Genomic DNA, 115,343 nt, shown 5'->3' with positions numbered 1-115,343 from the left:
AGGTCGCGGACGGACTCGGTGCTGGTGGACAGCCCCGCCCGGCTCGCGGCCTGCCCGACGATCTGGAACTTGCGATCGAGCAGCCGCCACTCGGTGTCGCCGATCACCTGCGGCCAGAAGTACTTGAGCTGACGCAGTGCCGCGGCGTGGAACGTGCGGGCCTGCACCTGCTGGCCGCCGCCCCCGATGCCGAGGTCGCGGAGGCGGCCACGCATCTCCCCCGCCGCGCGCGCAGTGAACGTCACCGCCAGCACCTGCCCCGCCGACACGTGCCCACCCGCGACGAGATGCGCGATCCGGCGCGTGATGGTGCGGGTCTTGCCGGTGCCGGCTCCCGCGAGGACACAGACCGGGCCGCGCGGCGCACGGACCGCGGCCGACTGCTGCGGATCCAGACCCTCGTCGGGCCGCGTTTCCGGGAAGGCATCCGCTGACATGCCGTCCATACTCTCAGGGCGCACCGACATCACCACCCGCACCCACGCCGTGTGTGACGTGCGCCCGCACGGGAACAGTCCGAACCGACCGTGGTGTTATAGGCGCCGTGACTACCGAAGCTCCCGCCCTGACCATGTACTCGACCACCTGGTGCGGCTACTGCCGTCGTCTCAAGAAGCAGCTCGACGAGAACGGCATCTCGTACACCGAGATCGACATCGAGCACGATCCCGCGTCCGCCGACTTCGTCGGCAGCGTCAACGGCGGCAACCACGTCGTCCCCACCGTCAAGTACGCCGACGGCAGCACCGCCACCAACCCGTCGCTCGCCCAGGTGAAGAAGGCTCTCGGGCTCTAGTCGGCTTTCGCCCAGGACTCGACCATCACCCGGGCGATCGAGATCGACCCGGGCAGCAGCAACTCGGCCTCCGCTCCTTCGCGGGCGCCGGACGCCCAGTCGCCGGCACCGAGCGCCGCCCGGACCTGGTCGCGGGTGAACCAGTGCGCCTCGGCGATCTCGCCGTCCGCGAACGTCAACGCGGCGGCGGGGTCGCCGACGGCCGCGAAACCGATCATCACCGACCGCGGGAACGGCCACGGCTGGCTGCCCAGGTAGCGGACGTCGGACACCTCCACCCCCACTTCCTCACGGATCTCGCGGATCACACAGGTCTCGAGCGACTCGCCGGTCTCGACGAATCCGGCCAGCACCGAGAACATCCGCGGCGGCCAACTGGGCTGACGGGCCAGCAGCACCCGGTCGGCTCCGTCGTGGACGAGGCAGATCACGGCGGGATCGGTACGCGGGAACTCCTCGTGTCCGGTGCTGGTGCTGATCCGGGACCATCCCGACATCGTCGGCTCCGTCGGCGCGCCGTCGATGGCACTGAATCCGGCGTGGTCGTGCCAGTTCAGCAAGGCGACGGCCGTGGTGGCCAGGCCCGCACTCGACTGGTCGAGACGGTGCCCGAGCATCCGCAGGTCCCCCAGTTCCCCCGTCATCGCCGGAACCCGCACCGCCCAGACGTGCCGGTCGCCGCGCAACCCCAGGAACACCGCACCGGCGGCCGGTTCCCCCGACCACGAGGTCGCCGGTTCCAGGGCCAGATCACCGTCGGCCACCCGGAACTGGCCGCGGTGGTTCACCCGCAGCAGCAAGGCGTCCGCCCACCCCGCACGCAAAGCGTCGGTGTCCGAACGCAATTCCTCGGCGCGGTCGACGGCCGCGCGGGACAGCAGAGGTGTTTCGATCAGTGTGAAGTCGGGCACGGCAACGACCCTACTGCGACGCCGCCGCCACCACCCCGGCGCCGGCCTCGTGGATCAGTTGGGGACGCGCCGGATGTACAGCAGGAGGTCGTCGGCCTCGACGGCATCCACCTCGGGCGAACCGACCCGCAGCAGGCGGCCGTCACGCACGACACCGAGCACGATGTCCGACAGGTGCCGCGGCGAGCCGCCGACCTCCTCGGGTTCGACCTCGCGCTCGGCTATCGCGAACCCGGCCTCGGGCGTGAGCAGGTCCTCGACCATCTCCACGACGCTCGGGGTGGTGCGGGCGATCCCGAGCAACCTGCCCGCCGTCTCCGACGAGACCACCACCGAGTCGGCGCCGGACTGGCGCAGCAGGTGGGCGTTGTCGGTCTCCCGGATCGCGGCGACGATCTTCGCCTTCGGCGCCAGCTCCCGGGCGGTGAGGGTGACGAGCACCGCGGTGTCGTCGCGGTTCGCGGCCACGATGATCGATGCGGCGTTCTGCACACCGGCCAGACGCAGGACGTCGGACTTGGTGGCCGATCCGTGGACGGTCACCAGGCCCAGGCTCGCGGCGGCGTCCAGGACCACCTGATCGGTGTCGACGACCACGATGTCCGACGGCACGATGCCGTCACCGAGCATCGCGTCGATGGCGGTGCGCCCCTTGGTGCCGAATCCGACGACGACGGTGTGGTTGCGCACGCGATGCCTCCAACGCTGGATCTTGAATGTCTGGCGGGAACTCTCGGTGAGCGCCGAGAGGGTCGTACCGACCAGCACGATGAGGAAGAAGATCCGGAGCGGCGTGATGACCAGGACGTTGATCAGTCGCGCTTCCGGGGTGATCGGGGTGATGTCGCCGTATCCCGTGGTGGACAGGGACACCGTCGCGTAGTAGATGCAGTCCAGCAGCGACAACGAATTGTCCTGCGCATCCTTGTAGCCGTCCCGGTCGATGTAGACCACCACCACCGCGAGTGTCAGCGCTGCGAGCGCGTACGAGACGCGCCGGGCGATGGCACGGGCCGGGGAGGTCTGCAACTCCGGCACCTTGAGGACGCCGACGAGTGCGAAGTCCGGCCGATCCGTCAGCGTGTCCGAGTTGCGGAAACGCGCACTCAACCTACCGGGCATCCACTCGTTCCTATCGCCTGCTGGGTGTCGAACATCGGATCGCAGCCTAGCCCCGGTTGCCGGGATCGCGGAATGCCCGGGCAGAGGCGGGCGGCGCGGCGAGCGGTGGCGGGTCGGCGCGCGGTCGGGCAGTGTGTCGGTATGCCGTCGAACCCGAACCGTTCGAGCCGAGCCCCCGCCATCCGACTGGCCGTGTTGCTGTTCGGCTCCGGGAGCCTCCACTTCGCGATGCCCCAGCCGTTCGACGCGATCGTGCCCACGGTCCTGCCGGGACGGGCACGCACCTACACGTATGTCTCCGGGGTGGCCGAACTCGCGACGGCGACAGCCCTCGCCGTGCCCCGCACGCGTCGGCTCGGTGGTGCCCTCGCCGCCGCACTGTTCGTCGCGGTGTTCCCCGCGAACGTGCAGATGGCCGTCAGCTGGCTGCGATCGGACCGCATCTCGACGCCGGCCAAAGCCGCCGCGGTGGCCCGGCTCCCCCTCCAGATCCCGTTGGTCACCGAGGCACTGAAGGCCCGCCGCAACGCCGGGTGACCGGGCCCGGGTTCACTGTCCGGATTCCTGCTCCGCCCCCGCGGTGGCGATCAGCCGCGCCAATTCGTCTGCGTCGGGAAGGTTCTCCGGGGCGATCGTGCGTCCGGTGCGCACGTAGTGGAACGCGGCCCGCACCTTGTCGAGCGGCGGCGCGGCGGGACGGCCCGTGGCGTGCGACTGCCGGGCCGCCATCAGTTCCGCCCACGCCAGCCGGTACGCGGCCAACTGCATCACGACGGATTTCTCGTTCGCGGCCGACGGCTCCGCGCCGGTCTTCCAGTCGATGACGGTCCAGCCGCCGTCCGGGTCGGCGAAGACGGCGTCGATCCGGCCGCGCAGCACCGTCCCCGCGACGGACGTCTCGAACGGCACCTCCACCTCGACGGGGTTGCGGTCCGCCCACTGCGATCGCAGGAACGCGTCCTGCAGCAGCGCCAGTTCCGTCTCGGTGCCCACGCCGGTGTCGGCGGCGCCGGGCAGTTCGTCGAAGTCGAGCAGCCGCGTGGCCCCGAATCGCTGTTCCACCCAGGCGTGGAACGCGGTTCCGCGCCGGGCCAACGGGTTCGGCGGGAACGGCAACGGTCGACGCAGCCGCGCGGCCAGCGCGTCCGGGTCCGCCGCGAGATCGACGAGCTGACTCACCGACAGCTGCGCCGGCAGCGCGACCTCCGCCGGACCCGACACCCGCGCGTTGCGCTCGGCGAGCAGTGCGTCCACATCGGCGGCCCAGTTGTCGGGGTCGTCGAGCGGGTCCGGTGCGGAGTCGAACCCGGCCTCAGGTTCGGAGGGCTCGGAGGGCTCGGGCGGTTCGGATGCCGGCTCGGGCACCGCCGGTCCGGTCTTGCCGAGGGCCGCGAGGGCCTCCCGCACCGCTGCCGCGCCGCGCTCGACGTCTGCGCGTCGTCGGCCCAGCGGATCCGGCGGCCAGTCCGCCGTCCGGGGTGTCGCGGTCAGCGGGTTCTCGCTGCCGTCGGCGGGGGCCGGGGCCCACTCGTCGACGACGCCGAGCGGGTCGCCGTCCCACGTCGAGATCAGGTCGTGCAGTTCGAGCAGGAACGGCGAGGGCCCCTTCGGCTCGGAGCCGGACTCGGCCCAGTGGTGCCCCGACACGAACAGTGCCCGCTCGGTGCGGGTGAGCGCGACGTAGAACAGGCGGCGGTCCTCGTCGAGCCGCCGGGTGCCCAGCGCCTTCTTGTGGCCGGTGATCACGTCCTCGAGATCCTTGCGGTTGTACAGGTCCTCGAGGTCGAGAACCGGTACGCCGTCAGCGGATTCACCGTCGAAGGCACGGTCGCCGCGCAGTGTGGGTGGCAGCTCGGCCACCGAGCCGAGCCACGTCGCCGATGCCTGGGTGGACGGGAACACGCCCGCGGTGAGGTGCGGCACGGCCACGACCTCCCATTCGAGTCCCTTCGCGGAATGCACGGTGAGGATCTGCACGCGGTCCTGCGCGACCTCGATCTCGCCGGGGGCGAGACCGTTCTCGACGTGTTCGGCGGCGGCGAGGAACGACAGCAGGCCGGTCAGCGTCGCGGACGTGCGGTTGGCGTAGCCGGACACGACGTCGGCGAACGCGTCGAGGTGCTCGCGGCCGGCGCCGCCCACCTCGCCGGACCGGGTGCGGGCCTGCGCCTCGATCCCGATGCCGATCACGCGTTCCACCTCGGCGACCAGTTCGGTGAGCGGCTGGCCGAGCCGTTCCCGTAGCGACGCCAGTTCGGCCGCGACCGCGCAGATCCGGACGTAGCCGGCCTCCGAGTACCGGCCGGCCGGGCCGGGATCGGCGAGGGCGTCGGCCAGCCCGGCCTGCTCGGCCTGCTCTCCCGGCAGCGCGCTGCCGAGGGCCTCGTCCAGGGCGGCGGTGTCGGTGACGGCGCCCGCGGCACCGAAGCCGGTGCGGATGCCCAACTCGCCGGCCCGCTTCCACAGCGCCCGCAGGTCGGCGGCACCGATCTGCCAGCGTGCGCCGGTGAGGACGCGTACCGCGGCACTGCCGGCCATCGGGTCGGCGACGAGCCGCAGCATCGCCACGACGTCCGCGACCTCCGGGGTGTGCAGCAGACCGCCGAGGCCGACGACCTCCACCGCCAGGCCCCGGGCCCGAAGTTCCTCGGCGATCGGTGCGGCGTCGGCGTTGCGCCGCACCAGCACTGCGGCGGTGGGCTGTTTGCCGTTCTCGGACCGTCCGGCCTCGCACTGCTCGGCGATGCGATCGGCCACCCAGACCCGTTCCGCATCGACCGTGTCGAGCAGCGCGAGCCGCACGTCGCCGGGCACCGCGCCGGGACGGGCCCGCAGCATGCTGACCTCGACTCCCCTGTCGCGCAACGGATCCGACACCATGTTCGCGAGCGCGAGGGCTTCCGGCGGGTTGCGCCAGCTGGTGAGCAACTCGAGCTTGGGCGCGGGTCGGCCGTCGGCGAGCGGGAAGTCGGTGGCGAACCGCGGCAGGTTGGCGGCGGAGGCCCCGCGCCAGCCGTAGATCGACTGCATCGGGTCGCCCACCGCGGTCAGCGCCAGGCCGGCGTCCTCGCCGCCACCGAACAGCGACGACAGCAGCACCCGCTGCGCGTGGCCGGTGTCCTGGTACTCGTCGAGCAGCACCACCCGGAAGCGTGCCCGCTCACTGCGTCCCACTTCGGGATGCTCGGACGCGACCCGCGCCGCCAGTGACATCTGACTGCCGAAGTCCAGCGCACCCTCGCGGCGCAACGTGTCCGCGAGCCGGCGCACCAGCGGCAGCAGGTCGAGACGCTGGTGCTGCACCTCGAGCAGGTCGAGCAGCGTCTTCGACGGTCCCCCGCGCTGCTTCGGTCCGGCCGGGAGGGCGTGGATCAGCTTGTCGAGTTCGGTGTGCGCCTCCCGCAGATCGTCCGGTTCGACGAGGTGCTCGGCGAGTTGTCCGGACAGCGCGAGCACCGACTCGGTGATCGACGCCGGGTTGCGGTCGGTGTCGAGGTCGCCGTCCCACGCACTGACCACCCGATACGCCAACTGCCACAGCTCGGTCTCCGACAGCAGGGTCGCGGACGGTTCGATCGGCAGCAGCAGCCCGTGCTCGGTGAGCAGTCGTCCGGCATACGAGTGGTAGGTACTGACCTCGGGTTCGCTCCCCAGGATCCGGGACCGCAGACCGCCGCTGGGGTCGAGGTCACGGACCAGGGTGGACCCGGCCAGGGTGGCGAGCCGCTTGCGGATCCGGGCGGTGAGCTGCTGCGCGGCCTTGCGGGTGAACGTCAGACCGAGCACCTGTTCGGGCTCGACCAGGCCGTTCGCGACCAGCCACACGACGCGGGCGGCCATCGTCTCGGTCTTGCCCGCGCCCGCCCCGGCCACGACGAGTGTGGGTCCCAGTGGCGCCTCGATGACGGCGGCCTGCTCGGCGGTGGGCGCGAACTTCTGCCCCAGGGCCTCCGCCAGCATGGCGGGGCTGACGCGGGGTCGCTTCCCGAATGCGTGCGCTGCCGTACTCACTCCGACGTCACCTGCCGTCCCTCGTCGTGTGCCGGGCAGCTCGAGAGCACCGGGCAATGCCTGCAACTGTCGTTGATCCGCGCCACGAACCTGGGCCCGCGCGTGGCCGCGGCGGCGGCATGGATCGCGTTCTCCCACAGGGCGAGACCCTCGTCGTCCAGCGGCTCCTGGACCCGCTGGGTGGCGCCTTCCTTCTTGTGCGGCTTGGCGACGAACACCAACCGCGCGCCGCCGGGCCGCGCCGCCGGCTCGCCCTCGACGGCCCCGTGGGCGGCCGCCACCTGGTATGCCGCGAGCTGCGCGTGCTGCTGCGCCTGATCCTTCGTGACCGCGGCCTTCGCGGTCTTGACGTCGATGATCACCGGGCGGCCGTCGGGGTCGCGCTCGAGCCGGTCGATGCGGCCGCGGATCCGCACCTGCGTGTCGCCCTCGACGCGTGGCTCGAGGACCCCGTCCACGGCGACCTCGACGCCCACCTCGGTGAGTTCGGAACGCGTACCGCGCAACCAGTTCGCGAACGAGTCGAGCATGCCGCGGGTGCGTTCGAGTTCGCGCCGCGAGTACCACTGCGAGCCCAGGTCGACCGAATCCCAGGCCGATTCGAGCGCACGGTCCACCTGGTCCGGCGGGATGTGTCCGGCGAGCGCCTGCACCAGCGTGTGGACGAGGGTGCCGGCGATCGCGTGCGTGGTGTCGCCGTCGCTGCCGCCGTGCCGCTCCAGCATCCAGCGCAGCGGACAGTTGGTGAGCAGCTCGATGGTGGACGGCGACAGCGGCACCGGGCCGTCCTGCGGATCCCACAGCCCCACATCGGAACTCGGCTCGGCCGTGCCGTACCACTGGTCCGGGTGCGCTCCGCGCACTCCGGCCTCGGCGAGCCGCGCGAGTTGGTGCGCCGCGCGCTGCTGCCGCTGCGGGTCGGACCGGGCGATGTCCGGATCGCACACGACGCTGCGCAGTTCCGCGACGAGCGCGGGCAGTGCCAGCACCCGCGGGGTGTCCTGCAACGCGACCGGCACGTCCTCGTCGTCGTCCTCGTCACCGCGGAGCAGGTCGTCGACGAAGCGGGAGCGCACCAGTTCGGCGTCGCCGCTCGACGAGTCCACGGCGGTCACCAGCAGCGACGACCGTGCCCGACTGCAGGCGACCAGGAACAGGCGACGCTCCTCGGCGAGCAGTGGCGCCGTGCGGGACAGCGTCGCGTCGATCTCCCCGACACCGCTGGTGAGGTCGATCAGGGCCTCGGTGCCGAGCAGCGTGCCCCGCGCGCCGAGGCTGGGCCACAGTCCCTCCTGCACGCCGACGACCGCGACCACCTGCCACTGCCGGCCCGCCGCGGAGTGCGCGCTGAGGACCGTGACCGTCTCCTGCTCGGCGACGACGCGGGTCCGGGCCGACCCCGGGATCTCCTGCTCCACCAGGTAGTCCACGAACCCCGACAGCTGGGCCCGCGGCAGTCGGTCGACGTAGTCGGCCGCCGCATCGAACAGTGCGACCACGGCGTCGAGATCACGGTCGGCCTGCGCGCCGATGGGGCCGCCGAAAGCCGAGGCCGCCGCCCAGCGGCGCTCGAGTCCCGTCGCCTGCCACGCCGCCCACAGCACTTCCTCGATGCCGCGATCGCGCTGCAGCGGCACCCGGGCACGGCGCAGCACCTTCAACACTCTTCGCAGGGACAGCGATTCGACATCGGTCAGCCCGCAGAGCACATGCTCGACGCCCTCCGCGTCGGGGCCGTCGACGATGATCCGGCGCAGCAACTCCGCGGAATCACGATCGCCGCCTGACGCGAGTTCCACGCGCCGCAGTCCGCGGCGCAGGCGGCGCAGGCTCACCGGTTCGGCACCGCCGATGGGACCGGACAGCAGGGCCAGCGCGTCCTCGCCGGTGAACTCGCCGCCGATCAGGGCCCGCATGACCGACAGCAGCCCGGCCACGCCGTGCTGACGAGCCAGCGGCAACTCGCTGGCCGCGGTCGTCACGGGCACTCCGGCCGCGAGCAGTGCCCGCCGCAGTGGCGGCAGCACCCGGGGCACCGAGCGCGCGACGATCGCCATCTGCGACCACGGCACACCGTCCAGGAGGTGCGCCCGGCGCAGCGTGTCCGCGACAAGCGCGGCCTCCTTCGCCGGTGTGCTCAGCACCCGCACCGCGGTCCGGCCGGGCGCGTCGGCATCCGGCACCGGCACACTCACCCCGCGATGCGGCGGCTTGCCGGGCAGCAACCCGGCCACCCGGGCCGCGACGGCCGCGACTTCGGGGGCCGAGCGGAAGTTCGTGTCCAGGATCACCTGCGCCGGCTCACCGCGGTCCGCGATCTCGGCGAGGAACCGGGGGTCGGCACCGCGGAAGGCGAAGATCGACTGGTCGGGGTCGCCCACCACCGCGGTCATCGCGGTCCCGGTGCCGATGAGCCGCACGAGCTGCGCGGCCTGCGGGTCCAGGTGATGCGCGTCGTCGACGAGCAGGTGTCGGACCCGGGCCCGTTCCCGCTGCAGCAGATCGGGGTCGGTCGCGAACGCGGTGAGCGCCGCACTGATGAGTTCGGCGGCATCGAGCGCCGGCGCGGTGGCCTCGGGGGCCTCCATGCCCACGGCGCCGCGCAGCAGCATGCCCTGCTCGTAGTGCATCGCGAACCGGCCCGCGGCCACCCATTCGGGTTTCGCGTGCTCGTGCCCGAGGTCCATGAGGTCCTCCGGGCCCAGGCCGCGCTCGTTGGCCCGCAGCATCAGGTTCCGCAGTTCCACCGCGAACCCGGTCATGCCCAGTGCGGGCCGCAACCGCTCGGGCCACATCTCGCCGCCGTCGGCGATGTCGCCGCGCAGCAATTCGCGCAGCACGACATCCTGCTCGGCCCCGGTGATGAGGCGCGGCGGAGGGTTGCCGTGCGCGGCGGCCTGCAGCCGCAGCACCGCGAACGCATACGAGTGCACCGTCCGCACCAGCGGTTCCCGCGTCGCACGCGGCCCGGCCTCCGTGCCGGTCTCGGCCTCCGCCACCAGCAGTCCGGCGGTGATCTGCTCGCGGACGGCGGTTGCGGCCCGCCGCGACTGCGTCAGCACCAGCACCGATTCCGGGTCGGCGCCGGCCACGATCCGGGCCACCGCGGCGTCCACGATCAGCGACGTCTTCCCGGTGCCCGGCCCACCCAGGATCTGCCACGGATGCCACCCGCGTCCGGGCGGCGCGCCGGTCAGCACCCGCGCCGCGTCGGGTGCCCACGTCCGGGCTTCCGGCGCCGCCGGCGCACGGCCGACGAGCCGGGCGGCCGGGGCCGCCGGCGGCCTGGTGCGTGCGCCCGATTCGGTCATGCCGAGAATCTCACCAGACGGGTCCGACATCGACCGCATCCGGCATCATGAAGGACATGCGCGGTCTCCACACCCACCTGTTCGGCACTCCCGGGGCGCCCGAGGTGCTCGCCCTGCACGGGCTCACGGGGCACGGCCGACGGTGGGAGGCCCTCGGCTCGGGCCAGTTGAGCGACGCCCGGATCATCGCCCCCGACCTGCGCGGCCACGGCCGCTCGCCGTGGACCCCGCCCTGGGGTCTGGACACGCACGTGAGCGATCTCGTCCGGGTGCTCGACGAGCACGCGACCGGGCCGGTGGTCGTGGTGGCCCACTCGTTCGGTGGTGCGGTCGCGCTGCACCTCGCCCGCGCGGTGCCGGAGAGGATCCGGGGCATCGTGCTGCTCGACCCGGCGATCGGGCTGGACCCCGAGACGATGGGCCGGATCGCGGGACTGGTCGTCGCCTACCCCGACTACACCGATGCCGCGGAGGCCCGGTCGGAGAAGGTGCACGGCTCGTGGGGCGACGTGCCCGCCGACGCCCTCGACGCCGACCTCGCCGAACACCTGATCGACCTCGAGGGCGGCCGGGTCGGATGGCGCATGTCGATCCCGGCGGTCGTGGCGTCGTGGGGCGAGATGGCCCGCGACTTCGTCCTCCCGCCGCGCGGAATCCCGACGGTGCTGGTGCAGGCGCTGCGGGTGCAGCCCCCGTACGTGACCGCGGAGTTCCGCGCCGCACTGTCCGAGCATCTCGGGACCGATCTGACTCTCCTCGACCTGGACTGCGACCACATGGTGGCGCACGCGGCGCCGGACGACGTCGCGACCCTCGTCCGCAAGCTCCTCTGACCGACCGTCATGGCCGCCACCACCGACGAACAGATCGAACTCGTCCGCGAGCTGGTCGCGTCGATCCCACCCGGCCGTGTCGCAACGTACGGTGACATCGCCTCCGCTGCAGGACTTTCCAGCCCACGGACGGTGGGGTGGATCATGCGCACCGACTCGTCCGACCTGCCGTGGCACCGGGTGCTGGGCGCCTCGGGCCGACCCGCGCCACACCTGGCGCACCGTCAACTGGCCAGGCTCGAGCTCGAGGGTGTCCCGATCCGGGACGGGCGTGTCGACCTCGCCGCGGCACGGCACCGGTTCTGACCACCGATCCGCGCACCCGCCGCCGATGCGGCAACATTGGGCCATGACCCCCACCGGCCTCCCCGGCGAACCTGGCGAACCCGGCGAACCCGGCAAACCCGCAGACGCGATCGTCCTCGCCGGCGGACGCGCCACCCGCATGGGCGGTGTCGACAAGCCCGCGATCGTCGTCGGTGGACGCCGCCTGCTCGACACCGCGCTCGCCGCCGCCGCCGACTGTGATCGGACGGTGGTGGTCGGGCCGCGCCGGGACGATCTGCCGCCGGGCGTCCTGCAGACGCAGGAGACCCCGGTCGGTTCCGGACCGGTCGCCGCGCTGTCCGCCGGCCTGTCGGCGCTGCCCGGCTCCGGCGACGGCGTGGTCGTCGTGCTCGCGTCGGACCTGCCGAGCCTGGACCGGGCGACGGTGCGCACGCTGGCCTCGGCGCTGCTCACCCGCCCGGATGCGGAGGCCTCGTTCGCGGTCGACGAGTCGGGCCGGCTGCAGTACCTCCTCGGTGTGTGGCGACGGGCGGCCCTCACCGAACGTCTCGCCGCCCTGGCCGGTCGGGAGAACCAGCCGATGAAGGCACTGGTACCGGACCGCCACGTCGCCGTCGAGTGCACCGGCGTCACCGACTGCGACACACCCGCGGACGTCGAACGTGCCCGTGCCGCTCACGTGCCGTCCCCGATGACGGTCGCGCAGGCGCGGGATGCGGTCCGAGAGTTCCTCATGCCCTTGCCCGTTCGCCATGCCCCGTTGATCGAGTCCCTCGGCGCGACGCTCGCCGCGCCGGTCGTGGCCGCCGCGGCGCTGCCACGTTTCGACGTCTCCGCGATGGACGGGTACGCGGTGTCCGGTCCCGGACCGTGGCGGCTGCGCACCGAGATCCGGTACGCGGGCGAGTCCGCCGAGTCGGAGTTGAGCGAGGGCGACGCGATGCGGATCGCGACCGGCGCGCAGGTCCCGGACGGCTCGACCGCCGTCATTCGTGACGAATACGTCGATGTGGCACCGGATTCCGTCGGCAAGATCGTGGTGCGGCGGCCGGGCACACCGGTACGCGACGACACCCGCCGTCGCGGTGAGGACTGGCAGCCCGGGCACCACCTCGCGAACCCCGGCACCGCGATCGGGCCGGCGGTCGTGTCCGCCGCCGCGAGCGCTGAGGTCACGTCCGGATCGGTGCGCGGTCCGGTCCGCGCGCACGTCGTGGTGACCGGTGACGAGATCCGCCGAGCCGGCGCCCTCCGCGACGGGCAGACCCGAGACTCCCTCGGCCCGGTACTACCGGATGTGCTGGCCCACTGCGGTGTTCGCACCGTTGCGGACACTCACCTGCGGGACACCGCGGACGGCTTCGACGCGTTGCTGCGCGATGCCCGCGACACCGACGTGATCGTGGTGGTGGGCGCGACGGGCGGCGGTGCCGCCGATCAACTGCGCGGCGCCCTGCTCCGGGCGGACGCCCGGATCGTGGTGGCCCGGGTGAAGTGCCGACCCGGCGGATCGCAGGTGACGGCGGCCTTACCGGACGGTCGCGTCGTCCTGGGACTGCCGGGCAACCCCGTGGCGGCGGTGTCGACACTGCTGACGATGCTGCCGCCGATCGTCGACGGGCTCACCGCGCGGACGCCGTCGGCGCCGGCGACGGGCACAGTGGTCAACGCCGGGGACGCCGGAACCGATGTCACGCGGATCGTGCCCGTCGTTCGGCAACCGGACGGCACGTGGCGCGCCGACACCGTGGTCCGCACCTCGCATCTGGCCGGGCTGATCGGGCGGGAGGCGCTGGCGCTCCTGCCACCGGATCCGGTCGACGGTCAGACCGTCGAATTGTTGCCTCTGCCGACCTGATTCGAGATCCACGGGCCGAGGTCGACGGTCAGACGCCCGAGCCTTCGCCCCGCTGCTGACGGCCGATGCGTCGCTGCTCCTCCGCGCGTTCACGGCAGCGACGCAGAAATTCCTCGTCCGTCTCCGAATGCTGCGCGACGTGACGGCCGGGGCGGTCGTACTCGGGGTACGCCGACGACACCCCGGTCCGGCGTGGCGCGTACCCGCCCTCCGGTCGCCCGGCGACGAGCCACAGCACCGACCCCAGCAGCGGCAGCAGCACCACCACGACCGCCCAAGCGATCTTCGGGATGCCCCGCACCGCGTGCTCGTCGGCGACGATCACGTCGATCAGACAGAACACCCACAGAACCATGACGATCAAACCCAGATACGGCATTCGGTGCCGACCCTCCCCAGTTGTCCCCGACCACAGTGAAGTCCCCGACCACACGTGCCCGTCGATGAAACCAACCCGAAGGTACGTAGTGCAACTATCGAATGCCGCCGGCACCCTCACGGGGAGTGCCGGGACCCCGGCCGGACCCCCTCGAGCGCACCCGCGGAAATCACATTGCGGAGTACCGGAGGCCGTCACTAGGCTCGGCGTCGACTGTTCGTGTTCCAGTGAGACCGGGAGGTGAGTTGATGATTGCGGTGACGACCACTGCCGTGGGCACTGCCCGAACCATCCTCATGCCCCGGGCCTCGGTCTGAGTCGACTCCACCCCTTTCTCGACGGTGCGCGCTGCGCGCCTGCCGGGGTTGAAGCGAGCCGTCGGACGGGGCCCGCACCCCGAAGGGTCTCACCATGTCTTCATCCCACCCCGCACACTCCCCCGACTGCGACCTCACCGCACTCGGCTGGGACGACACGCTCGCCCGATCGTTCTCCGACCACGCCGACCAGGGCCTGATCCCTGCCCGCGTCACACGTGTCGACCGCGGTCGATGCGACACGCTGACCGAGGCCGGCGCCGTTCGCGCCGACAGCACCGCGGTCACGACGGCCGACCCCGAGCACACGGTGTGCACCGGGGACTGGGCCGTACTCGAGCCCGGCCCGCAACCTCGGCTCGTGGCACTGCTGCCGCGCCGCGGCGTCATCGCGCGCGCGTCGGTGGATCGCACGTCCCATCGCCAGGTTCTGGCCGCCAACGTCGACACCGTCTGCATCGTCGCCGCGCTCACGGCCCCGCTCAAGCCCGGCCGGATCGAGCGTCTGCTGGTCCTGGCCTGGAACGCCGGCGCCACCCCGATGGTGGTCCTGACCAAATCCGATGTCGCCGAATGCGATCCGACGACGGTGGTCGCCGAGGTGGCCGCGCTGTCGCCGGGCATCGACATCGTCGTCGTCAGTTCCCGCACCGGCGAGGGCGTCGACGAACTGGCTCGGCGTCTCCCCGGAACGACCGTGCTGCTCGGTCCCTCCGGCGCCGGGAAGTCGTCGCTGACCAATGCCCTCCTCGGCGCCGAACGGATGGACACGAACGACGTCCGCGTCACCGACGGCAAGGGACGGCACACCACCGTGCATCGGGAACTGTTCCCGCTGCCCGGTGGCGGCGTGCTGATCGACACCCCGGGGTTGCGGGGCGTCGGCCTGCACGACGTCGGTGACGGCATCGAGCACGTCTTCGGTGACATCGAGGAACTCGCCCAGGGCTGCGGCTTCCGGGACTGCGAGCACCGCAGCGAACCGAGGTGCGCGGTCCAGGACGCGGTGACCGACGGTCGTCTCGGACTCGACCGACTCGACCGCTACCGCAGAATGGTGCGCGAGAACGAATGGGAGGCGTCCCGCGGTGATGCCCGTCAGTCCAGCAAGCGGACCGCGACGGCCAAGGCCATCTCCCGCGACATCAAGGCCCTCTATCGCGTCCGCGGCCGCCGCGGCTGACCCCCGACCGAACCCCCGAAACGGAAGAACCACATGAACGCTCACCCGCACTGGACCACCCGCCCCGAGACCACCGCCGACATCGAGTCGGTCCGCCGGATCACCCTGGCGGCCTTCGACACCCCCGAGGAGGCCGACCTCGTCGACGCGTTGCGTCAGGATCCGGCGTGGATCGACGGTTTGTCGATGCTCGCCGTCGACGACGACGGCAACGCGGTCGGACATGCACTGCTCACGCGCTGCCACATCGGCGACACCCCCGCGCTGTGTCTGGCACCGTGTTCGGTGCTCCCGGAGCATCAGGGGACCGGCGCCGGGTCGGCCACCATCCGCGCCGTCCTCGACGCCGCGAAGCAGCGCGGTGAGCACGTCGTGACCGTCCTCGGCCACCCGGACTACTACCCGAGGTTCGGGTTCGTCCGCGCGTCCGCACACGGCGTGAGGATGAACGTCGACGTCCCCGACGAGGCACTCATGGTGCTCGCCCTCGACGGACGCCCGATCCCGAGCGGGACCATCCGCTACGCCGCACCGTTCGGCGACATCTGACCGCCGGACGACGCCTCCTCACCCGCGGCGTCGGCTCCGGTCGACCGGCGTCCGAGCACGAAGCACATTCCCGCGACACCGGCGGCGGCGAGCACTGCGAACGCCGCGAGCAGGTACCGGGACCACGAGATGGGTGACTCGGCAGGTGCTTCCATCTCGGATGCCGCGTTGCGGGCCTCGACGTCGCCCTTCGTCGGCAGCGCCTCGGATGCGTTGCCGACACTGGTCGACAGGCTGCCGACGATGTTGGTGATCGGTCCGGTGCCGTCGACGAGTTGACCGGTGCCGTCGACGAGTTGGCGGCCACCGTCGTCGAGCAGTCCGAGGCCCTCGCTGAGTTGGAGTGCACCGTCACGGACCTGCCCCATCCCGCTGACGAACTGCGCGGACGGATCGCCCAGCTCGAACGACAGCTGACGCGCTCCGCTCTTGAGCGCCTGCAGCTGAGCGAGGGTGTCCGGGCCGAGGCCCTGGGTGTCGAGCTGCCCGACCAGGTCGGCGACCCTGGTGGCGGCGCCACGCGTGACGGGGTCGGGCGAGAGCGCCAGCGAATCGGCCACCTGCCGAAGAGAATTCGTGACGTCCTGCTGCACGCCTCCGAGGCTGCCGAGGCGGTCCACCACCTCGTCGACGCCGCCACTGACCTGACCGGCGCCGTCCCCGAGCTGCGCCACCCCGCCGTTCAGCTGTGCCAGCCCGTCCGCGAGCTGATCGGCACCGGCACGGGCCTGACCGAGTCCGTCGGACAGTTGGTTCGCGCCGTCGTCGAGCTGCCGGCCGCCGTCCGCGAGTTGGTCGACGCCTCCGGACAGGAACGACAGGGGCATGCCCGCCTGCTGCAGGCTGGTGCGGGTACGGGCCAACGGATCGTCGGGGGCGCCGGCCTCGTCAGCGGCCGCGACCGCGGGAGTCCCCTCTCCCGAGTCGGTGCCGAAGCCTCCGACGAGGAGGCCGACGGATACGACCAGCACACCCGCGAGGAGTGCGAGCAGTACCGTGGCCGATCTGGGCGCGAAGGACGGTCGACGGGACTTCTTGTGAACACGCATAGGAACCGGAACGTTAGCTCCCGTTATTAAGCGCTCTCTGAGACCCCGACGTCCTCTGCGGCGTGCGTGATCACCGCCGCATCCTCGGCACCGAATTCGTCCTCGAGGGTCTCCGGCGAGTAGTCGAGGTCGATCTCCTCGACCGGACGGCCCCGGGCGGATTCGATGGCGCCGAGGCGCCGTTGCGCGCGGTCGGCCGCGTAGTCGACGAACTCCTGAGGGTCGAGACCGAACGGCTGCTCCTCGAACTGATCGTTGACCCACGCGATCATGCCGAGGGCATGCGGGAGCAGCTCCCCCATCCGCTCCTGCACCAGGTCCCAGTTGCGGTCGTCGGCGGCCACGTGCCGACGGCACGTGAATGTCCCCCAGGCCATGTGCCGGCGTTCGTCGTCGCCGATACATTTGATCAATTCCTGCATGCCGGGCAGGATGTCGCGTTCGGTGCACACCTTCTGCCACGCGTAATACCCGGTGAGCGCGAGGCTGCCCTCGATGACGTGGTTGTAGGTGACGGACGCCCGAATCTGATTCGACGGGCTCGGATCCGTCTCCAGGACACGCAGCGAGTGAGGCAGTTCCTCGTAGAACAGCTTGCGGTAGAAGGGGTTCTCCGCGACGAAGGGGTGCAGGTCGCCGGTGAGCCCCACCGCGTCCATCCAGCGTCGGAAGACAGCCGTGTGCTTGGCCTCCTCGAAGCAGAACTGCGTCAGGTACATCTCGTCACCGAACCTGCCCTCGGCGGCCATCGCCTTCATGAACGGCTGGATGTCCTCGGTGACGGCTTCCTCTCCGGCGACGAACTGCGCGCACAGGTACGTCGCGCTGCGCTGCTGTTCGCTGGTGAGGTCCTGCCAATCCCGGGTGTCCTTCGAGAAGTCCAGATCGGACGGATTCCAGAACTTGGCATTGCCCTTCGCGAACAGGCGGAGCGGGAACGCGTCCCAGTTGAGTCCGCCCGCCCTCAGCGAACTGAATCCCTCACGGTCGACCGATGTCGCGGTCATCTCGGACACCTGCTTCCTCGTCGGCACCGACGTCCACCTCTCACGGTAGTGCGCGGACGGAGCAGCGGGGACATTTCCTGCACATCGCTGTGCACCACGGCGAAAGCCGACATTCCGGTTCAAGTTCCCGTTTTTCACCGTTGTCTCAAGCTATGTTCGGTCCGGTTACGCACGTCGGGGTGCGCACTACCGCCCTGTACGCGTCGGAACCGTCTCCCTACCTAAGGACGGTCTGAATGCGCACCACTGTTTCACCATCGCGCGCCTGCGGCGACTACAGCCACGGCCGACTCGGCGATCCCGCACCGGCAGTGCCGGAACGGCCGATCCTCCAGTGACACTCGAAGTCTCGCCACATCGTCGATGAAATCGGCCCGCGCCCCGGTGCAGACCACAGCCCTACCCGTCGACGCTCCGCAGCCGGATCGTGGACAAACAATCATTCGACTGGGGGTTCCGGGCGGACACCACCCGCCCTCCCCGGATTCATCTCCCCTACCGAGGACGTTTCGTATGCGCACCTTCTCGCCACCGCGGCGAGCCTGGACACGCAGGCTCGTACTGCTCGCTACCGCTTGGGCGGTCCTCCTGTCGCCGGTCGTCGCACCAGCGGGCGCTGCCCCTGCCGTGGCTGGAAAGCCGACGCCTCCCACCGTGACCGGGACACCACGGGTCGCCACGGTCGGGGCGGGCTACGAGTTCGCCTTCACCGTCAAGGGAGAGCCGATTCCGTGGTTCCGCCTCGACCCCTACGACGACCTGCCCCCGGGGATCCGGTTGATCAACAGCGGAATTCTCAGGGGAACCCCCACCGCCGGAGGCACGTTCGGCTTCGCCGTCATCGCCTACAATTCGGCCGGCGAGGTCAGGGTTCCGGTGACGATGACGGTGTGGCAGCGGCCGACTCTGACCAACGAGAAGGACCTGCCCCCGATGCTCGTCGGGGAGCCGTTCGAGTTCCGGTTCGCTGCAACCGGGTACCCGAAACCGACATTCCGCAACGCGTCCGCCCTTCCCGACGGACTCACTCTCTCCCCGGACGGGCTCCTCTCCGGGACACCCACCAGAGTCGGTCCGGCCGACTTCTCGGTGCAACTCTCGAACAGCGCCGGCGGCAGGACGTACCGGTTCGATCCGACGGTCGGGGAAGGGCTCACCATCACCGGCACCCCCGACATCGCGCAGCAATATGAGAACTACCGGTACCAGTTCGCCACCACCGGTTATCCCACCCCGACCGTCTCCCTCAGCCTCGGCAAGCTTCCCGCCGGTCTCAAACTGTCGGACGATGGCGAACTCACCGGGATGCCCTTCCACGGCGGCAAGTATCTGTTCACAGTCTCCGCCACCAACGAGACCGGCACAGTCGACCTTCCGGTGACGATGGAGGTGTTCGAGCGCCCGGGCCTGCTCAACGGGTACGACATGCCGAGAACGATGCGGGTCGGGGAGCCGTTCGAGTACCAGTTGGAGACGTCCGGCTACCCGAAACCCGTGTTCGACACGGCCACCAAGCTTCCCGACGGGCTCACCATCTCCCCGGCTGGACTCTTGTCCGGGACGCCCACCACGGCCGGTCGGGTCCGGTTCGAGACGCCCTTCAGTAACAGTGTCGACAAAAGGGTGGGCTATTTCACCGTGACCGTCGAGCAGACCCCCACCGTCACCGGCACCCCGGACACGGCCCAGGTCAACCAGCCGTACGAGTACCGCTTCGCCCTGAACGGCTACCCGGCGCCGACCGTCATCGTCACCGACGGTGACCTGCCCGACGGACTCACGCTGTCACGAACCGGCGTCCTCATCGGATTCCCCACCAGGGCCGGGTCGTACGCGTTCACTGTCACCGCCACCAACAGCGCCGGTAAGGCGGATCTTCCGGTGACTCTCGAAGTCTCGCCGGACCCGGCACCGGCCCCGGGGCCGTCCGGTTCGACCTCGTCACTGAACCTGTCGACATCGTCGGCGGACCCCGCACCCCGGTGACATCCACCGGTGGGCCCTGAACAACCGCAGCCCTGATCGCCTCCCCCTACCAAGGACGGTCCACATGCACACTCTCTCGCCACCGCGGCGGGCCTGGACACGCAGGCTCGCACTGCTCACCACCGCCACGGCAGTGGCCCTGTCACTGGCCGCGACGCCGGCCACAGCCACACCCTCGAACGTCTCACCCGTGCCGGGCGAGATCACCGTCTGGGGCGACAACAGCTTGGGCCAACGCAACGACATCCCCACCGGCACCGGCTACACCGCCGTCGCCGCCGGCAGCAACCACTCGATCGCCCTCACCGCCGACGGACACATCACCGCCTGGGGCGACAACACTCGGGGCCAACTCAACAACGTCCCCACCGACGCCGGCTACACCGCCATTGCCGCCGGTGTCGCCCACTCGATCGCCCTCACCGCCGACGGACACATCGGCGCCTGGGGCAGCAACGGCCTCGGGCAACTCGACAACATCCCCGAGGGGGGCGGCTACACCGCCATCGCCGCCGGCGGCAACCACTCGATCGCCCTCACCGCCGACGGACACATCGTCGCCTGGGGCGACAACAGCGGCGGGCAACGCAACGGCATCCCCACCGACGCCGGCTACACCGCCATCGCCGCCGCTGTCTACCACTCGGTCGCCCTCACCGCCGACGGACGCATCGTCACCTGGGGCAGCGGCAACAACTTCGGCCAACACGACGACATCCCCACCGACGCCGGCTACACCGCCATCGCCGCCCGAACCTTCCACTCGATCGCCCTCGGCGCCGACGGACACATCACCGCCTGGGGCAACAACAGCAACGGGCAACGCAACGACACCCCCACCGACGCCGGCTACACCGCCATCGCCGCCGGCACCGACTACTCGGTCGCCCTCACCGCCGACGGACGCATCGTCACCTGGGGTGACAACCGCGACGGGCAACGCAACGACCTCCCCACCGGCAGCGGCTACACCGCCATCGCCGCCGGCGCCTACCACTCGATCGCCCTCCGTACCCCGGTCGTCCCTGCCGTGACCGGAACACCACCGACAGCGACAGCCGGAGAACCGTACTCGTTCGCCTTCACCACGACTGGGACACCGGCCCCGACCGTCACCCACACCGGCGACCTGCCGTCCGGGCTCACCCTGAGCCCGGACGGCACCCTCACCGGAACCCCCACCACCGGCGGCAGGTACCCGTTCACCGTCACCGCCACCAACAGCGCCGGCACCGCCGATCTTCCGGTGACCCTGGAGATCCACCAGGCGCCCGTGTTCGACCCCGTACCGGACCTGGTCGCCGATTTCGGTGAACCGTTCGAGTACCGGATCACCGCGACCGGCTATCCGACACCTCGCCGCATCGATGTCGGCGGCTTCGTGCCCGGCGGAATCAGATTCGAAGGCCATACCTTGCGCGGAACCCCCACCAGCAGCGGCAGCTTCGCGTACATCTTCACCGCAATCACCGACGCCGGTACCACAGAACTGACCGTCCCCATCGAGGTCCGCCGCAAGCCCGCGGTCACCCCCGCAGCGCCGCCTGCGGCCCGGATCGGTGAACCGTACGAGTTCCAGTTCACGGCCGTCGGCCACCCGAAGCCGACATTCACCGGAACCGAACTCCCCGACGGTCTCATCCTCTCCCCCGAAGGTCTCCTGTCCGGAACCCCCACCACGACCGGAACCTTCACCGTCGCCGGACACGTCGACAACACCGTCGGCACCGCCCAGTTCGACGCATCACTGACCGTCGAGCAAGCAGCCGTCATCACCGGCACCCCCGACGCAGCCCAAGTCGATCAGCCGTACGAATTCCGCTTCACCACAAGCGGATTCCCGGCCCCGACCGTCACCCTCACCGGCGGTGACCTGCCCGACGGAATCACCCTCGCACCCGACGGGGCCCTGACCGGAACTCCGACGAAGAGCGGGACCTACACGTTCACCGTCACCGCCACCAGCAGTGCCGGCACGGCCGACCACACCGTCACCCTCGAGGTGACCGAGCAGCCCGCGCCGTCCAGTTCGACCGCGTCGGCGAACCTCTCCGCATCGACCGTGGACCTCGCCCGCTTCTTGGTGAAGTTCGCAGTCCTGTCCGTCGAGACGGCGTCCGGATCGGTATCGCCCCGGTAGCGGTCCGATGACCCGAACACCGGGGGAACTCCTCACGGAGTTCCCCCGGTGCCGTATGTTCCGGTGACGAATCACGACGAAGGGGTGGGACAGCACGATGGAGATCGGATTCCTACGACGCGACGGGGACGGTTTCGCGCCGCTCGAACTGGGCATCAGCAAGTGGTCGCCCGACATGATCAACGGGCCGGCGATCACCGGCATCCTTGCCCGAGCCATCGAGAACGAGCACGGCGCAGAGGGATTCGTGCCGGCGCGGCTGACGGTCGACCTGTTCCGGCCGGCGCGGGCGCAGCAACTCCACGTGGTCACCCGCAGTGTGCGCGACGGCAACCGGATCCGGCTCGCGGACGCCGAGGTGATCCAGGACGGCGAGACCGTGGCCCGCGCGTCGGTGGTCTTCCTGCGTCGCGGCGTCCAGCCGCCCGGGGAGACGTGGACGCGTCCGGACACCCCGCAGCCGCCGCCGCTGTCGCTGCTGCAGCCGTTGCAGGCACCGTCGCATCCGTGGATCGGCAGCGACGGGCACCCGGCCGGCTGGTCGCCGTCACTCACCGACCATCAGGGGTCGAGCCGGAAGCGGCTGTGGCAGTACCAGGTCCCCGTCGTCGCCGGTGAGGAGCCGTCACCGTTCGTGCGGGCCGCGATGGTCGGCGAGACGACGAGCCTGATGACCAACTGGGGCAGCGCCGGGGTCGGCTACATCAACGCCGACCTCACCCTCGCCCTGTCCCGGCTCCCCGACGGACCCGAGATCGGCCTCGAAGCCGACAACCACATCGGTGTCGACGGCGTCGCCGTCGGCTCCACCACCATGTTCGACCGGCGCGGACCGATCGGCACGTGCATCGTCACGGCACTGTCGAATGCCGAGCGGCAGGTGGGATTCTCGAACTGATCGCGGCCTGCCGGTACCGCTCGGCGACCAGGTCGGCGATCGCGTCGTGGGCGCCCAACGGCGCAGCGACACCGTCGGCACCGGCGTCGGCCAGTCGGGTGTGGAACAGGCCGGGCGCCAGCAGATACGACGCGACGAACACCCGCCGCTCCCCCGCCGCCCGCAACACCCGCACCGCGTCGGCGACCGTCGGCGTCCCGGTCGCGATGTAGCCGACCGGGACATCGCGGCGCACCCGCACCGACAGCAACGCGGCGGCCCGTCGCACATCGTGACGGGCCCGCCGGTCCGATGAACCGGCCGCCGCCATCACGACGGCATCCCCTGGACGCCAACCGGATTCACGCAGCCGGATCTCGAGTATCCACGCGAGGACAGGGTCCGGGCCGAGGGCGCGGGTGACCGTCACCCGCCGATGCCCGGACGCCACCACCTCCCGCGGCACGTCGGTGTGGACGTGGTAGCCGGACGCCAGGAACGCCGGCACCAACACCGCAGATCCGGGCACCGTCGCCAGTACTTCGGCGGGCGACGGCCCCAGCACGTCCACGAACGCGGTCCGCACCTCCGGCACCCGCACGGCCACCGCCTCGGCCAGGGCAGCAACGGTGTCGATACCGGCGCGACTGCGGGTGCCGTGCGCGACGAGCACGAGTTCCGGCGATGTCACGGCAGACCCACCGCGACCAGGCGGTCGTAGTCGGCCGGCGCGATCGCCAACCGGTAGCCGCGTTTGACGACGGTCTGCACCACCCCGGGAACGCCGAGGCCGCTGCGCAGTCGGGCGATCGCGGTCTCCACGGCGTGCGTGTCGTCGCTGCCGCCGGGCAGCGCCGACAGCAGATCCGCACGGGAGACCACCAGTCCGGGACGTTCGGTGAGGCGGCGCATGAGCACCATCCCCGCCGGTGGCAACTGCCGCACCTCACCGTCGACGACCACACAGTTGCCGCGCACGCTGATCTCGTGACCGCCGGCCCGCACGCGACCGGCCCGCCGCGGCAGTTCCTCCGCAATGTGCCGCGCCAACGACCCCAGCCGGGACCGGGACGGTGCGGTGGTCGCTACCCCCAGCGACGCCAGTGGCGCGGCCGTCACCGGCCCCACACACACCGCGGCGACCCGCCCGCCGAGCGACTGCAGCAGCGCCTCGAGCATCCCGATGTCCCGCGCCCGCCCCAAAGTCGACGCCACCGCGGGCGCACTGGTGAAGCTCAGCGCATCGAGTCCGCCCGTCGCGGCGCAGGCGATCATCCTGTCCAGGGCGGTGCAGTCGGAGGGCGGTGTCCAGCGGTAGACGGGCACCGCGACGACGTCGGCGCCGGCCGCACGCAACGCCGCGCAGAAGTCCGGGATCGGGTCCCACTCCGTCGTCGCGCCGTGCAGTTGCACCGCGATCCGCCGCCCGGCCACCCCCTCCGCCAGCAGATACTCGAGCACCTCGGCCGACGATTCCGACTCCGGTGACCACTCCTCGCGCAGGTCCGCCGCCCGCACGGCGCCCTTCGCCTTGGGCCCCCGCGCGAGGATGCGACCGGCCCCCAGCGCATCGAGCAACTGCTCGGCCCGGCCCCACCCCTCGGCGGCGCCCATCCAGCCACGAAACCCGATGCCAGTGGTCGCGACGACGACGTCCGGTGGGTCGGCGATGATCGCGTCCGTCACCCGGGCCAGCTCGGCATCGTCGGCGAGCGGGACGATCCGGATCGCGGGTGCGTGCACGACGGCCGCCCCGCGCCGCGTCAGCAGCGTCCCGAATTCGTCGGCCCGCCGCGACGCGGTGATCCCGACCGTGAACCCGCGCAGCTCGTCGCCGGTCGACGGCACCACCGGCGCCACGGGCGTCACGGTGAACCTTCCCGTGTCGGGATCGCACACACCTGCACGACGTCGTCCCCGCGCCCGGCGACCACCCGCACGGCGTACACCGGCAACCGCACGCCCTCGCCGCCTCCGTCGAGACAGCGGCCGTCGCTCAGCGAGAACACCTGCTTGAGCAGCGGGGACGCCACGGTCGGCTCGCCCCCACGGTCCCCCACGAGGCCGCGGGACATCACCGCGGCCCGACCGAACGGATCGATGTTGCCCACCGCCCGCAAGCTCCCGTCCGCCAGCAGGAACAGTGCCGCCTGCGCACCGCCCCGCAGCAGCACGGCCACCCCGCGCCCCGGGAGCAGATGCGCCCGCGTGCACGCCGACGTCCAGTGCCGCTCCTCCGCGACGACGCCCGCCTCGTGGATGTCGGTCGTGCCGGACACCCAGCTCTCCATCACCGTCATGGCAGTCCTCCCTGTGCTGTCGTTCATTGAACGGTCGGGTTGTTTCTTCGGGGTTACCCGGCGATTACCGGCGCGAGGAGCTTTCGGACCGGCGGTCCGGAACGCCCGGAATGCCGATCAGGAGGGGGATCCTGCGCGGGCCGGAGTCGTCGAACGCCACCGTCGGATCGGGCACCTCGGGGGCGTTGACGAACGAGACGAACCGCGACAGCTTCTCCGGATCGTCGAGCACACCCGCCCACTCGTCGCGGTAGCCGGCGACGTGCCGGGCCATCGCCGCCTCGAGATCGTCGGCGATGCCGAGGGTGTCGTCGCACACCACGGCCTGCAGGTGTTCGAGTCCGCCCTCGAGCGCCTCGATCCACGGCGCGGTCCGCTGCAGACGGTCGGCGGTGCGCACGTAGAACATGAGGTAGCGGTCGATGTACCGGATCAGGGTGGTGTCGTCGAGACCGGCGGCGAGCAACTGCGCGTGCTTGGGCGACTGGCCGCCGTTGCCGCCGACGTACAGGTTCCAACCGTTCTCGGTGGCGATGACGCCGACGTCCTTGCCGCGGGCCTCGGCACACTCGCGCGCACACCCCGACACTCCGAACTTGATCTTGTGCGGTGACCGCAGGCCGCGGTACCGGTTCTCGAGCCGCACCGCCATGCCCACCGAGTCCTGCACGCCGTACCGGCACCACGTCGAGCCGACGCAACTCTTCACGGTGCGCAGTGACTTCCCGTACGCCTGACCGGATTCCATGCCCACATCGATGAGCCGCGCCCAGATCTCCGGCAGCTGCTCCACGCGGGCGCCGAACAGGTCGATCCGCTGGCCGCCGGTGACCTTGACGTACAGCCCGTAGTCGCGGGCGATCTCGCCGATCGTGATGAGCTGTTCGGGCGTGCACTCGCCGCCCGGCATCCGCGGCACCACCGAGTACGTACCGTTGCGCTGGATATTCGCGAGGAAGTGATCGTTGGTGTCCTGCAACGACGCCTGCTCACCGTCGAGGACATGCTCCGACGACGTGGACGCGAGGATCGACGCGACCACGGGCTTACAGATGTCGCACCCGGTTCCAGTGCCGTACTGCCCGATCAGGCCCGAGAAGGTGCGGGTGCCGGTGGCCCGCACGATCTCGAACAGTTCCGTGCGGGACTGGGTGAAGTGCTCGCACAGCGCCTTCGACAACTCCACGCCCGACGACGCGAGAAGCGCCTTCACCGTCGGCAGGCAGCCGCCGCACGTGGTGCCGGCGTCGGTGCAGGCCTTGACCGCGGCGAGGTCGCACGCCCCGTCCGCGATCGCCGAACGGATCTCGCCCGTGGTGACGGCGTTGCACGAGCACACCTGGGCGTCGTCGGGAAGCGTACCCGCGCCGGGCTTCTCGCCGGCCGGGGAGATCAGCGCCGCCGGATCCCCGGGAAGCTCGCGGCCCACGAGGGGGCGCAGCGACCCGTACGCGGTCGCGTCGCCGACGAGAATGCCGCCGAGGAGGGTGCGGGCGTCGTCGGAGACCACGAGCTTGGCGTAGGTGCCCTTCGCGGCGTCGGAGAGCACCACCTCGAGGGCACCCGGCGTGGCGGCGTGCACGTCGCCGAAGCTCGCGACGTCCACCCCGAGCAACTTGAGCTTGGTGGACAGGTCGGCGCCCGGGAACACCGCATCCCCGCCGAGCAGGCGGTCCGCGACCACCTCGGCCGTGGTGTAGCCGGGCGCGACGAGCCCGTAGCAGCGCCCCTCCACGGCGGCGCACTCCCCGACCGCGTAGACGGCAGGATCGGAGGTGACGCAACCACTGTCGGTGAGGATGCCGCCGCGCTCGGCGACACCCAGACCGGCGTCGCGGGCCAACTGGTCGCGGGGGCGGATACCGGCGGAGAACACCAGCAGGGCCGCGTCGATCACGGAACCGTCGGACAGCTCGACCCGCACCCCGTCCGGGCTGTCGGAGATCGCTGCGAGACCGGTGCCGATGTGCAGCGTGAGGCCGAGGTCGGTCACCAACCTGGCGAGCACGGCGCCGCCGCCCTCGTCGACCTGCAACGGCATGAGCCGGGCGTTGTGCTCGACGATGTGCGGCGTCATGCCCAACTGCCGCAACGCGTTCGCGGCCTCGAGTCCGAGCAGACCGCCGCCGATGACGACACCGACCGCGCCCGGAGCGGCGGCCGAGGCGCGGGCCCGGATACCGTCGAGGTCGCTCGGCGTGCGGTAGACGAAACACAGGTCGTGCTCGTGCCCGGGGACCGGCGGAACGAACGGATACGATCCGGTCGCCAGGACGAGGGCGTCGTAGTCCAGCGCCTCCCCCGTCGACGTCGTCACGGTGCGAGCGACCCGATCGATCGACTCCGCCCGCACCCCCACCCGCAGGTCGACGGCCCGATCACCGGCGAAGTCGTTACCCGCCAGCGCGAGTTCCCGCACATCCCAGGTCCCGACGTACGACGACAACGCCACCCGGTCGTAGGCGGGCAGAATCTCCTCGCACAGCACGACGACCCTCCATGCCTCGGCGTCGTCGCGCGCCCGCAGCGCCTCGACGAACCGGTGTCCCACCATGCCGTGTCCGATCACGATCGCGGTCCGTCCGCTCATGCCGCACCTTCCTTCCGTGCCGGTTGAATGTTCGCTTCCTCGTGCTGCGGATCGGTCGTCCGCAGCCACTCGCAGATGCCCTCCACCGCCGACCCGCAGCCGCCACAGCCCGTCGTCGCGCGGGTCGCGGCCGCGAGTGCCGAGACCGAGCGTGCGCCCGCCCTCCAGGCGCCCGTGAGGCTCGACTTGGTGACCGAGTTGCACCGGCAGATCACCGCACTGCCCGGCATGCCGGCCGGACTGACCGACTCCACCGCTGCCGCACCTCGACCGGTCAGCAGCGTCATACGGTCCTGCGGCACCGGCAGTTCCGCGTCGAACAGTTGGGTGACGGTCCCGACGACGTCCGGGCAGCCCAGCAGCACCGCGCCGACGATCCGCTCGTCCGCGACGACGAGTTTGGCGTACCGGCCCCGGGCCGGATCGGCGACGGTGAGGACCTCGCGCTCACCGTCGTGCAGGTCCGCGCTCACCTCACCCATCGACGCGAGATCGATGTCGTGGGCCTTGAGCCTCGTGACCGCCGGGGTGCCGTGGTACTCGGCGGCCGGGTCGGCGCCGGTGATCCGGTCGGCCACCACCTCCGCCTGCTCCCAGCCCGGCTGCACCAGTCCGTACACCTCGCCGCGGTGCTGCGCGCACTCCCCGATCGCCCACACGTGTGGGACGCCGGTGCGCAGTCCGTCGTCGACGACGATGCCGCGCTCGATCGCGACTCCGGCGGCGAACGCCAGTTCGGTGGCGGGCCGGATACCCGCCGTGAGCACCACCAGGTCGGCGGGCAGTGCCGTGTCGTCGTCGAGGAGCAACGTCCGTCCCGTCGGGTCGTCGCGCAGCGCGACCGCCCGGCGCCCCAGTGACACCCGCATGCCCAGACCGGTCAGCACGCGGGTGAGTACCCGGCCGCCCCCGTCGTCCAGTTGCCGCTCCATCGGCACCGCCTTGGGGTGCACGACGGTGACGTCGGCCCCGCGCAACAGCAACCCACGCGCCGCCTCGAGCCCGAGCAGCCCGCCACCGAGCACCACCGCCCGGCACCCCGGCGCGGCGACGGCGGCGATCCGGTCGCAGTCCTCCACGGTCCGGAACGCGGCCACCCCGTCGGCGGCGACGTCCAGTCCCTCGACCGGCGGCACGAACGATGTGCTGCCCGTCGCGAGGACCAGCTCGTCGTAGCCGAGCGCCGCACCATCGGCGGTGCACACCACCTGTGTCGCAGTGTCGATCGCCTGCACGCGCACCCCGACACGCACGTCGATGTGATTGCGGGCCCACCAGTCGTCCGGCCGCAGCCGGGTGTCGCGCGCGGTGATGCTGCCCGCCAACACGTTCGAGAGCAGGATCCGGTTGTACGACGCCCGCGGCTCCGCACCGAACACCACGATCTCGAGCCGGCCCGGATCACGCTCCCGCCGTCGCAGTTCCTCGGCCAGCCGCGCCCCGGCCATGCCGTTGCCGACGATCACCACCCGCCGGGTCACGGAGTCACCGCCCGGGCCTGCTCGAGGCGGACCGCGCACACCTTGAACTCCGGCATCCGGCTCGTCGGATCCAGGGCCGGGTTGGTCAGTAGATTCGCGCGGGCGTCGCCCGCGAAGTGGAACGGCAGGAACACGGTGTCCAGTCGCATCGACTCGTCGCACCGCACCGTCACCGCGACCCGTCCCCGCCGGCCCACGACGGCGGCGTCGTCGCCGTCACGCACACCGACACGGTCCGCAGTGTCGGGGTGGACCTGCACGAACATCGGGCCGGCCGCGGCCGCGAGTTCGCCGACCCGTCGGGTCTGCGCACCCGACTGGTAGTGCGCCAGAACCCGTCCCGTCGTCGCGATCAACGGGTACTCGGAATCCGTCGCCTCGGCGGGGCCGCGATGCTCGACCGCCGTGAACCGGGCGCGACCGTCGTCGGTCGCGAACCGGTCCAGGAACAGCCGGGGCGTCCCGGGATGCCCGACGTCGGGGCACGGCCAGTGCAGCACCTCCCCCGCGTCGAGTCGGTCGTGCGTGACACCGGCGTAGTCGGCGACCCCGCCCGCCGATGCGCGACGCAGTTCGTCGAACACCACCCGCGGCTCCGCCGGGAACCGGTGTTCGGGCTGGCCGAGCCGAACGGCCAACTCCCGCAACACCTCCAGCTCACCCCGGGCGCCGTCGGGCGGCACCGCACCGCGGCGGCGCCGGAGCACCCGGCCCTCGAGGCTCGTCATGGTGCCCTCCTCCTCGGCCCACTGCAGCACCGGCAGCACGACATCCGCCATCGCGGCGGTCTCCGAGAGCAGGAAGTCGCACACCACCAGCAGGTCCAGCGAGCGCAGGCGGTCGACGACGTGCCCGGCGCGCGGGGCCGACACCGCGAGGTTGGCGCCGTGCACCATCAGCGCTCGCGGACCGTCCGGTCGCCCGAGCGCGTCGAGCAGTTCGTACGCGCTGCGGCCCGGACCGGGCAGCTCCGCCGGGTCGATGCCCCACACCCGCGCGACATGTTCGCGCGCAGCGGGATCGGTGATCTTGCGGTAGCCGGGCAGTTGGTCGGCCTTCTGCCCGTGCTCGCGTCCGCCCTGGCCGTTGCCCTGCCCGGTGATCGGGCCGTAGCCACTGCCGCGGCGTCCCGGCAGTCCCAGTGCCAGCGCCAGCGCGATCCACGCCGACACGGTGTCGGTGCCGGTGGCGTGCTGCTCCGCGCCGCGTGCAGTGAGGACGTAAGCCCCGGTGTCGGAGCGGCGCGAACGGGACAGGACCTCCACCGCTCGGCGCAGGGCCGCGACCGGCACCCCGGTGACGCGTTCGGTGCGCTCGGGCCACCACTGCGCCGCCGCGAGCCACGCGTCGTCGAAACCGGTGGTACGTGCCTCGACGTACTCGCGGTCGAGGTGCCCCTCGGTGACCGCGAGATGCAGCATGCCCAGCGCGAGCGGCAGATCCGTGCCCGGCGCGAGTTGCAGGTGCAGGCCACCGCCGGCGAGCGCCCGCTCCACGGTCGCGGTGCGACGGGGGTCGACGACGATCAGCCCACCGGCGTCGGCCGCCGCCGCGAGATGCCCGAGGAAGGGCGGCATCGTCTCGGCGACGTTGCCGCCGACCAACAGGATCGCCTTCGCGGACGTCAGATCCGACACCGGGAACGGCAGCCCACGGTCCAGCCCGAACGCCCGGATCCCGGCCGCGGCGGCCGACGACATACAGAACCGTCCGTTGTAGTCGATGTTCGACGTGCCCAGCGCGACCCGCGCGAACTTACCCAGCAGGTAGGCCTTCTCGTTCGTGAGCCCGCCGCCGCCGAAGATCCCCACGGCGTCAAGGCCGCCCGCGTCCTGCGCGGCCCGGAAGCCGTCCGCGACCCGGTCCAGGGCGTCGTCCCACGACGTCGGCCGCAGGCGCCCGTCGACCCGGATCAGCGGGGTCGTGAGCCGGTCGGGGTGGCGCAGCAGTTCGGCGCTGGTCCAGCCCTTCTGGCACAGTCCGCCCCGATTGGTCGGGAACTGCCGTCCCGTGACGGTCACGCCGGACCCGCCGCCGGGTGTGAGCGTCATCGCGCACTGCAGCCCGCAGTAGGGGCAGTGCGTGTCGGTCCGGCCGGCAACGACAGGTGCGGTCACGACGTCACCGCGATCGGTTGTCCGGCAGCGTCTTTCCCGACCGCAGTGCGGCGCACGAACACAACCCACGTGACGAGCGCGCACACGACGTAGAAGCCGAGGAACACCCAGAACGCCATGGTCGCAGACTTGGCGGGGCTGCTGTACGACGCCCGCAGCACCAGGTTGATGCCGACGCCGCCGAGTCCGCCGACCGCCCCGGCGAAGCCGATCAGCGCGCCGGACATGTTGCGCGACCACGCGGCTCGCGCCGCCGCGTCCAGCCCGTCGATCGAGCGGGAGCGACGCTCGAAGATCGACGGGATCATCTTGTAGACCGAGCCGTTGCCGAGGCCCGACAGCACGAACAGCACCACGAAACCGATCACCAGCGCCGTCATGGTGACTCCGGTGGCCGCCCCCGGGGTGGCGTCGTCGGCGCTTCCCGCCGCGACCAGGACGGCGGCCGCGAGCACCATCGCCGCGAACGTCCAGAGCGTGACGGGACCGCCGCCGATCCGGTCGGCGAGCTTGCCGCCGAGCGGGCGGGCGATCGATCCGAGCAGGGGTCCGAGGAACGCGATCTGCGCGGCGTGCAGCGCGGCCTGCGCCGGGGTGTCTCCGCCCGCGAGGAAGTTGATCTGCAGGACCTGCCCGAACGCGAAGCTGAACCCGATGAACGATCCGAAGGTGCCGATGTACAGGAAACTGACGATCCACGACTCGCGGATCCGCAGCGCGTGCGCCATCGAACGCAGGTCCGCCTGCTGGTTGCCCAGATTGTCCATGAACAGCGCCGCGCCCACCGCAGCGACCGCGATCAGGATCAGATACACCGCACACACCAGATACGGGGCGGTGTTGCCGACGGTCGCGATGACGAGCAGCCCCACCAACTGGATCACCGGCACGCCGATGTTGCCGCCGCCCGCGTTCAGCCCGAGCGCCCAGCCCTTGAGCCGCTGCGGGTAGAAGGCGTTGATGTTCGCCATCGACGACGCGAAGTTGCCACCGCCGACACCCGCGGTCGCGGCGACCAGCAGGAACGTGGTGTACGACGTGCCGGGGTGCATCACGAACCACAGCGTCAGCAGCGTCGGGACCAGCAGCACCAGCGCGCTGAAGATCGTCCAGTTACGGCCACCGAACCGGGCCGTTGCGACCGTGTAGGGAATGCGCAGGACCGACCCGACCAGGGTGGGGACCGCGACGAGGAAGAACTTGCCGGCCGCGTCGATACCGAACACGTCCGTCGGCATGAACAGCACCATCACCGACCAGATCGACCAGATCGAGAAGCCGACGTGCTCGGCGACCACCGACCACACGAGATTGCGGCGGGCGATGTCCTTGCCGCCCGCCTCCCACGCGTCGACGTCCTCGGCGTCCCAGCGCTCGATGCAGTGCCCCCGCACCACCGGTGCGCGTGTGTCCGGTGCTGTGGAGCGATCGGAGAGTGTGGTCACCTGGGCCTCCTACCTGTGTGGGAAACCCCAAGGTAGGAGGCCGGTGTTGCGTCGGTGCTGCCCCCGGTGACCCGGTCGTCAACTCTCGCTCACCCGGACGGATCCGGGCGGTGAGGTCGACGGACCCGCAGGTCAGGCCGTCTTCGCGCCCCAACTGTCCTCAAGCATGCGCGGCTTGCACGCCGCCCACGCGGAGATCAGGACGACACAGACGGCGACGCCGAGCAGGGCGAACGGGGCACCCCAGCCGCCGGTGGACTCGTGCAGTACACCGAACAGCAGCGGGCCGAGGCACGCGACGGTGTAGCCGATGCCCTGCGTGAACCCGGACAGCGCGGCCGACCCGGCGTGCGTGCGGGTGCGCAGGTTGATCAGCGTCAGCGCCATCGGGAACGTGCTGGGCCCGAGTCCGATGATGATCACCCACAGGATCGGCACCGACATCGGCGCCAGGAACAGTCCGGTGAAGCCGATCGCGTAGCAGACCGCGCAGCCCACGACGATCGGGAACGGATTGCGCATCCGCGCGCACACCGTCGGTGCGCCGAACGCGGCGACGAGTCCCATCAGGGAGAACAGCGCGACCATGCTGCCGCCGAACGACTCGCTCGCGCCGGCCTCGGTGAGGATCTCGGGAATCCACGTGAACATCGAGTACGTGATGAGCGAGGTCATGCCGAACATGCCGGCCATGCCCCAGCCCACCGGCGAGCGCCACGGCCGGCCGGGCGCGTGCGACTCCGCCGGCAGCGCCGCGGCGGTGGTGGCGGCGGCGTCCTTCTTGCGGCCGCGGGCGAGAATCATCAGCCACGGCGCGGCGGCCGCGAAGCCGAGCAGCGACCACACACCGAGCGAGACGCGCCAGTCGAACGCGTCGGCGAGCGGCACCGCGATCGTCGCCGGCAGGATCGTGCCGATCTGCACGCCCGTGATGTAGACCGAACTCATGAGCGCCAGTCGGTCGCTGAAGTAGCGCTTGACCAGAGGCGGGATCACGACGTTGCCGATACCCATGCCGCCGAGCGCGAGCGCCGACAGCGCCAGCAGCGACCACGTGTCGCCGACCATCGCGCGGGTGAGCATGCCGATTCCGGCCATCATCATGGCCAGCAACGCCGTCCGCTCGAGGCCGAGGCGGCGGGCGATCGCCGGGGTGAGCAGACCGAACACCGCGAACATCGCGGTCGGCACCATGCCGAAGACCCCGACGATGGTGGACGAGAAGCCGAGGTCGTCACTGATCTGCGACGCGAGCGGCGAGAACGACGTGACCGCCAGACGCAGCGTCAACGCCGACATCACGATGGCCGCGAACACCAGTACCCGGCCCGCGAGCAGGGGCTGCGGGCCTCGTGTGGGTGTGGGCGTCGCGGACGCAGTCATCTATCGCCTCGTTCTCGTGTAGCTGGTGAATCGTGGGAGCTTGCGACAGGCGCGGACCCGCCTGACGGCCTGCGCACCCGACCGAGAAATCATAGGATGACCGGATGACAGTGCGCAAAGCATAAAGTTCGTGAGCCCCCACACGCCGATCCCAGGAGCACAGTGCAACCCGTCCGCCGCAGCACCCTGATCGCCCAGGTGACCGACCAACTCCGCGACGAGATCCGGTCCGGCAACTGGCCCGTCGGCACACGCATCCCCACCGAGCCCGAACTGTCCGAGCTGACCGGGACAGGACGCAACACCGTGCGCGAGGCCGTCCAGGCCCTCGTCCATTCCGGACTGCTCGAACGGCGCCAGGGCTCCGGGACCTTCGTGCTCGCCGACTCCGAAGTGAGCGGCACCCTCGGCAAGTACTTCGCCGGAGCCCACGAACGCGACGTCCTCGAACTCCGTCAGTCGCTGGACGTCACCGCGGCCGGACTGGCCGCGCAACGCCGCGACGAGGACGACGTCGAGACCCTCCGCACCCTGCTCGACCACCGGACCACGGCATGGGAATCGGCCGACCTGCGCACCGCGATCACCGCCGACATCGCGCTGCACCGCGGCATCGTCGCGGCCAGCCACAACCGGGTGTATCTCGAGTTCTACGACTCGCTGCTGCCCGCGATCGAAGAGACGATCTTCAAGCACGCCTCCGCCACCGGGGCCGCCTTCCACGACGAACACACCTCGCTCGTCGAGGCAGTGATCGCCGGCGACGCGGACCGGGCCGTCGCGGCCGCCCGCTGCTTCTTCGACGAACTACTCGCCGGATACGGGAACGAGTCCTAGAGGATCAACCGCACCAGTTCCGCGGTGCGCATGAGGCCGGGCAGCGCGTCCGGCGTGGACCGCGGGTGCAGCGTGTGCACCGACAGGCGGAACAGCAGCGCCCGCAGCAGCATCTGCGGCCACTCGGGCAGATCCTCCCAGCGGCCGATGAGACCCTCGTCGGCGCCGCCCCACGACAGCGCGTCGACGACGGCCACACCCGCCGCCCACGGCGCCGGACGCCAGTACGGCGTGATGTCGGTGACGCCCGGCGCGGCACTGCCCGCGAACAGGACGGTGCCGAACAGGTCTCCGTGCACCAGCTGGTCCGGGGACCGCACCGGCTTGCGCAGCGTCGCGAGCTGACCGATCAGTTCCACACTGCGCTGCGCGTCGGCGGTCAGGTTCTCGAGCGCGCCGGCGGCACGCGCCGTCCGCAGCGGCACGGTCTCCCATGCGGCCCGGTCGGCGGCGACGAAGACGTCGACATCGTCGGCCCACGGCGCGACCGGCGGCTGTGCAAGGAAACGCGGACGCTCCAACTGCGCCGTCGCGGCGTGCAGGCGCAGCGACAGCGACACGACCTCGTCGTGACGCGGCTCGGGAGTTCCGACGATGAAGGTGTCGGCCCGCCAACCGGACACCACGTAGCGGCCGTCCGTGGCACGCACCGGGCGCGCGAGCCGAACCGCGTCCACGGCCAGGGTTTCGCGGACCTTCGCCGACCATGCCGCGCGGGCGTGATCGGCGACCGGAGAGAGCACGACGTCGCCCAACCGCCAGCCGCCCTCCCAGTCCGCGCCCAGGGCCACCGGATCGACCTCACGGAGACCGAAGGTCGAACACACGTGCTGGGGCGGTTGCGCAGAACTCACAGCCGTCAGGCTACCGCCGGACCGCGGCCGGATCGGTGAGGCGCTCCGGGCGGGCCGGCTCAATAGACCGGGAGCGACGGATCGACCTGGTGGGCCCACGCGATCACGCCGCCCTGCAGATGCACCGCATCGGCGAAACCCGCCCGGCGGACGGCCGCGAGGGCCTCGGCCGACCGGACACCGGTCTTGCAGTGCAGCACGATGCGCTTGTCCTGGGGCAGTTCGGCGAGCGCCTCCCCGGACAGGATCCGGCCCTTCGGGATCAGCGTGGCACCGGGCAGGTGCACGATGTCCCACTCCACCGGCTCACGGACGTCGACGATCGCGATGTCGGCGCCCGAGTCGATCAACTCCCGCAGTTCCAGCGGGGTGATCGTCGAATCGCGGTCCGCGTCCGCCACCGGCACCACGCCGCAGAAGGCGTCGTAGTCGATCAGCTCGGTGACCGGCACCCGGTCGGGATCGCGACTCAACTTCACGGTCCGGTAGTTCATCGCGAGGGCGTCGTAGATCATCAACCGGCCCAGCAACGGCTCCCCGATACCGGTGATCAGCTTGATCGCCTCCGTCGCCATGATCGAGCCGACGGAGGCGGGCAGCACCCCGAGCACCCCGCCCTCCGCGCACGACGGCACCGTGCCCGGCGGCGGCGCCTCCGGGTACAGGTCGCGCAGCGTGATGCCGCGACCGTCCGGCGCGGCATCCCAGAACACCGACACCTGCCCCTCGAAGCGATAGATCGAACCCCACACGTACGGCCGGCCGGCCAGCACCGCGGCGTCGTTCACGAGGTAGCGGGTGGCGAAGTTGTCGGCGCCGTCGAGAATCAGGTCGTACTGCTCGAACAACGCGACCGCGTTGGACGCGTCCAGCCGGAACTCGTGCAGACGCACGTCGACGTGCGGATTGATCTCCCGGATCTTCGCCCGCGCGCTCTGCGCCTTGGAACGGCCGACGTCGGAGGTGCCGTGGATGACCTGCCGCTGCAGATTGGACTCGTCGACGACGTCGAAGTCGACGATGCCGATCGTGCCGACACCGGCCGCCGCGAGGTACATCAGCGTGGGCGAACCCAGCCCGCCGGCACCGATCACGAGCACGCGGGCGTTCTTGAGCCGCTTCTGCCCGGCCGTCCCCACATTCGGGATGATCAGATGTCGGCTGTACCGCGCGACCTCCTCACGGCTCAACTCCCCTGCGGGTTCGACCAGTGGGGGAAGCTGACTACTCGCGGGCACCGCACACTCCTGACATCGACCGTTCAACGCTCGCGTCCAGCCTAGGCCGTCGGGAAACGCACCTCGAGGTCGCTCAGGTCCGCGACCACGACGTCGGCCCCCGCCTCGCGCAGGGCGTCGGCGTGATGCGTGCGGTCGACGCCGACAACCACCCCGAAGCCCCCGCGGCGGCCCGCCTCCACACCGGACAGCGCGTCCTCGAGGACGACACACCGCGAGGCCGCCAGACCCAGCCGCCGCGCACCCTCGAGATACGTCGCCGGATCGGGTTTGCCGGCCAGCGACAGCCGGTCGACGTCGACGCCGTCGACACGGGCGTCGAAGCTGCCGTCCAGGCCCGCCGCCGTCAGCACCCGGTCCGCGTTGCGGCTCGCGGTCACCAGCGCGACGGGGACGTGCGCGGCCCGCAACCGCCCGATCACGGCCACCGTTCCGGGGAAGGCCTCCACGCCGTGCTCGTCGAGTTCGTGCAGGAACAGCGCATCCTTGCGGGCCGCGAGCCCGCACACGGTGTCCGCCTCCGGGGGATCCGACGGATCGCCGCGCGGAACGTCGATCGACCGCGACGCGAGGAACGAGGCGACCCCGTCGACGCGGGGCCGGCCGTCGACGTAGGTGACGTAGTCGTCCGGGGTGAAATGCGGTTCGCCCCGGCCCCGGCCGTCGAGGAACTCGTCGAACAGCCGGGTCCAGGCCCGGGCGTGGACCCGCGCGGTGTCGGTGACGACGCCGTCCATGTCGAACAGGAACCCGGCGCACACGGTGTCCCCGATGCGGACGACGGGCGCAGCCGCGGACGATGCATCGGACACGGCTGCCACTCCTTCAGACTCGCGGATACGGCCAGGGGTTGAACCGGCACATCTTGCCGTCCATCGGGACGACGCCCTCGGGGTCGAGCACCGCGATGTCGTTGTTCGCGGTGCCGAAGGTCTGCTGCATCATCACCGGCGCCAGCCCGCCGTCGCTCTCGCACGGCTGATGCTCCCGGTACCCGATCGCGTGCCCCACCTCGTGGTTGATCTGGTACTGCCGGTACGAACCGATGTCGCCCTGGAATCCGATGGCGCCCCGCACCCATCGCGGCTCGTTGAGAACCACCCGCTCGATCCCCGGGTTGTAGCAGGACACCTCGAGCTGGATGTCGTACCCGCACGCCTCGCGGATCGTCATCTGCGACGTCAGCGAGATGCGGAAGTCGGCCTCGCCCTGATCGACCCGGCGGAACGCGAATCGGGGGTCCTGGGTCCAGCTCTTGGGGTTGCCCAGGGTCTGGTCCACCATCCGGCCGAACGACTCGTCGCCGCCGAACCCGGCGGTGTCGATCCCGTCCTCCACCTCCACCGTGTACGTGAAGACCCGCTCGGTGCCCTGGCCGACCTGCCCGCTCGTCCCCGGCACCACGTGCCAGGTGCCGGCGGCGGTCGCGGTGAACGGTCCCCCCTCGGGCAGCGCGCCCGCCGGCACGGTGTCGGCGAAGTTGCCGTCGGCGAGCGGCGGGACACCGATGATGTCGGTGCCGTCCTCATGGCTGAGCTCACCGAACCCGGGACTGCTCGACGCCGCCGGAGCCGAGTCACCGATGCCACGGACCGCGTCCACGACGACGAGCACGGTCACGACCAGCAGGACCGGGATCGCGTACGCCCGCCAGCCGTACATGGAGACGAACTTGCCGAGCCGGCTCTGCTTCCGCAGCGCGCGCTCCGGACGCGGTACGCGAGGACGCCCGATGTTCCGGCGAGTGGGATCCCACAGGGCCCGCAGAGGCTCGTACGGATCGGGCACACGACCGGGATCGGGTCCGTTGTTCCTGCTGTCACCGTTCCTGATGTCGTCGGACGTCGGGTCGTCGGACACCTCGGGAACTGTGCCCCCCAGGCGCGGTCCTCCTCGGTCAGTCACCCAGCCAGAATCTCACAGTCCGCCGAGCGGTTCACCCGGTGCGCCGGAATCGAGACGCTCACCTCGCGCGCAGGTGCTCGGCGTGGGATCCTGGAGTACTCACCACCAGGAGCGCCGTCGGCACGTCGCCGAATGCCACCGTCGGTGACCGTGGACGCCGACTCGGTCCGACAATTCAGTACAGCGAATTCGGCGGAGATCCGTCCGGGTATCGTTCAAATGATTTATCTTGCCCCGGGACGTTCGTGACGTCGGACACCGAACGAAGCGGGGTTCTTTGTGCAGATTGGGAGCGACATGACTGAACTCGCGGATCGGACACACTCCGATCGCGCCGCCACGACCGCAAACGGTCAGGGCACTCGCCGCAGCACCCGCCTACCCCGGGATGCACGGCGCCTTCAGTTGCTCGCGGCCGCCAGCGAGGTCTTCGTCAGCCGCGGCTATCACGCCGCCGGGATGGACGAGATCGCCGAGTGCGCGGGAGTGAGCAAGCCGGTCTTGTACCAGCATTTCCCCGGCAAACTCGAGTTGTACGTCGCGGTGCTGCAGAGCTACGTCGACGTCCTCATCTCGGGCGTGCGGCAGGCGCTGCGGTCCACGACGGACAACCGGCAGCGTGTGCGTGCCGCGGTGCAGGCGTTCTTCGATTTCGTCGACAACGACTCCCAGGGCTTCCGACTGGTCTTCGAGTCCGACCTGATGGGTGAGCCGCAGGTGGCGCGTCGCGTCGAGCAGGCCACCGAGGCGTGCGTCGACGCGGTGTTCGATCTGGTGGCGCACGATTCCGGACTCGACCCGTATCGGGCCCGCATCCTGGCGGTCGGTCTCGTCGGAACCAGCCAGTTCACCGCCCGGTACTGGCTCGAGGCCGCGCGCCCCATCCCGAAGGAGGAAGCCGTCGACACGACGGTCGCCCTCGCCTGGGGCGGGTTGTCGCACGTGCCGCTGCACGCCGAGACCAAGTAGCCGGTACCGACACCTTCCGGTTTCACGCGAAGGGCGCGCAGTCGATGTCGACTGCGCGCCCTTCGTGTGTGTCTCGGTTCTAGCTCGTGGCGGCGAAGCCGACCTTGCGGCTGTCCGACGGGCCGATCTCCACGTAGGTGATCCGTCCCGCCTGCACCAGGAACTTGCGCCCCTTGTCGTCGACGAGCGCGAGAACACCGTCAGCCTTGCCGGCGACCGCGTCCTTCACCAGCGCCTCCACCTCTTCGGGCGACTGGGCGCTGTTCACGACTAGCTCACGCGGGCTGTCAGTTACACCGATCTTGACCTCCACGGTCAACCTCCGAACTCTCCGAGCGCTTCCAAAGCTGTCTCGGCCAGATTAATGCAGCACCACCCCGCCGAGCCCGCCGTGCCGCTGTGCTGTCAGCGAACAGTCCCCTCAGACCAGGCCCAGCACGGCCATGCGCTCGGAATGCTTGGCCTGCATGTTGTCGAAGAGCGCGGCCACTCCGTTGAGGCTGCCGGTCGCGTTCATCACCAGGTCGGTGAGGTCTTCGCGCTGGGCCAGCACGTACTGGGCCTGCGTGATGGCCTCGCCGAGCAGTCGCCGACCCCACAGCATCAGGCGGTCCTTCTCGGTCTTGCTCGACGCGACCGCGGCCCGCACTTCCTGCACGACGAACTCCGAGTGACCGACCTCGGCGAGGACCTCGCGGACGATGCCGCCGACCGCCGGATCGAGGGAATGCGCGATCTCGCGGTAGAAGTCCGCGGCGATACCGTCACCGACATAGGCCTTGACCAGGGACTCCAGCCACGTCGACGGGTCGGTGGACGCGTGGTAGGCGTCGAGGGCGCGCACGAACGGATCCATCGCCGCGTAGATCTCGAGACCGCGGTCGGTCAGTGCCGCGTGGAGGGTCTCGAAATGCGCCATCTCGGCGGCGGCCATGCTCGCGAAGGCCACCCGGCCCTGCAACGTCGGCGCCATCTGGGCATCCTCCGCGAGGCGGTAGAACGCGGAGATCTCGCCGTAGGCGAGGACCGCGAACAATTCGCCCACACCGGGGTGATCGGCGGCAATGGTCGGCACGGACGACGTGGACGAATCGGCTCCCATGACGCCACAGCCTAATCCGTGAGTGCGACTCACCATCGGCGACGGGACACGCCACGAATCGTGATCTACGCCATGCAGGTGCAAGATTCCTTCGCCTCGGCCGCTACAATTGTGACGGGAGACCGTTATTTCCGCCGCAGTTCCGCGTTTCGGAACCGATGATCCGACGTCGATTTCGTTCGCGATCCGGACCGATTCGCACGCGGCTCGGACACGGGCTCCTGTAGATAATGTGCGCGCACCTGATCGACGGCGCTCGCCGCGTCTCGCCGAGATCGAACGATCTTCGCGCTGAGACGGAGGCTGGGCCACCGCACAAGAGGGCACCGACTTAGGCCGACTTACGGCCTGGCCCCTTACCTCGTGCGTGCGTGCCGATACGAGGAAGGCCAGTTCCCTGAGCAAGATCACGATCGACCACGAAGACAGCAACCACGCCGCCACCGAGACGACGCTCTCGGCGCAGTTGGACGAGACGCACACCCCGCCCACGTTCGCCGAACTCGGCGTCCGCGACGAGATCGTCAAGGCACTCGGCGAGATCGGCATCGAGCGCACCTTCGCCATCCAGGAGCTCACGCTCCCCCTCGCCCTCGCCGGCGACGACCTCATCGGTCAGGCCCGCACCGGCATGGGCAAGACGTTCGGATTCGGCATCCCGCTCCTGCACCGCGTGTCCACCTCCGACTCCGGCACCACCCCGCTCGACGGCACCCCGCGCGCCCTCGTGATCGTGCCGACGCGCGAGCTGTGCATCCAGGTGACCGAGGACCTCGAGAACGCGGCGAAGTACCTGAAGGCCGGCAAGAAGAAGCTCGAAGTCCTGTCCATCTACGGCGGACGCCCCTACGAGCAGCAGATCGACGCGCTCCGCAAGGGCGTCGACGTCATCGTCGGCACCCCCGGACGTCTGCTCGACCTCGCCAACCAGGGTCACCTGATCCTCGGCAAGGTCGGCGTCCTGGTTCTCGACGAGGCCGACGAGATGCTCGACCTCGGCTTCCTGCCCGACATCGAGCGCATCCTCGGCATGGTTCCGGACAAGCGTCAGACGATGCTCTTCTCGGCCACCATGCCGGGCCCGATCATCACGCTCGCGCGCACGTTCCTGACGCAGCCGACGCACATCCGCGCCGAGGAGCCGGACTCGTCCGCCGTCCACGAGCGCACCACGCAGCACATCTACCGTGCGCACGCCCTCGACAAGGCCGAGATGGTCGCCCGCGTCCTGCAGGCCGACGGCCGCGGCGCGACGATGATCTTCACCCGCACCAAGCGCACCGCACAGAAGGTCGCCGACGATCTGAACGAGCGCGGCTTCAACGTCGGCGCCGTGCACGGTGACCTCGGCCAGATCGCCCGCGAGAAGGCCCTCAAGGCGTTCCGCAACGGCACCGTCGACGTTCTCGTCGCGACCGACGTCGCGGCCCGCGGCATCGACATCGACGACGTCACCCACGTCATCAACTACCAGTGCCCCGAGGACGAGAAGACCTACGTGCACCGCATCGGCCGCACCGGTCGTGCGGGTCGCACCGGTACCGCGATCACGCTGGTCGACTGGGACGACATCCCCCGCTGGCAGCTGATCGACAAGGCGCTCGACCTCGGCATCTCCGATCCGGTGGAGACGTACTCGAGCTCGCCGCACCTGTACGAGGATCTGGGCATCCCGACCGAGTCGAAGGGCACGATCCGCAAGCCGCGGGCCGAGCGCACCGAGTCGACCGACCGGCCTGCGCGCGGAGCCGCCGGCGGCGAGAAGGCCGAGAAGTCGGACGCCCCCAAGCGCACCCGTAGCCGTCGGCGCACCCGCGCCGGCCAGGCCACCGACGGGTCCGCGGCCACCACCGAGAAGTCGACCGGCAGCGGCGAGACCGCGTCGGTGGGCGCCCCCACCGCGGGACCGGCATCGGACGAGGCCGCCGCGCCCCGCCGTCGCCGTCGTCGCCGTCGCACCTCCGCGGGAGCCGACGGACAGGCAGGGTCGGAGCCGGTGAGCGTCTCGGCAGCCGCCGAGTAGGACCGAGGTAGTCTGCCACCTGTGCTGGCACCCGAGCGTCGTACCCGTCTGGACGTCGCCGTCGCCGCGATCATCGCGATCGTCGTCGCGATCGCCGCGGCGGTGATCTGGATCCGGAGCGACGCTCGGGGCACCACCTCCGTCACCTCGGATGCCCCTGTGGCAGAGGTCGATACCGTCCTGACGCCGCCGGAGTCGCTCCACGAGATCTGGCGGGCGGACAGCCCAGAGACCACCGCCCCGCTCGTCGCGACCGGTGTGGTCGCGACCGCGGAGGGCGGAACCGTCACCGGTCGCGACCGGCTGACCGGCGACGAGGTGTGGCGGTATCAGCGGAACATGCCACTGTGCGGCGCGATCGGCGCCTGGAACACCGTGGTCGCCGTCTATCGCGACCAGCGTGGCTGCAGCCAGGTCACCCAACTCGACGGGGCGACCGGCGAACGGAAGGCGCAGCGATCCAGCGACGCCGACGACGAGGTGACCCTGTCCTACGACGGCACCTACGTCGTCTCCCGCGGCTCGCAGCGGATGGAACTGTGGCGCTCGGATCTGGTGCGAACCCTCGAGTTCGGCAGGGTCGACGCGCCGATCAATCCCGGCAAGCAACCTCATCCCGGCTGCGAACTGCGCACCGCGGCGGCCGGCGGTACCCGCGTGTCCGTTCTGATGGACTGCCCCGACGAGGCCGCCGACCGGCTCAGCATCCTCGACGCGGCCCCCAAGGACAATCAGGAACCCGAGGAGTTCGGGACGGTCCTGCTCACCGGACTCGGTGCCGACTCGCCGGGCGCCCGCCTCATCGCGGCATCCGGGGACCACACCGCGATCTATCAGCCGGCCGGACCGATCAGCAGCGCCCGCTACACCGTCCACGACGGCACCGGAAACGAAACCGCGTCCTACCCGGTCCCCGGCGACGTGAGTCCCCACGCCACGGCAGCACGCAACGGGTCGGTGTTCACGTGGTGGACGGGCTCGGAACTGATCGCCCTGTCCGCCAGCGAACTCGCCCCCCGCTGGACGTTCCCCGGCGCCCTCGGGCCCGGCGCCACCATGGCGGGTTCCCTGCTGGTGCCGGTGCCCGGCGCGATCGCGGTGCTCGACCCCGCCACCGGCGTGGAGCAGCGGCGGATCCCGGTGACCCGCGACAGCGACGCGGTCCCCGTCGCGACCGCCGTCGTCGGCGACGTCGTCCTGGAACAGCGCGGCAGCGAGGTCGTCGCGCTCCGCTGACCCGCACCGATTCCCCACACCCCCGCGGGTGAAACGTGTTCTAATTTCGGAATGTCGAACATCGTCGTCACCGGCGCGGCCTCGGGCATCGGCGCCGCCACCGTCACCCTCCTCCGCAACTCCGGCCACCACGTCGTCGGAGTCGACCTGGCGGGTACGGAAATCACCGCGGACCTGTCCACCCCCGACGGGCGGACGCACGCCGCGGCCGCGGTCGTCGAGGCCACCGACGGCATCCTCGACGCCGCGGTGTGCTGCGCGGGCCGCGGGCCACTGTCGTCCTACACGGGCGGAGAGTTGGTGGCGGTCAACTACTTCGGTGTCGTCGACTTCCTGAACGAGTTGCGCCCCGTCCTCGCGCGCGCCGAACGGGCGTACGCCGTCGCCATCTCGTCGAGCAGCACCAGCACGCAGCCTGGACTCCCCGAGCACCTCGTGGCGTCCTGCCTGTCCGGGAACGAGGCCGAGGCCATCGCACTCGGCGACGAGGTCGGCGCCATCCCCGCCTACCCGGCATCCAAGCTCGCACTGGCCCGATGGGTACGCCGCGAGGCGGTGACGCAGGAGTGGATCGGTGCGGGCATCCGACTCAACGCGGTCGCTCCGGGCATGATCGACACGCCCATGACATCCGGCCCCGACCTCGACCCGGAACTGGCCAAGGCGCTGGACTTCTACCCCGTCCCGATCGGACGTCGTGGGCGTCCGGACGAGATCGCCGCACTGATCGCTTTCCTGGTCGGAGACACCGCATCGCTGCTGTGCGGCAGCGTCCTGTTCGCCGACGGCGGCACGGATGCACTGCTCCGCCAAGCCGACTGGCCGGCCGTCTGGGAACCGACTCCCGAGGATCTGACCCGCCACTTCGCGCGCTGACCTACGCTGGGGACGGAACCACCCGTCCCGACCGAGCGAGGTTGAGTGATGACCGGACCCGATCCCTCCCGCACCGCGCCCTGGCTGGCCGACTTCTATCGCGATCTGCACCGGCACCCCGAGTTGTCGTTCGCGGAGACTCGCACCGCGGACCGGGTGGCGACGAAACTCGGCGAACTGGGCATCGACACGACGTCCGGGGTCGGCGGGACCGGCGTCGTGGGCATGATCCGCAACGGTGACGGCCCCACCGCCCTGCTGCGCGCCGACATGGACGCCCTGCCGGTCGAGGAGAAGACCGGACTGCCGTACGCGAGCACGGTACGCACGACCGACGCCGACGGCAGCGAGGTCCCCGTCGCACACGCGTGCGGGCACGACATGCACGTGACCTGCCTGCTGGGTGCACTGGAAGTGCTGGTGCGCGAAAAGGATTCGTGGTCCGGCACGGTGATGGCGGTGTTCCAGCCCGGAGAGGAACTCGGCTCGGGATCGGAGCGGATGATCGACGACGGACTGTTCGAGCGGTTCGGGAAACCGGACGTCGTGCTCGGCCAGCACGTCGCGCCGTTGCCCGCCGGCATGCTCGCGGCGCACCCGGGTCCCGCGTTCGCCGGCGCCGACTCGTTGCGGGTCCTCCTGCACGGCACCGGCTCGCACGGGTCGATGCCCCAGGAGTCCGTCGACCCGGTGGTCATGGCCGCCGCGACGGTGATGCGCCTGCAGACCGTCGTCTCGCGCACCGTCGCACCCACCGACACGGTCGTGGTCACGGTCGGCGCACTCCAGGCCGGAACCAAGGCCAATGTGATTCCGGACCGCGCCGAACTGAAACTCAACATCCGCACGTACGACCCCGACGTTCGCACCCGCGTGCTCGACGCGATCACCCGCATCGTCGAGGCGGAGTCCGAGGCGTCGAATGCGCCGCGCGCACCCGAGATCTCCCCGATCGATTCGTTCCCCGTCCTGGTCAACGACGCCGACGCCGTCGCCCGGACCACGGCCGCCTTCCGCACCCGGTTCGGCGACGACAACGTGATCGACCCGGGGGCCGGGGCAGCGAGCGAGGACGTCGGAGTCTTCGCGACCGCGTCGGGCGCCCCGATCTGCTACTGGATTCTCGGCGGCGCCGACCCGGAGATCTTCGCGAAGGCCGCGGCGTCCGGCACCGCACCCGACCTGCCGCCCAACCACTCGCCCTACTACGCCCCGGTGATCGAGCCGACGATCACGATGGGCGTCTCGGCGCTGGTGACCGCCGCCAGGGAGTGGCTGGACTGACCCGATCGGGTCAGGCGGTCCCCTCGTACGACGTGAACGTCACCAGCTCGGCACCCCCGGACCAGTACGCCGAAAGGTGTTGCGCCAGTTCACGGTAAGCCTCCGCGCCCTTGTTCTTCCGGCCCGCGAGCACCGTCGAACCCGATGCCGACGCCTCCGCGAACCGCACCGTCCGCGGGATGGGCGGCGCGAGCACCGGCAGGTCGTACCGGTCCGAGACGTCGGACAGGACATCCCGGCTGTGGGTGGTGCGGGCGTCGTACAGGGTCGGCAGCGCGCCCAACAGCACGAGGCCGGGATTGGTGATCTCCTGGACCTCCGAGACGGTCCGTAGCAACTGTCCGACACCGCGGTGCGCGAGTGTCTCGCACTGCAGCGGCACCAGCACCTGCTGCGCCGCGGTCAGTCCGTTGAGGGTCAGCACGCCCAACGACGGCGGACAGTCGATGACGACCACGTCGAAGTCGTCGAGGACCGGGGCGAGGGCCCGCGCGAGCGCGAACTCGCGCCCCGGCCGCATCAACAGCAGCGCCTCCGCACCCGCGAGGTCGATCGTCGCCGGCAACAGCATCACCCCGTCGACCGTCTCGAGCAGCACGTCCCGTACCGACGCGTCCCCCGTGAGCACGTCGTGCACCGACTTCTCGAGCCGATCGGGGTTGTGCCCCAACGAGAACGTCAGACACCCCTGCGGGTCGAGGTCCACGACCAGCACCCGCCGGCCGAGGTCCACGAGCGCCGCCCCCAGTGAAGCAACCGTCGTGGTCTTGGCTACCCCACCCTTTTGATTCGCTACAGCCAGTACCGTCGTCACGGCCTAGATCCTTGCGTACTCGAGGCCCGAAGGCGAGGGTTCGGCCGCACCCGGCATGATTGGCCCATGACCTCACCCGACCGCCGGCTCGTCCTGCTGCGGCACGGCGAGACGGAATGGTCCCGGCTCGGCCGGCACACGAGCACGACCGAGGTGGTGCTGACCGAACACGGCGCGGAGCAGGCCCGCGCGGCCGGCCGGCAGCTCGCCGACCTACGACTGCGCGATCCCCTGGTCGTCACCAGCCCGCGCCGACGGGCGCACGTGACCGCTGCGTTGGCGGGGCTCACCGAGGACCGCCGGTGGGACGCCCTCACCGAATGGGACTACGGCGAACTCGAGGGCCTCACCACACCCGAGATCCGCGAACAGATTCCGCACTGGACGGTCTGGACACACCCGTGCCCGGCCGGCGAGACCCACGACATGGTGATGTCCCGCGCCGACATGGTGGTGGGCACGTGCGAGGCCACGCTCGTGGACCGCGACGTGGTGCTGGTGGGGCACGGCCACTTCTTCCGCGCACTGATCGCCCGCTGGGTCGACCTGCCGGTCGCCGAGGGACGTCGGTTCGTCCTCTCCCCCGCCGCGCACACCGTCCTCGGCTACGAACACGGCTTCCGAACGATCCTCGCCCACAACGTCACCCCGAGAGAAGAAGGTTTCCAGTGAACGCACCCACGAACGTCGGCCGGGCCGTGATCCGCCGGGCCACCCCCGACGACGTCGCGGCGATCACCGGCCTGATCTACGAACTCGCCGAGTACGAGAAGGCACGGCACGAGTGCACGGTGGTTCCGGAGCAGATCACGACGGCCCTCTTCGGTCCCGCGCCGGCCGTCTTCGCACACGTCGTCGAAATTCCGGCCGACGAAGCGAACGCGCCCGTGATCGTCGGGACGGCGCTGTGGTTCCGCAACTTCTCGACCTGGGACGGCGTGCACGGGATCTACCTGGAGGATCTGTACGTCACGCCCGAGCACCGCGGCGCCGGGTACGGCAAGGCCCTACTCGCGACCCTCGCCGACGAATGCGTGAGCCAGGGATACACCCGGCTGGCGTGGTCGGTGCTGAACTGGAACACGCCGTCGATCGGGTTCTACGAGTCGCTGGGTGCGGTGGCTCAGGACGAGTGGACGACGTACCGTCTCAGCGGCGAGGCGCTGGCCGCACTCGCCACCCGGGCGCCGTGACGGTCGGGCCCGGGAGCCGGGCCTAGTACTCGTCGGGGGCGCTGTAGCCCTCGGCCACCCACCGCGAGGTGCTGTTCCAGAACAGCAGCAGCAGGGCGGCGAGCACCACCGCGCCCAACACGATCGCCCAGAGCACGCGGTGCGACGTGAGCACGTACCACGTGACGGGCAGCAACAGCAGCTGGGTCATGACGCCGATCGTGCGGCCCCAGCGGTGACCGAGGAACAGCCCGATGCCCGCCGCCAGGACGGCACCACCGAGAATCGCGAACCAGGCGGCCGTGCCGTAACCGCTGGTCATGCTCTGGTCGGCACCGAGCAGGCCACGGATGATCAGGGTGAGGGCGACACCGACTGCGGCACCGCCCTCGAGCGCCACCAGGGCGCCTGCCCCACGGACAGTGCTGGGAATCGGAGTGGGCGCAGACTGGTTCGACACGCAGCCAGCCTAGAACACCCGCGTGATCCGGCTAGGCTGATGCCCCGTGCGTGCGCTGCTGATCGTCAACCCCAACGCCACCTCGACCACGCCCGCGGGGCGCGACCTCCTCGCGCACGCGCTGTCGAGCCGAGTGCGGTTGACGGTGGCGCACACCACGCACCGCGGTCACGCCGCGGAACTGGCCGCGCAGGCCCGCACCGACGGCATTGCGCTGATCATCGTGCACGGCGGCGACGGCACCGTGAACGAGGTCGTCAACGGACTGCTCGGTGCACCTCATCCCCGGACCATGCGGTCCGTCCCCATCGGTCCCATCCCGCTGATCGCCGTCGTCCCGGGAGGCTCGGCGAACGTGTTCGCCCGGTCACTGGGCATCGCTCCGGATCCGGTGGACGCGACGAACCAGCTGATCGATCTGCTCGCACGGCGCGCCCGGCGAACCATCGGCCTGGGGCACTGCGACAACCGCTGGTTCACCTTCAATGCGGGAATGGGCCTCGACGCCCAGGTGTGCGAAGCCGTGGACAACGGCCGGACGAACGGACAAGCCGTGACACCCGGGCGCTACGTCCGGCACGCCATCCGCGCGTTCTTCCGCGCCAAGCGTGAGGAACCGACGCTCACGGTCGAACTCCCCGATCAGGAGCCCATCGACGGCGTGCACTACGCGTTCGTGTCGAACTCGACTCCGTGGACCTACTTGAACAGCCGCGAAGTGCACACGAACCCCGGCACGAGCTTCGAAGCCGGCCTCGGACTCTTCGCGATGAGAACAATGGGCGTCCTTGCCAGCTTGCGCGTCGTTCGTCAACTACTTTCGGCGGGATTATCGCCTAAATCACATTCATTGATTCGATTCGACGATGTGCCGCAAATCCGTATCCGCGCTTCCGCACCGATCGGCCTCCAAATGGACGGCGACTATATCGGCATGCGAAGCGACGTGACATTCGTCGCGGTCGCCGATGCTCTCGAGGTCGTCGCACCGCAGGCGCGCTGACTCCAGCGCCGTCCCGACCACCCCCAGACGCCGTATCGAACGCCCGACCGGGGGCGATCAGCGGCCGATCCGCCCCTCCTCCGTCACGATCAGGGACTGAAATGCCCTGATGGGGTGCGCATCGCCGCAGGTGGGTGTACAAAGGGACACGAAGTCACCCAGGGCAGCCTTACCAAGTGAGCTTCCCCACGGTGTAGTCGATATCTATTGACTTCCCCCGTGTTCGTGAAAGCATTCACAAGTAACAGTGCTGAAACAACCAAGTAAGCACCCATGAACTTGTAAATACATTACGGTGCACGGCGCACCCAGTTAAGGAGTAGAAGGATGGACTGGCGCCACAACGCAATCTGTCGCGACGAGGATCCCGAACTGTTCTTCCCGGTGGGAAACAGTGGCCCGGCCCTCGCGCAGATTGCTGATGCCAAGGTGGTGTGCAACCGGTGCCCCGTGACCGCGGAGTGCCTGTCCTGGGCCCTCGAGTCCGGCCAGGACGCGGGCGTCTGGGGCGGTATGAGCGAGGACGAGCGTCGCGCACTCAAGCGCCGCAACGCCCGCACCCGCGCGCGCACTGCAGTCTAGTCTCGATCGACGACGAAGGCCCGGCACCTACGAGGTGCCGGGCCTTCGTCGTTCGTGATCCGAACGTAGTACCCACCGACAGGCCGGCGAAGTCGAACGTCAGAGGCGCTGTGCCCGACGCCCCAACGGCACCCGGAGCACCGCGTCGGTGCCGCCGCCAGGGGACGGATGCAGTCCCAGCGATCCACCCAACTCGGTGTCCACCAGCGTGCGCACGATCTGCAGGCCCAGCCGATCGGACTTCTCCAGGCTGAATCCGCTGGGCAGACCCCGACCGTCATCGTGGATCACCACATCGAGCCAGCGGGCCGACCGGTCCGCGCGCAGGAAGACCGTGCCCGGCGTACCCGGATCGAAAGCGTGCTCGATGGCGTTCTGCACCAGTTCGGTCAGCACCATCACGAGCGGGGTGGCGCGTTCCGCCGAGAACACCCCGAGACTGCCCTCCCGTTTGATCTGGATGGGCATGTTGACCGACGCGACGTCGGCGAGGATCGGCACGAGTCGGTCGACGACCTCGTCGAGGTCGACTTCCTCGTCGACCGACATCGACAGCGTCTCGTGGACCAGCGCGATCGACGTCACCCGGCGGACCGACTCGCTGAGCGCCTGCCGCGCCTCCTCGTTGTCGGTGCGGCGGGCCTGCAGACGCAGCAGGGCCGCGACGGTCTGCAGGTTGTTCTTCACCCGGTGGTGGATCTCGCGGATCGTCGCGTCCTTGCTGAGCAGAGCGCGATCGCGACGCTTGACCTCGGTGACGTCGCGGATCACGACGGCGGCACCCACCACCCTGCCGTGCGGCTTGAGAACCAGTGCGCGCAGCAGCACGATCGCGCCGCGGGCCTCGATCTCCATCCGGTGTCCGAGACGGCCGGCCAGCGTTCCGCTGATGTAGTCGGCCGCCTCCTGCGAATCGAAGGGGTCGGTGATGAGCGAACGGGTCGTCGACGCCAGATCCTGCCCGTTGAGGTCGCTGTTCAAACCCATCCGGTGGTAGGCGGACAACGCATTCGGGCTCGCGTACACCACGCGCCCCTCGGGATCGAGCCGGATGAAGCCGTCGCCCGCGCGGGGACTCGAATTGGTGTCCGAGCGCGTCTCCGGGTTCGGGAACGTTCCCTCGCTGATCATCTGGCACAGGTCCGCGGCACAGTCCAGGTACGCGATCTCGAGCGGACTCTGCGCCCGCTGCTGCGCAAGGTTGGTGTCCCGGCTGAGGACTGCGATCACCTCGCCGTCACAGCGCACCGGCACCGCTTCCCGCCGCAGGGGGGTGCCGCCGTGCCACGAGTGGTCGACCTCGGTGACGATCTCACCGTCGACGAGCGCCTTGAGAACCTGGGGATGCTCGGACTCGGAGACCACGGACCCGACCGCGTCGTCCGGGAAGGCAGTCGACGCCGTCGTGGGACGGCACTGCGCCACGCACACGACGGTGCCCGGTCCCGCGTCCGCGGAGCCACCGTGGTCGTCGGGCCGCTCGGTCGCCACCCACAGCAGGACGTCGGCGAAGGACAGATCCGCGAGTAGCTGCCATTCGCCCACCACCTGCTGCAGGTGATCGACCGCGCTGCCGGGAAGATCAGTGTGCTCGGCGAGCAGGTCGCTCAGTGTCGACATGTGCCAGGCTCCGATCCGCGTCTCCGTATCAGCTGACGGTGGGTCAGCCGATGGTGGCGATCAAGTCGCCCTGCTGGATGACATCGCCGACCTTCACGTCGACCGACGTCACCTTGCCGGCCACCTCGGCCAGGACGGGAATCTCCATCTTCATGGACTCGAGAATCACGAGGGTGTCGCCCTCGGTCACCTCTTCGCCTGCACTGACAACGACCTGGTAGACGGTCGAAACCATTTCGGCGCGCACATCTTCTGCCACCTGGCACCTCACTGTTCGTGGACGGTCGCGGACCAGCCAATGGAACCACAGCCAATCACACGTGAAACACTAGGACGAACTCGAGTTCGAACAGAGAAGGAGCTACTCATGGGTAAGCGTGGTCGTAAGAAGCGCAGTCGTAAGGGCAGTGCCGCCAACCACGGCAAGCGTCCCAACGCCTGAGACGCGTTGACAGACGGTCAGGGGCCGGCAAGCACACCGCTTGCCGGCCCCTGATCCGTTTCCGGGATCCGCCCCGGTCGGGGGTCTAGTCGTCCGCCTCGCGGTCGCCGACGAGTTCGGCCGTGGTGACGATCACGGTGCGACGGATCTCGAACGACAGCCTTTCCCGCAGGCCGTCCGGGGCGTGCTCGCCCCCACACTTGCGGCCGATCAGGCTCTTGACCTTCTCCTCGATGCCGTACGCCTCGAAGCACGCGCCGCAGTTCTCCAGATGCCGCTGGATCCGCGCCCGCGAGTTCTCGTCGCACTCGCTGTCGAGCAGCAACCACACATCCGCGATCACCGCCGAGCAGTCCAACTGCTCGAATTCGTTCTCGCCGCTCACCGAGTAACCTCCTGCTCCGCTGTTCCGCTGCGCCCGGCGCGGTTGAATCCACGTTCACGAGCGACGTCCGCGAGGAGGCCCCGCAACTGCTTGCGCCCGCGGTGCAAGCGCGACATCACGGTTCCGATCGGCGTGCCCATGATCTCCGCGATCTCCTTGTACGGGAATCCCTCGACGTCGGCGTAGTACACCGCCATGCGGAATTCCTCGGGAAGTTCCTGTAGTGCCGCCTTGATGTCGTCGTCGGGCAGCGCGTCGAGCGCCTCGACTTCCGCCGACCGCAGACCCGTCGACGTGTGCTCGGCCGTCGCGGCGAGCTGCCAGTCGGTGATCTCGTCGGTCGGGTACTGCGCCGGCTGGCGCTGCTTCTTGCGGTAGGAGTTGATGTAGGTGTTGGTCAGGATCCGGTACAGCCAGGCCTTGAGGTTCGTTCCCGCCTTGAAGGAACGGAACGCCGAGTAGGCCTTGATGTAGGTCTCCTGGACCAGGTCCTCCGCATCGGCCGGGTTGCGCGTCATGCGCAGCGCGGCACCGTACAGCTGATCGAGGAGCGGAAGAGCGTCACGCTCGAACCGCGCCGTCAGCTGCTCGTCGGTCTCCGGCCTGTCACCCGCGGGGTCCTCCCCCGGTTCGTGGTCGCCTCGCACACCGATCCCTTCGCTTGCCGTAGGGATCAAGGCTACCGCCGCCACCGACTCGTCCACCGGACGAACACGTTCGGGACACAACACCGTCACGCCACCACTTCCCTTCACCACAGGCCTGCGGCAGTGTTCAACAGTCCCCGGGCGTCCGGTGTTCCCGGTGGCCTCAGCACCCATTCCTTCCGCACCGACGCGGGTTCCCGCGCCTGCACGGCGAGAGTGGGCGCTGAGGCCGACCGGTGAGCACCGCTACTAAGGTCTCGAGTCATGGCCGGAACCTCGACACCCGCGACGAAACTCCTCGACAAGGAGAAGGTGACGCACCGTGTCCACTCCTACGACCACGACGCCCGCGCCGCGTCGTTCGGCGACGAGGCCGTCGATTCGCTCGCCGGCCATCTCGGGGTGGAGCCCGCGCAGATCTTCAAGACCCTCGTGATCAAGACGGACGCGGGCAAGCTCGCGGTCGCGGTGCTGCCCGTGCCCTCGAAGCTGTCGCTGAAGGCGGCCGCCGCGGCGGTGGGCGCAGGCAAGGCCGTCATGGCCCCGCAGTCCGACGCCGAACGCTCCACCGGCTACGTCCTCGGCGGCATCTCCCCGCTCGGGCAGCGCAAGCGGCTGCCGACGGTGATCGACGCGTCGGCGCTGACCTGGGACCGGGTGCTGTGCAGTGCGGGCCGTCGCGGTCTCGAGATCGAGGTCGCGCCGCAGGACCTGGTCCGGCTGGCGGGTGCGGTGGTCGCCGAGATCACCGCCGGCTGAGGAATGCGCCGTCCGCGCGCCGTGTTCCATCCATGACCTGTATCGACGAACGAAAGCCGGTGTCCACGTGACGGCCCCTCTCTCCCTTCCCCTCTCGATCCTCGACCTCGCCCACATCGGCACGGACGAGACTGCGGGAGACAGCTTCCGGGCCAGCGTCGAGATGGCGCGGAACGCGGAGCGGTGGGGCTACAGCCGGATCTGGTACGCCGAGCACCACAACATGCCGGCGATCGCGTCGTCGGCGACCAGCGTGCTGATCGCGCACGTCGCCGCGCACACCGAACGGATCCGGCTCGGCGCGGGCGGCATCATGCTGCCCAACCATGCGCCGCTGACCATCGCCGAACAGTTCGGCACCCTCGCCGAACTGCACCCCGGCCGCATCGACCTGGGCCTGGGCAGGGCGCCGGGCAGCGACCAGCAGACGATGCGGGCGTTGCGCCGCGACCCGAGCTCGGCGGAGTCGTTCCCGCAGGACGTGCTCGAGTTGCAGGGATATCTGACCGGGCCGTCCCGGGTTCCGGGCATCGAGGCGACCCCCGGCAAGGGCACCGACGTGCCGCTCTACATTCTCGGTTCGTCGCTGTTCGGCGCCCGGCTCGCGGCCGCGCTGGGCCTGCCGTACGCGTTCGCGTCGCACTTCGCGCCGAACGCGCTGATGGACGCGATCGCGATCTACCGGCGCGAGTTCCGGCCGTCGGCGCAGCTGTCCGAACCGCACGTGATCGCCGCGGTCAACGTGATCGCCGCGGACACCGACGACGAGGCGCAGCGGCTGTTCCTCGAAACCAAGCGCAAGCGGGTCGGGCTGTTCGTCGGCCGGGGCCGGACGTTCACGTCGGAGGAGGCCGACATGATCCTCGACTCACCCGCCGGTCAGCAGGTCCTCGCGATGGTCCGCTACTCCGCGGTCGGCACCCCGGACGTCGTCCACGACTACCTGCGCCGGTTCGCCGAGCAGACGGGCGCGGACGAGTTGATGGTGGTCTCCTCGGCCACCGACCGCGCCGCGTGGATGCGCTCGCTGGAACTGGTCGCCGAGGTCACCGATCTGGCGTCGCGGCAGCCGGTCACAGCAGGCTGATCTGCTCCCCATCCCGGTCGCCGGAATCGGGTTCGAGCAGGTCCGGACCATTGTTGCGAACACTGTTGACCTTGGTCGACACCCGCCGGACCTCGACGGCCGCGACGGACTCGAGGTCCGGAACGATCAGGTCCGGGTGGCCGAGACTGTCCGGATCCAGCCACGCGTCCCAGCGGTCGGGCGGCAGGATCAGCGGCATCCGGTCGTGGACGTTCGCCAACCGGTCGACCGAGTCGGCGGTGAGGATCGTGGTGGACAGCAGCGGCGGCGACGCCGGGGCCTTCGGGTCGTGCCACACCGACCACAGGCCGGCCATGAACAGCCGCTGCCCGTCGCCGCGCGACATGTAGTACGGCACCTTCACCGCCTTGCCGTCCGGCGTCGGCTCGGTCTGCCACTCGTACCAGCCGTCCATCGGCACCAGGCAGCGCTTGAACCGCAGCGACGTCCGGAACGCGGGCTTGGTGGCGACGGTCTCGGAGCGGGCGTTGAACAGGGGCGCGCCCTTGCCCGGTTCCGTCGCGTACGACGGCACCAGCCCCCACCGCATGCGGCGGATCCGCCGGGCCGCCGCACCGTCGGGGTCGTCGCGGTCGTGCCGGGCGACGACGGTGAGCACCTGCGTCGTGGGTGCGACGTTGTAGTCGGCGGACCCGGTGCCGTGCGACGTCCCGGCATCCCCGGTCTCGTCGATCGCGTCGAGTTCCGCCGCGAGCGTCGCCGGGTTCGCCGTCGTCGCGTACCTGCCGCACATGCCTGCCGCACTCCTCGTCGTCCGGACGCCGTCGGATGTGACCGTCCGCTCCCCATGCTGGCACGGTTGCCACGCACCTCCCACCCATAGGCGAAGATGGACGGGTGAGTCGTGACAGCCTGTGGACAGCGCCCCGTGCCGAAGCCCCCGTGGATGCGTCCGTGACGCTGCCCGGATCCAAGTCGATCACCAACCGGGCGCTCATCCTCGCGGCGCTCGCGTCGGGGCCGTCGACGATCACCGGGGCCCTCCGCAGCCGTGACACCGATCTGATGATCCAGGGTCTGCGGGCGCTCGGCGTGTCGATCACCGCGACACCCGACGCCGCGACCGGCACCACCCTGCACGTGGTGCCGGGGCCGATGACCGGCGGCGTCGTCGACTGCGGTCTCGCGGGGACCGTGATGCGCTTCCTGCCCCCGGTCGCCGCGCTCGCGGCGGGCACCGTCGCGATCGACGGGGACGAGCAGGCCCGCACCCGCCCTCTCGACACCATCCTCGACGCCCTGCGCGGCCTCGGCGCCGACATCGACGGCGATGCCCTCCCCTTCACCGTGCACGGCCACGGCGGGCTGCGTGGCGGCACGGTCACGATCGACGCGTCCGGCTCGTCGCAGTTCGTGTCCGGTCTGCTGCTGTCGGCGGCCCGCTTCGACGAGGGTGTCACCGTGCGCCACGACGGTGGCTCGCTGCCGTCGATGCCGCACATCGACATGACCGTCGAGATGCTGCGCACCGCCGGCGTCACGGTCCTGACTCCGGGCGAGAGCGGCGCCGCCGATACGTGGAAGGTGTTGCCGGGCAAGGTCGATCCCGTGGACTGGGTCGTCGAACCCGACCTGTCGAACGCGACACCGTTCCTGGCGGCAGCGGCCGTCACCGGTGGCACCGTCCGGGTGCCGCTGTGGCCGTCGCGCACCACCCAGCCCGGTGACGCGATTCGCGGCATCCTCACCGAGATGGGCGCCGACGTCTCGCTCGACGACGGCGTCCTGTCGGTCACCGGCCCGACGTCGTTGCGCGGCATCGACATCGACCTGCACGACATCGGCGAGCTCACCCCCACGGTGGCGGCGCTGGCGGCGCTGGCGGAGGGTCCGTCGGTGCTGCGCGGCATCGCGCATCTGCGCGGGCACGAGACCGACCGGCTGGCGGCGCTCGCCACCGAGATCAACAATCTCGGCGGCGCGGTCACCGAGACCGACGACGGCCTGCGCATCGAGCCGCGACCGCTGCACGGTGGACAGTGGCAGTCCTACGCGGACCACCGGATGGCGACGGCCGGCGCGATCGTCGGCCTGGTCGTCGACGACGTCCGGATCGAGGACGTCGGCACCACCGCGAAGACGCTGCCCGGCTTCGAGAACCTGTGGGCGGCAATGCTGGACGCGGCAGAATCCACGCCGGGCACCGCCGAGCAGGGAGCGCTGTCCTGAGCCGCCGGCAGTACGACGAGTCCGACGTCCGGATCCGCCCGGGCAAGGGCACCCGCCCGCGAACCAAGACCCGACCCGAGCACGCGAGCGCCGAGGAAGCCATGGTGGTGTCCGTCGACCGCGGCCGGTGGGGCTGCGTGCTCGACGGCGACCCGGACCGACCGGTGGTCACCATGCGCGCCCGCGAACTGGGTCGCACGCCGATCGTGGTCGGCGATCGGGTGAGCGTCGTCGGCGACCTGTCCGGCAAGCCGGACACCCTCGCCCGCATCGTGCGGGTGGCCGAACGCACGACCGTCCTGCGTCGCACCGCCGACGACACCGACCCGTACGAGCGGATCGTCGTCGCGAACGCGGCACAGCTGCTGATCGTCGTGGCGCTGGCAGATCCCCCGCCGCGCACCGGATTCGTCGAGCGCGCACTCGTCGCCGCGTACGTGGGCGGCCTGAAACCCGTCCTCTGCCTCACCAAGAGCGACCTGGCCACGCCCGACGAGTTCGCCGCGACGTTCGCCGACCTCGACATCCCGGTCGTCGTGGCCGGGCGGGACGATCCGATCGAACCGGTGACGGAGATCCTCGCCGGGCACCTGACCGCGCTCATCGGCCATTCCGGGGTCGGCAAGTCGACCATGGTCAACCGACTCGTGCCGGACGCGGACCGGGCGACGGGCGTGGTGTCGGGTGTCGGCAAGGGCCGGCACACGTCGACGCAGTCGGTGGCCCTGCCCCTCCCCGGTGGCGGCTGGGTGGTCGACACCCCGGGCATCCGGTCGTTCGGGCTCGCGCACATCTCCCCGGAGAACGTCGTCGACGCGTTCACCGATCTCGCTGCCGCCGCCGAGGACTGCCCCCGCGGGTGCACGCATCTCGGTCCCCCGGCCGACCCCGAATGTGCGCTGGACAGGCTCACCGGCAAGTCCGCGGGCCGCGTCGAGGCGGTGCGCCACCTGCTCGTGGCCCTGATGTCGAACGAATCCTGGGCCTGAGAGAGCCCGCCGCGACGGCTTACGGCGCGGGCGACCCCTGCGCCCGGGCCGCGAGGACACGGAACTCGTCCTCGGTGATGGCCCCGGAGTCGAGCAGCGACCGCGCCGTGGCCAACTGCTCGTCCGTCGTCGTCCCGGCCACGGTGCGGATGTAGTCGTCCTCGGCCTGCAGGTGCTCCCGTTCCGCGGCGGCCGCCCGTTGTGCCATGGCCGGGCCGCGAGCGATCAGGTACACACACGCCGAGATCACCGGCAGGACGAACAGGAAGAACACCCACACCGCCTTCACCCACCCCGACAGTCGGTGATCCCGAAACAGGTCACCGAAGATCATGATGAGCACCATCAGGTACGCCGCGAACGCGAAACAGGCGAAGACCAGCCAGAAGTACTCCCAGAATGAGTCCATTGTCCGCTCCGTTCACGAGACGATGTCGAACAGGCTCGCCACCACCAACTCTCCCACCGCACGCCACTCACGGTCCAGGAAACGGTCGCAGCGCCGCGTCGAATCGTCCCCGAACGAACGAATTCCCGGTGTGGCACGCACCGAATCGATGCGTGCCACACCGGGAATCCGGGACGGCGTGGGTTCCGAGCGCCTCTAGCGGGACAGCAGGGCGCGCAGGCCGCGGCGCTTGCCGGCCGCCTTGTTGGCCGAGACCAGTCCGTGCCGGCGGCCGGTGACCGGGTCGATCGTCGCGGTGGTGTTGCCGCCGAACTTGCGCTCCGACGCCGTCTCCGGCGCGTCGTCGGAGGTGTCCTTGAGGTACTTGTTCGGCAGCGACAGCTTGGCGATCGTGCGCCATGCCTTGGCGTACTGCACCGGCAGCGGGCCGGTGGTGTACGGCAGGTCGTACTTCTCGCACAGCGCCCGCACCTTGACCGCGATCTCGGAGTACCGGTTGGACGGCAGGTCCGGGTAGATGTGGTGCTCGATCTGGTAGCTGAGGTTGCCAGTCATGAAGTCCATGACCGGTCCGCCGGTGATGTTGGCGCTACCGAGCATCTGCCGCAGGTACCACTCGGCCTTCGTCTCGTTGTCGACATCCGCCTTCGTGAACTTCTCGGCGCCGTCGGGGAAGTGCCCGCAGAAGATGACCGCGTTGGTCCACAGGTTGCGGATGACGCCGGCCGTGAGGTTCGCCGTGAGCGTGCTCTTCCACGCCTTACCGGTCAGGGCCGGGTAGACGACGTAGTCCTTGACCGTCTGCTTCGCGATCTTGCGGCCGACTTCCTTGGCGTTCCGCTTCGTGTACTCGCGGTCGTCGCGCCCGGCCGCCACCCTGCCCAGCTCGAGCAGTTGGATCGCGATGCCGTACTCGAACAGCAGCGCCAGGATCGCGTTGTAGGCGAGGTTGCCGTAGTTGAACGGACGCCACTTCTGGTCACGGGTGACGCGCAGCAGGCCGTAGCCCACGTCGTCGTCCATGCCCAGGATGTTCGTGTACTTGTGATGCAGGTAGTTGTGGGTCTGCTTCCAGTGCGCCGACGGATCGACGTTGTCCCACTCCCAGCTCGAGGAGTGGACCTCCGGATCGTTCATCCAGTCCCACTGCCCGTGCATCACGTTGTGCCCGAGCTCCATGTTCTCGATGATCTTCGCGACGCCGAGCATGCCGGTGCCGAGCAGCCACAGGGGCCGCTTCCGGCTGCCGAACAGCACCGCACGCGCACCGATCTCGAGTCCACGCTGCAAACGGATGGTGTTGCGGACGTAGCGCGCATCGCGCTCGCCACGGGAGTCCTCGACGTCACGACGGATCGCGTCGAGCTCACGACCGAGCGCCTCGACGTCCGCATCCGTCAGATGCGCGTACTCCTTGATGTCGGTAATCGCCACGGTGCCTACCGTACCGTAAGTTACGGCACCGTAGGTTGACACCGCACAACTGTGAGACAAGTCACTTTAGACTACTTTCGCCGCCTTGCGCGGCGCTTTTCCACCCGCGCCTCGGCGTGCGCACGCAGCGCCGACAGCAGGCCGCGGTGCGGCCCGGCCGACGCGTCGACCCGCAACGTCTCGACGACCCGCGCGCCGTCGAGCCGGAACTTGCGCTCCGACGACGTCTCCGGCGCATCGTCGGACGTCCGTGTCAGGAAGCGGTCCGGCAACGCGAGCTTGTGGATCGTCCGCAGGGCCAGGAAGTACTGGCGGCTGATCGGACCCGAGGTGTACGGCAGGTCGTACTTCTCGCACAGCGCCCGCACCCGCACCGCAATCTCGGCGTACCGGTTCGACGGCAGATCCGGGAACAGGTGGTGTTCGATCTGGTAGCTCAGATTGCCCGTCATGAACGCCATCACCGGACCGGCGTCGATGTTGGCGCTGCCGAGCATCTGCCGCAGGTACCACTGCGCCCGGGTCTCGTTCTCGAACTGCTCGACGGTGAACTTCTCGGCGCCGTCCGGGAAGTGCCCGCAGAAGATCACCGCGTACGCCCACAGGTTGCGCACGAAGTTCGCGGTCGCGTTCGCGGCAAGGGTGTGCTTCCACGCCCGGCCGGTCAGCGCCGGGAACAGCACGAAGTCCTTGCCGAGCTGACGGGCGATCTTGACCGCGAACTCCTTGTTGGGCGCCGAGTTCCACTGCTTCGGGTCGACGCCCGCGAGCCGCTTCTGCGCGTCCAGGTCGTGCAGCGCGATGCCCCACTCGAACGTCGCCGCCAGGATCACGTTCGCGATCGGCTGCAGCAGGTTGATCGGCCGCCACTTCTCGTCGCGCGTCATCCGGAGGATGCCGAACCCCACATCGTCGTCCATGCCGACGATGTTCGTGTACGTGTGATGGGTGTAGTTGTGGGCGCGCTTCCAGTGCTCCGACGGACCCGTCATGTCCCACTCCCACGTCGTGGAGTGGATCTCCGGATCGTTCATCCAGTCCCACTGGCCGTGGGTGACGTTGTGCCCGAGCTCCATGTTCTCGATGATCTTGGCGAGCGAGAGCATCGCCGTGCCCGCAACCCACGCGGGCTTGCGCCGACCGGCGAAGAGCGCCGCCCGGCCCGCGAGCTCGAGCGAGCGTTGCAGCCGGATCGTGCGCCGAATGTAGCGGGCATCGCGTACGCCCCGAGACTCCTCGACATCGCGACGGATCGCGTCCAATTCGCGCCCGAGGGCGTCGATATCGGCGTCAGTGAGATGGGCGAACTCTGTGATGTCCGTGATGGCCACCGAGGTCCTCCATTGGATATGTAGATCAGATCACCGGCGTCGACGATCGACGCGAGGCTTTGGATACCGCGCAGGTACCGGCAACAACGATACGGGAAATCGGACACCTGTCGGATCGGCTGAAGCGCGGATCACACGAGGTCTCAGGCCTCGAGCGTGCAATCGCCCGCCGCGGCCGAGACACAGGTTTGGATGCGCTCGCCCTCGGCATGCTCCTTGCCGTTGCGCAGGTCCACGGCATGACCGGAGGCGATCGGAACCACACAGGTCTGACAGATCCCCATGCGGCACCCGAACGGCATCAGCACGCCGGCCTTCTCGCCCGCCTCGAGCAACGTGGTGGCGCCGTCCACCTCGATCGACTTCTCGGACCGGGCGAACGTGACGGTGCCACCGGCACCGGACAGATCGGCCCGCGACACCGCGAACCGCTCCAGGTGCAGCTTCGGCGCGATCCCCTCGCTGTCCCAGGTCTTCTCGATGTCGTCGAGCATCCCGAGCGGTCCGCACGCCCAGGTCTGCCGCTCACGCCAGTCGGGACACACCTCGTCGAGCTCGGACAGCTCGAACTTGCCCTTGGAACGCGTGTGCCGGACGTGGCAGTGGAACGACGGGTGCGCCTTCTCCAGTTCGGCGAGTTCCTCACCGAACATCACGGCCTCCTCGGTGGGAGCCGAGTGGATGTGGACGACGTCGGGCAGCTCGCCGCGCCGGTTCATCGTCCGCAGCATCGACATCACCGGAGTGACGCCACTGCCCGCGGTCAGGAACAGGATCTTCTCCGGCGGCGGCTCCGGCAGCGCGAAGTTTCCGGTGGGCGCGGCGAGGCGCACGACCGTCCCGGAGGGCACGCCGGTCACCAGGTGACTGGACAGGAAGCCCTCGGGCATCGCCTTGACGGTGATCGAGATCAGCTTGCGGTCGACGTTCGGAGCCGACGTGAGCGAGTAGGACCGCCAGTGCCACCGGCCGTCCACATGGATGCCGATGCCGACGTACTGGCCGGGCTGGTAGGAGAAGTCGAAGCCCCATCCCGGCTTGATCACCAGCGTCGCCGAGTCGGCCGTCTCTGGCCGGACCTCGACGATGCGTCCCCGCAGTTCACGCGCGGACCACAGGGGGTTCACCAGATGCAGGTAGTCGTCGGGAAGCAACGGCGTGGTCAATCGGGTGACGGCACCACGCACCACGTTCGCCACGGACCGGTTCGAGCCCGCGACCCTTGCCGCCGGCGCCTCGATCCAGCTCTTCAGTCCCATCCGACCTCCATCTCGCACTTTGCGCGTACGACCAGCGTAGATCATGAGGCTACGGTGGCGTAAGTTACGGCCGAGTAGTAAGACGGGCTAACGACTCGTCGGGCGGATTCGCCGCGGGTCAGAGTAGCTCGAGCAGGAAGGGAAGCTCCTGCGTCGCGTACCACGCGAGTTCGTGATCCTCGGCGTCACCGAGCACGAACTCCGCATCCGGATCCCCGAGATCGGCGGCATCTACGACCTGCGCGGCCTTCGCGATGTCGGACTCCGCCTCCTCCAGATCGACATGCACCGACGCCACCTGGGACAACACGAGCACATCCGCCAGACGCACGACGGCGTCGTCCAGATCGGGCCGCAGCTTGACGTCCTCGACATCGGCGGCAATCACGGCCCGCCGGGGCAGGGGCGCGCTCTCCCGAGCGTCACCGCCGTCGCCCTCGTCATCGCCGTCACCCGCGTCGGACGCGGCGGCCGCGATCAACCGCAGCGAGGCCCGTGCGGCCTCCGCCATCGCCACCTCGGCAAGCTCCTCGTCGTCACCCGAGTGGTACGCCTCCCGCAGCGCCGGGGTCACCGCGAACGCGGTCCGGCTCACCGGGGACAACTCCCGCTCGGCGACCAACTGCCGCAGCATCGGGATGGTGGCGGGAATGTAGACCCTCATGCCCGACCTCCGGCCGCTTGTGTCCGTACCGACCGCGATTCCGACTCAGCCACTGGCTTCCACCAACTCCTCGAGAGACTCGTGCAACGACGCGGCGACCACGTCCACATCGGTCATGGCGTCGCGATCCGCATTCAAACCGTAGTGGACGTATCCGTCGTACGACGTCAGCGCGATGCTCAGCGCCTGATTCTCCAGCAGCGGCGACACCGGGTACATCTCGACCATCCGCATGCCGGCCAGGTACAGCGGGATCTGCGGCCCGGGCGCATTGGTCACCATCACGTTGAACATGCGCTGCGACAGACCGCTCGCGACCCGCGCTCCGCGAGCGTGCAACGCCGCCGGCGCGAATCCCGACAGCCGGATCATCGTCCGCGCCGTCACCTGCCGACTCTGCCGCGCGAACGCCTCCGTCGCATGCGCCACATGCGAGAGCCGCACCACCGGATTAGGCTCGCCCACAGGAAGATCCACCAGAAACGACGACGCACGGGCCTGCGGGAGACCGACCTCGTCGTCGCCGCACAGGTCGACGACGCTCGTCCCGTTCGTCCCCGGCCCGGCGTCACAGATCGACACCGGCACCAGCGCCCGAACGGTGGTCGCCTCCGACACCGGTTCCCCGCGGGACAGCAGCCAGGTCCGCATCGCGCCTGCAACCACCGTGAGGACGACGTCGTTGATGGTGCAGCCGTGACGGGCACGGAGTTCGCGGTACCGCTCGAGGTCGGTCCGCGCCACCGCGAACCGCCGGTTGCGGGAGATGGGCGCATTGAGCGGGCTCGACGGGGCCGGTTGGGCCGCGGTCCGGACCAGTGCAGCGATCTTCCCGACCGTGTCGGCCGCCTCGTCGACGACGGACGACATGTCCCCCAGGGTCATCCGCAACGTCTGGACACCCTCCCTCGGCTGCGACACCAGTTTCGCGAGGGCGCCCGCCACCAGAGCCGCCTCACTCGGCGCCGGTTCGGGCATCCACAGGTCGTCGACCGCCGGCACCGGCGCGGGGTCCTCGTCGAGCAGTACCTGACTGATCTCGAGCGCCTGCTCCCCGTCCACCAGCGCCGAGTGCGACGTGGTGAACACCGCGCACCGGTTGTCCGCCAACCCCTCGACCACGTACATCTCCCACAACGGCCGGGTCGTGTCGAGCGGTCGGGACGTCAACCGCGCCACCAGATCGTGCAACTGCGCGTCGGTGCCCGGCGACGGCACCGCCGACCGTCGGACGTGGTAGGTGATGTCGAAGTCGGGGTCGTCGACCCAGACCGGGCGCGCGAACCCGAACGCGATCTCGCGCACCTTCCGGCGGTAGCGCGGAACCAGATGCAGCCGGCTCTCGATCAGCCGCAACACGGCCTCGAAGTCCAGCCCCGTTTCGGGCAACTGCAGGATCGCGAGCGAACCCAGGTGCATGGGTGTGTTGCTCGCATCGAGAAAGTAGAACGACGCGTCCTGCGTCGTCAGCCTGGTCGCTCCGGCCACCTATCGCCCCCTGCCTTCGGATCCCTCGACCGCAGGATCCCCGCCGCCCGAATCGCGGCAGATTCCCGAATCGAGAAGTATCGCAATCTCTTCCACCGCCGCCACCGCGTCGACGTGGTGCACCCCCACCATGCCCGCTGCGGCGGCCGCACGCACGTTCCCCGCGAGATCGTCGACGAAAACGCATTCGAACGGTGCGAGCCCGAGCCGGGCCGCGGTCAACTCGTAGATCCGCCGATCCGGTTTCGCGATGCCCACGTCCCCCGACAGCACCACCTCGTCCACGAAGGACCCCGCCAGATCACGCAGGCGCCGGGCTCCCGGGCCACCGGGGTCGTTGCTGAGGATCGCGGTGCGAATGCCCCGCCGGCGCGCGTCCACGACGACGCCGGCCATCAGTTCGGCGTCCGCGCCGGGCCCCCCCAGCACCCCGCCGAAGTCCAACACCAGTCCGCGCACACGCTCAGCCTAGAACTCGCCGCGCACTCCGGCGACACGGACGACACGGACGACACGAAGCCGGCCGAATCCGATCCGGCGTACCCCTCGCTTTTCGGATCCGCACGTGCCATGCTGTCCGCCAGATTCCGTACCTCTCCGCGGAGTCGACCTGCACCACCCGTCGACACGTGTGTATCGGCACCCGCCGCGTCCCGGCGAGCGCGCGATACCGGAGAGGCCAGATCATGACCACACCGCACCGGTTCCTGTCCCGCGCACCGCAATGCGAGCCGCCCGCATCCGAGGCCCCGGGGTATTCGGCGTGCCCGCCCGCGCCGCGTCCGTCGGCGCTCCGCGCGCCGACACGCTCACCGCACGACGGCCGCTCGTCGCGCCGGACACCGGCAACCCCACCCGATTCGGGTGCATCACCCGACGCGCGGCGGTTCGCCGAGAGTGCGCTACGCCTGACGCTCGAAGTCCTCGACCGCCGCCGCACCCCGGCCCAGCTCCGTCCGATCGTCACCCCCACCGTGCTGGACCTCGTGAACGCACTCACGCGCTCCACCCCGGCCGGCAGCAGGCTGGGGACGGCCGCACTCGCTCGTGTGCGGGTGCAACCGGTTCATGTGAACGCGTCCGACGTGTTCGAGGTCTTCGAGGTGTTCGGCACCTACAACCGCGGCAGCCGGGTGTTCGCCGTCGCCGCGCGTATCGAACGCGGCAACGGCAGACACCCGGCCGGCTGGGCGATCACTTCACTGCGGATCGCCTGAGGTCAGCGTCAGCGCTTGCGCTTGGAGCGCGGAGCCTTCTTCGCCTTCGCATCCTGGCGGGCGGCGTCACGCCGCTCGCGGCGCGTGCCCGCGCCCCCGTCCTGCTCGTCGACGGACCTGCTGACCTGGGCGTTGCCGTCCTCGGCCGGGCCGGAGAAGGTGAGCCCACGCGGCTGCATCTCGTCCAGGCCCTTCGCCTTGAGCGCCGAGGGAGCCGCCGAGCGGGCCGCGTCCTGGGCCGCCTGCTCGGACGGCAGCGGCTGTGCCGACTTGGTCAGCGAAGGTCCGCCACCGGCCGCGGCCGCCGCCGAGGCGGCGGTGACGCTCACCGCAGAGCCGCCGCCCTGCGGGGTTCCGGCCTCCACCTGGAGGTTGAACAGGAACCCGACCGACTCCTCCTTGAGGCCCTCGAGCATCGCGATGAACATGTCGTAGCCCTCGCGCTGGTACTCCACCAGCGGATCGCGCTGCGCCATCGCGCGCAGACCGATGCCCTCCTTGAGGTAGTCCATCTCGTAGAGGTGCTCACGCCACTTGCGGTCCAGCACCGACAGCAGCACGCGGCGTTCGAGCTCACGCATCCCGCCGGCGCCGGCGATCTCGTCGATCTGCTGCTCACGCTTGGCGTACGCGTCCCGGGCGTCCGCCAGCAGCGCCTCGAGCAGTTCCTCACGCCCCAGGTCCGACTCGCCGGCATCGGCCGCGCCCACGAGCTCGTCGTGGTCGATACCCACCGGGTACAACGTCTTCAGGGCCGTCCACAGCTGGTCCAGATCCCAGTCCTCGACATAGCCCTCGGCGGTGGCGCCGTTGACGTACGCGGTGACCACGTCCGTGATCATCGACTCGACCTGGCCTTCGAGGTCCTCGCCCTCGAGGATGCGGCGACGCTCCTCGTAGATGACGGTGCGCTGCTTGTTCATCACCTCGTCGTACTTGAGGACGTTCTTGCGGATCTCGTAGTTCTGCTGCTCGACCTGCGTCTGCGCGCTCTTGATCGCCTTCGAGACCATCTTGGCCTCGATCGGGACGTCGTCGGGCAGATTCAGTCGCGTCATGATCGACTCGAGAGCCGCACCGTTGAAGCGCCGCATCAGCTCGTCACCGAGCGACAGGTAGAAGCGCGACTCACCGGGATCGCCCTGACGACCGGAACGACCACGCAGCTGGTTGTCGATACGACGGGACTCGTGCCGCTCGGTCCCGAGCACGTACAGGCCGCCGGCGGCCCGCACCTTCTCCGCGTCCTCCTTGACCTCGGCCTTGACCTTGGTGAGGACACCGTCCCACGCGGCCTCGTACTCTTCGGGGCTGTGCACCGGGTCGAGGCCCTGCTTGCGCAGCACGAGGTCGGCGATGATGTCGGGGTTGCCGCCGAGCACGACGTCGGTGCCACGGCCGGCCATGTTGGTCGCGACGGTCACCGCGCCCGAGCGCCCCGCCTCGGCGATGATCGTCGCCTCCTGCTCGTGGAACTTGGCGTTGAGCACGTTGTGGGCCACGCCGCGCTTGGTGAACTGCTTCGACAGGTACTCCGAGCGCTCGACGCTGGTGGTACCGATCAGCACCGGCTGGCCGTTCTGATGCCGCTCGACGACGTCGTCGACGACGGCGTCGAACTTGGCTTCCTCGGTCTTGTAGATCAGGTCGCCGTTGTCCACCCGGAGCAGCGGACGGTTGGTCGGGATCGGGATCACGCCCAGGCCGTACGTCTGGTGCAGCTCGGCGGCCTCGGTCTCGGCCGTACCCGTCATGCCCGACAGCCGGTCGTACAGGCGGAAGTAGTTCTGCAGCGTGATCGTGGCGAGAGTCTGGTTCTCGGCCTTGATCTCGACGCGTTCCTTGGCCTCGATCGCCTGGTGCATGCCCTCGTTGTAGCGGCGCCCCACCAGCACACGGCCGGTGAACTCGTCGACGATGATGACCTCACCGTCACGGACGATGTAGTCCTTGTCCCGCTGGTACAACTCCTTGGCCTTGATGGAGTTGTTGAGGTAGCTCACGAGCGGCGAGTTCGCGGCCTCGTAGAGGTTGTCGATGCCCAACTGGTCCTCGACGAACTCGACACCGGCCTCGTGGACACCGATGGTGCGCTTACGGATGTCCACCTCGTAGTGGACGTCCTTCTTCAGCAGCGGCGCGATCCGCGCGAACTCGCTGTACCACTTGCTGGACGCATCGGCCGGGCCCGAGATGATCAGCGGGGTGCGGGCCTCGTCGATGAGGATCGAGTCGACCTCGTCGACCACGGCGAAGTTGTGGCCCCGCTGCACCAGGTCGTCGAGAGTGTGCGTCATGTTGTCACGCAGGTAGTCGAAACCGAACTCGTTGTTGGTCCCGTACGTGATGTCGGCGGCGTAGGCCTTGCGACGCTGCGCGGGCGTCATGCCGGACAGGATGACGTCGACCTCGAGCCCCAGGAAGCGGTGGACACGGCCCATCCACTCCGAGTCTCGCTTGGCGAGGTAGTCGTTGACGGTGACGACGTGGACACCGTCCCCGGAGATCGCGTTGAGGTACGCCGGCAGCACACAGGTCAGGGTCTTGCCCTCACCGGTCTTCATCTCCGCGACATTGCCGAAGTGCAGCGCCGCACCGCCCATGACCTGGACGTCGAAGTGGCGCTGGCCGAGCACACGGCTCGCGGCCTCCCGTGCCACGGAGAACGCCTCGGGCAGCATCTCGTCGAGCGTCTCGCCATCGGCGTAACGCTTGCGGAACTCGTCGGTCTTGGCCCGGAGTTGTTCGTCCGACAGCGTCTCCACCTCGGGAGAGAGGGAGGAGACATGGTCAGCGATGTGCTTGAGCCGCTTGACCATGCGACCTTCACCTACACGGAGCAGCTTCGATAGCGACAGTGACGGCACGGTCCTCTTTGTCCTCAATCCTCGGTGTCAACTAATGACAAACGTAATGACAAACGGAATCCGGCTGAGGTCGGGTGACCCCAGCCGGATCCCATGGTATGCGCAATCAAGGTCGGGCGAGTAGACCGACCTTCTGCTCACGTCACGCCAGACGTATCAATCCGTAGTCGAACGCGTGGCGGCGATACACGACGGAGGGCCGATCGGTCTCCTTGTCGTGGAACAGATAGAAGTCGTGCCCGACCAGTTCCATCTCGTACAGCGCGTCGTCGACGGTCATCGGCTCGGCGGAGTGGACCTTCGTGCGCACGATCTGGCCGGGGCCGGGTGGAGCCTCGCCGTCCAGTGACAGATCGCGATCGATCGCCAGCGAGTCGTCCTGTGCCAGCGCGGCCGTGGCCTGCGCGACGGAGACCGGGGTCTTCTCACCGTAGTGGACCTTGCGGCGATCCTTGGTCCGACGCAATCGGCTTTCCAGCTTGGCAGTCACGGATTCGAATGCCGCGTAGAAACTGTCCGCGCTCGCTTCGGCGCGGGCGACAGGCCCCTTGCCGCGGGCCGTGATCTCGACTCGCTGGCAACTCTTCGCCTGTCTGCGATTGCGTTCGTGCTGGAGTTCCACATCGAAGTGGAAGATGGTGGGATCGAAGCGCTCGAGTCGTGCGAGCTTCTCGGAAACGTAGACCCGGAAATGTTCCGGAACTTCCACGTTGCGTCCTTTGACGACGATTTCGGCGTTGTTCACGCCCGTAGTGCTTGGCGCCTCCGCGATGGCGGTGTCTTCGGTGTCTTCGTCGACGAAAACCGAGGCTTGCGTAGGGGTCGTCACTCGTACCTCCCGATAAACGGCCGGCTCACATTGATGGAGACCGGCGAGTTCGATCTCGACCGGGCGGGGAACCACCCGGCTCAGAACGTGAAATATCACCTCCCACCTGTGTCTTCGGGTGTGAACGCGACGCTAGTACGTAACCGCGCGGTGTGCCACTGTTCAGCCATATTTCACCGGTGTGTCGTCGACGACATCCGCTCCGATCGCACGGTTTCGGCGGGGCCCGCACCCGGCTCGGGGAGCCCCCCGGGCGGCGCCGGAATTGTCTGATCATGCCGCCGCGACCACCAGCACCGCTCCGACCTGCACACCTTCGGACCCGAGCACCCGAACCGCCTCCGCCGAGGTCGCCCCGGTGGTGACGACGTCGTCCACGAGAACGACTTCGGCGCCCGTGCGACCGAGTCGGACGATCTCGTCGCGCCGGGCCGCCGACAGCCGGACCCGGCCCGCCAGATTGTCCTGCCGCTGCCCGGCCGACAGCCCGACGGAGTCACGCACCCCCCGCCGCATCGACAGTGCCGGACACACCCGGCACCCGGACTCCAACAGACGCGCAGCGGCCTGCGCGGACCGGAGCATCGGATCCCCGCCCCGTGCGCGCGCCGTGCGGGCCCGCGTCGGGGCCGGAACGAGCACCAGCGGCGCCAACTGCGGCGGATCCAACTCACCCCACCGCCGCAGCGTGTCGACCGCGTCCGCGAGCGCGGCACCCAACGGCGCCGCCAGGTCGCGGCGGCCCCGTTCCTTCGCCGCGATCACCGCACGACGGCGAGGACCCCCGTACGGCCCCAGCGTCCACACCGGCACGCCGGGGTCCACGCGCGGGTGCACCGCAACCGGGTCGTCCGACAGAGCGCGCCGGCACCGCTCGCACCAGCCCACACCGGGTTCGCCGCAGCCCCCGCACTCGGCGGGGAGGATCAGGTCGAGGAGTGCGCGCATGCCGGGAGTGTGCCCCGCTCCCCCGACAGGAACCGCGGGGCGCGACCGCCGTCCGCGGCGAAGGTCAGCCCGGCAGCACCGGGATCGCGTTCATCCCGGTCAGGCCGGGAACCTCACGCCAGTACCGGTCACCAGCCGGATCGTTGTTGTTGAGCTGGAACACCGCTCGCGAGTCCGCGACGTACTCGGTGGTCGACGTCGCATCCACCGCCAGCACCGGGGTGGTGAGATTGCGGCTCGGCAACGAGTCCATCCGCGAACCGTCGACCGCCAACTGCACGACCGGAATGTCCGAGCCCGAACGGACCACGACCACCGTGTCCGCGGTACTCCAGTCGAGTGACACCGCGGGACCGCCGAGACCGTTCGCCACGGCGCGCGGATTGGTGAGCGAGAACTCGCCGTCCGGCTGCCGCACCACCGTCGCCACGTAGACCTTGCCGTCGACGATGAGCGCCGCCCGGACCCCGTCCCGGGACAGCCGCAGCTCGGTGATCGGCCCGCCGAGCGCGCTGATCGCACCGATCTCGACGTTCGTCGTCGTGAGCTTCCCGGTGCCGGTTTCGCGCACCACCCGCACCACCGTCGAGCCGTTGATCGCGGCCCACACGGTGGAGCCGTCGAACGCCCATGTCGGCCGGGTGATCGACTGCGCCTCGAGCGCGGTCGCCACGTTCCCGTCGTAGGTGCCCACGACCAGTGCGGTCTGCGGCTCCGGCGCGGGTCGCCGTGTCTCGGCCACCGCCGCCACCAGCGTCCCGTCCCGCGACAACGCGATCGACCGGAGGTTGTCCGACGCACCGAAGTATCCGGGGACCGGCGCCGCCACCCCGTCGTTCACGGAGACCAGCCCACCGCCGCGCAACGCGTGGAGGCCGACGCTGGCGCTGGACGTCGCGAGCGGGTTCAGCGACGCCACATCCGCCGTCGTCCACCCCTCGGTGTACCGCTCGTCGAGCGGCTGACCGTCGGCCAACAGGACGTACGGGCCGGAGATGTCGGCGCCCGCCAACGTCCAGATCACCTGTGCGGCAAGGAGCTCGCGTGACTGCGTGTTCATCCGCCCGAGGCCCTGGAAGTCGACGCGGACACCGCCCAGCCCCACTCCGACCTGGGACGGTCGGCCGTCGGCCTTGGTGATGGTGCCGAGCACCGAGACCCCCGAGCCCAGTTCGTTGCGCACCGCACCGGCGAGCGACGGTTTGGGTCCGTCGATGAGAAGACCGATCAGTTGCGTCACCATCTGGTCCGGGCTCGCCGCGATCCACCGCGGGTCTGGAACGACCGTCTGCGCCGTCGGGTCGAGGAAGTACAGCGACTTGCGCTGATACGAGTTGAGGAACTGCGGACGATCCATGATCACACCGTTGGGCAGTTCGTCGATCCGCCACTCACCGTCCACCTTGGCCCAGCTGAACTTGGCCTCGAACGTGCCCTCCTGCGCCTGGTACAGCCCCCCGGGCTCGAGCTGACCGACCCGGTTGGCGCGGATCGTGTAGACCGCGCGGTCGGCGGTGCGGGACTCGAGGATGAGATCGATCTTGTCGACGATCGTCGCGCTCGCGGCATCGTCCCAGCGCGCCGACATGTCCTTGGTCAGGTACTGCCGGGCAGCAAGATGCCGATTGGCCGGGTCGGTGCTGGCCTTGACGAAGTCGCGCAGCAGCAGATCCGGCTCACGCCCGGGGGCCGGCGCCTCCACGCTGGTGCTGACCGGAGCCCGCTCGATCGTCCCGATCGCCTGCGGCGTCGACGAGTCCGGCAGGTTCGCACAGCCCGCCGTGCCGAGCAACAGCGCAACCAGCGCCGCAGCCGCCAGGGCTGTCCGGGAGCGCCGCATCCGTACACCGGTCACGACTCACGCTCCCGGACCCGGGGCACCGTCGGGGACTCGTCGGGATCCGGCTGCACCGGATCGGCCGTGACCGGCCCATCCGGCGTGGCCGCCGCGTCAGGTGCCGCGGGGGGCGCCTCGGTGGGTGCCTCGGTGGGTGCCTCGCGGGGTGCCGTCGGCTCGGGCGGCGGCTGGCCCTGGACGAGCTTCCGGGTCGCCGGCTTCAGCGGGAGCGGACTCCGCGTGACCTTGCGCCCACGCACCCGCGGCAGCGTCAGCCGGAAACACGCTCCCTCGCCGAGTTCGCCCCAGGCTTCGAGCGTGCCGTTGTGCAGATTCGCGTCCTCCACGCTGATCGCCAAACCGAGCCCGGTTCCGCCGGACCGCCGGACGCGGGACGGATCCGACCGCCAGAACCGGTTGAACACCAGCTTCTCCTCCCCAGGGCGCAGTCCCACGCCCTGGTCACGCACGATGAAGGCGGCCGCGTCGTCGTCCGCCCGCAACCGCAGCAGGACGGGCTTGCCCTCGCCGTGGTCGATCGCGTTCGCGAGCAGGTTCCGCAGGATGCGCTCCACGCGGCGCGGATCGACCTCCGCGATCACCGCCTCCTCCGGCAGATCCACGATCAGTTCGGTCGACGTCTCCTTCGCGAGGTGGCGGACCGTGGAGATCGCGGCACGCGCACACATCCGCAGATCCAGCTGCTCGGCCGCCAGTTCCGCGACACCGGCGTCGTGCCGGGAGATCTCGAGCAGGTCCCCGAGCAGACTCTCGAACCGGTCCAGCTCGGCCACGAGGAGCTCGGACGACCGCTTCAGGATGGGGTCGAGTTCGTCGCTGCTGTCGTGGATGAGGTCCGCGGCCATCCGGACCGTGGTGAGCGGGGTCCGCAGCTCGTGGCTCACGTCCGAGGTGAAGCGCTTCTGCAGATTGCCGAACTCCTCGAGCTGGGTGATCTGCTTCGACAGGCTCTCGGCCATCTCGTTGAACGACATCGCCAGCCGGGCCATGTCGTCCTCGCCGCGGACGGGCATGCGTTCCTTGAGCCGGCCGTCCGCGAACCGCACCGCGATCCGGGACGCCGACCGGATCGGCATGACGACCTGACGCGCAACCAGCATCGAGATCGCGGCGAGCAGCACCGCCAGCACCGCGCCACCGATCAGCATCGTGCCGCGCACCAGTGACAGGCTGCGGTCCTCGCTCGCGAGCGGGAACACCAGGTACAGCTCGAGCGTCGAGATGTCCGACGCGGTGGGGCTGCCGATGATCAGCGCCGGACCCGAATACCCGTTGGGGTCGGACACCGTCGCGAACTGGTAGCTGATCTGGTTCGCCCGAACGAAGTCGCGCAGGCTCGTCGGGATCTGGTTGGCGGGCCCACTCGTCGTCGGCGCCCGCGGGCCGTCTCCGGGGACGATGAGCACCGGATCGAAGGTACCTGCGGATCCGGAGGTCTGGCCACCGTCGGGCTGGCGGTTCGTCAGCGCGAGGCGGGCGGCGTCGAGCCGCACCTGGAGGGATCCGCTGTCGTCGGCGCCGGCGAGCTGCGCCTCGACGGTGCTCCGCGCACGATCGAGTTCCTCGGTCGCGGCAGTGATCTTCGCTTCCAGGAGGCGATCGGTGATCTGACTGGTCAGCACCACGCCGAGAATCGTGATCACGATCAGCGACAGCGACAGCGTCGACACGACGACGCGAAGCTGCAGGGACCGGCGCCAGGAGTGGGCAAGCCAGTTGCCGCACGCCCGACACCAGCGGATCAGCGGCGAGAAAGCCCGATTGGCTCGCCGCCGGTTCCGGCGGGCACCGATCACGGCGGTCCGGCCTTGTAGCCGCCCCCCCTGACAGTAAGCACCACCTCGGGATTCTCGGGATCCTTCTCGACCTTGGCGCGCAGTCGCTGGACGTGCACGTTCACCAGTCGGGTGTCGGCCGCGTGGCGGTATCCCCAGACCTGCTCGAGCAGGACCTCGCGGGTGAACACCTGCCGCGGCTTGCGCGCCAGGGCGACGAGCAGGTCGAATTCGAGCGGCGTGAGCGAGATGAGCGCGTTGTCGCGCGTCACCTTGTGCGCCGGCACGTCGATCATGATGTCGCCGATGCTCAGGACCTCCGCCGGTTCCTCCTCGGTGCGACGCAACCGAGCGCGCACCCGGGCAACCAGTTCCTTCGGCTTGAACGGCTTCATGATGTAGTCGTCCGCGCCGGACTCGAGGCCCAGGACCACGTCGACCGTGTCCGTCTTGGCGGTGAGCATGACGATCGGGACACCCGATTCGGCCCGCAGCACCCGGCACACGTCGATACCGTTCATGCCCGGCAGCATGAGGTCGAGGAGCACCAGATCCGGTCGGGTCTCACGAACGGCCGACAGCGCCTGGCTTCCGTCACCGACCACGAAGGGTTCGAATCCCTCACCGCGGAGCACGATGGTGAGCATCTCGGCGAGTGCCGTGTCATCGTCGACAACCAGAATCCTTGGCTTCATATCCCTATCGTTACATCTCTGAGGCTGCTAAATGCGGAAAGGCGCGTTCACTGCCGCGGCGTGCCGCTCAATGAGCCCGTCCCGACACCCGGGACTACCGGGCCGTGTCGCGCCGCTCATGCAAGAGTGCCAGTTTATCGGCGAGCGCGCCCGGATCGACATCGGGCGCGACCGACCACCACAGCGAGTTCCAGTCCGCCGCGGCCAGTTCCCGGTACACCTGCCCGGTGCGGGCCTGCAGGGCGCTGTCCTTCTCGTAGGCGTCGAGTGCGCGTGAGGCGTCCGCGGCCCCGCGCGCACGCGCGCGCTCCTCCGCGAGCGCGACGGGCACGTCGAGATACATCTGCAGGTCGGGCCGCGGCAGACCGAGCCGGTCGAACTCGAGTTCCTCGATCCACGTGACGAACTCGCCGTCACCGTGCTGATGCAACCGGGCCGCGCCGTACGCGGCGTTGGAGGCGACGTAGCGGTCCAGGATCACCACGTCGTGGCTCGCGACCAGCTCCCGGAGCCGAGGTGCGGCCCCGGCCCGGTCGAGCGCGAACATCACCGCCATCGCGTGGACCGACTCGCTGAGATCGCCGTGCGCCCCCTTGAGCGCCTCCGACGCGAGATCGGCGTGGATCGACGCGCCGTAGCGGGGGAAGTCGAGCGTGGCGACCGTCAGACCGTCCTGCTCGAGCTGCGTGACGACCTTGCCGACCAGCGTCCGTTTCCCGGCGCCGTCGAGCCCTTCCAGAGCGATCAGAATTCCCACGGGCACCACACTAGGCAGCGGCGCTGCCCGTGCGCACTTCGGTAGTAGCCACCACCAGAAGTGCGCACGGGCGCGAAGCCCCCTAGTAGCGGTAGTGCTCCGGCTTGTACGGGCCCTCGACGTCGACGCCGATGTACTCGGCTTGATCCTTCGTCAGCTTGGTGATCGAGCCACCGAGCGCCTCGACGTGGATCTTCGCGACCTTCTCGTCGAGGTGCTTGGGCAGACGGTAGACCTCGTTGTCGTACTCCTCCGGCTTGGTCCACAGCTCGATCTGCGCGATCGTCTGGTTCGCGAACGAGTTCGACATCACGAACGACGGGTGACCGGTGGCGTTGCCGAGGTTCAGCAGACGTCCCTCGGACAGCACGATGATCGAGTGGCCGTCGGCGAAGGTGAACTCGTCGACCTGCGGCTTGATGTTGATCCGCGTGACATCACCGGCGCGCTCGAGGCCCGCCATGTCGATCTCGTTGTCGAAGTGACCGATGTTGCCCAGGATCGCCTGGTGCTTCATCTGCTTCATGTGCTCGAAGGAGATGATGTCCTTGTTGCCGGTGGCCGTGATGACGATGTCGGCCTCGCCGATGAACTCCTCGACGGTCTTGACGTCGTAGCCGTCCATCATCGCCTGCAGCGCGTTGATCGGGTCGATCTCGGTGACGGTGACACGGGCGCCCTGACCGCGCAGCGCCTCCGCGCAGCCCTTGCCGACGTCGCCGTAACCGCACACCAGCGCGGCCTTGCCGCCGATGAGGACGTCGGTGCCGCGGTTGATGCCGTCGAGCAGCGAGTGGCGGGTGCCGTACTTGTTGTCGAACTTGCTCTTGGTGACCGAGTCGTTGACGTTGATCGCCGGGAACGCCAGCTCACCGGCGGCGGCGAACTGGTACAGGCGCAGGACGCCGGTGGTGGTCTCCTCGGTGACACCCTTGACCGACTCGGCGATCGCGGTCCACTTGCCGCCGTCGGCCTCGAGCGACTTGCGCAGCAGCGCCAGGAACACCTTGTACTCGTCCGAGTCGTGCTCGTCGTCGGTGGGCGGGACGACGCCGGCCTTCTCGTACTGCGCGCCGCGCAGCACCAGCATCGTGGCGTCGCCACCGTCGTCGAGAATCATGTTCGCGGTGCTGCCGGGCCAGGTGAGCATCTGCTCGGCCGCCCACCAGTACTCCTCGAGGGTCTCGCCCTTCCACGCGAAGACGGGGACACCCTTGGGCTCCTCGACGGTGCCGTGCGGGCCGACGACGATGGCCGCGGCGGCGTGGTCCTGCGTCGAGAAGATGTTGCACGACGCCCAGCGCACCTCGGCACCGAGAGCCGTCAGGGTCTCGATCAGGACCGCAGTCTGGATGGTCATGTGCAGCGAACCGGAGATGCGAGCACCCTTGAGCGGCAACACGTCTGCGTACTCCCGACGCAGCTCCATCAGACCGGGCATCTCGTGCTCGGCCAGCCGGATCTCCTTGCGACCGAACTCGGCGAGCGAAAGATCCGCCACCTTGAAATCGATACCGTTGCGGTGCTCGGCCACGGGTGCCGCTGAAGCTGAGGACGTCATGTGTCTCTCCTGTTCACTGTCTGGAATGACACCCAGGTTATCGGGTAGGCGATCCACCCGGGGACGTGCCGTACCCCGTCAGACGTGTGCGACGACGTCGACGAACGGCGCCAGCAGGGCGGCGAGGTCGCGTGCATCGTCACCGTCGGACGCCGGCGGCATCGAGACGTAGCTCAACGCGACCCGCACCACACCCCGGGCGAGGATCGCCGAATCGTCCTCCGACGCCTGAATCCAGCTCCGCCGGAACGTCTCCGCCAGCCGCCCCGACGCCCGCTCGATGAGCGGCGCGCTGTCGGTCGTGACGATCCGCAGCAGATCCGGCTTGGCCGCACCAGTCCGCAAGGAGCACACCAGCGGGTCGTCGGCGCTCGCGTGGAAGAACGCGGTGAACCCGTCGACGAGAGCCGCCCGGGCATCCCCGACGTGCGCGTACACCGCGGCCGCCACCGCGTCGACGAAGCGGTCGACCAGCTGCAGTGCGTATCCCTCCGCGAGGCCCTGCCGCGATCCGAACTCGTTGTACAACGTCTGCCTGCTGATCCCCGCGACCGCGGCGACGTCGGTCATCGTCACCTTCGACCAGTCCCGCTCGAGCAGCAGGTCGCGGACGGCGCCGAGGATCGATTCGCGCAGCAGCAGCCGCGAGGCCTCCTGGTAGGGCACGCGGGGTTGCAGCTCGGTCATGCCACCGACCCTAGTGACACCGCGCGGCCGCCTGCACCCGGCACACCCGTCAGCTCCGCTCGACCTCGACCATGAAGAAGTCCTCCTTGGCCGCGCCGCAATCCGGGCAGCTCCAGTCGTCGGGGATGTCCTCCCAGCGCGTACCGGGGGCGATGCCCTCGTCGGGCCAGCCCGCCGCCTCGTCGTACTCGAAGCCGCACTGTGCACACTGGTAGAGCTTGTAGTCGTTCACGATCACCCTCCTACGGGTTCGAAGTCGATCTTCTCGCGGACGCCGCAGTCGGGGCAGCACCAGTCGTCGGGCACCGCGTCCCACGCCGTCCCGGCCGGGAATCCCTCCCGTGGGGCGCCGACGGACTCGTCGAACACGAACTCGCACACGGGACACCGATACATGCTCATGCCGCTCCCCCGTGTGCCGCGAGCAGCTTCGCCCGCTTGCTCGGCTGCAGGTTGACCTTCGTGATGTCGCCGTCGTAGTGCGCGAGGACCCGGCGGTCCATCACCGCCCGCCACAACGGCGGCACGTACGCGAGCATGATCATGCTGGCGTAGCCGCTGGGCAGATTCGGCGCAGTGTCCATGCTGCGCAACGTCTGATAGCGCCGCGTCGGGTTCGCGTGGTGGTCACTGTGGCGCTGCAGGTGGTACAGGAAGATGTTGGTGCAGAGGTGGTCGCTGTTCCAGCTGTGTGCCGGAGTGCAGCGCTCGTAGCGTCCGCTCTCGGTGCGTTGCCGGAGCAGGCCGTAGTGCTCGAGGTAGTTCACCGTCTCGAGCAGCGTGAATCCGACAACGGCCTGCAGCAACAGGAACGGGGCCACCTCCCACCCGAAGATCGCGATCATCGCGCCGAACAGCACGACCGACATCAACCACGCATTGAGGACGTCGTTGCCGATCGTCCACGGCCCCTTGCCGAGCCGGTCGAGCCGCGCCTTCTCGAGCGCCCACGACGACCGCAGACTCCCCCACACGCTGCGCGGCAGGAAGGCCCAGAAGCTCTCGCCCAGCCGGGAACTGGCGGGATCCTCCGGGGTCGCGACCCGGACGTGGTGTCCACGGTTGTGCTCGATGTAGAAGTGCCCGTAGAAGGACTGCGCGAGCGTGATCTTCGACAGCCAGCGTTCGAGGTCGTCCTTCTTGTGGCCCAGTTCGTGCGCGGTGTTGATCCCGATGCCGGCGACGCAGCCGACGCTGACGGCGAGGCCGATCTTCGAGACCAGCCCGAGCCCGCCGTCGATGCCGAGCCAGCCCAGGTCGTCGGCCGACCACAGGTAGCACGCGACGACCACGGTCACGATCTGCAGCGGGATGTACGCGTAGGTGCACCACCGGTAGTACCGGTCGTTCTCGAGTTGCTCCATGACCTCGTCGGGCGGGTTCTGCCCGTCCGCACCGACGGCCAGGTCGAGGATCGGCAGCAGCACGTACACCAGCATCGGTCCGATCCACCACCAGACGGGCGACACCGCTTCCAGCCCGACACGGTTCGTCAGCCACACCAATCCGAGCGCCAGGAAGATCGCGGTGGGCGGAACGAGTCCCAGCAACCACAGGTAGCGCTTCTTGTCCCTCCATACCGCCGTCTCGGCCGGCGCGTTCGTCGCCATCGACGTCCCCTTCCACGTGGCCACCCGATGTGGGCAGCATCACCATGAAGTGGACGATACGCGGCTTGCCGTATGCCGTCTAGACAATGAAGCCAATTTGTAAACCAATCAGGTGGCGTCGCGCTCGGCCTCCCGAGCACGGATGCCCAGCATCGAATGCCGGCGACTGTAGGCGAAGTACACGACGACACCGAGCGCCATCCAGATGACGAACCGCAGCCACGTCTCGACCGAGAGGTTGACCATGAGCCACACGCACGAGACGACCGCGAGGATCGGGACCACCGGCACGAACGGCACCCGGAATCCACGCGGCAGATCCGGACGCGTCCGCCGCAGCACCACGACACCGATCGACACCATCACGAACGCGAACAGCGTGCCGATGTTGACCATCTCCTCGAGCGTGCCGATCGGGAAGACGGCCGCGAGGAGACCGACGATCACCCCGACGATCAGCGTGATCCGCACCGGTGTCCCGTGCTTGCCGGTGGGCGCCAGTGCCCGCGGCATCAGACCGTCGCGGGACATCGCGAACAGCACCCGCGTCTGCCCCAGCATGAGGACCATGACCACCGTCGTCAGGCCCGCCAGCGCACCGAACGAGATGAGGTTCTTGGCCCAGTCCATTCCGTTGAGCTCGAACGCCGTGGCGAGCGTGGAGTCGTCGCCCGCCAGGTCGGTGTACTTCACCATTCCGGTGAGCACGAGCGACACCGCGACGTACAGCACCGTCACGATCGCGAGCGAGCCGAGGATGCCGCGCGGCAACGCGGTCTGCGGATTCTTGGTCTCCTCGGCGGTGGTCGCGACCACGTCGAAACCGATGAAGGCGAAGAAGACCAGGCTGGCCGCGGCGAGCAGGCCGTACCACCCGAACGTGCTGCCACCGGCGCCGGTGACGTACGAGAACAGCGACTGGTGGATGCCCTCGCCGGTGGAGCCGGGCTCGGACGGCGGAATGTAGGGCGAGTAGTTGGAGGCCTTGATGAAGAAGGCCCCGACCACCACGACGAAGAGCACGACGGCCACCTTGATCGCGGTGATCACCGCCGAGACCCGCGACGACAGCTTGGTGCCGGTCGCCAGCAGCACCGTGATGATCGCGACGATCAGGGCCGCACCCCAGTCGAGTTTCACCGACCCGAGATGCACGATCGGAGTGGCGCTGCCGAGGACCTCACCGAGATACAGCGACCAACCCTTCGCCACCACCGAGGCCGCCAGCGCGAACTCCAGGATGAGGTCCCAGCCGATGATCCACGCCGCGAACTCGCCGAACGTCGCGTACGAGAAGGTGTAGGCGCTGCCCGCGACGGGCACGGTCGACGCGAACTCGGCGTAGCACAGTGCGGCCAGCGCGCACGCGATCGCGGCGAACGCGAACGCGAGCGACACCGAGGGGCCCGCGACGTTGCCCGCGGTACGGGCGGTCAGAGTGAAGATGCCGGCGCCGATCACGACCGCGACACCGAAGACCGTCAGGTCCCACGCGGTCAGGTCCTTACGGAGCTTCGTCTCCGGTTCGTCGGTCTCCAGAATCGACTGTTCGATCGATTTGGTCCGAAACAGCCCGGAGCGGGGCTTCGCCGCCTTCCGGTCGGGTGTCGCCATCACGTCCTCCTCGGGAGGTAGGGATGGTCGTCAGCCTATGCCCGGACACGGGCCGCAGCACGGTTTCCGGCGGCAGTCCCTGCCGGCGCGTGTCGAGCCCCCGAGACTCGGCGGGACACCGACCTCAGTGCGTCACGTCGCCGACGGCGGCACGGAAGATCTGGGTGTCGTCGGCGCAGGCCTGGATGTGAACCCCCGTGTCCGACGCCGAGATCCACGCGGCCGCGCCCCGCTCGAGCATCAGCGACTGCGCATCGCACTCCACCTTCGCGGCACCCGAGGTGCACAGCAGGATCTGCGGACCGTCCGGATCGAACGTGGTGGTCGCGACCGAACCGGCTCCCGACGCGTCGAGGTCGATCCGGGACAGCACGAACTCCGGGGCCGGTGTCCGGTACGTCGACTCCCCGTCTCGACCGGTCGCCACGGACGTGAGCACCGGGACGTCCACCGACTCGAAATCCAACACCCGCAACAGCTCCGGGACGTCGACGTGCTTGGGCGTGAGCCCTCCGCGCAGCACGTTGTCGGAGTTCGCCATGATCTCCACGGCCGTGCCGTGCAGGTAGGCGTGGAGATTGCCGGCATCGAGGAACAACCCCTGCCCCGGTTCGAGGGTCACCCGGTTCAGCAGCAGCGACGCCAGGACCCCGGCGTCCCCGGGGTAGCCCTCGCTCAGCTCCAGCGCCGTCCGCGTCTCCGGCGCGAACTCCGCACTCCCCGAACCCGACAGGTACGCCACGCACCCGTCGAGCACCGCGGGCAGCAGGGTGGCGAGCGCGTGCGGCGGCAGCGTGATCCACGTGGTGAACAGCGCGCGCAGCCCGTCCGGGTCGGGCTGTCCCGCGAGCAGACCCACATACGGCTCGAGTTCCGGCACGTTCAGTTCGTCGAGCAGTCGTACCGTCCGACGCGGATCGCGGAAACCGGCGAGCGCCTCGAACCGGGTGAGGGCCACGACGAGCTCGGGTTTGTGACTGGCGTCGCGATAGTTCCGTTCCGCCGAGTCGACGGGGATCCCGGACGCCTCCTCCCGTGCGAAACCCTCGCGGGCCTGCTCGGCACTCGGGTGGGCCTGCAGCGACAGCGGCTCCTCGGCGGCGAGCACTTTGAGCAGGAAGGGCAGTTGCTCGCCGAACGCGCCGATGCTGCGCTCGCCGAGTTCACGGGCCGGGTCCTCGTCGACCAGGTCACGGAGCGACCGGCTGCCACCGTCCTCGATCACTCGCGCGGGGTCACCGGGATGCGCTCCCAGCCACAGTTCCGCCTCCGGATGCGCGCTGGGGCTCTGACGGCCGCACAGTTCCGCGAGTGCGGTCCGTGACCCCCAAGCGTAGGACCGGAGCGCACCTTCGAGTTGGCGCACTAGTCACCACCGATCAAACGTAGGTAGGCCGCGCTCATCTCGAGCCGACCGGCGAGTACTGCAATCTGCTCCAGTTCCGTCCGAGTCGCCGACGGCGCCGGGGGCTCCGGCGATCCCGGCGGCGCATCGCGTCGGGGACCGGTCGTCGCCGACTCCGGCACGGTGTCCGATGCCGCGACGACGATGTCGACGTCCGGCAGGGCCGCGACACGACGCTCGACCAGGGGCCGATTCGTCTCGGAGGCGAACACCAGCACCCGGAGCGGCGCGCCGGGTGGCGGACCGTCGAGCTGGTCGTCGTGGAAGAACGGGTCGTACCCGGCCTGTGCGGCCGGATTCGCGGCGGAGAACTTCCGGACCCCGGCGACGACATCGGCGAGTTCACCGGCTGCGGCCACGCCGGCGCCCATGCGCAGCAGGGTCTCGCTCGCGTGACGAGCGAGGTGACCGGTGGCGCGGGTGTCACCGCTGAACACCACGCGGCGGCCCTGCATGCGCGCCGCCAGCGACTTGGCCGGATTGTGGAAGACCTCGTTGCGCGGGTGGTCGCGGAGGGCTTCCTCGTCGACGACGTCGGCGAGCCGGCCCAGGTCGGGGCACACCGCGGCGATCCGGTCCCCCTCGACGGCGGTCAGGACCGCGAGGAACGTCGCGAGATAGCGCAGTAGGCCGTGGTGATCCGGTACCGCGATCCGTGGCGGGAGGACGGTCGCCCGACCCGCACCGGCGGCACGGAGAGGGCCCTCGTCGGGCGCGGCGACGACCACTTCCGCGCCCCTGCGCAGCGCCCTGTCGACGGATTCGACGAGCCGAGGATCCCCGGCGTCGTCACCGGCGACGACGAGGATGTCGAGTGGCCCCACCCACGGCGGTGCCCCGACGCTGACGACCAGCGGCACGACGCTGTGGCCACCGACGGCGGCCACCACGATCTCGACGGCACGCGACGCGCATCCGTCACCGGTGACGAACACGATGCTGCGCGGCTGCAGACCACGCAACCGGACCAGACCGTCCTCGTCCACGGCGGTTCGAGTGGCGCGGATCTGAGCGCCGCCCAGCGCGGCGAAACGGAGCACACCGTCGACGTCGGCGGCCACCAGAGCATCGGCGTCATCGAGATCGAGCAGAGACGACGGAGCTGTCATCACGAACTCACCTCCCTTTCCCGAGTCCCCGTCCCCCGACGAGATCAGGTGCCTCGAGTATCCCAGCAATTCGGTGACTAGGCGCGGACTGCTCCGAGGATCTCGGAGACGAGTGCGTCGACGTCGGCCGGCGTGCGCGCCTCGACATTCAGGCGCAGCAGCGGCTCGGTGTTGGACGCGCGCAGGTTGAACCATGCCCCGTCGCCCAGGTCGACCGTCACGCCGTCCAGACGGTCCACGGAGACCGTCCGGTCCGCGAAGAGATCGACGACGGCCGCGGTCCGCTCGGCGGCGTCGGCGACGGTCGAGTTGATCTCCCCGGACGCAGCGTAGGCCTCGTACGACGCCATCAGCTGCGACAGCGGGCGGTCCTGTTCACCGAGCGCGGCCAGCACGTGCAGGGCCGCCAGCATGCCCGAGTCGGCACCCCAGAAGTCGCGGAAGTAGTAGTGGGCGGAGTGCTCGCCGCCGAACACGGCACCCGTCTCGGCCATCTGCTGCTTGATGAAGGAGTGCCCGACGCGGGTACGCACGGCGGTGCCACCGAGCTTCTCGACCAGTTCCGGCACGAACCGGGACGTGATCAGGTTGTGGATGACGGTGGCGCCGGGCTCCTTCGCGAGTTCCCGGTCCGCGACGAGCGCCGTCACCGCGGACGGCGACACCGGGTCGCCCTTCTCGTCGACGACGAAGCAGCGGTCGGCGTCACCGTCGAACGCCAGGCCGATGTCCGCACCCGTGGCCCGCACGTGTTCCTGCAGATCCACCAGGTTGGCGGGATCGAGGGGATTGGCCTCGTGGTTGGGGAAGGTGCCGTCGAGTTCGAAGTACAGCGGCAGGACCTCGACGGGCATCGGCCCGAACACGGCCGGGACGGTGTGTCCGCCCATGCCGTTGCCGGCGTCGACGGCGATCTTCAGCGGTCGCAGCTCGGCCAGGTCCACCAGGCCCCGGACGAAGCTGGCGTACTGGTCGAGCATCTCGTCCTCGGAGACCTGCCCGGTCGGACCGTCGTACGCGGGGACGCCCTCGGCGACCTCGCGCGCGATGACCCCGAGTCCGGTGTCCTGGCCGACGGGCTTGGCCCCGGCACGGCACAGCTTGATGCCGTTGTACTTGGCCGGATTGTGGCTCGCGGTGAACATCGCACCGGGGCAGTCCAGGATCCCGGACGCGAAGTACAGCTGATCGGTGGATGCCAGGCCGATGTGGATCACGTCGAGGCCCTGCGCGACGACGCCCTCGGCGAAGGCCCGCGACAGTTCGGGCGACGACGCGCGCATGTCGTGGCCGATCGCGACCCGCGTCACGGCCTCGCCGCCGGACTGCTCGTCCCGCACCAGCCGCGCGAACGAGGCACCCACGTCCCGGACGAAGTCTGCATCGATCTGCTCTCCCACGACGCCACGGACGTCGTAGGCCTTGATCACGGCATTCACGGATTCGACAGATCGAGCCACTTCTGGTTACTCCTGCTTTCGTCGAGGCGACACGTTGTTCGTCCGCTCGAGTTCGGTTCGCCGACTGAGGCGTCCCACAGAGCCTAGTGGGGAGCAGGCCGAACGCGCTTCCTGAGCGAGATGTCCGAATACGTCGACCGAGGTAGAGCCTGAAAAAGGACAGATCAGACAGCGGCCGGGGCCGCGCTGGAATCGATCAGTTCGCGGGGTCGGGCAGGACCCGGAGGTGCCCGCGACGCCCGGTGCGGGCGGTGGGGGGCGCCGACGGCGAGGCCGCGGCCGAACGCGAGTCGGAGGTGGACCCGTCGTTGCGAGGACGCTCGCCCAGACCGGCCTCGCGGACCGCTTCGGCCAGCGCGGTGAGATCGTCCTCGTCGGGTGTGCTGGAGGAGAATCCGCCCTCGTAGCGCACGAGTTCCCAGCCCTTGGGGGCGGTGATCCGCGACGCGTGGGTCTCGCACAGATCCCACGAATGCGGCTCGGCGACGGTGGCCAACGGGCCGACGACGGCGGTCGAATCGGAGTACACGTACGTCAAGGTCGCGACAGCAGGGTTCTTGCACCCAGGCCGGCAGCAACGACGCAGTGATCTCACAAGGAAGGAGACTAACCCCCTGCGTCCGGTTGGCCTACTCGGACACACCGACACGGCCGAGCCGTGACCCGGGCGTGATGTGGGGCGGGGTTTCGACGCGGTCGCCGGGCAGCCGAGGCGTGACGCGGTAGGGGCCGTCGGCGCATCGCTGTAATGTCCCCTGCATGGCCAGATCTCGTCGCCCCCGCCCACTGACGTCACGCTCGGTGGCGCGGCGCGGGCGCGGTATCCGTGGCCCGCTGTTCCCGCCGGATCTCCCGGCGGCCCGGACGCGCGCGGAGAAGTTCGACCAGCTGGTCCTGGGCGCGTTCGAGCCCATCGACGCGCGTTGGCACGATCAGCTGACGAAGCTCGACATCGCGGTGGACGACGTGCCGCGCATTCGCGCGATCGATCCGGATTCGGTGAACTGGCCACCGGAAGTGGTCGCCGACGGTCCGGTGCCGCTGTCGCGGCTCATCCCGGCCGGCATCGATCGCCACGGAACCGCGACGCGGGCACGAATCGTCTTGTTCCGGCGCCCGATCGAGTTGCGCGCCAAGGACCCTCACGATCTCGAGGATCTGGTTCACGACGTGTTGGTGGAACAGGTGTCGACGTATCTGGGCGTCGATCCCGAGGTTGTCGACCCCGATCTTCCCGGGGCCGACGAGTAGTGACGAACTAGACGACGCCGCGCTTGAGGCGACGGCGCTCGCGCTCGGAGAGCCCACCCCAGATGCCGAATCGCTCGTCGTTCGCGAGCGCGTAATCGAGGCACTCCCCACGCACCTCGCAACCCAAGCAGATGCGCTTGGCCTCGCGGGTGGATCCGCCCTTCTCCGGGAAGAACGCCTCAGGGTCGGTCTGCGCGCACAGCGCACGGTCCTGCCACTGATCCTCGATGGAGTCGAACATCTCGTCGAAGCCGGGAATCAGACTGAGCTGCGGTGCCACCACTCCGAGTTCGAACTCGTCGTAGCTGACGCCTACCGCCGCATCCGCTTCAGAATCGGTCCGCGATACGTCGCCGACCACGCTCAGAGGAGTTTCGAACTCGTATTGCTGGTATGGCATCATCGCTCCGCCTCCTCGCCTGTACTAGCGCAGAAAATGTCGATTGATCTCGATTTCCATGCTGCCGTTCCCACCCCGACACTCGTCCTGACAACCGCCAGAACGATGGATCGATCCGAGGGCCGCTCCAAGTGAACTCGCCCCTCGAACTTGGAATGACATACATGTGATTAGACATGCCCTGGCGTGTCGGGTCAAGCCGAAACCGAAAAGTCGTTTACCATCCGACGCCCATCGCACAGCGTGGTACAACCCGGCCGATGCGACGGCGTCGACCGGCACGCGGCGGCACCGCCTAGGCTTCGAGTTGTGAACGTGACTGTATTGGTTGGCGGCGTCGGAGGTGCCCGTTTCCTCCAGGGAGTTCGAAGTCTGCTGGGCGGACTCGACTCCGGCGACCCGAAATCCGGCCCGGCGAACGACCATCGGATCACCGCGGTGGTCAACGTCGGAGACGACGTGTGGATGCACGGCCTGCGCATCTGTCCGGATCTGGACACCTGCATGTACACCCTCGGCGGCGGCATCGACACCGAACGCGGATGGGGCCACATCGGTGAAACATGGAATGCGAAAGAGGAACTCGCGGCGTACGGTGCGCAGCCCGACTGGTTCGGACTCGGCGACCGGGACATCGCGACGCACCTCATCCGCAGCCAGATGCTGCGCGCCGGCTACCCGCTGTCGGCCGTGACCGAGGCCCTGTGCAATCGCTGGCAGCCCGGCGTTGCTCTACTGCCGGTCTCCGACGACCGCAGCGAAACACACGTTGTCGTAACCGATCCCGAAGACCCGACCGGGGACACGCAGCGAGCGATCCACTTCCAGGAGTGGTGGGTCCGCTACCGCGCACAGGTTCCCACCCACAGCTTCGCGTATGTCGGTGCGGAGCAGGCGAAGCCGGCCCCCGGCGTCCTCGAGGCGATCGAATCGGCCGACCTGGTGCTGCTCGCGCCGTCGAACCCGGTCGTCAGCATCGGCGCCATCCTGGCGGTGCCCGGCATCCGCGGCGCATTGCGGACCACGAAGGCCAAGGTCGTCGGCCTCTCCCCCATCATCGGCGGAAAGCCGTTGCGCGGCATGGCCGACGAGTGCCTCGAGGTGATCGGTGTCGAGACGTCGGCCGAGGCGATCGGCCGCCACTACGGCGCCCGGTCCGGCACCGGCATCCTCGACGGCTGGCTGATCCATTCCACCGACACGGCCGACGTCCCCGGTGTCGAGGTGCGCAGCGTCCCGCTGCTCATGACCGATCCCGAGGCCACCGCCGAGATGGTCCGGGCGGCCTTCGACGTGGCCGGGGTTGCGCTGTGACGGTGCGCGATCACGGGGCCGGACGCGCGATCGAGATCCTGCCGGTTCCCGGGCTGCCCGAGTTCCGGCCGGGCGACGACCTGGCCGCGGCGATCGTCGGTGCGGCGCCGTGGCTGGTGGACGGCGACGTCGTCGTCGTCACGAGCAAGGTCTTCTCGAAGGTGGAGGGTCGAATCGTCGCCTCGCCCACCGACCCGGAGGAGCGGGACGCGGCCCGTCGCCGCCTGGTCGATCAGGAGGCGGTGCGGGTGGTGGCCCGCAAGGGACGCACGCTCATCACCGAGAATCGCCTCGGCATCGTGCAGGCCGCGTCGGGGATCGACGGGTCGAACGTCGACGGCGCCGAACTTGCTCTGCTACCGGAGGACCCGGACGGCAGTGCCCGGAAGCTGCGGGACCGGATCCGGGACCACCTCGGTGTCGACGTCGCGGTGGTCGTGACCGACACGATGGGCCGGGCGTGGCGGATCGGCCAGATCGACGTCGCGATCGGGGCGTCGGGCATCCCGGTGCTGCACGGCTACGCCGGCGCGGTCGACGGTCAGGGCAACGAGTTGATGGTCACCGAGGTCGCGGTCGCCGACGAGATCGCCGCCGCGGGCGATCTCGTGAAGGGAAAGCTCGGTGGGATGCCGGTCGCGGTGGTCCGCGGGATCGGGCTCGACGACGACGGCTCCCGAGCCGACAAGCTGATCCGCCGCGGCGCGGAGGACCTGTTCTGGCTGGGCACCGCGGAGTCGATCGAGCAGGGCCGCCGCGAGGCGCTGTTGTTGCGTCGGTCGGTGCGCGCGTTCTCCGACGAGCCGGTGGATCCGGAGTTGCTGCGTGCGTCGATCGCCGAGGCTCTCACCGCCCCGGCACCGCACCACACCCGTCCGGTGCGGTTCGTGTGGCTGCGCAGCCCCGATGTCCGCAAGCGCCTGCTCGACGCGATGCAGCAGCAGTGGCGCGCGGACCTCGCGTCCGACGGGCTGGACACCGAGCACGTCGAGCGTCGGGTGTCGCGGGGCGACATCCTGTTCCGCGCACCGGAGGTCGTGATCCCGTTCTGCGTTCCGGACGGCGCGCACGACTACCCGGACGAGCGGCGCACACGGGCCGAGTCGACGATGTTCACGGTCGCGGTCGGTGCGGCGGTGCAGGGTCTGCTGGTCTCGCTCGCGACGCGGGGCGTCGGGAGTTGCTGGATCGGGTCGACGATCTTCGCGGCCGACACGGTGCGGGCCGAACTGGATCTGCCGGCCGACTGGCAGCCCCTCGGTGCGATCGCCGTCGGACATCCGACCGAACCGCTGGCGCCGCGGACACCGGCGTTCCCGGGCGACGCGCTGGTGGAGCTGTAGATGTCGGCGCAGTCGTTGCATGCGTCGGCCGTCGGCGCGCTCGAACACTGGGACACCGATTCCGACGACGCGGAGTCGTTGCGGCACACGATGCTCGCGTTCCTCGGTTCGGCGCCCGAGGGCTGCCTGCGTTCGCACGCGGCAGGGCACATCACGGCGTCGTCGCTCGTGCTCGACGAACCCGGCGAGCACGTCCTGCTGACGTTGCATCCGCGGGTGGGACGGTGGATCCAACTCGGCGGGCACTGTGAGCCGACCGACGACACCGTCGTCGACTCGGCGCTGCGGGAAGCGCGCGAGGAGTCGGGGATCGCGGGGCTGCGGATCGATCCGCGGCTGCTGTCGGCGCACACCCACCCGATCACGTGCTCGTTGGGGGTGCCGACCCGGCATCTGGATCTGCGGTTCCTGGTGACCGCGCCGGGCCCCGCGTCGGCCGTGCCCGCCACGATCAGCGACGAGTCGCAGGACTTACGCTGGTGGCCGGTCGACGCCCTGCCCGACGGTGCCGAGAAGGAGACGATCGACCACCTGGTCGCGCTGGCGCGGCGGCGGTGACGGGCACCCGCACCCGTTCGGCCTGAGCGCCCATTCTCCGAGTCGTTGGACGGGAATCCGCACCGGCGACTCGGGAATGGGCGCTCAGGCCCGAGGCGCTTCTACACCAGCAGCTTCGCGGCGGTCGCGGCGACGACGTCGTCGACGCTGATGCCGGGGGCGGTCTCGACCAGTCGCAGGCCCTCGTCGGTGACGTCGAGGACGGCCATGTCGGTGATGATCCGCTGCACGCAGCCCTTGCCGGTGAGCGGCAGGGTGCACTCGTCGAGGATCTTCGACTCACCCTTCTTCGACACGTGCTCCATCATCACGATGACGCGCTTGGCGCCGTGGACGAGGTCCATCGCGCCGCCCATGCCCTTGACCATGTGCCCGGGGATCATCCAGTTGGCGAGATCGCCGGTGGCGCTGACCTGCATCGCGCCGAGCACCGCGACGTCGACCTGACCGCCGCGGATCATCCCGAACGACTGCGACGAGTCGAAGAACGACGCGCCGGGCAGGGTCGTGATGGTCTCCTTGCCGGCGTTGATCAGCTCGGGGTCGAGTTCGTCCTCGGTGGGGTACGGCCCGACGCCGAGCACACCGTTCTCGGAGTGCAGGACGACGGTGATGCCCTCCGGGATGTAGTTCGGCACGAGGGTGGGCATGCCGATGCCGAGGTTGACGTACTGGCCGTCGGCGAGTTCCAGGGCGACGCGTGCCGCCATCTGCTCGCGGGTCAGCTTCTGCGCAATAGCCTGAGTCATGCTCGTACCGTTCGCTTCTCGATTCCGACAGTGACCTTGCCCACGGGCACGACGCGCTGCACGTGGATGCCCGGGGTGTGGATCTGGTCCGGGTCCAGCTCGCCGGGTTCGACGAGGTGCTCGACCTGCGCGATGGTGATCCGGCCGGACGCCGCGGCGGGCGGGTTGAAGTTGCGGGCGCTGCGGCGGAACACGAGGTTGCCGTGGCGGTCGCCCTTCCACGCGTGGACGAGTGCGTAGTCGGCGACGATGCCGCGTTCCATCACGTAGGTCTGCCCGTCGAACTCGCGGGTCTCCTTGACCGGGCTCGCCACGGCGATGCCGCCGTTGCCGTCGTAGCGGCGCGGCAGCCCGCCCTCGGCGACCTGGGTGCCGACACCGGCCGGGGTGAAGAACGCGGGGATGCCGGCGCCGCCGGCGCGCAGGCGCTCGGCGAGGGTGCCCTGCGGCGTCAGTTCCACCTCGAGCTCACCCGAGAGGTACTGGCGCGCGAATTCCTTGTTGTCGCCCACGTACGAGCTGATGGTGCGGCGGATGCGGCCCTGCTCGAGCAGCACGCCGAGGCCGAAGCCGTCGGTGCCACAGTTGTTGCTGACCGTCTCGAGGTCCGTGGCCCCCTGTTCCAGGAGCGCGTTGATGAGGATCTCGGGCACTCCGACCAGGCCGAATCCGCCGACGGCGATCGTCGCGCCGTCCGGCACGTCTGCGACGGCCTCGGCTGCTGTGGCAATGACTTTGTCCATCATGCAGGCCAGCATACGACCATCCGTGCGTATTGTGAACTACCGTCCGCATAACGAACACAACGGTGGCGGATCGTTGATTGCGCCACCGAAAGCCACTAACGTGTTCGCATAGCGTCCCATTGTCCACTTGGCGAACAAGGCTCGATTCCCCCTCACCCATCGCCCCTACTACGAGGTCGTCACATGCTTCATCTGCCCCCGCAATATCGGCCGATCGGCGCCGACGTGAATGCGCCGCCGGACTTCGCGGACTACAAGACCACCGGGCTCCGCAGCCCCCGCCAGCAGCTCAAGCTGCTGCCGCAGCGCCTGGGCGAGGTCACCGGACCGGTGTTCGGCGAGGACCGCGTACAGCCCGGCGACGCCGACCTGACGATCGCGAACGGCGGCGAGGCCCAGGGACAGCGGATCGTGGTCCACGGCCGCGTCCTCGACAGCAACGGCAAGCCCATCCCGAACACCCTGCTCGAGGTGTGGCAGGCCAACGCCGGCGGCCGCTACCGCCACATCGGCGACAACTGGCCCGCGCCGCTGGACCCGCACTTCGACGGCGTCGGCCGGTGCGTCACCGACGCCGACGGCCACTACACGTTCACCACGATCAAGCCGGGTGCGTACCCGTGGCGCAACCACGACAACGCGTGGCGGCCGTCGCACATCCACTTCTCGCTGTTCGGCACCGCGTTCACGCAGCGCCTGGTGACGCAGATGTACTTCCCGGACGATCCGCTGTTCTTCCAGGACCCCATCTACAACGCCGTCCCCGCCGCCGCCCGGCACCGGATGGTCAGCGTCTTCGACTACGACGCCACCGTGGCCGACTGGGCCCTGGGCTTCCGTTTCGACATCGTCCTGCGCGGACGCGACGCCACCCCGTTCGAGGACGACGAGGATCACGATGACTGACACAGCCCCCAAGAACACCGCACCGATCTACGACGTCACCCCGGGCGACTTCACCACCGCAGAGTTCGGTGTCACCCCGTCGCAGACGGTGGGCCCCTACTGGCACATCGGACTGCCCTGGGCGGACGGACCGGACGCCGCACCCGTCGGCACCGAGGGCCGGATCACGCTGCGCGTCACCGTGATCGACGGTGATCGGACGCCGATCGCCGACGCGATGGTGGAGACCTGGCAGGCCGACGCGGCCGGACGGTTCGCGCACGCCGACGATCCGCGCGGCGCCGCGGAACCCGTCCCCACGGGCTTCCGGGCCTTCGGGCGGGCCGGCGCCGACGAGTCGGGCACCGCGGCGATCCACACCGTCAAGCCGGGCGCGTTGCCGGCCGAGAACGACACCGTCGAGGCCCCGCACGTGAACCTCGGGATCTTCGCCCGCGGCATGCTCGAGCGCCTGTACACCCGCCTGTACTTCCCGGAGGACACCGACGCGCACGCCGCCGACCCGGTCCTGATGTCGCTGCCCGAGTCGCAGCGGCCGAAGCTGATCGCGCGCAAGACCGAGGACGGCTACAGCCTCACGGTCTATGTTCAGGACAGCGATCCCGACGGCGTCGAGACGCCGTTCTTCGAGTTGTGATCAGGAGCCTTTCGTGACACACACCCGCGGTGACCTGTTCGATCCCCTCCTCGGCGCCGGCGGCGACACCGCCGTCGCAGCAGAGGTCTCGGACCACGCCTGGGTTGTGGCGCTACTCCAGGTCGAGGCCGCCCTGACCCGGGCGGCCGCGGCCGTCGGACGGGTGTCGGCCGAGCACGCGGCGGCGGTCACCTCCGTCGCCGCGGCGCTCGGTGCCCCCGGCGCACTCGACATCGCGGACCTGGGCCGCAGGTCCGCCGCCGGCGGTAACCCGGTGATCCCGCTGGTGAAGATCCTGCGGGCGGCATGTGCCGAGGCCGGGGTCCCGGCGTCGGCCGTCCACGTCGGCGCCACCAGTCAGGACGTCATGGATTCGGCGCTGATGCTGTTGTCGCGCAGGGCCGGACGGCTGGTGCTCGCGGATCTGCGGACGGCAGCGAATGCCGGTGCCGAACTCGCCCGCGTGCACCGCGACACCCCGATGGTGGCGCGCACCCTCGGGCAGCAGGCCCTCCCGACCACGTTCGGGGCGCTCGCGGTGTCCTGGTTCACCGGACTCGACGACGCGACCGCTCGGCTCGATCACGCCGTGTCCGCACTGCCCGTCCAGTTCGGCGGTGCGGCAGGCACTCTCGCGGCCGTTCACCCGCACGGACCTGCGATGGCCGATGCCCTCGCCGACGAACTGGGGCTGGCCCGGCAGGTCGTGCCGTGGCACACCACCCGCACCCCGATCGCCGCCCTCGCGTCCTCGCTCGGCGTCGCGGCGGGCGCGATCTCCAAGCCGGCCACCGACATCACGGCGATGGCGTCGACCGAGTTCGGCGAGGTCGCCGAGGACGCGCCCGGCGGCTCGTCGGCCATGCCGCACAAGCAGAACCCGGTCGCGGCCATCACCGCTCGCGCTGCCGCGCGGCGGGTGCCGGGACTGGTCGCGACCGCGCTGTCGTCGATGGACCACGAGTTCGCGCGGGCCGCCGGAGCGTGGCACGCGGAGTGGGAGACGGTCACCGACCTGCTGCGGCTCACCGGCGGCGCCGCACACCGCCTGGCGTCGAGCCTCGGCGGACTCCGCGTCCACCGCGACGCGATGACCCGCAACCTCGACATCACCGGCGGGCTCATCCTCGCCGAACGGGTCACCGGAGCGCTCTCCGCACACACCGATGCCGCGCGCGACATCGTCACCGCCGCAGCCGCTTCCGGTATCCCACTCGACCGCGCACCCGACATCACGGACCACCTGTCCGCCGACGAACTGCGCGATCTGCTGGATCCGTCGCACTACCTCGGCCACGCCGGCGACATCGTCGACCGCGCGCTCGCCGCCCGAACCATCGGAGGACACCCATGACCCAGGACGGGCCCTGCGCCCTGCACCACGAACTCCACGGTGATCCCGCCGCCCCGCCGGTCCTGCTGCTCGGTTCGCTGGGCTCGGACCTGCACATGTGGGATCCGCAGATCCGGGCGCTGTCGGCCCGCGCCCACGTCATCGCTGTCGACCACCGCGGCCACGGCGGCTCCCCCGCTCCCACGGGCCCGTACACGATCGCCGACCTCGGCGGCGACGTGATCGCGCTGCTCGACACGCTCGGCCTGGACGCGGTGCACTTCGTGGGTCTGTCCCTCGGCGGGGCCGTCGGGCAGTGGCTGGCGGCGCACCACCCTCAGCGGGTGCAGACGCTCACCGTGATGTGCACGGCGGCACAGTTCGCCCCGGCGGGGCCGTGGCTCGACCGTGCGGCCGCCGTCCGCGCCGACGGCGTCACCGCCATCGCGGAGTCCGTCGTCGGACGCTGGTTCACTCCCGAACTGGCGCAGCGGGATCCGGAACTCGTGGCCCGCCACGTCGAGATGGTGTCCGGCACTTCCGACGAGGGCTACGCCGCGTGCTGCGAGGCCCTGTCGCAGTGGGACGGCCGCGCCGACCTCGCCCGCATCGCCGCCCCCACGCTGGTGATCGCCGCCGAGCAGGACGGTCCTACCCCGCCGTCGGCGCTGCAGGCGATCGCCGACGGCATCGCCGGCGCCGAACTGCACGTGCTGTCCCCCGGCGCGCACCTGGCCAACGTCGAGCAGGCCGGGGCGGTCACCCGGCTGATCGAACGCCACATCGCCTCGGTCACTCCGGTGGGTGTGTCCCGCCGCGCCGTGCACGACGCCGGTATGACGGTGCGCCGCTCCGTCCTCGGCGACGCGCACGTCGATCGGGCAGTCGCGGGCAGCACCGCGTTCACCGAGCCGTTCCAGGACTTCATCACCCGCACCGCGTGGGGCGACATCTGGGCCCGCGACGGCATCGACCACCCCACCCGCCGTCTGCTGACGATGGCGATCCTCACCGCGGTCGGCAACGAGCACGAACTCGACATGCACATCCGGGCCGCGCTGCGGGCGGGCATGGACCCGGATCTGCTCGTGGAAGTATTCCTCCATACCGCGGTGTACGCGGGTGTGCCGAACAGCAACCGGGCCTTCGCGCTCGGCAAGCAGGCGCTCGCCGACCTGGCGGGTGCCACCGAGGGGAGTACCTGACAGTGACGACTTCGAGCGGGACCGAGCCGACCGGGGCCTCGACCGATTACGTGCAGTCCCTCGCACGAGGACTGTCCGTCATCCGGGCGTTCGACACCGAGAATCCGCAGCGCACGCTCAGCGACGTTGCCCGGGCCACCGACCTCACCCGGGCAACGGCCCGCCGGTTCCTGCTCACCCTGGTCGAACTCGGGTACGTCCGCACCGACGGTTCCGTGTTCTGGCTGACCCCGCGCGTGCTCGAACTCGGCTACAGCTACCTGTCGAGTCTGTCGCTGCCCGACATCGCCCGACCGCATCTCGAGGCACTGTCCGATCGCGTCCACGAGTCGACGTCGGTGTCGATCCTCGACGACGACGACGTCGTCTACGTCGCACGCCGGCCGGTGAGGCGCATCATGACGGTGTCCATCACGATCGGGACCCGGTTCCCCGCGTTCGCGACGTCGATGGGCCGGGTCCTGCTCGCCGGGCTCAGCCCCGCCGACCTCGACGCCTACCTCGGGCGGGTCGACCTGACCCCGCTCACCGGTCGCACCATCGCGACTCCCGACGCGTTGCGCGCCGAACTCGACAAGATCCGGGCCGACGGCTACTGCGTCGTCGACCAGGAACTCGAGGAGGGCCTGCGCTCCCTCGCCGCGCCGATCCGCGACCATTCGGGCGCCGTGGTCGCCGCGGTGAACATCTCGACCCAGGCCGCGCGCTACTCCACCGAGGCGGTGTACGACACGCTCGTTCCGGCCGCCGTCGCGGCCGCGGACGACATCTCGGCCGACCTCGCCCGCACCCAGACTCAATCATCACCGCACCAAGGAAAACGACATGTCTGACGCAGTCATCTGCGAACCGCTCCGCACCCCCGTCGGCCGTTTCGGCGGGGTCTTCCGCGACGTCGCCCCCGAGGATCTCGCGGCCACCGTCATCACCGAACTGGTCACGCGCACCGGCATTTCCGGAGCCGACATCGACGACGTGATCCTCGGCCAGGCCTCCCCCGGCGGTGAGGCCCCGGCCATCGGCCGCATCGCGGCGCTCAATGCCGGACTGGGCGTGGACGTCCCGGGTCTGCAGGTGGACCGCCGCTGCGGCTCCGGTCTGCAGGCGATCATCCAGGCCGTGATGCAGGTGCAGTCCGGGGGCAGCGACCTCGTCCTCGCCGGCGGCGTCGAGTCGATGAGCCAGGCCGAGTTCTACGCCACCGGAATGCGGTACGGCGTGCGCGGCGAATCCCTGGCCCTCAACGACCGTCTGGCCCGCGCCCGCGTCACCGCCGGTGGCCGCAACTACCCGGTGCCCGGCGGCATGATCGAGACCGCCGAGAACCTGCGCGCCGAGTTCTCCATCAGCCGCCAGGACCAGGACGCGCTCGCCGTACAGTCGCACCAGCGTGCCGTCGCCGCGCAGCACGGTGGCATCTTCGCGCAGGAGATCGTCCCCGTGTCGGTGCCGCAGCGCAAGGGTGATCCGCTGGTGGTCGACACCGACGAACACCCCCGCGCCGACACCAGCGTCGAGTCGCTCGCGAAGCTGCGCCCCATCCGCGGCAAGGTCGACCCCGAGTCGACCGTCACCGCGGGCAACGCCAGCGGCCAGAACGACGGCGCCGCGATCGCGATCGTCACCACCCCGGAGAAGGCGAAGGCCCTCGGTCTGCGTCCGCTGGCCCGGCTCGCGAGTTGGGCCGTCGCCGGCGTCCCGCCCCGCACGATGGGCATCGGCCCGGTCCCCTCGACCGAGAAGGCACTGAGCCGTCTCGGCCTGTCGCTGGCCGACATGGGCGTCATCGAACTCAACGAAGCGTTCGCGGCGCAGGCGCTCGCCGTGACCCGCACGTGGGGTCTCGAGCCCGACGACCCGCGCCTCAATCCCAACGGCTCCGGCATCTCGCTGGGCCATCCCGTCGGCGCGACCGGCGCCCGCATCCTCGCGACGCTGCTGCGCGAGATGGACCGGCGCGAGGCCCGCTACGGCCTCGAGACCATGTGCATCGGCGGCGGTCAGGGCCTGGCCGCGGTGTTCGAGCGCATCAGCTGACCCGAGCCCGACCCCGGTACGACCCCGGTACGACGAAGGGCCGGTTCCGCTGGATGACCCGAATCATCCAGCGGAACCGGCCCTTTCGCTGTCGTCAGCCCGCCGTGGCGGCCTTCACGATGTCGTACATCTCGGCGATCGCGCGGGCGCAGTCGTTCCGCGTGTAGGCCAGCAGTTCGACGTCGGCGGCGGCCGGCTCGTACGCGATGACGTTGCCGCGACCCTGCACGATGAAGCTGTCGGGCAGCAGCGGGTGCTCCTCGTCGCGCTCCTCGATGACGCGGTTGCCGCCGGCGGCGTCGACGAGCAGCTGGAAGTACTCGGCGAAGGTGAGGTTCTGGTCACCGATCAGGTACGCCTTGCCCGACTCGGCGCGCTGCAGCGCACCCCAGATCGCCTCGGCGAGCGACTGCGCCGACAGGTAGTTGGTACCGCCCGCGGGCGCGAAGTCGGGGATCGTCGGCTCGTTGCCGGCCGCCCACGAGAACAGCTTGCGGTACCGCTTGGCGGACACCCCGCTGATCGCGCCGAGGATCGACGGCGGATTCAGGGTCGAGACGTTGAAGTTCTCGTCGGCCAGCGCGCGGGCCCCCTCGTCGGCCGCCTTCCGGGCCGCGACGTACGGCATGGTCTCCGCGTACTCGGGGCGCAGGTGGTGGTAGTAGCTGCCGACCTGGACGAAGCGGGCGACACCGGCCTCCTTAGCCAGCGCGGCGAACCGCGGCACGCCCCCGGACTGCGTCTTCTCCCAGAACTCGGCTTCGTCGACACCGCGACCCATGTGCCGGATGTCCTGGCCCGCCGCGAACACGATGGCTTCGAACGGTGCCAGCTGCGCCGCGGTGAAGGTCTGCTCGGTGTAGTCGCCCAGCAGCACCGGGAAGTCGTGCACCGGTGAGTCGTCGGCCAGCGGATTGCGGGCGGCGACCGTGACGTCGTTGCCCTGTTCGCGCAGGTGAAGTGCCGTGTGGGCGCCGATCATGCCGGTGCCACCGACGATCAGGATCTTCATGGAAAGCCTCTTCTGTAGGTGGTGCGGTGCTACGCCTCCTGAACCTACGGACGCCGCGCCCATCCGCATCACTGCTTCTCACCGACCGAGAAACCGACCCCGTCGAACTTTCGTCACACGACGAAACCAGGGTGTACTCCGGACATGCCGAATCGGCCGACCCCGATCCGAGGTCGGCCGATCACGTACGGCGAGGGTTAGCCCAGCGGGGTGCCCACGTAGTTCTCGGCGATCAGCGTGCGACCGGCGACCGAGCGGGTCACCATGTCGAGCTCGGCGACCTGACGCTTGTGGTCGAAGCCGGACGCGTCGGGCAGGCGGTGCAGCATCGACGACATCCACCACGAGAAGTGCTGCGTGCGCCAGATGCGTGGCATGACCGTCTCGGTGTACCCCTCAAGGCGGCCACGGTTGCCGGTCTCGAAGAACTCCGCCATGCCCTTCGACAGCTCGTAGACGTCCGCGACGGCGAGGTTGAGGCCCTTGGCGCCGGTCGGCGGCACGGTGTGGGCGGCGTCGCCCGCGAGGAACAGGTTGCCGTGCTGCATCGGCTCGCACACGAAGCTGCGGAACTGCAGGATCGACTTCTCGAAGATCTTGCCGTCCTTGATCTCCGCGCCCTCGCCATCGACGCGGGCGTGCAGCTCGGACCAGATCCGGTCGTCGGACCAGTTGTCCACCGAGTCGTCCGGATCGACCTGGAGGTAGTGGCGCTGCACCTCCGGGGTACGGGTGCTGATGAGCGCGAAGCCACGCGGGTGGTTGGCGTAGATCAGCTCCTCGGACGACGGCGGCGCCTCGGCGAGGATGCCGAACCACGCGAACGGGTACTGCCGGAAGTGATCCTGACGGATCGACGGCTCCGGAATCAGCTTGCGGGTCTTGGTCCGCGAGCCGTCGCAGCCACCGACCAGCGCACACGCGAGGGTCTGCTCGCTGCCGTCCGCATCGGTGAACGTGATGTACGGCTTGTCGGTGGTGTGGTCGTGCACCTCGACGCCGGAGACGCCGAACCGGATGTCGCCGCCGTCCGCGAGGCGCTTGGCGATGAGGTCCTTGAGGACCTCGTGCTGCGGGTAGACCGTGACGGCGCGGCCGTCGGTGAGTTCGTCGAACGCGATCCGGTGGCCGCGACCGCCGAAACGCAGCTCGATGCCGTGGTGCTCGAGCCCCTCGGCCTTCAACCGGTCACCGAGGCCCGTCTCGACCATCAGGTCGACGGTGTTCTGCTCGAGCACACCGGCACGGATGGTGCCCTCCACTTCCTCGCGGGTGCGGGCCTCGAGAACGACGGATTCGATGCCGCGCAGGTGCAGGAGGTGGGACAGCATCAGTCCGGCCGGGCCGGCGCCGACGATGCCGACCTGAGTGCTCGAGTGGGTCATACGGTTACTCCTCGGTAAGTCGTGATCGCCACCACTGTTCCCGCGGCAACCCGGATCCGACACCCGGGCTTTCACTCAGTGAAAGACGAGATTCGGACCGCCGGTGAGATCTACGTCACGCCAGACCGCGCGAGACACCCCTCGCCGCAGCCCGCAACGCGGGGATCAGCGGGGCCGGATCGGCCGCCGCGGACACCACGACGGAGATCGACGCGACCACCTCCCCGCCGGCCCGGAATACCGGCGCCGCGACGGCGAGCGTCCCGATGTTGAGGTGCTCGCGACACACGATGAAACCCTTGCGCCGGATCTGATCGAGGGTGGACCGCAGCCGGTGCTCGGTCGTGATGGTGTTCGGCGTGAATCGTTCGAGCCCGGCGGTGAGTACCTCACCGAGGAGGTCCGTCCCGCCGTGCGCCAGCAGGACCAGCCCGCCACTGGACGCGTGCAGCGGCAGTCGGCCACCCGCTCGCCCGACGACGGGGACGGCCCCACGTGCGGAAAGCCGCTCGATGTAGAGGGCTTCGAGGCCCTCGCGGACGATCAGCTGGACGTTCTCGCGCGTCGCTTCGTAGAGGTCCTCGAGATACGGCATCGCCACCTGCCGGAGCCCGTGCGCACCGGGTGCGAGCGCGCCGATCTCCCACAATCGGACGCCGATCTCGTAGCTCCCGTCGGTGGCACGTTCGAGTGCGCCGTTGTCCGCCAATTGGATGCACAGCCGGTGCACGGTCGGCAGCGGCAGTCCGGTGCGGCGGCTCAGTTCGGACTGCGTCAGGCGCGGACGCTCGACGGTGAAGGAGTTCAACACCAGGAACGCCCGACCGAGCATGCTGCGGTCGATTCCGCGTTCGTCGATCACCCGTCCAGTGTGGCCGGACCACAGCCCCACCGGGGCACCAACCCCCGGGTACGTAGCTTGACATTCGCGTGTGACCCACCAAACAATGGCCGAGTTCTTAAATTGAACGGTGGTTCGTATTGCGAACGCCTTGGCTTCTGGAGATCGAATGAGCACCATCGAACGACCCGCGACACGCGGTCGCGCCGCGATGTGGGTCGCCCCACTGTGTTGGATCGCCGTCCTACTCGACGGATTCGATCTCGTCGTCCTGGGTGCAGTCATCCCCTCGCTGCGCGAGTACGGCGACTGGAACCTGAGCACGGGCGCGATCACGACCATCTCGACGGCCGGACTCGTCGGCATGACGATCGGCGCGCTCGTCATCGGCACCCTCACCGACGTCCTCGGACGGCGCCGGGCGCTGATCTACGCCGTCGCGGCGTTCTCCCTCCTCACCCTGCTGTGCGCGGTCGCCCCGAATCCGTTCATCTTCGGCCTGCTCCGCTTCCTCGCCGGCATCGGCCTGGGTGGCGCGCTGCCCACCGCGCTGGCACTGGTCAACGAGTTCTCCAAGAAGCAGGGCGGCGGATCCGCCTCCACGATGCTGATGACCGGCTACCACGTCGGCGCCGTCGCGACCGCGGCACTGGCCATCGTCCTCATCGACCCCTTCGGCTGGCACTCGATGTTCATCGTCGGCGCCGCACCGGCGATCGTGCTGGTCCCGCTGATGATCAAGTACCTGCCGGAATCGCCGTCGTACCTGCTCTCCAAGGGCCGTCGTGACGAGGCCGAGCACATCGCCGCACAGTACGGACTGACCCTCGAGGCCGCACCGGCCGACGGCGCCTCCGCCGCGCCGGCCGCCAACCCGGTCAAGGCGCTGTTCTCGCCGAAGTTCCTGCGCAACAGCATCGCCATCTGGGTCACCTCGTTCATGGGCCTGCTGCTGGTCTACGGCCTCAACACGTGGCTGCCGACGATCATGCGTGAGGCCGGCTACGAACTGGGCGCGGCCCTGACGTTCCTGCTGATCCTCAACGCCGGCGCCGTCGTCGGCCTGCTCATCGCGGGCCGGGTCGCCGACAAGATCGGCCCCCGCACGGCGGCCATCGGGTGGTTCACCGGTGCGGCCATCTTCCTCGCGGCGCTCAGCATCGACGTCGCGGGCGGCATCTACGTGATGGTCTTCCTCGCCGGCTGCTTCGTGTTCAGCGCCCAGGTGCTGGTGTACGCCTTCACCAGCGCGAACCATCCCGCGGCCATCCGCGCGACCGCCCTGGGCTGGTCGGCAGGCATCGGACGCGTCGGCGCCATCTGCGGCCCGATCCTCGGCGGCGCACTGCTCGGCGCCGGTTACGCGGTGCCGTGGGGCTTCTACGCCTTCGCGCTGGTCGGCCTGGTCGGCCTGGTCGCGATCTCCACGACCCGCAACCTCGGTACCGACTGACGTACCCCTCTACGACGAAGGCCGACCGGGACTCCCGGTCGGCCTTCGTCGTATATCCGTCTCCGCTAGCGAATGGGTGCGAGCGTGGGCCGTTTGGCACTGACGCCGTCGCCCGACGACGTGCCGCGGACCCGCCGTCCGATCCACGGGAGCAGGAATCCCCGGGTCCATTCGAGGTCGGCCCGGCGCTGCGCGGCCCGGTCGGTGGGCAGCTCGGGTCCCAGCGGATCCATCACGATGTGGTGCGCGACGCCGAGCGTGTCGAGCACCCGGATCGCCATGTTCTGGTGTCCCGGCGTGGACATGTGCAGCCGATCCCAGTCCCACATCCGCAGATCCTGGTACTCGTCGAAGCGCCAGAAGTCGACGAGGTGCGCCCCGTGCCGGTCCGCGACCTCACGGACCAGCTCGTTGTAGATGGCCGAACGCCCGCGGATCTTCGAGAACACCGCGGAGAAGCTCGCGTCGAACGCGGTCCACATCAGCACGGTCGCGCCGGTCGCGGTCAGCTTGCCGACGGCCTCGTCGTAGCGAGCGACGAGGGCGTCGAGGTCGATCCGGGGGCGCATAAGGTCGTTGCCGCCCGCATAGATGGTCACCAGATCGGGCTCGAGCGCGATCGCGGTGTCGAGTTGCTCGTCGACGATCGGGCCGAGCAGCCGGCCGCGAATCGCGAGATTGGCGTAGCCGAAATCGGCACTGCGGGTGGCGAGTTCCTCGGCCACCCGGTCCGCCCAGCCGCGCAGGCCGTTCGGTCGGGTGGCGTCCGGGTCGCCGACGCCCTCGGTGAACGAGTCACCGAGGGCGACGTACCTGTGGAAGACGGGTTCCTGCGACATCATGTCCCCAGTATTTCAGTAGGAACGCTAAGGAACCCGGTCGCGTGCCGAATCACACGTCGGTGCTGAACCGCACTCCGCCGTCGGGCAGCTGGACGCCGGGCCACACCCGCGCCCCACCGATCAGCTCGCAGCGGGCACCGACATCGGCGCCGTCGCCGATCACGGCGTCGCGGATCAGCGCGCGCGGACCGATGCGGGCACCGAAACCGATGATCGACCGCTCGACCACCGCACCGGCCTCCACGTGTGCCCCGTCGAACAGCACCGCGCCGTCGAGTCGGGCACCGGCGCCGACCTCGGCGCCGCGACCGACGACGGTGCCACCGATCAGCAGTGCACCGGGCGCGACACCCGCGCCGGGATGGACCAGCGACTCGCCGCGCGGGCCGTCGAGGGCCGGCGACGGCGCAATGCCGCGCACCAGGTCCGCGGAGCCGCGGACGAAGTCGTCGGGGGTGCCCATGTCACGCCAGTACGACGTGTCGACGTGACCGAACACGCGGGCACCGTCGGCCAGCAGCGCCGGGAACACCTCACGCTCGACGGACACCGGACGATCCGACGGGATCTTCTCGATGATCTCGCGGCGGAAGACGTAGCAACCGGCGTTGATCTGGTCGGTCGGCGGATCCTGCGTCTTCTCCAGGAACGCCTTGACCCGGCCGTCCTCGTCGGTGGGCACACAACCGAACGCACGCGGATCGCCGACCCGCACGAGGTGCAGCGTCACATCGGCGTTGGTGTTGTGATGGGTGTCGAGCACCGCCCCGAGGTCGGTGCCGCCCAGGACGTCACCGTTGAAGACCATGATGTTGTCCGCGCGCAGGCTGGGCAGCACGTTGCGGATGCCGCCACCGGTGCCCATCGGCTCGACCTCGGTCACGTACTCGATCTCGAGCCCCAGATCGCTGCCGTCGCCGAAGTGATCCTCGAACACCTCCGCCTTGAAGGACGTGCCCAGCACGACATGCGTGATGCCCGCCTGCTTGATCCGGGCTAACAGGTGCGTCAGGAACGGCACCCCGGCGGTGGGGAGCATGGGCTTGGGGGCGGACAGCGTCAGCGGACGCAGCCGGGTGCCCTGACCTCCGACCAGAATGACGGCATCGGTTGCCGAAGCAGTTGTCATGCTTTCCCCTCAATCTCGATCTCTCGACGCTCGTTCTGCCCGCGCTCGTCGTCCCGGCGCTCACGGACCGCTGCTGCGACCGCGAGCCTCGAACGCAGGGCGAGTCCACCCCGCAGCGCCCACCGCACCGGCGCCTGCCACCACGCGGGGTGCCGGTCGGCCTGGAAGCGGTACGCGCTCCGGTGGTGGGCAGGCAACATCAGTTCGGGATGCCGGCCCGCGGCATGCCCCTTCGCATGGGTCACCTCGGCCGACGGCACGAAGACGTTGAGCCAGCCCGCCTTGCCGAGCCGGTCACCGAGGTCGACGTCCTCCATGTACATGAAGTAGCGGGAGTCGAACCCGTCGATCGAGTCGAACGCGACCCGGCGCAGCAGCAGGCACGACCCGGACAGCCATCCCGCGGGACGCTCGGTGATCGTCTCGTTCTCCTGGAGGTACCGCTGGCTCCACGGGTTGGACGGCCACACGGAGCCGAGAACGGCATGCCCGGCGCCGGAGACCAGGTCGGGCACCCGGCGGGCCGACGGGTAGACGCTGCCGTCGGGTTCGCGGACCATCGGCCCGAGGGCACCGGCACGCGGCCATCGCTCCGCCGCGGCGAGCAACTGGTCGATCGAACCGGGCGACCAGCGCACATCCGGATTGACGACGACGACGAACTCGATGTCGGGGTCGATCTCGGCGACCGCGCGATTGATCGCACCGCCGTACCCGATGTTGCCGCCCGTGCGCAGCAGTCGGACGTGGTCGTGCGCCGCGGCAGCCGCCTCGGGCGCCCCGTCGGTAGACCCGTTGTCGGCCAGGATGACCTGCGGGTTTTCGACCGTCGCATCGGCCAGCGTCCTGAGGAAATGCTCCAGATGCTCGCCGGGCGAGTAGGTCACCGTCACCACGGCCAGCTTCGAACTCACGCGGGCAAGCGTAGCCCGAATGCCCGCATCGTCCTCACTCGAGCCGGGCCAGCGCGTCGCCGAGCGCGTCCCGCCACGGCCGCAGCGGCGTCAGACCGGCCGCCGTCCAGGACTCCGGCGACAGCACCGAGTAGGCCGGCCGGGGCGCCGGACGCACGAACTCGGCACTGCTGCACGGCCGTACCCGGGCGGGGTCGGCGCCCACCTCGGCGAACACCGCGCGGGCGAGGTCGAACCAGGTCGCGGTACCCGAGTTGGTCGCGTGCAGTGTGGTCGCGCCGCCGCCACCGGTACGGGCCAGTTCGAGCAGCCCGGCAGCCAGATCCGCGGAGTACGTGGGCGAACCCGTCTGATCCGTGACGACCTGGATCGTGTCGCGCTCACGCTCGAGTCGCAGCATGGTCGCGACGAAATCGGTCCCCACCCCCGTGTACACCCAGGCCGTCCGGACGATCTGCGCACCGGGCAGCACCTCACGGACCGCCCGCTCACCGGCGAGCTTGGTCCGGCCGTACACGGTCCGCGGATCGGTGGCGTCGTCGATCTCGTAGGGCACGGCGCCCGCCCCCGCACGGTCCCCGGCGAAGACGTAGTCGGTGGACATGTGGATCAACCGAGCCCCGACGCGGGCACACGCCGACGCCAGATTCCGCGGGCCGACCGCGTTGACCGCGGCAGCGGCCTCCTCGTCCGACTCGGCGGCGTCCACCGCGGTGTAGGCCGCACAGTTCACCACCACCGAACCGGGCTCCACCCAGGCGTCCACGGCGGCGCCGTCGGTGATGTCGAGTTCGTCCGAGCCCACACCGACGATCGGCACGTCGGCAGCGTCCTGCAACGCCAGCAGGCGACCACCCAACTGCCCGCGTGCACCGGTCACCAGAATCCTCTTCACGACTGCCGAGTCTGGCACGCCGGACAGTTGTATCGCTTTCCGCGCGCAGAACACCAGTAGCCTTGACTGCGGAAGCAATCGAGATCGTCCGAGGAGGGGCCACAGGTGCCACAGGAGCCCACCGCGTCGGGAATGCCGCGACCGCCAGCCCCGGTCTCGCGCATCCAGATCGCCATCGCGGTTGCCGCGGTGCTGGTGCTCGTGGTCACCGGATTCGCTTGGCGCAGTGTCGACTCGCTGCGGTCGAGCCTGTCGACGATCGGCGATCTCGGCCTGGGCGGCACCAAGGACGGCGCCGTCGACATCCTGATCGTCGGCACCGACAGCCGCACCGACGCGCACGGCAATCCCCTCAGCCAGAAGGAACTCGACTCGCTGCGGGCGGGCGAGGAGGTCGCGTCCAACACCGACACCATCATCCTCGTCCGGGTCCCCAACGACGGCAGTTCGGCGACCGCCATCTCGATTCCCCGCGACGCGTACGTGGACGTGCCGGGAATCGGGAAGTCGAAGATCAACGCCGCGTACGGCGCAACCAAGGAAGCCGAGCGGCAGACGCTGGTCGAGGACGGCGAATCCGACGCCGACGCGGACAAGCAGTCGACGAAGGCCGGACGCGAAGCGCTCATCAAGTCCGTCGCGAAGCTGACCGGCATCACCGTCGACCACTACGCGGAGATCGGGTTGCTCGGCTTCGTCCTGCTCACCGACGCGGTCGGCGGCGTCGACGTGTGCCTCAACGCGCCTGTCGACGAACCGCTCTCGGGCGCGAAGTTCCCCGCCGGCGACCAGACACTCGACGGCGCCGACGCCCTCAGCTTCGTCCGCCAGCGGCACAACCTGCCCCGCGGCGACCTCGACCGGATCGTTCGCCAGCAGGTGTTCATGGCCTCGCTGGTGCGGGAGGTGCTCAGCGCGCAGACCCTCACCAACCCCGGCAAACTGAACCAGCTCAGCTCCGCCGTGCAGCGGTCGGTGGTGCTCGACGCCGACTGGGACATCATCGAATTCGCCACCCAGCTCAAGGACCTCGCGGGCGGTGAGGTCAAGTTCGAGACGATCCCCGTCGTCGACATCAACGCGATGACCGACTACGGCGAGTCGATCGTGCAGGTCGACCCCAAGGCCGTCCGCAAGTACGTCGCCGGGCTGGTCGGTGAGGAACCCGCCGAGGACGAGTCCGACACGACCACCACCCCGACCGAGATGCCCGACATCGACCCGTCCACCGTCACCGTCGACGTCGCCAACGACAGCAGCATCAGCGGTCTCGCCTCGAGCGTCGGAACGACCCTCGACGGCAAGGGCTTCGGCCTCGGCGACGTCGGCAACAACACCGGCAAGTCCGTGACCCGGTCGACCGTGTTCGCGAACAAGTCGGACAGCAAGGGCGCGCAGGCTGTGTCGGTCACCCTCGGCGGACTGCCCGTCGAGGTCGACAAGTCGCTGTCGTCGGACACCGTCCGGGTCGTGCTGGCCGGCGACTACAAGGGCCCCTCCGGGACGTCGTCGGCGTCCGGATCGGGGACATCGGGCGTCGCGAGTGCCGGCACCTCGCCCACCCCCGTCGAACCCGGCCCCGCGATCGACGCGGGCAAAAAGGGTCCCCACTGCGTAAATTGAGTGGTCGCCACCGCTTCACCTGAGTACAGATCGGAACACCGTGCCCAACCTGACCACCGCGCTGCTCGACCCGATCCTGGCCGCCGACCCGGCCGGCCCGCGGATCACGTACTACGACGACGCCACCGGTGAGCGGGTGGAACTGTCCGCCATCACCCTCGCCAACTGGGCGGCCAAGACCGCCAACTTCCTGTGCGACGAGTTCGCCCTGGCGCCCGGTGCGCGGGTGTCGGTGCTGCTGCCGGCGCACTGGCAGACCGCCGCGGTCCTGCTCGGCGCGTGGTGGGCCGGCCTCGAGGTGACGCTCGACGCCGATCCCGACGCGGACGCCGCCCTCGTCACCGCCGACCGTCTCGACGACGTCGCCGACGCGCCCGAGGTGGCGGTGCTCTCGCTGGACGCGTTCGGCCGCCCCGTCCCCGACCTGCCGGTCGGCGTCACCGACTACGCGACGGCCGTGCGGGTGCACGGTGACCAGTTCCGCCCCGGAGGCACCGCAGACGCGGCGCTGGACGGCCGCGGCGTCGACGACGTCCTCGCCGCCGCCCGCGCCGCGGCCGCCGCCGACGGGATCACCGGCGCCGACCGCGTGCTCTCCACCCGCACCTGGGCATCGCCCGACGAGCTGATCGCCGGCCTGGTCGCGGTCCTCGCCGTCGGGGCGTCCCTGGTGCAGGTGGCCAACCCGGACACCGCCGCGGTCGAACGCCGCGCCGGTGCCGAGAAGGTCACCGTCCAGCTCGGGCGTTAGCCGGCTCACGCCAGCGCGGCCACCGGCGCGGTGCGGGCCGCCCGCCTGGCCGGGAGGATCGCGGCGAGCACTCCGGCCGCTCCCCCGCCCAGCACGATCGACGCGAGCATCGGCCACGGCAGGGTGCCGAGTTCGAGGTTCCCGAACCCGAACACCGACGCCGATCCGCTGACGCCGAACGCCAGCCCCAGGGCCACACCGAGCGCCGACGCCACCCCGGCGATCAGCACCGCCTCCCACAGCAGCATCGACCGCAGCCCCGAGCGGGTGAGCCCCACCGCCCGCAACAGACCCGACTCGCGGCGCCGTTCGAGCACCGACAGAGCCATCGTGTTGCCGACGCCGATCAGGGCGATCACCACGGCCACCGACAGCAGCCCCGCGACGATCAGCAGCAGCGTGTCGAGGACGCTGTCGAGGGTCGCCCGCATCACCAGCGATCCGCCGACCTCGCTGCCCGCGGCCAGGTCGGCGGCGAGCGCGGTGACCTCGTCCTGCACCGCGCGCCGTTCGTCGTCGCTCAGTCCATCGGCGAGCCGGATCCACATCTGATCGGTGCTCACCTGCGACGACAGCGCCGCGAGCAGGCGGGCGTCGATCATCGCCGGCTGCTCCGCCGACCCACCGACCGTGACCTCGCTCCGTCCGGCATTACCCGCGAGAGCGGCCGTGTCCCCGATCTCGAGTCCCAGGTTGCGCCGGTCGTCCGGCGAGAGCAGCAACTGGTGCGGACCGGGCAGATCGATGTCGGTGCGCAGGGTCGCGCGGACCGACGCGACGTCCACACCGAAGACCGGTAGCCGCCGGCCGTCGGGCAGGGTCACATCGGCGGCGGCCAACGGCGCCACCGCGTCCACCCCGTCGAGACCCCGGACGCGCTCGGCCAGATCAGCCGGCAGCCCGGTTCCGCCGCTCGCACCGATGCTCACATCCACCGGGAACTGGTCGTCCACCGCGCCCGGCGCACTGGCCTTCGTCACCGCGATGCCCACGACGAGCGTGCTGGTGAGCGTGACCCCGATCAGCAGGGCCGTCGCGGTCGCCGCCGTCCGCCGCGGGTTGCGGCCGGCATTGCCGGCGGCGAGCAGCCCCACCGGACCACCGAACCGGCCCAGCAGCGCCCCGACCCGGGAGATCACGGCGGGGACGATCCGCTGGCTCAGCAACACGATCGCCACGAACGTCAGCAGGCCACCGACACACGCGATCAGCACCTGGCCGGTGCCGGCGCCCACCGCGAGGATGCCGCCACCCGCGAGCAGCGCGAGCGTCCCGAGGACGCGACGCGCCCGCGACACCGCGACGGGTTCGGGCGCCGATTCGAGCGGCTGCAGCGCCGCCAGCGGCGACACCCGGGTCGCGGCACGGCTGGGCGCCGACGCCGCCGCGAGGGTCATCACGACGCCCACCACCAGTCCCGCGACCACCGTCACCGGCGTCACGGTCAACCCGCGCAACGGGATCGGGACATCGGCCGCGGCCGCGATCCGGGCCACCAGCCACGCCGCCCCGACACCCGCCGCCACACCGAGCGCCGACGCGACCACACCGACACCGGCCGCCTCGACCCGCACACTGCGACGCACCTGCGCCGACGTCGCGCCGACGCACCGCAACAGCGCCAACTCCTGCGTCCGCGCGGCCAGCAGCACCGCGAAGGTGTTCGCGATCACGAGCGCCGCGACCACCACGGCGATGGCACCGAACGCGAGCAGGACACTCGCGAGCAGGTCGGAATCGCCGAGGAACTGCTGCGACGCCAGCTCCGCCTGCCGGGCACCGGTGTCGACCGTCGCATCCGTCGGCAGCGCGGCCCGCACCCGGTCCGCGAGTTGCTGCTGCGACATCACGCCGTCACCCGCGATGCGGATCTCACGGCTCCCGTGGCCCGACGTCCAGGCGTCGAGCTGCCCGGCCGTCGCGAACACCGTGGTGCCGTTCATGTCCTGCGCCGTGCCGGACAGATCCACCAGACCCACCACCGTCGCGGTCTCGCTGACCGGCGCATCGGAGCTCAGCGTCGTGACCGTCAGTTCGGACCCGATCGGCGCGTTCGCACTCGCAGAGACCGCGACCTCACCCGGCGCATCAGGGAATCGCCCGTCGGACAGGGTCTGCCAGCGCAGTCCCGGATCGTCCGACACCGACTGCGCCGAACCGAACGACGAGCCCTCCCCGCCGCGGTGCACCTTGACGCTCGCCGAGACGTCCTCGGTGACCGCGTGGACACCCGGCACCGCCCGGATCGCCGCCACGTCGTCGCTGCCGGTGACCACGACGTCCGTCGTCGCGTACTGTCCGGCAAGCGAATCCGTCACGCCGGCCTTCAGGGTCGAGTTCAGCGTCAAGGTCGCCACGATGAACGCGACGGCGATCACGACCGCGAGCACCGACGCGACGTAGCGTCCCGCGTGCGCACGCATCTGCGCCCACGCCAGCCCCCGCATCAGTGCGCCCGGCTCAGGTCGTCGGCACCGAGGAGACGCATCGTCTCGATCACCGAATCGGTGGTGGGACGGTCGATCTCGCCGGCGATCCCGCCGTCGGCGATCAGCACGACGCGGTCGGCGTACGACGCGGCCACCGGGTCGTGGGTCACCATCACCACCGTCTGCCCCGTCTCGCGGACACTCGACCGCAGCAGGTCCAGCACCTCGGCGCCGGTCCGCGAGTCCAGGTTGCCGGTGGGCTCGTCCGCGAAGACGACGTCCGGCTGCGACAGCAACGCCCGCGCGACGGCGACGCGCTGCTGCTGGCCCCCCGACAACTCGTGCGGGCGATGCCCGAGCCGGTCCGACAGCCCGAGCCGCCGCACCACCTCGTCCCGCCAGTCCGGAGCGGGCACCCGGCCCGCCAGCCGCATCGGCAGCAGCATGTTCTCCTCCGCCGACAGCACCGGCAGCAGGTTGAAGGCCTGGAACACGAAACCGATCCGCTCGCGTCGCAGTTCGGTCAGGGCCCTGTCACCCAGCGCGGTGATCTCGGTGCCGCCGATCGTCACGGTGCCCGACGTCGCGGTGTCGAGTCCGGCGAGGCAGTGCATCAGCGTCGACTTGCCCGAGCCCGACGGCCCCATGATCGCGGTGAATGCCCCGGCCTCGAAGTCCACGTCCACACCACGCAGCGCGTGCACCGCGGTCTCACCGGCGCCGTACGTCTTGGTCAGGCCCCGCGCCCGCACCTTCTGATCATCAGTTCTCATACCGACGACGTTATGGCTGGTCAGGGGGCTTCCACATCGGAGCGCGGGGCGATCTCTCCGCCGACCGCGTCATCCCGGGGTAGGACGCCGTATCAGCCTCAGCGCCCACTCCCGGGTCCCCGACGCGGGTATCGGCCTGCCGGCGCCGGGAATGGGCGCCGAGGCCCACTGTCCACAGCACCCGCGTTGTCCACAGGCGGATCGAAACCCCAGGCCGCCGACGAAGGACTCGGACAGCGCTCCCCGATTCTGGTCCCATGTCCGACATCCGAACCTACGACGAGTTGATCGCGGCCGGCGTACCGCGCAGCACCATCGGCAGCCGGTGCCGGAGCGGGCGCTACCACCGACTGCTCCCCCGCACCTACGCACTGCGCGAGCCGACGCCACTGATGCGCTGCCTCGCCGTGACCCGCTGGCAGCCGACCGCCGTCCTGAGCCACCGGACGGCGGCGTGGCTGCACGGCTGGATCGACGAACCGGTCGTCATCGAGGCCACGGTGCCGCCCCGGATCCGCGCCCGCACACCGAAGTGGCTCGTCCTGCATCGCCGCGCCCTCGACGCCGGCGACATCGCCGAGTCCTGGTCGCTGCCGACGGTGTCGGCCACTCGGGCCCTGGTCGACTGTGGGTCCGTGATGCCGTCGGAGGAGTTCGAACGTCTCGTCGACGAGCAACTCACCCGAGGCGTCGACCGTCAGCAGTTGCGGGAGTTGCTCGACACCGACCCCGGCCGCTGGGGCAACGTCGGATCTCGCCGGCAACTTCGGACTGCGGCCGTGCGGTCGGCGTCGGAACCGGAGCGACTGCTTGCACGAGCCCTGAACCGGCGGCGGTGTGTCCTGGCGGCGAACGAACCCGTCGGGCCGTACATCTGCGACTTCGTCGACCGGGTGGCCAAGGTCGTCGTCGAAGTGGACGGCCGGGAATTCCACAGTGCACCGGAGGTGTTCCGCAGCGACCGTCGCCGCCAGAACTGGCTGGTACAGCACGGCTGGATGGTGTTGCGGTACGCCGCGTACGACGCGCTCGCCGATCCGGATTCGGTGGCAGCGGACATCGCCGCGGTCGTACGACGTCGCCGGCACTCCCGTCGCGGATCGGCCTGATCGCCCATTCCTCAGCCCAGCGCGCGGGAATCCGCTCGCAGCCGACGAAAGTGGGCGCTGACGCCGACTCAGTCGGAGCCGAGCAGATCCTGCGGCCGCACCAGGCCGACCTGGAACGCGTACAGCACCGCCTGCACCCGGTCCCGCGAACCGGTCTTCGAGAGCACCCGTCCCACATGGGTTTTCACGGTCGCCTCGGAGACAACGAATTCCTCGGCGATCTCCGAGTTCGACAGTCCCCGCGCCATCGCCTCGAGCACCTCGACCTCGCGGGGCGTCAGGTCGTCCGGCAGCGACGGGCGCACCGAACTGCCCAGCATCGGACCGACGTGCTGCAGCAGCTTGCGGGTGGAGCGGGCCTCGATGACGGCGTCGCCGCGGTGCACGGTACGGATCGCGTCGAGCAGCTCCTCGGGCGGCACGTCCTTGAGCAGGAAGCCGCTCGCGCCGGCACTGATCGCGGACATCACGTACTCGTCGTTCTCGAACGTGGTGAGCACCACCACCTTCGGCGAATCGTCGAGGGCGGTGAGCCGGCGGGTCGCCTCGATGCCGTCCATCACCGGCATCTGCACGTCCATCAGCACGACGTCGGCGGGGGTACGCGACAACTCGTCGACACCACGCGCACCGTCGGACGCCTCGAGGACCACACTCAGGTCCGGCTGCGAATCGATCACCATTCGGAAACCAGCCCGAACGAGCTGTTGGTCGTCGACGAGGGCCACGCGGATCATGCGGTCCAGCCTAGGTGTTCCATCCATGAGTCAGGAGCGGCAGCTGCCCCGCGAGCACGCCTGCGACGACACACAGGAAGACGTTCGTCGCCCCCTGCCGATACCACCGAACTTCGAGGTTGGACCGATCGTAGGGATCATTTACTTCAAGCTAAGAGTTATCCGAGCCGTAATTCACTCCATGCTTGGAGTATATTAACGGCATGGGAGACGCGCAGGGATCAGCCGGACCGCAGTGGCTCGACGCCGACGAGCAGCAGCACTGGAACGCCTTCGCCTACGTACTGACGCAGCTGCCGGCTGCGCTGGAGGCTCGGATGCAGCGGGACGCGGGCATCGCCCACTTCGAGTACGTGGTGATGTCGGCGCTCTCGATGGCACCCGAACGCACCCTGCGGATGAGCGAGCTCGCCCAGTACGCGGGAAGCACGCTGTCCCGGCTGTCGAATGTGGTCATCCGCCTCGAAAAACGCGGCTGGGTGCGCCGTCACCCCGACCCCGCTGACGGCCGCGCCACCCTGGCCACCCTCACCGACGACGGCATGGACAAGGTCACCGCCGCGGCGCCCAGCCATCTCGACGCGGTGCGACAACTGGTCTTCGACCCGCTGACCAAGGCACAGCAGCGCCAGCTCGGCGCCGCCTCCCAGCGCATCCTCGGCGCCCTCGACTCGCCGTGCCCCACCGACTGGCCCGAGACCACCCCGCCACCCGGCCGCAACTGAACCCCGCGCACACGCCTCACTCACCTTCACTCGGCCCACCGGCCGCAATCGCATCGACCCAAGGAGTTTTCGCATGCCCACCATCGCCATCGTCGGGGCCGGCCCCGGGCTCGGCCTGTCCATCGCCAAGGTATTCGGCGGCCACGGCTTCGACGTCGCCCTGATCTCCCGCAACAAGGACAAGCTCGACGCCCTGGTCACCGAACTCGCCGAGACCGGCATCACCGCAGAAGGCTTTCCCGCCGACGTCGCCGACCCCGACCAGCTCACCGGCGCACTTCAGGCCGCGATCGCACGGTTCGGGCGGATCGATGTCCTGGAGTTCTCCCCGCACGCGGGCCTGACCATGACCTCACCCGAGGACGTGACGCTCGACCGGCTGCGCCCGCAGATCGACGCCCTGCTCTACGGTGCGGTCGCCGCGGTCCAGACGGTGCTGCCCGAGATGCTCGCGGCCAAGTCCGGCACCCTGCTGTTCACCACGGGCGGCGGCGCGATCAATCCTTACCCGATGCTGGCCGACGCCAACATCGCGCAGGCCGGACAGCGCAACTGGGCGCTCAACCTCCACAACACCCTTGCCGAACAAGGCATCTACGTCGCCAACGTGGCCATCAACCTCATGATCGGCACTCAGGCCGAGGCCCCGGAAGGCGTCCCGTTCCGCGCGCCCGACGAGATCGCCCTCGACTACTGGAACCTGCACACCGACCGGACCCGAGCCGAGCACGTCGTCGGCGCCTGAGCCCCCGAACGCATCGTCCCCGGGCGGCCACCGGCCTCACGACCACCGGACGGTGGCCGCCCACCCCACGACTGGGGACGCCGACATTGCACCTAGGTGTACCTGGCCATCAGGTTG

Annotated in this window: 109 protein-coding genes (1 of these 109 running past the window's edge); 42 read left to right on the top strand and 67 right to left on the bottom strand. The window is 69.8% G+C overall.

The genetic code is table 11. The features are described from left to right. Nucleotides 1-446: the 5' portion of an ATP-dependent DNA helicase UvrD2 gene (locus tag IJ15_RS0106065; RefSeq protein WP_269321475.1), read on the bottom strand. Its footprint begins 1,717 nt before the window's first position; only the first 446 of its 2,163 coding nucleotides appear in the window; the start codon lies at nt 444-446; its stop codon lies off the left edge, out of view. Between the two features lie 125 nt (nt 447-571). On the opposite strand from IJ15_RS0106065, the gene IJ15_RS0106060 reads away from it, so the two are divergent. Continuing rightward, nucleotides 572-796, top strand: a complete 225-nt coding sequence (locus IJ15_RS0106060; RefSeq protein WP_031937450.1) for a mycoredoxin — start codon at nt 572-574, stop codon at nt 794-796. Here IJ15_RS0106060 and nudC read toward each other — a convergent pair. After that, nucleotides 793-1,707, bottom strand: coding sequence for an NAD(+) diphosphatase (gene nudC / locus IJ15_RS0106055; protein WP_031937449.1), 915 nt, complete (start codon nt 1,705-1,707; stop codon nt 793-795). The genes IJ15_RS0106060 and nudC overlap by 4 nt on opposite strands. Nucleotides 1,708-1,761: 54 nt before the next feature. Then, the gene (locus tag IJ15_RS0106050; RefSeq protein ID WP_031937448.1) at nt 1,762-2,829 is read right to left on the bottom strand and encodes a potassium channel family protein; all 1,068 of its coding nucleotides are present in this window, start codon (nt 2,827-2,829) and stop codon (nt 1,762-1,764) included. 141 nt (nt 2,830-2,970) lie between these two features. Here IJ15_RS0106050 and IJ15_RS0106045 point away from each other — a divergent pair, with 141 nt between their 5' ends. Beyond that, nucleotides 2,971-3,366, top strand: coding sequence for a DoxX family protein (locus IJ15_RS0106045; RefSeq protein ID WP_031937447.1), 396 nt, complete (start codon nt 2,971-2,973; stop codon nt 3,364-3,366). Between the two features lie 12 nt (nt 3,367-3,378). On the opposite strand, the gene IJ15_RS0106040 is transcribed toward IJ15_RS0106045, so the two are convergent. Next, nucleotides 3,379-6,789 (bottom strand): ATP-dependent helicase, encoded by a 3,411-nt coding sequence (locus IJ15_RS0106040; RefSeq protein WP_031937446.1) that lies wholly within the window; start codon nt 6,787-6,789, stop codon nt 3,379-3,381. Nucleotides 6,790-6,836: 47 nt separating this feature from the next. Next, entirely contained in the window at nt 6,837-10,151 is a 3,315-nt protein-coding gene (locus tag IJ15_RS0106035) for an ATP-dependent helicase (protein WP_031937445.1), read from the bottom strand. Between the two features lie 56 nt (nt 10,152-10,207). On the opposite strand from IJ15_RS0106035, the gene IJ15_RS0106030 reads away from it, so the two are divergent. From IJ15_RS0106030 to IJ15_RS0106020, 3 genes are read left to right on the top strand one after another with little or no spacing between them, the layout of a single operon-like run. After that, nucleotides 10,208-10,984, top strand: coding sequence for an alpha/beta fold hydrolase (locus IJ15_RS0106030; RefSeq protein ID WP_031937444.1), 777 nt, complete (start codon nt 10,208-10,210; stop codon nt 10,982-10,984). 9 nt (nt 10,985-10,993) lie between these two features. Then, complete coding sequence (locus IJ15_RS0106025; protein WP_031937443.1) at nt 10,994-11,290, top strand: MGMT family protein; 297 nt, start codon at nt 10,994-10,996, stop codon at nt 11,288-11,290. 43 nt (nt 11,291-11,333) lie between these two features. Then, the gene (locus IJ15_RS0106020) at nt 11,334-13,130 is read left to right on the top strand and encodes an NTP transferase domain-containing protein (protein WP_156112032.1); all 1,797 of its coding nucleotides are present in this window, start codon (nt 11,334-11,336) and stop codon (nt 13,128-13,130) included. A gap of 28 nt (nt 13,131-13,158) precedes the next feature. Here the strand turns inward: IJ15_RS0106020 and IJ15_RS0106015 are convergent, their stop codons facing one another. Continuing rightward, on the bottom strand, nt 13,159-13,509 hold the full coding sequence (locus IJ15_RS0106015; RefSeq protein WP_031937441.1) for a PLDc N-terminal domain-containing protein: 351 nt from the start codon (nt 13,507-13,509) through the stop codon (nt 13,159-13,161). A 411-nt stretch (nt 13,510-13,920) separates the two neighbouring features. Here IJ15_RS0106015 and rsgA (IJ15_RS0106010) point away from each other — a divergent pair, with 411 nt between their 5' ends. Together rsgA (IJ15_RS0106010) and IJ15_RS0106005 are read left to right on the top strand one after the other, a co-directional pair. Continuing rightward, nucleotides 13,921-15,009 (top strand): ribosome small subunit-dependent GTPase A, encoded by a 1,089-nt coding sequence (gene rsgA / locus IJ15_RS0106010; RefSeq protein ID WP_031937440.1) that lies wholly within the window; start codon nt 13,921-13,923, stop codon nt 15,007-15,009. Nucleotides 15,010-15,042: 33 nt separating this feature from the next. After that, nucleotides 15,043-15,558, top strand: a complete 516-nt coding sequence (locus tag IJ15_RS0106005) for a GNAT family N-acetyltransferase (protein WP_031937439.1) — start codon at nt 15,043-15,045, stop codon at nt 15,556-15,558. Here the strand turns inward: IJ15_RS0106005 and IJ15_RS0106000 are convergent. Together IJ15_RS0106000 and IJ15_RS0105995 are read right to left on the bottom strand one after the other, a co-directional pair. Further along, the gene (locus IJ15_RS0106000) at nt 15,531-16,607 is read right to left on the bottom strand and encodes a hypothetical protein (RefSeq protein ID WP_051918540.1); all 1,077 of its coding nucleotides are present in this window, start codon (nt 16,605-16,607) and stop codon (nt 15,531-15,533) included. The two genes, IJ15_RS0106005 and IJ15_RS0106000, sit on opposite strands and share 28 nt — an antisense overlap. A gap of 26 nt (nt 16,608-16,633) precedes the next feature. Then, nucleotides 16,634-17,614 carry a R2-like ligand-binding oxidase gene (locus IJ15_RS0105995; protein ID WP_031937437.1) on the bottom strand — a complete coding sequence of 327 codons (981 nt, stop codon included), beginning with the start codon at nt 17,612-17,614 and terminating at the stop codon, nt 16,634-16,636. A gap of 654 nt (nt 17,615-18,268) precedes the next feature. Between IJ15_RS0105995 and IJ15_RS0105990 the strand changes: the two genes are divergently transcribed. The 3 genes from IJ15_RS0105990 (at nt 18,269) to IJ15_RS0105980 (ending at nt 22,638) form a co-directional block, all read left to right on the top strand. Further along, nucleotides 18,269-19,600: an Ig domain-containing protein gene (locus tag IJ15_RS0105990; RefSeq protein WP_031937436.1), complete on the top strand. Its 1,332-nt coding sequence runs from the start codon at nt 18,269-18,271 to the stop codon at nt 19,598-19,600. 64 nt (nt 19,601-19,664) lie between these two features. After that, nucleotides 19,665-21,740, top strand: a complete 2,076-nt coding sequence (locus IJ15_RS26920; RefSeq protein WP_081880603.1) for a putative Ig domain-containing protein — start codon at nt 19,665-19,667, stop codon at nt 21,738-21,740. Nucleotides 21,741-21,837: 97 nt separating this feature from the next. Next, on the top strand, nt 21,838-22,638 hold the full coding sequence (locus IJ15_RS0105980) for an acyl-CoA thioesterase domain-containing protein (RefSeq protein ID WP_051918539.1): 801 nt from the start codon (nt 21,838-21,840) through the stop codon (nt 22,636-22,638). On the opposite strand, the gene IJ15_RS0105975 is transcribed toward IJ15_RS0105980, so the two are convergent. The 8 genes from IJ15_RS0105975 to IJ15_RS0105940 all read right to left on the bottom strand — a co-directional run bounded on the left by IJ15_RS0105975 (nt 22,592) and on the right by IJ15_RS0105940 (nt 33,933). Further along, nucleotides 22,592-23,308 (bottom strand): sirohydrochlorin chelatase, encoded by a 717-nt coding sequence (locus IJ15_RS0105975; protein WP_031937433.1) that lies wholly within the window; start codon nt 23,306-23,308, stop codon nt 22,592-22,594. The two genes, IJ15_RS0105980 and IJ15_RS0105975, sit on opposite strands and share 47 nt — an antisense overlap. Further along, the gene (locus IJ15_RS0105970) at nt 23,305-24,477 is read right to left on the bottom strand and encodes a uroporphyrinogen-III synthase (protein ID WP_031937432.1); all 1,173 of its coding nucleotides are present in this window, start codon (nt 24,475-24,477) and stop codon (nt 23,305-23,307) included. The genes IJ15_RS0105975 and IJ15_RS0105970 overlap by 4 nt, the downstream gene beginning before the upstream one ends. A gap of 5 nt (nt 24,478-24,482) precedes the next feature. Beyond that, entirely contained in the window at nt 24,483-24,917 is a 435-nt protein-coding gene (locus IJ15_RS0105965; RefSeq protein WP_031937431.1) for a nitrite reductase (NAD(P)H) small subunit family protein, read from the bottom strand. A gap of 64 nt (nt 24,918-24,981) precedes the next feature. Next, entirely contained in the window at nt 24,982-27,507 is a 2,526-nt protein-coding gene (gene nirB, locus IJ15_RS0105960) for a nitrite reductase large subunit NirB (protein ID WP_031937430.1), read from the bottom strand. Beyond that, a complete protein-coding gene (locus tag IJ15_RS0105955) occupies nt 27,504-28,988 on the bottom strand; it encodes an FAD-dependent oxidoreductase (RefSeq protein ID WP_051918538.1) in 1,485 nt (494 codons plus the stop codon). The genes nirB and IJ15_RS0105955 overlap by 4 nt, the downstream gene beginning before the upstream one ends. Beyond that, a complete protein-coding gene (locus IJ15_RS0105950) occupies nt 28,985-31,105 on the bottom strand; it encodes a molybdopterin oxidoreductase family protein (RefSeq protein ID WP_031937428.1) in 2,121 nt (706 codons plus the stop codon). The genes IJ15_RS0105955 and IJ15_RS0105950 overlap by 4 nt, the downstream gene beginning before the upstream one ends. After that, the gene (locus IJ15_RS0105945) at nt 31,102-32,499 is read right to left on the bottom strand and encodes a nitrate/nitrite transporter (protein WP_031937427.1); all 1,398 of its coding nucleotides are present in this window, start codon (nt 32,497-32,499) and stop codon (nt 31,102-31,104) included. The genes IJ15_RS0105950 and IJ15_RS0105945 overlap by 4 nt, the downstream gene beginning before the upstream one ends. Nucleotides 32,500-32,682: 183 nt before the next feature. Further along, complete coding sequence (locus IJ15_RS0105940) at nt 32,683-33,933, bottom strand: CynX/NimT family MFS transporter (RefSeq protein ID WP_051918536.1); 1,251 nt, start codon at nt 33,931-33,933, stop codon at nt 32,683-32,685. A 162-nt stretch (nt 33,934-34,095) separates the two neighbouring features. Here IJ15_RS0105940 and IJ15_RS0105935 point away from each other — a divergent pair, with 162 nt between their 5' ends. After that, on the top strand, nt 34,096-34,770 hold the full coding sequence (locus IJ15_RS0105935) for a FadR/GntR family transcriptional regulator (protein WP_031937425.1): 675 nt from the start codon (nt 34,096-34,098) through the stop codon (nt 34,768-34,770). Here the strand turns inward: IJ15_RS0105935 and IJ15_RS0105930 are convergent. Genes IJ15_RS0105930 through IJ15_RS0105915 form a run of 4 tightly spaced genes read right to left on the bottom strand, consistent with a single transcriptional unit; the run spans nt 34,767 to nt 38,695 of the window. Beyond that, nucleotides 34,767-35,624 (bottom strand): TIGR02569 family protein, encoded by an 858-nt coding sequence (locus IJ15_RS0105930; protein ID WP_031937424.1) that lies wholly within the window; start codon nt 35,622-35,624, stop codon nt 34,767-34,769. The two genes, IJ15_RS0105935 and IJ15_RS0105930, sit on opposite strands and share 4 nt — an antisense overlap. 59 nt (nt 35,625-35,683) lie before the next feature. Continuing rightward, on the bottom strand, nt 35,684-36,862 hold the full coding sequence (gene moeZ, locus IJ15_RS0105925; RefSeq protein ID WP_031937423.1) for an adenylyltransferase/sulfurtransferase MoeZ: 1,179 nt from the start codon (nt 36,860-36,862) through the stop codon (nt 35,684-35,686). 41 nt (nt 36,863-36,903) lie between these two features. Next, the gene (locus IJ15_RS0105920; protein WP_031937422.1) at nt 36,904-37,674 is read right to left on the bottom strand and encodes a beta-phosphoglucomutase family hydrolase; all 771 of its coding nucleotides are present in this window, start codon (nt 37,672-37,674) and stop codon (nt 36,904-36,906) included. A 13-nt stretch (nt 37,675-37,687) separates the two neighbouring features. Then, a complete protein-coding gene (locus IJ15_RS0105915; RefSeq protein WP_407984027.1) occupies nt 37,688-38,695 on the bottom strand; it encodes a DUF3152 domain-containing protein in 1,008 nt (335 codons plus the stop codon). Between the two features lie 369 nt (nt 38,696-39,064). On the opposite strand from IJ15_RS0105915, the gene IJ15_RS0105910 reads away from it, so the two are divergent. Further along, on the top strand, nt 39,065-39,736 hold the full coding sequence (locus tag IJ15_RS0105910) for a TetR/AcrR family transcriptional regulator (protein ID WP_031937420.1): 672 nt from the start codon (nt 39,065-39,067) through the stop codon (nt 39,734-39,736). A 79-nt stretch (nt 39,737-39,815) separates the two neighbouring features. Here IJ15_RS0105910 and IJ15_RS0105905 read toward each other — a convergent pair whose 3' ends face one another. Both IJ15_RS0105905 and IJ15_RS0105900 read right to left on the bottom strand, forming a co-directional pair. After that, nucleotides 39,816-40,049, bottom strand: coding sequence for a DUF3107 domain-containing protein (locus IJ15_RS0105905; protein ID WP_197059763.1), 234 nt, complete (start codon nt 40,047-40,049; stop codon nt 39,816-39,818). Between the two features lie 108 nt (nt 40,050-40,157). Further along, the gene (locus IJ15_RS0105900; RefSeq protein ID WP_031937418.1) at nt 40,158-40,838 is read right to left on the bottom strand and encodes a ferritin-like fold-containing protein; all 681 of its coding nucleotides are present in this window, start codon (nt 40,836-40,838) and stop codon (nt 40,158-40,160) included. A 367-nt stretch (nt 40,839-41,205) separates the two neighbouring features. Between IJ15_RS0105900 and IJ15_RS0105895 the strand changes: the two genes are divergently transcribed. Genes IJ15_RS0105895 through IJ15_RS0105880 form a run of 4 tightly spaced genes read left to right on the top strand, consistent with a single transcriptional unit; the run spans nt 41,206 to nt 46,257 of the window. Further along, complete coding sequence (locus tag IJ15_RS0105895) at nt 41,206-42,861, top strand: DEAD/DEAH box helicase (RefSeq protein WP_031937417.1); 1,656 nt, start codon at nt 41,206-41,208, stop codon at nt 42,859-42,861. A gap of 21 nt (nt 42,862-42,882) precedes the next feature. Next, on the top strand, nt 42,883-44,097 hold the full coding sequence (locus tag IJ15_RS0105890) for an Rv3212 family protein (RefSeq protein WP_031937416.1): 1,215 nt from the start codon (nt 42,883-42,885) through the stop codon (nt 44,095-44,097). Between the two features lie 51 nt (nt 44,098-44,148). Next, complete coding sequence (locus IJ15_RS0105885) at nt 44,149-44,973, top strand: SDR family oxidoreductase (protein WP_031937415.1); 825 nt, start codon at nt 44,149-44,151, stop codon at nt 44,971-44,973. Nucleotides 44,974-45,021: 48 nt separating this feature from the next. After that, nucleotides 45,022-46,257: an amidohydrolase gene (locus IJ15_RS0105880; protein ID WP_031937414.1), complete on the top strand. Its 1,236-nt coding sequence runs from the start codon at nt 45,022-45,024 to the stop codon at nt 46,255-46,257. 10 nt (nt 46,258-46,267) lie between these two features. Here the strand turns inward: IJ15_RS0105880 and IJ15_RS0105875 are convergent, their stop codons facing one another. Continuing rightward, nucleotides 46,268-47,071, bottom strand: a complete 804-nt coding sequence (locus IJ15_RS0105875) for a ParA family protein (protein ID WP_031937413.1) — start codon at nt 47,069-47,071, stop codon at nt 46,268-46,270. Between the two features lie 66 nt (nt 47,072-47,137). On the opposite strand from IJ15_RS0105875, the gene IJ15_RS0105870 reads away from it, so the two are divergent. Further along, nucleotides 47,138-47,743, top strand: a complete 606-nt coding sequence (locus IJ15_RS0105870; protein WP_031937412.1) for an acid phosphatase — start codon at nt 47,138-47,140, stop codon at nt 47,741-47,743. Between the two features lie 26 nt (nt 47,744-47,769). Further along, on the top strand, nt 47,770-48,264 hold the full coding sequence (locus IJ15_RS0105865; protein WP_031937411.1) for a GNAT family N-acetyltransferase: 495 nt from the start codon (nt 47,770-47,772) through the stop codon (nt 48,262-48,264). 22 nt (nt 48,265-48,286) lie between these two features. Here IJ15_RS0105865 and IJ15_RS0105860 read toward each other — a convergent pair whose 3' ends face one another. Beyond that, entirely contained in the window at nt 48,287-48,703 is a 417-nt protein-coding gene (locus tag IJ15_RS0105860; RefSeq protein WP_031937410.1) for a hypothetical protein, read from the bottom strand. Nucleotides 48,704-48,749: 46 nt separating this feature from the next. Here IJ15_RS0105860 and IJ15_RS0105855 point away from each other — a divergent pair, with 46 nt between their 5' ends. Next, complete coding sequence (locus tag IJ15_RS0105855; protein WP_031937409.1) at nt 48,750-49,706, top strand: diacylglycerol/lipid kinase family protein; 957 nt, start codon at nt 48,750-48,752, stop codon at nt 49,704-49,706. A gap of 327 nt (nt 49,707-50,033) precedes the next feature. Further along, entirely contained in the window at nt 50,034-50,288 is a 255-nt protein-coding gene (locus IJ15_RS0105850) for a WhiB family transcriptional regulator (RefSeq protein ID WP_031937408.1), read from the top strand. A 99-nt stretch (nt 50,289-50,387) separates the two neighbouring features. On the opposite strand, the gene IJ15_RS0105845 is transcribed toward IJ15_RS0105850, so the two are convergent. Both IJ15_RS0105845 and IJ15_RS0105840 read right to left on the bottom strand, forming a co-directional pair. Continuing rightward, complete coding sequence (locus tag IJ15_RS0105845; protein WP_031937407.1) at nt 50,388-51,908, bottom strand: sensor histidine kinase; 1,521 nt, start codon at nt 51,906-51,908, stop codon at nt 50,388-50,390. A 43-nt stretch (nt 51,909-51,951) separates the two neighbouring features. After that, entirely contained in the window at nt 51,952-52,203 is a 252-nt protein-coding gene (locus tag IJ15_RS0105840) for a biotin/lipoyl-binding carrier protein (protein ID WP_156112030.1), read from the bottom strand. Nucleotides 52,204-52,275: 72 nt separating this feature from the next. Between IJ15_RS0105840 and IJ15_RS27045 the strand changes: the two genes are divergently transcribed. Then, the gene (locus tag IJ15_RS27045) at nt 52,276-52,350 is read left to right on the top strand and encodes a 50S ribosomal protein bL37 (RefSeq protein ID WP_095887907.1); all 75 of its coding nucleotides are present in this window, start codon (nt 52,276-52,278) and stop codon (nt 52,348-52,350) included. 85 nt (nt 52,351-52,435) lie between these two features. Here the strand turns inward: IJ15_RS27045 and rsrA are convergent, their stop codons facing one another. Both rsrA and IJ15_RS0105830 read right to left on the bottom strand, forming a co-directional pair. After that, on the bottom strand, nt 52,436-52,735 hold the full coding sequence (rsrA, locus tag IJ15_RS0105835; protein WP_031937405.1) for a mycothiol system anti-sigma-R factor: 300 nt from the start codon (nt 52,733-52,735) through the stop codon (nt 52,436-52,438). Further along, nucleotides 52,732-53,388 (bottom strand): sigma-70 family RNA polymerase sigma factor, encoded by a 657-nt coding sequence (locus IJ15_RS0105830; RefSeq protein WP_051918546.1) that lies wholly within the window; start codon nt 53,386-53,388, stop codon nt 52,732-52,734. The genes rsrA and IJ15_RS0105830 overlap by 4 nt, the downstream gene beginning before the upstream one ends. A gap of 258 nt (nt 53,389-53,646) precedes the next feature. Here IJ15_RS0105830 and ybaK point away from each other — a divergent pair, with 258 nt between their 5' ends. Then, complete coding sequence (gene ybaK, locus IJ15_RS0105825; protein ID WP_031937403.1) at nt 53,647-54,141, top strand: Cys-tRNA(Pro) deacylase; 495 nt, start codon at nt 53,647-53,649, stop codon at nt 54,139-54,141. A 67-nt stretch (nt 54,142-54,208) separates the two neighbouring features. After that, entirely contained in the window at nt 54,209-55,228 is a 1,020-nt protein-coding gene (locus IJ15_RS0105820; RefSeq protein WP_031937402.1) for an LLM class flavin-dependent oxidoreductase, read from the top strand. Here the strand turns inward: IJ15_RS0105820 and IJ15_RS0105815 are convergent. Then, on the bottom strand, nt 55,215-55,982 hold the full coding sequence (locus tag IJ15_RS0105815; protein WP_031937401.1) for an SOS response-associated peptidase: 768 nt from the start codon (nt 55,980-55,982) through the stop codon (nt 55,215-55,217). The two genes, IJ15_RS0105820 and IJ15_RS0105815, sit on opposite strands and share 14 nt — an antisense overlap. Before the next feature lie 104 nt (nt 55,983-56,086). Between IJ15_RS0105815 and aroA the strand changes: the two genes are divergently transcribed. Both aroA and rsgA (IJ15_RS0105805) read left to right on the top strand, forming a co-directional pair. Continuing rightward, nucleotides 56,087-57,418 carry a 3-phosphoshikimate 1-carboxyvinyltransferase gene (gene aroA, locus IJ15_RS0105810; protein WP_031937400.1) on the top strand — a complete coding sequence of 444 codons (1,332 nt, stop codon included), beginning with the start codon at nt 56,087-56,089 and terminating at the stop codon, nt 57,416-57,418. After that, nucleotides 57,352-58,407 carry a ribosome small subunit-dependent GTPase A gene (gene rsgA, locus IJ15_RS0105805; RefSeq protein ID WP_407984024.1) on the top strand — a complete coding sequence of 352 codons (1,056 nt, stop codon included), beginning with the start codon at nt 57,352-57,354 and terminating at the stop codon, nt 58,405-58,407. Before aroA ends, rsgA (IJ15_RS0105805) begins: the two co-directional genes overlap by 67 nt. 19 nt (nt 58,408-58,426) lie before the next feature. Here the strand turns inward: rsgA (IJ15_RS0105805) and IJ15_RS0105800 are convergent, their stop codons facing one another. The 8 genes from IJ15_RS0105800 to IJ15_RS0105765 all read right to left on the bottom strand — a co-directional run bounded on the left by IJ15_RS0105800 (nt 58,427) and on the right by IJ15_RS0105765 (nt 65,451). Continuing rightward, nucleotides 58,427-58,816: an SHOCT domain-containing protein gene (locus tag IJ15_RS0105800; protein ID WP_031937398.1), complete on the bottom strand. Its 390-nt coding sequence runs from the start codon at nt 58,814-58,816 to the stop codon at nt 58,427-58,429. A 12-nt stretch (nt 58,817-58,828) separates the two neighbouring features. Further along, the gene (locus IJ15_RS25965) at nt 58,829-58,975 is read right to left on the bottom strand and encodes a hypothetical protein (protein WP_156112028.1); all 147 of its coding nucleotides are present in this window, start codon (nt 58,973-58,975) and stop codon (nt 58,829-58,831) included. Between the two features lie 36 nt (nt 58,976-59,011). Further along, the gene (locus tag IJ15_RS0105790; protein WP_031937397.1) at nt 59,012-60,250 is read right to left on the bottom strand and encodes a fatty acid desaturase family protein; all 1,239 of its coding nucleotides are present in this window, start codon (nt 60,248-60,250) and stop codon (nt 59,012-59,014) included. 71 nt (nt 60,251-60,321) lie between these two features. Next, the gene (locus tag IJ15_RS0105785; RefSeq protein ID WP_031937396.1) at nt 60,322-61,581 is read right to left on the bottom strand and encodes a fatty acid desaturase family protein; all 1,260 of its coding nucleotides are present in this window, start codon (nt 61,579-61,581) and stop codon (nt 60,322-60,324) included. Nucleotides 61,582-61,724: 143 nt separating this feature from the next. After that, nucleotides 61,725-62,840, bottom strand: coding sequence for a ferredoxin reductase (locus tag IJ15_RS0105780; RefSeq protein WP_031937395.1), 1,116 nt, complete (start codon nt 62,838-62,840; stop codon nt 61,725-61,727). A 118-nt stretch (nt 62,841-62,958) separates the two neighbouring features. Further along, a complete protein-coding gene (locus IJ15_RS0105775; RefSeq protein ID WP_031937394.1) occupies nt 62,959-63,504 on the bottom strand; it encodes a DUF6912 family protein in 546 nt (181 codons plus the stop codon). 45 nt (nt 63,505-63,549) lie between these two features. Continuing rightward, nucleotides 63,550-64,923 (bottom strand): WS/DGAT/MGAT family O-acyltransferase, encoded by a 1,374-nt coding sequence (locus IJ15_RS0105770; protein ID WP_231569434.1) that lies wholly within the window; start codon nt 64,921-64,923, stop codon nt 63,550-63,552. Nucleotides 64,924-64,992: 69 nt separating this feature from the next. Next, entirely contained in the window at nt 64,993-65,451 is a 459-nt protein-coding gene (locus IJ15_RS0105765; RefSeq protein ID WP_031937392.1) for an HAD-IA family hydrolase, read from the bottom strand. 227 nt (nt 65,452-65,678) lie between these two features. On the opposite strand from IJ15_RS0105765, the gene IJ15_RS0105760 reads away from it, so the two are divergent. Then, nucleotides 65,679-66,209, top strand: coding sequence for an Rv3235 family protein (locus tag IJ15_RS0105760; RefSeq protein ID WP_031937391.1), 531 nt, complete (start codon nt 65,679-65,681; stop codon nt 66,207-66,209). A gap of 8 nt (nt 66,210-66,217) precedes the next feature. On the opposite strand, the gene secA is transcribed toward IJ15_RS0105760, so the two are convergent. The 17 genes from secA to IJ15_RS0105675 form a co-directional block, all read right to left on the bottom strand. Further along, complete coding sequence (gene secA / locus IJ15_RS0105755) at nt 66,218-69,028, bottom strand: preprotein translocase subunit SecA (protein WP_231569432.1); 2,811 nt, start codon at nt 69,026-69,028, stop codon at nt 66,218-66,220. Nucleotides 69,029-69,218: 190 nt separating this feature from the next. Next, entirely contained in the window at nt 69,219-69,905 is a 687-nt protein-coding gene (hpf, locus tag IJ15_RS0105750) for a ribosome hibernation-promoting factor, HPF/YfiA family (RefSeq protein WP_031937389.1), read from the bottom strand. A gap of 273 nt (nt 69,906-70,178) precedes the next feature. After that, nucleotides 70,179-70,853, bottom strand: coding sequence for a ComF family protein (locus IJ15_RS0105745; RefSeq protein WP_031937388.1), 675 nt, complete (start codon nt 70,851-70,853; stop codon nt 70,179-70,181). A 64-nt stretch (nt 70,854-70,917) separates the two neighbouring features. Continuing rightward, the gene (lpqB, locus tag IJ15_RS0105740; protein WP_031937387.1) at nt 70,918-72,693 is read right to left on the bottom strand and encodes an MtrAB system accessory lipoprotein LpqB; all 1,776 of its coding nucleotides are present in this window, start codon (nt 72,691-72,693) and stop codon (nt 70,918-70,920) included. 11 nt (nt 72,694-72,704) lie between these two features. Further along, the gene (gene mtrB / locus IJ15_RS0105735) at nt 72,705-74,507 is read right to left on the bottom strand and encodes an MtrAB system histidine kinase MtrB (protein WP_031937386.1); all 1,803 of its coding nucleotides are present in this window, start codon (nt 74,505-74,507) and stop codon (nt 72,705-72,707) included. Beyond that, the gene (gene mtrA / locus IJ15_RS0105730) at nt 74,504-75,181 is read right to left on the bottom strand and encodes an MtrAB system response regulator MtrA (protein WP_031937385.1); all 678 of its coding nucleotides are present in this window, start codon (nt 75,179-75,181) and stop codon (nt 74,504-74,506) included. Before mtrA ends, mtrB begins: the two co-directional genes overlap by 4 nt. 94 nt (nt 75,182-75,275) lie before the next feature. Then, a complete protein-coding gene (locus IJ15_RS0105725; RefSeq protein ID WP_031937384.1) occupies nt 75,276-75,938 on the bottom strand; it encodes a dTMP kinase in 663 nt (220 codons plus the stop codon). Between the two features lie 82 nt (nt 75,939-76,020). Beyond that, complete coding sequence (gene ahcY / locus IJ15_RS0105720; protein WP_031937383.1) at nt 76,021-77,499, bottom strand: adenosylhomocysteinase; 1,479 nt, start codon at nt 77,497-77,499, stop codon at nt 76,021-76,023. 78 nt (nt 77,500-77,577) lie between these two features. Beyond that, entirely contained in the window at nt 77,578-78,186 is a 609-nt protein-coding gene (locus tag IJ15_RS0105715) for a TetR family transcriptional regulator (RefSeq protein ID WP_031937382.1), read from the bottom strand. A 49-nt stretch (nt 78,187-78,235) separates the two neighbouring features. Beyond that, the gene (locus tag IJ15_RS0105710) at nt 78,236-78,418 is read right to left on the bottom strand and encodes a rubredoxin (protein ID WP_031937381.1); all 183 of its coding nucleotides are present in this window, start codon (nt 78,416-78,418) and stop codon (nt 78,236-78,238) included. A 2-nt stretch (nt 78,419-78,420) separates the two neighbouring features. Further along, complete coding sequence (locus IJ15_RS0105705; protein WP_031937380.1) at nt 78,421-78,588, bottom strand: rubredoxin; 168 nt, start codon at nt 78,586-78,588, stop codon at nt 78,421-78,423. Then, on the bottom strand, nt 78,585-79,796 hold the full coding sequence (locus IJ15_RS0105700) for an alkane 1-monooxygenase (RefSeq protein WP_031937379.1): 1,212 nt from the start codon (nt 79,794-79,796) through the stop codon (nt 78,585-78,587). Before IJ15_RS0105700 ends, IJ15_RS0105705 begins: the two co-directional genes overlap by 4 nt. 108 nt (nt 79,797-79,904) lie before the next feature. Continuing rightward, on the bottom strand, nt 79,905-81,410 hold the full coding sequence (locus IJ15_RS0105695; RefSeq protein ID WP_031937378.1) for an amino acid permease: 1,506 nt from the start codon (nt 81,408-81,410) through the stop codon (nt 79,905-79,907). 124 nt (nt 81,411-81,534) lie between these two features. Beyond that, complete coding sequence (gene manA, locus IJ15_RS0105690) at nt 81,535-82,776, bottom strand: mannose-6-phosphate isomerase, class I (RefSeq protein ID WP_031937377.1); 1,242 nt, start codon at nt 82,774-82,776, stop codon at nt 81,535-81,537. After that, nucleotides 82,776-83,924, bottom strand: a complete 1,149-nt coding sequence (locus IJ15_RS0105685; RefSeq protein ID WP_031937376.1) for a hypothetical protein — start codon at nt 83,922-83,924, stop codon at nt 82,776-82,778. Before IJ15_RS0105685 ends, manA begins: the two co-directional genes overlap by 1 nt. A 77-nt stretch (nt 83,925-84,001) precedes the next feature. After that, nucleotides 84,002-85,384 carry a phosphomannomutase/phosphoglucomutase gene (locus tag IJ15_RS0105680; RefSeq protein WP_031937375.1) on the bottom strand — a complete coding sequence of 461 codons (1,383 nt, stop codon included), beginning with the start codon at nt 85,382-85,384 and terminating at the stop codon, nt 84,002-84,004. 196 nt (nt 85,385-85,580) lie between these two features. After that, nucleotides 85,581-85,979 (bottom strand): DUF3499 domain-containing protein, encoded by a 399-nt coding sequence (locus IJ15_RS0105675; RefSeq protein WP_081880601.1) that lies wholly within the window; start codon nt 85,977-85,979, stop codon nt 85,581-85,583. 164 nt (nt 85,980-86,143) lie between these two features. On the opposite strand from IJ15_RS0105675, the gene IJ15_RS0105670 reads away from it, so the two are divergent. After that, nucleotides 86,144-86,635 carry a metallopeptidase family protein gene (locus IJ15_RS0105670; RefSeq protein WP_031937373.1) on the top strand — a complete coding sequence of 164 codons (492 nt, stop codon included), beginning with the start codon at nt 86,144-86,146 and terminating at the stop codon, nt 86,633-86,635. Nucleotides 86,636-86,642: 7 nt separating this feature from the next. On the opposite strand, the gene IJ15_RS26385 is transcribed toward IJ15_RS0105670, so the two are convergent. Beyond that, nucleotides 86,643-86,876: a WhiB family transcriptional regulator gene (locus IJ15_RS26385; protein ID WP_197059761.1), complete on the bottom strand. Its 234-nt coding sequence runs from the start codon at nt 86,874-86,876 to the stop codon at nt 86,643-86,645. A 468-nt stretch (nt 86,877-87,344) separates the two neighbouring features. Here IJ15_RS26385 and cofD point away from each other — a divergent pair, with 468 nt between their 5' ends. Genes cofD through IJ15_RS0105650 form a run of 3 tightly spaced genes read left to right on the top strand, consistent with a single transcriptional unit; the run spans nt 87,345 to nt 90,250 of the window. After that, nucleotides 87,345-88,349, top strand: coding sequence for a 2-phospho-L-lactate transferase (gene cofD / locus IJ15_RS0105660; protein ID WP_031937371.1), 1,005 nt, complete (start codon nt 87,345-87,347; stop codon nt 88,347-88,349). Continuing rightward, nucleotides 88,346-89,692, top strand: coding sequence for a coenzyme F420-0:L-glutamate ligase (locus IJ15_RS0105655; RefSeq protein WP_031937370.1), 1,347 nt, complete (start codon nt 88,346-88,348; stop codon nt 89,690-89,692). Before cofD ends, IJ15_RS0105655 begins: the two co-directional genes overlap by 4 nt. After that, nucleotides 89,693-90,250, top strand: a complete 558-nt coding sequence (locus IJ15_RS0105650) for an NUDIX hydrolase (protein WP_031937369.1) — start codon at nt 89,693-89,695, stop codon at nt 90,248-90,250. A 101-nt stretch (nt 90,251-90,351) separates the two neighbouring features. Here IJ15_RS0105650 and IJ15_RS0105645 read toward each other — a convergent pair whose 3' ends face one another. Together IJ15_RS0105645 and IJ15_RS0105640 are read right to left on the bottom strand one after the other, a co-directional pair. Then, complete coding sequence (locus IJ15_RS0105645; RefSeq protein WP_031937368.1) at nt 90,352-90,999, bottom strand: CoA transferase subunit B; 648 nt, start codon at nt 90,997-90,999, stop codon at nt 90,352-90,354. Continuing rightward, nucleotides 90,996-91,742, bottom strand: a complete 747-nt coding sequence (locus tag IJ15_RS0105640; protein ID WP_031937367.1) for a CoA transferase subunit A — start codon at nt 91,740-91,742, stop codon at nt 90,996-90,998. Before IJ15_RS0105640 ends, IJ15_RS0105645 begins: the two co-directional genes overlap by 4 nt. A gap of 186 nt (nt 91,743-91,928) precedes the next feature. On the opposite strand from IJ15_RS0105640, the gene pcaH reads away from it, so the two are divergent. The 6 genes from pcaH to IJ15_RS0105610 are packed head-to-tail and all read left to right on the top strand — an operon-like array spanning nt 91,929 to nt 97,863. After that, complete coding sequence (pcaH, locus tag IJ15_RS0105635; RefSeq protein ID WP_031937366.1) at nt 91,929-92,651, top strand: protocatechuate 3,4-dioxygenase subunit beta; 723 nt, start codon at nt 91,929-91,931, stop codon at nt 92,649-92,651. Further along, entirely contained in the window at nt 92,644-93,288 is a 645-nt protein-coding gene (gene pcaG / locus IJ15_RS0105630) for a protocatechuate 3,4-dioxygenase subunit alpha (RefSeq protein WP_031937365.1), read from the top strand. The genes pcaH and pcaG overlap by 8 nt, the downstream gene beginning before the upstream one ends. Nucleotides 93,289-93,301: 13 nt before the next feature. Continuing rightward, nucleotides 93,302-94,642: a lyase family protein gene (locus tag IJ15_RS0105625; RefSeq protein ID WP_031937364.1), complete on the top strand. Its 1,341-nt coding sequence runs from the start codon at nt 93,302-93,304 to the stop codon at nt 94,640-94,642. Further along, entirely contained in the window at nt 94,639-95,826 is a 1,188-nt protein-coding gene (gene pcaDC / locus IJ15_RS0105620) for a bifunctional 3-oxoadipate enol-lactonase/4-carboxymuconolactone decarboxylase PcaDC (RefSeq protein WP_031937363.1), read from the top strand. Before IJ15_RS0105625 ends, pcaDC begins: the two co-directional genes overlap by 4 nt. 2 nt (nt 95,827-95,828) lie before the next feature. Further along, complete coding sequence (locus tag IJ15_RS0105615) at nt 95,829-96,659, top strand: IclR family transcriptional regulator (RefSeq protein WP_031937362.1); 831 nt, start codon at nt 95,829-95,831, stop codon at nt 96,657-96,659. Further along, nucleotides 96,652-97,863, top strand: coding sequence for an acetyl-CoA C-acetyltransferase (locus tag IJ15_RS0105610; protein ID WP_031937361.1), 1,212 nt, complete (start codon nt 96,652-96,654; stop codon nt 97,861-97,863). The genes IJ15_RS0105615 and IJ15_RS0105610 overlap by 8 nt, the downstream gene beginning before the upstream one ends. Nucleotides 97,864-97,957: 94 nt before the next feature. Here IJ15_RS0105610 and IJ15_RS0105605 read toward each other — a convergent pair whose 3' ends face one another. From IJ15_RS0105605 to IJ15_RS0105595, 3 genes are all read right to left on the bottom strand, one after another. After that, on the bottom strand, nt 97,958-98,875 hold the full coding sequence (locus IJ15_RS0105605) for an NAD-dependent epimerase/dehydratase family protein (RefSeq protein ID WP_031937360.1): 918 nt from the start codon (nt 98,873-98,875) through the stop codon (nt 97,958-97,960). 197 nt (nt 98,876-99,072) lie between these two features. Further along, the gene (locus IJ15_RS0105600; protein WP_031937359.1) at nt 99,073-100,260 is read right to left on the bottom strand and encodes a 4-hydroxybenzoate 3-monooxygenase; all 1,188 of its coding nucleotides are present in this window, start codon (nt 100,258-100,260) and stop codon (nt 99,073-99,075) included. Nucleotides 100,261-100,375: 115 nt separating this feature from the next. Next, nucleotides 100,376-101,092, bottom strand: coding sequence for an IclR family transcriptional regulator (locus IJ15_RS0105595; protein ID WP_031937358.1), 717 nt, complete (start codon nt 101,090-101,092; stop codon nt 100,376-100,378). Nucleotides 101,093-101,270: 178 nt separating this feature from the next. On the opposite strand from IJ15_RS0105595, the gene IJ15_RS0105590 reads away from it, so the two are divergent. Continuing rightward, on the top strand, nt 101,271-102,554 hold the full coding sequence (locus tag IJ15_RS0105590) for an MFS transporter (protein ID WP_031937357.1): 1,284 nt from the start codon (nt 101,271-101,273) through the stop codon (nt 102,552-102,554). A 65-nt stretch (nt 102,555-102,619) separates the two neighbouring features. Here the strand turns inward: IJ15_RS0105590 and IJ15_RS0105585 are convergent, their stop codons facing one another. The 4 genes from IJ15_RS0105585 to rfbD are packed head-to-tail and all read right to left on the bottom strand — an operon-like array spanning nt 102,620 to nt 106,319. After that, nucleotides 102,620-103,396, bottom strand: a complete 777-nt coding sequence (locus IJ15_RS0105585; protein ID WP_081880600.1) for an SGNH/GDSL hydrolase family protein — start codon at nt 103,394-103,396, stop codon at nt 102,620-102,622. Between the two features lie 49 nt (nt 103,397-103,445). Then, nucleotides 103,446-104,525, bottom strand: a complete 1,080-nt coding sequence (gene manB / locus IJ15_RS0105580; RefSeq protein WP_031937355.1) for a mannose-1-phosphate guanylyltransferase — start codon at nt 104,523-104,525, stop codon at nt 103,446-103,448. Next, a complete protein-coding gene (locus IJ15_RS0105575) occupies nt 104,522-105,439 on the bottom strand; it encodes a glycosyltransferase family 2 protein (RefSeq protein ID WP_031937354.1) in 918 nt (305 codons plus the stop codon). Before IJ15_RS0105575 ends, manB begins: the two co-directional genes overlap by 4 nt. Nucleotides 105,440-105,473: 34 nt before the next feature. Next, entirely contained in the window at nt 105,474-106,319 is an 846-nt protein-coding gene (rfbD, locus tag IJ15_RS0105570; protein WP_407984017.1) for a dTDP-4-dehydrorhamnose reductase, read from the bottom strand. Nucleotides 106,320-106,466: 147 nt separating this feature from the next. On the opposite strand from rfbD, the gene IJ15_RS0105565 reads away from it, so the two are divergent. Continuing rightward, complete coding sequence (locus tag IJ15_RS0105565) at nt 106,467-107,957, top strand: LCP family protein (protein WP_031937352.1); 1,491 nt, start codon at nt 106,467-106,469, stop codon at nt 107,955-107,957. 40 nt (nt 107,958-107,997) lie between these two features. After that, a complete protein-coding gene (locus IJ15_RS0105560; RefSeq protein WP_031937351.1) occupies nt 107,998-108,708 on the top strand; it encodes a TIGR03089 family protein in 711 nt (236 codons plus the stop codon). 5 nt (nt 108,709-108,713) lie between these two features. Here IJ15_RS0105560 and IJ15_RS0105555 read toward each other — a convergent pair whose 3' ends face one another. Next, on the bottom strand, nt 108,714-111,131 hold the full coding sequence (locus IJ15_RS0105555) for an ABC transporter permease (protein WP_231569431.1): 2,418 nt from the start codon (nt 111,129-111,131) through the stop codon (nt 108,714-108,716). Nucleotides 111,132-111,154: 23 nt separating this feature from the next. Continuing rightward, a complete protein-coding gene (locus tag IJ15_RS0105550) occupies nt 111,155-111,910 on the bottom strand; it encodes an ABC transporter ATP-binding protein (RefSeq protein ID WP_031937349.1) in 756 nt (251 codons plus the stop codon). Nucleotides 111,911-112,167: 257 nt separating this feature from the next. Between IJ15_RS0105550 and IJ15_RS0105545 the strand changes: the two genes are divergently transcribed. Further along, nucleotides 112,168-113,019 (top strand): DUF559 domain-containing protein, encoded by an 852-nt coding sequence (locus IJ15_RS0105545; RefSeq protein WP_031937348.1) that lies wholly within the window; start codon nt 112,168-112,170, stop codon nt 113,017-113,019. Between the two features lie 68 nt (nt 113,020-113,087). On the opposite strand, the gene IJ15_RS0105540 is transcribed toward IJ15_RS0105545, so the two are convergent. Beyond that, nucleotides 113,088-113,756 (bottom strand): response regulator transcription factor, encoded by a 669-nt coding sequence (locus IJ15_RS0105540; RefSeq protein WP_031937347.1) that lies wholly within the window; start codon nt 113,754-113,756, stop codon nt 113,088-113,090. Nucleotides 113,757-113,959: 203 nt separating this feature from the next. Between IJ15_RS0105540 and IJ15_RS0105535 the strand changes: the two genes are divergently transcribed. Together IJ15_RS0105535 and IJ15_RS0105530 are read left to right on the top strand one after the other, a co-directional pair. Continuing rightward, the gene (locus IJ15_RS0105535; RefSeq protein WP_031937346.1) at nt 113,960-114,481 is read left to right on the top strand and encodes a MarR family winged helix-turn-helix transcriptional regulator; all 522 of its coding nucleotides are present in this window, start codon (nt 113,960-113,962) and stop codon (nt 114,479-114,481) included. A 73-nt stretch (nt 114,482-114,554) separates the two neighbouring features. Beyond that, nucleotides 114,555-115,226 carry an SDR family NAD(P)-dependent oxidoreductase gene (locus tag IJ15_RS0105530; protein ID WP_031937345.1) on the top strand — a complete coding sequence of 224 codons (672 nt, stop codon included), beginning with the start codon at nt 114,555-114,557 and terminating at the stop codon, nt 115,224-115,226. Nucleotides 115,227-115,343 lie beyond the last annotated feature (117 nt).

Origin of the sequence: Prescottella defluvii, assembly GCF_000738775.1 — a bacterium.
GTDB classification, from domain to species: domain Bacteria; phylum Actinomycetota; class Actinomycetes; order Mycobacteriales; family Mycobacteriaceae; genus Prescottella; species Prescottella defluvii.
The sequence above is the reverse complement of the archived record's forward strand: the minus strand, read 5'-3'. Positions and strand labels throughout refer to the sequence as shown.

Excerpts from the sequence above, each read along its gene's own strand:
- IJ15_RS0106060 (WP_031937450.1), top strand. The coding sequence starts at position 572 with ATGTACTCGACCACCTGGTGCGGCTACTGCCGTCGTCTCAAGAAGCAG.
- IJ15_RS0106050 (WP_031937448.1), bottom strand. The coding sequence starts at position 2,829 with ATGCCCGGTAGGTTGAGTGCGCGTTTCCGCAACTCGGACACGCTGACG.
- IJ15_RS0106045 (WP_031937447.1), top strand. The coding sequence starts at position 2,971 with ATGCCGTCGAACCCGAACCGTTCGAGCCGAGCCCCCGCCATCCGACTG.
- IJ15_RS0106040 (WP_031937446.1), bottom strand. The coding sequence starts at position 6,789 with ATGCTGGCGGAGGCCCTGGGGCAGAAGTTCGCGCCCACCGCCGAGCAG.
- IJ15_RS0106035 (WP_031937445.1), bottom strand. The coding sequence starts at position 10,151 with ATGACCGAATCGGGCGCACGCACCAGGCCGCCGGCGGCCCCGGCCGCC.
- IJ15_RS0106030 (WP_031937444.1), top strand. The coding sequence starts at position 10,208 with ATGCGCGGTCTCCACACCCACCTGTTCGGCACTCCCGGGGCGCCCGAG.
- IJ15_RS0106025 (WP_031937443.1), top strand. The coding sequence starts at position 10,994 with ATGGCCGCCACCACCGACGAACAGATCGAACTCGTCCGCGAGCTGGTC.
- IJ15_RS0106020 (WP_156112032.1), top strand. The coding sequence starts at position 11,334 with ATGACCCCCACCGGCCTCCCCGGCGAACCTGGCGAACCCGGCGAACCC.
- IJ15_RS0106015 (WP_031937441.1), bottom strand. The coding sequence starts at position 13,509 with ATGCCGTATCTGGGTTTGATCGTCATGGTTCTGTGGGTGTTCTGTCTG.
- rsgA (WP_031937440.1), top strand. The coding sequence starts at position 13,921 with ATGTCTTCATCCCACCCCGCACACTCCCCCGACTGCGACCTCACCGCA.
- IJ15_RS0106005 (WP_031937439.1), top strand. The coding sequence starts at position 15,043 with ATGAACGCTCACCCGCACTGGACCACCCGCCCCGAGACCACCGCCGAC.
- IJ15_RS0106000 (WP_051918540.1), bottom strand. The coding sequence starts at position 16,607 with ATGCGTGTTCACAAGAAGTCCCGTCGACCGTCCTTCGCGCCCAGATCG.
- IJ15_RS0105995 (WP_031937437.1), bottom strand. The coding sequence starts at position 17,614 with ATGACCGCGACATCGGTCGACCGTGAGGGATTCAGTTCGCTGAGGGCG.
- IJ15_RS26920 (WP_081880603.1), top strand. The coding sequence starts at position 19,665 with ATGCACACTCTCTCGCCACCGCGGCGGGCCTGGACACGCAGGCTCGCA.
- IJ15_RS0105980 (WP_051918539.1), top strand. The coding sequence starts at position 21,838 with ATGGAGATCGGATTCCTACGACGCGACGGGGACGGTTTCGCGCCGCTC.
- IJ15_RS0105965 (WP_031937431.1), bottom strand. The coding sequence starts at position 24,917 with ATGACGGTGATGGAGAGCTGGGTGTCCGGCACGACCGACATCCACGAG.
- nirB (WP_031937430.1), bottom strand. The coding sequence starts at position 27,507 with ATGAGCGGACGGACCGCGATCGTGATCGGACACGGCATGGTGGGACAC.
- IJ15_RS0105940 (WP_051918536.1), bottom strand. The coding sequence starts at position 33,933 with ATGACTGCGTCCGCGACGCCCACACCCACACGAGGCCCGCAGCCCCTG.
- IJ15_RS0105910 (WP_031937420.1), top strand. The coding sequence starts at position 39,065 with ATGACTGAACTCGCGGATCGGACACACTCCGATCGCGCCGCCACGACC.
- IJ15_RS0105900 (WP_031937418.1), bottom strand. The coding sequence starts at position 40,838 with ATGGGAGCCGATTCGTCCACGTCGTCCGTGCCGACCATTGCCGCCGAT.
- IJ15_RS0105885 (WP_031937415.1), top strand. The coding sequence starts at position 44,149 with ATGTCGAACATCGTCGTCACCGGCGCGGCCTCGGGCATCGGCGCCGCC.
- IJ15_RS0105880 (WP_031937414.1), top strand. The coding sequence starts at position 45,022 with ATGACCGGACCCGATCCCTCCCGCACCGCGCCCTGGCTGGCCGACTTC.
- IJ15_RS0105870 (WP_031937412.1), top strand. The coding sequence starts at position 47,138 with ATGACCTCACCCGACCGCCGGCTCGTCCTGCTGCGGCACGGCGAGACG.
- IJ15_RS0105850 (WP_031937408.1), top strand. The coding sequence starts at position 50,034 with ATGGACTGGCGCCACAACGCAATCTGTCGCGACGAGGATCCCGAACTG.
- IJ15_RS0105845 (WP_031937407.1), bottom strand. The coding sequence starts at position 51,908 with ATGTCGACACTGAGCGACCTGCTCGCCGAGCACACTGATCTTCCCGGC.
- ybaK (WP_031937403.1), top strand. The coding sequence starts at position 53,647 with ATGGCCGGAACCTCGACACCCGCGACGAAACTCCTCGACAAGGAGAAG.
- IJ15_RS0105815 (WP_031937401.1), bottom strand. The coding sequence starts at position 55,982 with ATGTGCGGCAGGTACGCGACGACGGCGAACCCGGCGACGCTCGCGGCG.
- IJ15_RS0105800 (WP_031937398.1), bottom strand. The coding sequence starts at position 58,816 with ATGGACTCATTCTGGGAGTACTTCTGGCTGGTCTTCGCCTGTTTCGCG.
- IJ15_RS0105780 (WP_031937395.1), bottom strand. The coding sequence starts at position 62,840 with ATGGGACTGAAGAGCTGGATCGAGGCGCCGGCGGCAAGGGTCGCGGGC.
- IJ15_RS0105775 (WP_031937394.1), bottom strand. The coding sequence starts at position 63,504 with ATGAGGGTCTACATTCCCGCCACCATCCCGATGCTGCGGCAGTTGGTC.
- IJ15_RS0105770 (WP_231569434.1), bottom strand. The coding sequence starts at position 64,923 with ATGCACCTGGGTTCGCTCGCGATCCTGCAGTTGCCCGAAACGGGGCTG.
- IJ15_RS0105760 (WP_031937391.1), top strand. The coding sequence starts at position 65,679 with ATGACCACACCGCACCGGTTCCTGTCCCGCGCACCGCAATGCGAGCCG.
- secA (WP_231569432.1), bottom strand. The coding sequence starts at position 69,028 with ATGGTCAAGCGGCTCAAGCACATCGCTGACCATGTCTCCTCCCTCTCT.
- IJ15_RS0105745 (WP_031937388.1), bottom strand. The coding sequence starts at position 70,853 with ATGCGCGCACTCCTCGACCTGATCCTCCCCGCCGAGTGCGGGGGCTGC.
- lpqB (WP_031937387.1), bottom strand. The coding sequence starts at position 72,693 with ATGCGGCGCTCCCGGACAGCCCTGGCGGCTGCGGCGCTGGTTGCGCTG.
- mtrA (WP_031937385.1), bottom strand. The coding sequence starts at position 75,181 with ATGAAGCCAAGGATTCTGGTTGTCGACGATGACACGGCACTCGCCGAG.
- ahcY (WP_031937383.1), bottom strand. The coding sequence starts at position 77,499 with ATGACGTCCTCAGCTTCAGCGGCACCCGTGGCCGAGCACCGCAACGGT.
- IJ15_RS0105715 (WP_031937382.1), bottom strand. The coding sequence starts at position 78,186 with ATGACCGAGCTGCAACCCCGCGTGCCCTACCAGGAGGCCTCGCGGCTG.
- IJ15_RS0105705 (WP_031937380.1), bottom strand. The coding sequence starts at position 78,588 with ATGAGCATGTATCGGTGTCCCGTGTGCGAGTTCGTGTTCGACGAGTCC.
- IJ15_RS0105700 (WP_031937379.1), bottom strand. The coding sequence starts at position 79,796 with ATGGCGACGAACGCGCCGGCCGAGACGGCGGTATGGAGGGACAAGAAG.
- IJ15_RS0105695 (WP_031937378.1), bottom strand. The coding sequence starts at position 81,410 with ATGGCGACACCCGACCGGAAGGCGGCGAAGCCCCGCTCCGGGCTGTTT.
- IJ15_RS0105685 (WP_031937376.1), bottom strand. The coding sequence starts at position 83,924 with ATGACAGCTCCGTCGTCTCTGCTCGATCTCGATGACGCCGATGCTCTG.
- IJ15_RS0105670 (WP_031937373.1), top strand. The coding sequence starts at position 86,144 with ATGGCCAGATCTCGTCGCCCCCGCCCACTGACGTCACGCTCGGTGGCG.
- IJ15_RS26385 (WP_197059761.1), bottom strand. The coding sequence starts at position 86,876 with ATGTTCGACTCCATCGAGGATCAGTGGCAGGACCGTGCGCTGTGCGCG.
- IJ15_RS0105650 (WP_031937369.1), top strand. The coding sequence starts at position 89,693 with ATGTCGGCGCAGTCGTTGCATGCGTCGGCCGTCGGCGCGCTCGAACAC.
- IJ15_RS0105645 (WP_031937368.1), bottom strand. The coding sequence starts at position 90,999 with ATGACTCAGGCTATTGCGCAGAAGCTGACCCGCGAGCAGATGGCGGCA.
- IJ15_RS0105640 (WP_031937367.1), bottom strand. The coding sequence starts at position 91,742 with ATGGACAAAGTCATTGCCACAGCAGCCGAGGCCGTCGCAGACGTGCCG.
- pcaH (WP_031937366.1), top strand. The coding sequence starts at position 91,929 with ATGCTTCATCTGCCCCCGCAATATCGGCCGATCGGCGCCGACGTGAAT.
- pcaG (WP_031937365.1), top strand. The coding sequence starts at position 92,644 with ATGACTGACACAGCCCCCAAGAACACCGCACCGATCTACGACGTCACC.
- pcaDC (WP_031937363.1), top strand. The coding sequence starts at position 94,639 with ATGACCCAGGACGGGCCCTGCGCCCTGCACCACGAACTCCACGGTGAT.
- IJ15_RS0105610 (WP_031937361.1), top strand. The coding sequence starts at position 96,652 with ATGTCTGACGCAGTCATCTGCGAACCGCTCCGCACCCCCGTCGGCCGT.
- IJ15_RS0105605 (WP_031937360.1), bottom strand. The coding sequence starts at position 98,875 with ATGAAGATCCTGATCGTCGGTGGCACCGGCATGATCGGCGCCCACACG.
- IJ15_RS0105600 (WP_031937359.1), bottom strand. The coding sequence starts at position 100,260 with ATGACCCACTCGAGCACTCAGGTCGGCATCGTCGGCGCCGGCCCGGCC.
- IJ15_RS0105595 (WP_031937358.1), bottom strand. The coding sequence starts at position 101,092 with ATGCTCGGTCGGGCGTTCCTGGTGTTGAACTCCTTCACCGTCGAGCGT.
- IJ15_RS0105590 (WP_031937357.1), top strand. The coding sequence starts at position 101,271 with ATGAGCACCATCGAACGACCCGCGACACGCGGTCGCGCCGCGATGTGG.
- IJ15_RS0105585 (WP_081880600.1), bottom strand. The coding sequence starts at position 103,396 with ATGATGTCGCAGGAACCCGTCTTCCACAGGTACGTCGCCCTCGGTGAC.
- manB (WP_031937355.1), bottom strand. The coding sequence starts at position 104,525 with ATGACAACTGCTTCGGCAACCGATGCCGTCATTCTGGTCGGAGGTCAG.
- IJ15_RS0105565 (WP_031937352.1), top strand. The coding sequence starts at position 106,467 with ATGCCGCGACCGCCAGCCCCGGTCTCGCGCATCCAGATCGCCATCGCG.
- IJ15_RS0105555 (WP_231569431.1), bottom strand. The coding sequence starts at position 111,131 with ATGCGTGCGCACGCGGGACGCTACGTCGCGTCGGTGCTCGCGGTCGTG.
- IJ15_RS0105550 (WP_031937349.1), bottom strand. The coding sequence starts at position 111,910 with ATGAGAACTGATGATCAGAAGGTGCGGGCGCGGGGCCTGACCAAGACG.
- IJ15_RS0105545 (WP_031937348.1), top strand. The coding sequence starts at position 112,168 with ATGTCCGACATCCGAACCTACGACGAGTTGATCGCGGCCGGCGTACCG.
- IJ15_RS0105540 (WP_031937347.1), bottom strand. The coding sequence starts at position 113,756 with ATGATCCGCGTGGCCCTCGTCGACGACCAACAGCTCGTTCGGGCTGGT.
- IJ15_RS0105535 (WP_031937346.1), top strand. The coding sequence starts at position 113,960 with ATGGGAGACGCGCAGGGATCAGCCGGACCGCAGTGGCTCGACGCCGAC.
- IJ15_RS0105530 (WP_031937345.1), top strand. The coding sequence starts at position 114,555 with ATGCCCACCATCGCCATCGTCGGGGCCGGCCCCGGGCTCGGCCTGTCC.